General features: G+C 71.7%; 106 protein-coding genes and 4 tRNA genes (1 of these 110 cut by a window edge). 64 read left to right on the top strand and 46 right to left on the bottom strand.

What is annotated here, in order from left to right; all coding sequences use genetic code 11:
• Positions 1-1,382, top strand: partial view of a DUF2252 domain-containing protein gene (locus tag AC1DUE_RS17465; protein ID WP_477040684.1) — the 3' portion only. It extends 97 nt beyond the left edge of the window; the window shows 1,382 of its 1,479 coding nt (coding positions 98-1,479); its start codon lies beyond the left edge, outside the window; its stop codon occupies positions 1,380-1,382.
• A gap of 60 nt (positions 1,383-1,442) precedes the next feature.
• Positions 1,443-1,534 (top strand) — tRNA-Ser (locus AC1DUE_RS17460).
• Between the two features lie 27 nt (positions 1,535-1,561).
• On the opposite strand, the gene AC1DUE_RS17455 is transcribed toward AC1DUE_RS17460, so the two are convergent.
• Both AC1DUE_RS17455 and ppk2 read right to left on the bottom strand, forming a co-directional pair.
• Entirely contained in the window at positions 1,562-2,461 is a 900-nt protein-coding gene (locus AC1DUE_RS17455) for a ketopantoate reductase family protein (RefSeq protein WP_477040683.1), read from the bottom strand.
• A gap of 42 nt (positions 2,462-2,503) precedes the next feature.
• A complete protein-coding gene (ppk2, locus tag AC1DUE_RS17450) occupies positions 2,504-3,433 on the bottom strand; it encodes a polyphosphate kinase 2 (protein WP_477040682.1) in 930 nt (309 codons plus the stop codon).
• A 118-nt stretch (positions 3,434-3,551) separates the two neighbouring features.
• On the opposite strand from ppk2, the gene AC1DUE_RS17445 reads away from it, so the two are divergent.
• The 4 genes from AC1DUE_RS17445 to AC1DUE_RS17430 are packed head-to-tail and all read left to right on the top strand — an operon-like array spanning position 3,552 to position 6,882.
• Positions 3,552-5,018 carry an RNB domain-containing ribonuclease gene (locus tag AC1DUE_RS17445; RefSeq protein ID WP_477040681.1) on the top strand — a complete coding sequence of 489 codons (1,467 nt, stop codon included), beginning with the start codon at positions 3,552-3,554 and terminating at the stop codon, positions 5,016-5,018.
• A complete protein-coding gene (locus AC1DUE_RS17440; protein WP_477040680.1) occupies positions 5,018-6,022 on the top strand; it encodes a hypothetical protein in 1,005 nt (334 codons plus the stop codon). The genes AC1DUE_RS17445 and AC1DUE_RS17440 overlap by 1 nt, the downstream gene beginning before the upstream one ends.
• The gene (locus AC1DUE_RS17435) at positions 6,019-6,603 is read left to right on the top strand and encodes a YdeI/OmpD-associated family protein (RefSeq protein ID WP_477040679.1); all 585 of its coding nucleotides are present in this window, start codon (positions 6,019-6,021) and stop codon (positions 6,601-6,603) included. The genes AC1DUE_RS17440 and AC1DUE_RS17435 overlap by 4 nt, the downstream gene beginning before the upstream one ends.
• A 42-nt stretch (positions 6,604-6,645) precedes the next feature.
• Positions 6,646-6,882 (top strand): hypothetical protein, encoded by a 237-nt coding sequence (locus AC1DUE_RS17430; RefSeq protein ID WP_477040678.1) that lies wholly within the window; start codon positions 6,646-6,648, stop codon positions 6,880-6,882.
• Between the two features lie 72 nt (positions 6,883-6,954).
• On the opposite strand, the gene AC1DUE_RS17425 is transcribed toward AC1DUE_RS17430, so the two are convergent.
• Positions 6,955-8,496, bottom strand: a complete 1,542-nt coding sequence (locus AC1DUE_RS17425; RefSeq protein WP_477040677.1) for an MFS transporter — start codon at positions 8,494-8,496, stop codon at positions 6,955-6,957.
• Positions 8,497-8,832: 336 nt separating this feature from the next.
• Between AC1DUE_RS17425 and AC1DUE_RS17420 the strand changes: the two genes are divergently transcribed.
• Positions 8,833-8,924, top strand: a tRNA-Ser gene (locus tag AC1DUE_RS17420).
• A gap of 50 nt (positions 8,925-8,974) precedes the next feature.
• Here AC1DUE_RS17420 and AC1DUE_RS17415 read toward each other — a convergent pair.
• Positions 8,975-10,204, bottom strand: coding sequence for a low temperature requirement protein A (locus AC1DUE_RS17415; RefSeq protein ID WP_477040676.1), 1,230 nt, complete (start codon positions 10,202-10,204; stop codon positions 8,975-8,977).
• Between the two features lie 79 nt (positions 10,205-10,283).
• On the opposite strand from AC1DUE_RS17415, the gene AC1DUE_RS17410 reads away from it, so the two are divergent.
• A tRNA-Arg gene (locus AC1DUE_RS17410) sits at positions 10,284-10,356 on the top strand.
• A 160-nt stretch (positions 10,357-10,516) separates the two neighbouring features.
• Here the strand turns inward: AC1DUE_RS17410 and AC1DUE_RS17405 are convergent.
• Both AC1DUE_RS17405 and AC1DUE_RS17400 read right to left on the bottom strand, forming a co-directional pair.
• Positions 10,517-10,690, bottom strand: a complete 174-nt coding sequence (locus AC1DUE_RS17405; protein ID WP_196804642.1) for a hypothetical protein — start codon at positions 10,688-10,690, stop codon at positions 10,517-10,519.
• A 2-nt stretch (positions 10,691-10,692) separates the two neighbouring features.
• Positions 10,693-11,148, bottom strand: a complete 456-nt coding sequence (locus tag AC1DUE_RS17400) for a DUF6325 family protein (protein WP_477040675.1) — start codon at positions 11,146-11,148, stop codon at positions 10,693-10,695.
• A gap of 234 nt (positions 11,149-11,382) precedes the next feature.
• Here AC1DUE_RS17400 and lysX point away from each other — a divergent pair, with 234 nt between their 5' ends.
• Positions 11,383-14,742 carry a bifunctional lysylphosphatidylglycerol synthetase/lysine--tRNA ligase LysX gene (gene lysX / locus AC1DUE_RS17395; protein ID WP_477040674.1) on the top strand — a complete coding sequence of 1,120 codons (3,360 nt, stop codon included), beginning with the start codon at positions 11,383-11,385 and terminating at the stop codon, positions 14,740-14,742.
• Positions 14,743-14,808: 66 nt separating this feature from the next.
• Positions 14,809-15,450, top strand: a complete 642-nt coding sequence (locus tag AC1DUE_RS17390) for a response regulator (protein WP_477040673.1) — start codon at positions 14,809-14,811, stop codon at positions 15,448-15,450.
• Here the strand turns inward: AC1DUE_RS17390 and AC1DUE_RS17385 are convergent.
• Positions 15,416-15,940 (bottom strand): flavodoxin family protein, encoded by a 525-nt coding sequence (locus tag AC1DUE_RS17385; protein WP_477040672.1) that lies wholly within the window; start codon positions 15,938-15,940, stop codon positions 15,416-15,418. The genes AC1DUE_RS17390 and AC1DUE_RS17385 overlap by 35 nt on opposite strands.
• 93 nt (positions 15,941-16,033) lie before the next feature.
• Between AC1DUE_RS17385 and AC1DUE_RS17380 the strand changes: the two genes are divergently transcribed.
• A complete protein-coding gene (locus AC1DUE_RS17380) occupies positions 16,034-17,566 on the top strand; it encodes a GAF domain-containing sensor histidine kinase (RefSeq protein WP_477040671.1) in 1,533 nt (510 codons plus the stop codon).
• Positions 17,567-17,568: 2 nt separating this feature from the next.
• Here the strand turns inward: AC1DUE_RS17380 and AC1DUE_RS17375 are convergent, their stop codons facing one another.
• The gene (locus AC1DUE_RS17375; protein WP_477040670.1) at positions 17,569-18,444 is read right to left on the bottom strand and encodes a universal stress protein; all 876 of its coding nucleotides are present in this window, start codon (positions 18,442-18,444) and stop codon (positions 17,569-17,571) included.
• 243 nt (positions 18,445-18,687) lie between these two features.
• Between AC1DUE_RS17375 and AC1DUE_RS17370 the strand changes: the two genes are divergently transcribed.
• Both AC1DUE_RS17370 and AC1DUE_RS17365 read left to right on the top strand, forming a co-directional pair.
• The gene (locus AC1DUE_RS17370) at positions 18,688-19,272 is read left to right on the top strand and encodes a DoxX family protein (RefSeq protein WP_477040669.1); all 585 of its coding nucleotides are present in this window, start codon (positions 18,688-18,690) and stop codon (positions 19,270-19,272) included.
• A gap of 115 nt (positions 19,273-19,387) precedes the next feature.
• The gene (locus AC1DUE_RS17365) at positions 19,388-20,440 is read left to right on the top strand and encodes a hypothetical protein (protein ID WP_477040668.1); all 1,053 of its coding nucleotides are present in this window, start codon (positions 19,388-19,390) and stop codon (positions 20,438-20,440) included.
• Here AC1DUE_RS17365 and AC1DUE_RS17360 read toward each other — a convergent pair.
• On the bottom strand, positions 20,409-20,795 hold the full coding sequence (locus AC1DUE_RS17360; RefSeq protein ID WP_477040667.1) for a phage holin family protein: 387 nt from the start codon (positions 20,793-20,795) through the stop codon (positions 20,409-20,411). The genes AC1DUE_RS17365 and AC1DUE_RS17360 overlap by 32 nt on opposite strands.
• 173 nt (positions 20,796-20,968) lie before the next feature.
• On the opposite strand from AC1DUE_RS17360, the gene AC1DUE_RS17355 reads away from it, so the two are divergent.
• Together AC1DUE_RS17355 and AC1DUE_RS17350 are read left to right on the top strand one after the other, a co-directional pair.
• Positions 20,969-23,440 carry a glycogen/starch/alpha-glucan phosphorylase gene (locus tag AC1DUE_RS17355; RefSeq protein WP_477040666.1) on the top strand — a complete coding sequence of 824 codons (2,472 nt, stop codon included), beginning with the start codon at positions 20,969-20,971 and terminating at the stop codon, positions 23,438-23,440.
• An 86-nt stretch (positions 23,441-23,526) separates the two neighbouring features.
• Positions 23,527-23,922, top strand: coding sequence for a DUF5997 family protein (locus AC1DUE_RS17350; RefSeq protein ID WP_477040701.1), 396 nt, complete (start codon positions 23,527-23,529; stop codon positions 23,920-23,922).
• Between the two features lie 16 nt (positions 23,923-23,938).
• Here the strand turns inward: AC1DUE_RS17350 and AC1DUE_RS17345 are convergent, their stop codons facing one another.
• From AC1DUE_RS17345 to AC1DUE_RS17335, 3 genes are read right to left on the bottom strand one after another with little or no spacing between them, the layout of a single operon-like run.
• The gene (locus AC1DUE_RS17345; RefSeq protein ID WP_477040665.1) at positions 23,939-24,661 is read right to left on the bottom strand and encodes a LysR substrate-binding domain-containing protein; all 723 of its coding nucleotides are present in this window, start codon (positions 24,659-24,661) and stop codon (positions 23,939-23,941) included.
• Positions 24,658-25,380 carry a tRNA (guanosine(46)-N7)-methyltransferase TrmB gene (trmB, locus tag AC1DUE_RS17340; protein ID WP_477040664.1) on the bottom strand — a complete coding sequence of 241 codons (723 nt, stop codon included), beginning with the start codon at positions 25,378-25,380 and terminating at the stop codon, positions 24,658-24,660. Before trmB ends, AC1DUE_RS17345 begins: the two co-directional genes overlap by 4 nt.
• 24 nt (positions 25,381-25,404) lie before the next feature.
• Complete coding sequence (locus tag AC1DUE_RS17335; RefSeq protein ID WP_477040663.1) at positions 25,405-26,181, bottom strand: VOC family protein; 777 nt, start codon at positions 26,179-26,181, stop codon at positions 25,405-25,407.
• Between the two features lie 76 nt (positions 26,182-26,257).
• On the opposite strand from AC1DUE_RS17335, the gene AC1DUE_RS17330 reads away from it, so the two are divergent.
• The 4 genes from AC1DUE_RS17330 to AC1DUE_RS17315 all read left to right on the top strand — a co-directional run bounded on the left by AC1DUE_RS17330 (position 26,258) and on the right by AC1DUE_RS17315 (position 30,156).
• The gene (locus tag AC1DUE_RS17330; protein ID WP_477040662.1) at positions 26,258-27,247 is read left to right on the top strand and encodes a cation diffusion facilitator family transporter; all 990 of its coding nucleotides are present in this window, start codon (positions 26,258-26,260) and stop codon (positions 27,245-27,247) included.
• On the top strand, positions 27,244-27,681 hold the full coding sequence (locus AC1DUE_RS17325) for a hypothetical protein (protein ID WP_477040661.1): 438 nt from the start codon (positions 27,244-27,246) through the stop codon (positions 27,679-27,681). Before AC1DUE_RS17330 ends, AC1DUE_RS17325 begins: the two co-directional genes overlap by 4 nt.
• Positions 27,678-28,958 (top strand): ion channel protein, encoded by a 1,281-nt coding sequence (locus tag AC1DUE_RS17320; RefSeq protein ID WP_477040660.1) that lies wholly within the window; start codon positions 27,678-27,680, stop codon positions 28,956-28,958. The genes AC1DUE_RS17325 and AC1DUE_RS17320 overlap by 4 nt, the downstream gene beginning before the upstream one ends.
• Positions 28,959-29,037: 79 nt before the next feature.
• Positions 29,038-30,156, top strand: a complete 1,119-nt coding sequence (locus AC1DUE_RS17315; protein ID WP_477040659.1) for a hypothetical protein — start codon at positions 29,038-29,040, stop codon at positions 30,154-30,156.
• On the opposite strand, the gene AC1DUE_RS17310 is transcribed toward AC1DUE_RS17315, so the two are convergent.
• Positions 30,113-31,060, bottom strand: coding sequence for a YhjD/YihY/BrkB family envelope integrity protein (locus AC1DUE_RS17310; protein WP_477040658.1), 948 nt, complete (start codon positions 31,058-31,060; stop codon positions 30,113-30,115). The two genes, AC1DUE_RS17315 and AC1DUE_RS17310, sit on opposite strands and share 44 nt — an antisense overlap.
• Positions 31,057-32,013: an alpha/beta hydrolase gene (locus AC1DUE_RS17305; RefSeq protein ID WP_477040657.1), complete on the bottom strand. Its 957-nt coding sequence runs from the start codon at positions 32,011-32,013 to the stop codon at positions 31,057-31,059. Before AC1DUE_RS17305 ends, AC1DUE_RS17310 begins: the two co-directional genes overlap by 4 nt.
• 100 nt (positions 32,014-32,113) lie before the next feature.
• On the opposite strand from AC1DUE_RS17305, the gene AC1DUE_RS17300 reads away from it, so the two are divergent.
• The 4 genes from AC1DUE_RS17300 (at position 32,114) to AC1DUE_RS17285 (ending at position 36,590) form a co-directional block, all read left to right on the top strand.
• Complete coding sequence (locus tag AC1DUE_RS17300) at positions 32,114-32,578, top strand: RNA polymerase sigma factor (protein WP_477040656.1); 465 nt, start codon at positions 32,114-32,116, stop codon at positions 32,576-32,578.
• Positions 32,575-33,063, top strand: coding sequence for a hypothetical protein (locus AC1DUE_RS17295; protein WP_477040655.1), 489 nt, complete (start codon positions 32,575-32,577; stop codon positions 33,061-33,063). The genes AC1DUE_RS17300 and AC1DUE_RS17295 overlap by 4 nt, the downstream gene beginning before the upstream one ends.
• Positions 33,064-33,139: 76 nt before the next feature.
• Positions 33,140-35,734, top strand: coding sequence for an ATP-dependent chaperone ClpB (clpB, locus tag AC1DUE_RS17290; protein ID WP_477040654.1), 2,595 nt, complete (start codon positions 33,140-33,142; stop codon positions 35,732-35,734).
• Between the two features lie 199 nt (positions 35,735-35,933).
• Entirely contained in the window at positions 35,934-36,590 is a 657-nt protein-coding gene (locus AC1DUE_RS17285; protein ID WP_477040653.1) for a TetR/AcrR family transcriptional regulator, read from the top strand.
• A 7-nt stretch (positions 36,591-36,597) separates the two neighbouring features.
• Here the strand turns inward: AC1DUE_RS17285 and AC1DUE_RS17280 are convergent, their stop codons facing one another.
• The 9 genes from AC1DUE_RS17280 to AC1DUE_RS17240 all read right to left on the bottom strand — a co-directional run bounded on the left by AC1DUE_RS17280 (position 36,598) and on the right by AC1DUE_RS17240 (position 47,364).
• Positions 36,598-37,155, bottom strand: coding sequence for a hypothetical protein (locus AC1DUE_RS17280; RefSeq protein ID WP_477040652.1), 558 nt, complete (start codon positions 37,153-37,155; stop codon positions 36,598-36,600).
• Between the two features lie 26 nt (positions 37,156-37,181).
• Positions 37,182-39,407: an aryl-beta-d-glycosidase gene (locus AC1DUE_RS17275; protein ID WP_477040651.1), complete on the bottom strand. Its 2,226-nt coding sequence runs from the start codon at positions 39,405-39,407 to the stop codon at positions 37,182-37,184.
• Positions 39,408-39,491: 84 nt separating this feature from the next.
• Positions 39,492-40,088, bottom strand: a complete 597-nt coding sequence (locus tag AC1DUE_RS17270) for a DUF4190 domain-containing protein (protein WP_477040650.1) — start codon at positions 40,086-40,088, stop codon at positions 39,492-39,494.
• A 65-nt stretch (positions 40,089-40,153) separates the two neighbouring features.
• Complete coding sequence (locus AC1DUE_RS17265; RefSeq protein WP_477040649.1) at positions 40,154-41,371, bottom strand: DUF4190 domain-containing protein; 1,218 nt, start codon at positions 41,369-41,371, stop codon at positions 40,154-40,156.
• 66 nt (positions 41,372-41,437) lie between these two features.
• Positions 41,438-42,229: an exodeoxyribonuclease III gene (locus AC1DUE_RS17260; RefSeq protein WP_477040648.1), complete on the bottom strand. Its 792-nt coding sequence runs from the start codon at positions 42,227-42,229 to the stop codon at positions 41,438-41,440.
• A 33-nt stretch (positions 42,230-42,262) separates the two neighbouring features.
• Positions 42,263-42,880, bottom strand: a complete 618-nt coding sequence (locus AC1DUE_RS17255) for a TetR/AcrR family transcriptional regulator (protein WP_477040647.1) — start codon at positions 42,878-42,880, stop codon at positions 42,263-42,265.
• A 232-nt stretch (positions 42,881-43,112) separates the two neighbouring features.
• Entirely contained in the window at positions 43,113-44,636 is a 1,524-nt protein-coding gene (glpK, locus tag AC1DUE_RS17250) for a glycerol kinase GlpK (RefSeq protein WP_477040646.1), read from the bottom strand.
• A gap of 107 nt (positions 44,637-44,743) precedes the next feature.
• Positions 44,744-45,469: an MIP/aquaporin family protein gene (locus AC1DUE_RS17245; protein WP_477040645.1), complete on the bottom strand. Its 726-nt coding sequence runs from the start codon at positions 45,467-45,469 to the stop codon at positions 44,744-44,746.
• Between the two features lie 74 nt (positions 45,470-45,543).
• On the bottom strand, positions 45,544-47,364 hold the full coding sequence (locus AC1DUE_RS17240; protein WP_477040644.1) for a glycerol-3-phosphate dehydrogenase/oxidase: 1,821 nt from the start codon (positions 47,362-47,364) through the stop codon (positions 45,544-45,546).
• A 157-nt stretch (positions 47,365-47,521) separates the two neighbouring features.
• Here AC1DUE_RS17240 and AC1DUE_RS17235 point away from each other — a divergent pair, with 157 nt between their 5' ends.
• The 3 genes from AC1DUE_RS17235 (at position 47,522) to AC1DUE_RS17225 (ending at position 49,752) form a co-directional block, all read left to right on the top strand.
• Entirely contained in the window at positions 47,522-48,505 is a 984-nt protein-coding gene (locus tag AC1DUE_RS17235; RefSeq protein WP_477040643.1) for a sugar-binding transcriptional regulator, read from the top strand.
• A 193-nt stretch (positions 48,506-48,698) separates the two neighbouring features.
• Entirely contained in the window at positions 48,699-49,214 is a 516-nt protein-coding gene (locus AC1DUE_RS17230; RefSeq protein ID WP_477040642.1) for a MarR family winged helix-turn-helix transcriptional regulator, read from the top strand.
• A gap of 19 nt (positions 49,215-49,233) precedes the next feature.
• Positions 49,234-49,752 carry an amino-acid N-acetyltransferase gene (locus AC1DUE_RS17225; protein ID WP_477040641.1) on the top strand — a complete coding sequence of 173 codons (519 nt, stop codon included), beginning with the start codon at positions 49,234-49,236 and terminating at the stop codon, positions 49,750-49,752.
• Between the two features lie 51 nt (positions 49,753-49,803).
• On the opposite strand, the gene AC1DUE_RS17220 is transcribed toward AC1DUE_RS17225, so the two are convergent.
• The gene (locus AC1DUE_RS17220; protein WP_477040640.1) at positions 49,804-50,694 is read right to left on the bottom strand and encodes an HhH-GPD family protein; all 891 of its coding nucleotides are present in this window, start codon (positions 50,692-50,694) and stop codon (positions 49,804-49,806) included.
• 206 nt (positions 50,695-50,900) lie between these two features.
• Here AC1DUE_RS17220 and AC1DUE_RS17215 point away from each other — a divergent pair, with 206 nt between their 5' ends.
• Together AC1DUE_RS17215 and AC1DUE_RS17210 are read left to right on the top strand one after the other, a co-directional pair.
• Positions 50,901-51,482 (top strand): N-acetyltransferase family protein, encoded by a 582-nt coding sequence (locus AC1DUE_RS17215; RefSeq protein WP_477040639.1) that lies wholly within the window; start codon positions 50,901-50,903, stop codon positions 51,480-51,482.
• 109 nt (positions 51,483-51,591) lie between these two features.
• Positions 51,592-52,209 (top strand): hypothetical protein, encoded by a 618-nt coding sequence (locus tag AC1DUE_RS17210; protein WP_477040638.1) that lies wholly within the window; start codon positions 51,592-51,594, stop codon positions 52,207-52,209.
• Positions 52,210-52,245: 36 nt separating this feature from the next.
• On the opposite strand, the gene disA is transcribed toward AC1DUE_RS17210, so the two are convergent.
• Positions 52,246-53,322 carry a DNA integrity scanning diadenylate cyclase DisA gene (disA, locus tag AC1DUE_RS17205; RefSeq protein WP_477040637.1) on the bottom strand — a complete coding sequence of 359 codons (1,077 nt, stop codon included), beginning with the start codon at positions 53,320-53,322 and terminating at the stop codon, positions 52,246-52,248.
• Positions 53,323-53,549: 227 nt separating this feature from the next.
• On the opposite strand from disA, the gene AC1DUE_RS17200 reads away from it, so the two are divergent.
• The 10 genes from AC1DUE_RS17200 to AC1DUE_RS17155 all read left to right on the top strand — a co-directional run bounded on the left by AC1DUE_RS17200 (position 53,550) and on the right by AC1DUE_RS17155 (position 62,589).
• Positions 53,550-54,707 (top strand): ROK family transcriptional regulator, encoded by a 1,158-nt coding sequence (locus AC1DUE_RS17200; protein ID WP_477040636.1) that lies wholly within the window; start codon positions 53,550-53,552, stop codon positions 54,705-54,707.
• 80 nt (positions 54,708-54,787) lie between these two features.
• The gene (locus AC1DUE_RS17195) at positions 54,788-56,125 is read left to right on the top strand and encodes an ABC transporter substrate-binding protein (protein WP_477040635.1); all 1,338 of its coding nucleotides are present in this window, start codon (positions 54,788-54,790) and stop codon (positions 56,123-56,125) included.
• Between the two features lie 5 nt (positions 56,126-56,130).
• Positions 56,131-57,066, top strand: a complete 936-nt coding sequence (locus AC1DUE_RS17190) for a carbohydrate ABC transporter permease (RefSeq protein ID WP_477040634.1) — start codon at positions 56,131-56,133, stop codon at positions 57,064-57,066.
• A 29-nt stretch (positions 57,067-57,095) separates the two neighbouring features.
• The gene (locus AC1DUE_RS17185; protein ID WP_477040633.1) at positions 57,096-57,896 is read left to right on the top strand and encodes a carbohydrate ABC transporter permease; all 801 of its coding nucleotides are present in this window, start codon (positions 57,096-57,098) and stop codon (positions 57,894-57,896) included.
• Entirely contained in the window at positions 57,893-59,158 is a 1,266-nt protein-coding gene (locus AC1DUE_RS17180; protein ID WP_477040632.1) for a 6-phospho-beta-glucosidase, read from the top strand. Before AC1DUE_RS17185 ends, AC1DUE_RS17180 begins: the two co-directional genes overlap by 4 nt.
• On the top strand, positions 59,155-60,129 hold the full coding sequence (locus tag AC1DUE_RS17175) for an N-acetylglucosamine kinase (RefSeq protein ID WP_477040631.1): 975 nt from the start codon (positions 59,155-59,157) through the stop codon (positions 60,127-60,129). The genes AC1DUE_RS17180 and AC1DUE_RS17175 overlap by 4 nt, the downstream gene beginning before the upstream one ends.
• Positions 60,130-60,232: 103 nt before the next feature.
• Positions 60,233-61,192: an NAD(P)-dependent alcohol dehydrogenase gene (locus AC1DUE_RS17170; RefSeq protein ID WP_477040630.1), complete on the top strand. Its 960-nt coding sequence runs from the start codon at positions 60,233-60,235 to the stop codon at positions 61,190-61,192.
• A complete protein-coding gene (locus tag AC1DUE_RS17165; RefSeq protein ID WP_477040629.1) occupies positions 61,189-61,644 on the top strand; it encodes a hypothetical protein in 456 nt (151 codons plus the stop codon). The genes AC1DUE_RS17170 and AC1DUE_RS17165 overlap by 4 nt, the downstream gene beginning before the upstream one ends.
• Positions 61,638-61,865, top strand: coding sequence for a helix-turn-helix transcriptional regulator (locus AC1DUE_RS17160; RefSeq protein ID WP_477040628.1), 228 nt, complete (start codon positions 61,638-61,640; stop codon positions 61,863-61,865). Before AC1DUE_RS17165 ends, AC1DUE_RS17160 begins: the two co-directional genes overlap by 7 nt.
• A 1-nt stretch (position 61,866) precedes the next feature.
• On the top strand, positions 61,867-62,589 hold the full coding sequence (locus tag AC1DUE_RS17155; RefSeq protein ID WP_477040627.1) for a DUF4386 domain-containing protein: 723 nt from the start codon (positions 61,867-61,869) through the stop codon (positions 62,587-62,589).
• Positions 62,590-62,608: 19 nt separating this feature from the next.
• On the opposite strand, the gene radA is transcribed toward AC1DUE_RS17155, so the two are convergent.
• Positions 62,609-64,024, bottom strand: a complete 1,416-nt coding sequence (gene radA, locus AC1DUE_RS17150) for a DNA repair protein RadA (protein ID WP_477040700.1) — start codon at positions 64,022-64,024, stop codon at positions 62,609-62,611.
• A gap of 213 nt (positions 64,025-64,237) precedes the next feature.
• Here radA and AC1DUE_RS17145 point away from each other — a divergent pair, with 213 nt between their 5' ends.
• From AC1DUE_RS17145 to AC1DUE_RS17130, 4 genes are all read left to right on the top strand, one after another.
• Positions 64,238-64,894, top strand: a complete 657-nt coding sequence (locus AC1DUE_RS17145; protein WP_477040626.1) for a TetR/AcrR family transcriptional regulator — start codon at positions 64,238-64,240, stop codon at positions 64,892-64,894.
• Entirely contained in the window at positions 64,891-65,817 is a 927-nt protein-coding gene (locus AC1DUE_RS17140; protein ID WP_477040625.1) for an ABC transporter ATP-binding protein, read from the top strand. Before AC1DUE_RS17145 ends, AC1DUE_RS17140 begins: the two co-directional genes overlap by 4 nt.
• Positions 65,814-67,448, top strand: a complete 1,635-nt coding sequence (locus AC1DUE_RS17135; protein WP_477040624.1) for an ABC transporter permease — start codon at positions 65,814-65,816, stop codon at positions 67,446-67,448. The genes AC1DUE_RS17140 and AC1DUE_RS17135 overlap by 4 nt, the downstream gene beginning before the upstream one ends.
• A 104-nt stretch (positions 67,449-67,552) precedes the next feature.
• A complete protein-coding gene (locus AC1DUE_RS17130) occupies positions 67,553-68,314 on the top strand; it encodes a hypothetical protein (RefSeq protein ID WP_477040623.1) in 762 nt (253 codons plus the stop codon).
• 22 nt (positions 68,315-68,336) lie between these two features.
• Here the strand turns inward: AC1DUE_RS17130 and AC1DUE_RS17125 are convergent, their stop codons facing one another.
• The 4 genes from AC1DUE_RS17125 to AC1DUE_RS17110 form a co-directional block, all read right to left on the bottom strand.
• Positions 68,337-68,714 carry a VOC family protein gene (locus AC1DUE_RS17125; protein WP_477040622.1) on the bottom strand — a complete coding sequence of 126 codons (378 nt, stop codon included), beginning with the start codon at positions 68,712-68,714 and terminating at the stop codon, positions 68,337-68,339.
• A 110-nt stretch (positions 68,715-68,824) separates the two neighbouring features.
• The gene (locus AC1DUE_RS17120) at positions 68,825-70,435 is read right to left on the bottom strand and encodes a sensor histidine kinase (RefSeq protein WP_477040621.1); all 1,611 of its coding nucleotides are present in this window, start codon (positions 70,433-70,435) and stop codon (positions 68,825-68,827) included.
• The gene (locus AC1DUE_RS17115) at positions 70,435-71,172 is read right to left on the bottom strand and encodes a response regulator transcription factor (protein WP_477040620.1); all 738 of its coding nucleotides are present in this window, start codon (positions 71,170-71,172) and stop codon (positions 70,435-70,437) included. The genes AC1DUE_RS17120 and AC1DUE_RS17115 overlap by 1 nt, the downstream gene beginning before the upstream one ends.
• A 70-nt stretch (positions 71,173-71,242) precedes the next feature.
• Positions 71,243-71,893: a TetR/AcrR family transcriptional regulator gene (locus tag AC1DUE_RS17110; protein WP_477040619.1), complete on the bottom strand. Its 651-nt coding sequence runs from the start codon at positions 71,891-71,893 to the stop codon at positions 71,243-71,245.
• Between the two features lie 101 nt (positions 71,894-71,994).
• Between AC1DUE_RS17110 and AC1DUE_RS17105 the strand changes: the two genes are divergently transcribed.
• The 6 genes from AC1DUE_RS17105 (at position 71,995) to AC1DUE_RS17080 (ending at position 80,832) form a co-directional block, all read left to right on the top strand.
• The gene (locus AC1DUE_RS17105; protein WP_477040618.1) at positions 71,995-74,553 is read left to right on the top strand and encodes a beta-d-glucosidase; all 2,559 of its coding nucleotides are present in this window, start codon (positions 71,995-71,997) and stop codon (positions 74,551-74,553) included.
• Between the two features lie 125 nt (positions 74,554-74,678).
• Positions 74,679-76,364 (top strand): ABC transporter substrate-binding protein, encoded by a 1,686-nt coding sequence (locus AC1DUE_RS17100; RefSeq protein ID WP_477040617.1) that lies wholly within the window; start codon positions 74,679-74,681, stop codon positions 76,362-76,364.
• Between the two features lie 71 nt (positions 76,365-76,435).
• Positions 76,436-77,668: an ABC transporter ATP-binding protein gene (locus AC1DUE_RS17095; RefSeq protein WP_477040616.1), complete on the top strand. Its 1,233-nt coding sequence runs from the start codon at positions 76,436-76,438 to the stop codon at positions 77,666-77,668.
• Positions 77,665-78,645, top strand: coding sequence for an ABC transporter permease (locus AC1DUE_RS17090; RefSeq protein WP_477040615.1), 981 nt, complete (start codon positions 77,665-77,667; stop codon positions 78,643-78,645). The genes AC1DUE_RS17095 and AC1DUE_RS17090 overlap by 4 nt, the downstream gene beginning before the upstream one ends.
• A gap of 1 nt (position 78,646) precedes the next feature.
• Positions 78,647-79,729: an ABC transporter permease gene (locus AC1DUE_RS17085; RefSeq protein WP_477040614.1), complete on the top strand. Its 1,083-nt coding sequence runs from the start codon at positions 78,647-78,649 to the stop codon at positions 79,727-79,729.
• Entirely contained in the window at positions 79,726-80,832 is a 1,107-nt protein-coding gene (locus tag AC1DUE_RS17080) for an ABC transporter ATP-binding protein (RefSeq protein WP_477040613.1), read from the top strand. Before AC1DUE_RS17085 ends, AC1DUE_RS17080 begins: the two co-directional genes overlap by 4 nt.
• Positions 80,833-81,024: 192 nt before the next feature.
• On the opposite strand, the gene AC1DUE_RS17075 is transcribed toward AC1DUE_RS17080, so the two are convergent.
• The gene (locus AC1DUE_RS17075; protein WP_477040612.1) at positions 81,025-81,618 is read right to left on the bottom strand and encodes a helix-turn-helix domain-containing protein; all 594 of its coding nucleotides are present in this window, start codon (positions 81,616-81,618) and stop codon (positions 81,025-81,027) included.
• 67 nt (positions 81,619-81,685) lie between these two features.
• Between AC1DUE_RS17075 and AC1DUE_RS17070 the strand changes: the two genes are divergently transcribed.
• The 10 genes from AC1DUE_RS17070 (at position 81,686) to AC1DUE_RS17025 (ending at position 92,436) form a co-directional block, all read left to right on the top strand.
• The gene (locus AC1DUE_RS17070) at positions 81,686-82,681 is read left to right on the top strand and encodes an NAD(P)/FAD-dependent oxidoreductase (RefSeq protein ID WP_477040611.1); all 996 of its coding nucleotides are present in this window, start codon (positions 81,686-81,688) and stop codon (positions 82,679-82,681) included.
• A 147-nt stretch (positions 82,682-82,828) separates the two neighbouring features.
• Entirely contained in the window at positions 82,829-83,185 is a 357-nt protein-coding gene (locus tag AC1DUE_RS17065) for a hypothetical protein (RefSeq protein WP_477040610.1), read from the top strand.
• Positions 83,186-83,259: 74 nt separating this feature from the next.
• Entirely contained in the window at positions 83,260-84,297 is a 1,038-nt protein-coding gene (locus AC1DUE_RS17060; RefSeq protein ID WP_477040609.1) for a phosphatase PAP2 family protein, read from the top strand.
• A gap of 78 nt (positions 84,298-84,375) precedes the next feature.
• A complete protein-coding gene (topA, locus tag AC1DUE_RS17055) occupies positions 84,376-87,120 on the top strand; it encodes a type I DNA topoisomerase (protein WP_477040608.1) in 2,745 nt (914 codons plus the stop codon).
• A gap of 23 nt (positions 87,121-87,143) precedes the next feature.
• Positions 87,144-88,148: a Gfo/Idh/MocA family protein gene (locus AC1DUE_RS17050; RefSeq protein WP_477040607.1), complete on the top strand. Its 1,005-nt coding sequence runs from the start codon at positions 87,144-87,146 to the stop codon at positions 88,146-88,148.
• A gap of 20 nt (positions 88,149-88,168) precedes the next feature.
• Complete coding sequence (gene tmk, locus AC1DUE_RS17045) at positions 88,169-88,882, top strand: dTMP kinase (RefSeq protein ID WP_477040606.1); 714 nt, start codon at positions 88,169-88,171, stop codon at positions 88,880-88,882.
• Positions 88,879-90,018 (top strand): DNA polymerase III subunit delta', encoded by a 1,140-nt coding sequence (locus AC1DUE_RS17040; protein WP_477040605.1) that lies wholly within the window; start codon positions 88,879-88,881, stop codon positions 90,016-90,018. Before tmk ends, AC1DUE_RS17040 begins: the two co-directional genes overlap by 4 nt.
• A gap of 155 nt (positions 90,019-90,173) precedes the next feature.
• Entirely contained in the window at positions 90,174-91,751 is a 1,578-nt protein-coding gene (locus AC1DUE_RS17035; RefSeq protein WP_477040604.1) for an alpha/beta hydrolase, read from the top strand.
• A gap of 45 nt (positions 91,752-91,796) precedes the next feature.
• The gene (locus AC1DUE_RS17030) at positions 91,797-92,288 is read left to right on the top strand and encodes a hypothetical protein (RefSeq protein WP_477040603.1); all 492 of its coding nucleotides are present in this window, start codon (positions 91,797-91,799) and stop codon (positions 92,286-92,288) included.
• A gap of 75 nt (positions 92,289-92,363) precedes the next feature.
• Positions 92,364-92,436 (top strand) — tRNA-Thr (locus AC1DUE_RS17025).
• 191 nt (positions 92,437-92,627) lie between these two features.
• Here the strand turns inward: AC1DUE_RS17025 and eda are convergent.
• The 11 genes from eda to AC1DUE_RS16970 form a co-directional block, all read right to left on the bottom strand.
• Positions 92,628-93,311, bottom strand: coding sequence for a bifunctional 4-hydroxy-2-oxoglutarate aldolase/2-dehydro-3-deoxy-phosphogluconate aldolase (gene eda / locus AC1DUE_RS17020; RefSeq protein ID WP_477040602.1), 684 nt, complete (start codon positions 93,309-93,311; stop codon positions 92,628-92,630).
• Complete coding sequence (locus AC1DUE_RS17015; protein ID WP_477040601.1) at positions 93,308-95,026, bottom strand: DapH/DapD/GlmU-related protein; 1,719 nt, start codon at positions 95,024-95,026, stop codon at positions 93,308-93,310. The genes eda and AC1DUE_RS17015 overlap by 4 nt, the downstream gene beginning before the upstream one ends.
• Position 95,027: 1 nt before the next feature.
• Complete coding sequence (gene kduD, locus AC1DUE_RS17010; RefSeq protein WP_477040600.1) at positions 95,028-95,792, bottom strand: 2-dehydro-3-deoxy-D-gluconate 5-dehydrogenase KduD; 765 nt, start codon at positions 95,790-95,792, stop codon at positions 95,028-95,030.
• Between the two features lie 26 nt (positions 95,793-95,818).
• Entirely contained in the window at positions 95,819-96,637 is an 819-nt protein-coding gene (kduI, locus tag AC1DUE_RS17005; protein ID WP_477040599.1) for a 5-dehydro-4-deoxy-D-glucuronate isomerase, read from the bottom strand.
• Positions 96,637-97,509 (bottom strand): fumarylacetoacetate hydrolase family protein, encoded by an 873-nt coding sequence (locus AC1DUE_RS17000; protein WP_477040598.1) that lies wholly within the window; start codon positions 97,507-97,509, stop codon positions 96,637-96,639. Before AC1DUE_RS17000 ends, kduI begins: the two co-directional genes overlap by 1 nt.
• Positions 97,510-97,540: 31 nt before the next feature.
• The gene (locus tag AC1DUE_RS16995; protein ID WP_477040597.1) at positions 97,541-98,713 is read right to left on the bottom strand and encodes a glycoside hydrolase family 88 protein; all 1,173 of its coding nucleotides are present in this window, start codon (positions 98,711-98,713) and stop codon (positions 97,541-97,543) included.
• 94 nt (positions 98,714-98,807) lie between these two features.
• Positions 98,808-99,539 carry a DUF624 domain-containing protein gene (locus AC1DUE_RS16990; protein ID WP_477040596.1) on the bottom strand — a complete coding sequence of 244 codons (732 nt, stop codon included), beginning with the start codon at positions 99,537-99,539 and terminating at the stop codon, positions 98,808-98,810.
• Positions 99,536-100,435, bottom strand: coding sequence for a carbohydrate ABC transporter permease (locus tag AC1DUE_RS16985; RefSeq protein WP_477040595.1), 900 nt, complete (start codon positions 100,433-100,435; stop codon positions 99,536-99,538). The genes AC1DUE_RS16990 and AC1DUE_RS16985 overlap by 4 nt, the downstream gene beginning before the upstream one ends.
• Entirely contained in the window at positions 100,435-101,238 is an 804-nt protein-coding gene (locus tag AC1DUE_RS16980) for a carbohydrate ABC transporter permease (protein ID WP_477040594.1), read from the bottom strand. Before AC1DUE_RS16980 ends, AC1DUE_RS16985 begins: the two co-directional genes overlap by 1 nt.
• Positions 101,239-101,260: 22 nt before the next feature.
• The gene (locus tag AC1DUE_RS16975) at positions 101,261-102,601 is read right to left on the bottom strand and encodes an ABC transporter substrate-binding protein (RefSeq protein WP_477040593.1); all 1,341 of its coding nucleotides are present in this window, start codon (positions 102,599-102,601) and stop codon (positions 101,261-101,263) included.
• Between the two features lie 41 nt (positions 102,602-102,642).
• Positions 102,643-104,616: a DUF2264 domain-containing protein gene (locus tag AC1DUE_RS16970; RefSeq protein ID WP_477040592.1), complete on the bottom strand. Its 1,974-nt coding sequence runs from the start codon at positions 104,614-104,616 to the stop codon at positions 102,643-102,645.
• Positions 104,617-104,778: 162 nt separating this feature from the next.
• Here AC1DUE_RS16970 and AC1DUE_RS16965 point away from each other — a divergent pair, with 162 nt between their 5' ends.
• Entirely contained in the window at positions 104,779-106,737 is a 1,959-nt protein-coding gene (locus AC1DUE_RS16965) for a heparinase II/III domain-containing protein (RefSeq protein ID WP_477040591.1), read from the top strand.
• The gene (locus AC1DUE_RS16960; protein ID WP_477040590.1) at positions 106,734-107,891 is read left to right on the top strand and encodes a LacI family DNA-binding transcriptional regulator; all 1,158 of its coding nucleotides are present in this window, start codon (positions 106,734-106,736) and stop codon (positions 107,889-107,891) included. The genes AC1DUE_RS16965 and AC1DUE_RS16960 overlap by 4 nt, the downstream gene beginning before the upstream one ends.
• Positions 107,892-108,059: 168 nt before the next feature.
• On the opposite strand, the gene AC1DUE_RS16955 is transcribed toward AC1DUE_RS16960, so the two are convergent.
• Positions 108,060-108,308: an SCO4226 family nickel-binding protein gene (locus AC1DUE_RS16955; protein WP_477040589.1), complete on the bottom strand. Its 249-nt coding sequence runs from the start codon at positions 108,306-108,308 to the stop codon at positions 108,060-108,062.
• Positions 108,309-108,472: 164 nt separating this feature from the next.
• Between AC1DUE_RS16955 and AC1DUE_RS16950 the strand changes: the two genes are divergently transcribed.
• Together AC1DUE_RS16950 and AC1DUE_RS16945 are read left to right on the top strand one after the other, a co-directional pair.
• Complete coding sequence (locus tag AC1DUE_RS16950; RefSeq protein WP_477040588.1) at positions 108,473-109,114, top strand: DUF4203 domain-containing protein; 642 nt, start codon at positions 108,473-108,475, stop codon at positions 109,112-109,114.
• A 45-nt stretch (positions 109,115-109,159) separates the two neighbouring features.
• Entirely contained in the window at positions 109,160-109,786 is a 627-nt protein-coding gene (locus AC1DUE_RS16945; RefSeq protein ID WP_477040587.1) for a cation efflux transmembrane domain-containing protein, read from the top strand.
• A gap of 13 nt (positions 109,787-109,799) precedes the next feature.
• Here AC1DUE_RS16945 and AC1DUE_RS16940 read toward each other — a convergent pair whose 3' ends face one another.
• From AC1DUE_RS16940 to AC1DUE_RS16930, 3 genes are all read right to left on the bottom strand, one after another.
• Positions 109,800-110,258, bottom strand: coding sequence for a VOC family protein (locus AC1DUE_RS16940; protein ID WP_477040586.1), 459 nt, complete (start codon positions 110,256-110,258; stop codon positions 109,800-109,802).
• On the bottom strand, positions 110,255-110,722 hold the full coding sequence (locus AC1DUE_RS16935; protein WP_477040585.1) for a nuclear transport factor 2 family protein: 468 nt from the start codon (positions 110,720-110,722) through the stop codon (positions 110,255-110,257). The genes AC1DUE_RS16940 and AC1DUE_RS16935 overlap by 4 nt, the downstream gene beginning before the upstream one ends.
• Before the next feature lie 156 nt (positions 110,723-110,878).
• Positions 110,879-112,378, bottom strand: coding sequence for an MFS transporter (locus tag AC1DUE_RS16930; RefSeq protein WP_477040584.1), 1,500 nt, complete (start codon positions 112,376-112,378; stop codon positions 110,879-110,881).
• 129 nt (positions 112,379-112,507) lie between these two features.
• Here AC1DUE_RS16930 and AC1DUE_RS16925 point away from each other — a divergent pair, with 129 nt between their 5' ends.
• Positions 112,508-113,104 carry a TetR/AcrR family transcriptional regulator gene (locus AC1DUE_RS16925; protein ID WP_477040583.1) on the top strand — a complete coding sequence of 199 codons (597 nt, stop codon included), beginning with the start codon at positions 112,508-112,510 and terminating at the stop codon, positions 113,102-113,104.
• Between the two features lie 89 nt (positions 113,105-113,193).
• The coding region (locus AC1DUE_RS16920) for a hypothetical protein (protein WP_477040582.1) at positions 113,194-113,458 on the top strand (265 nt) is incomplete at its 3' end.

Below are 113,458 nucleotides of genomic sequence, written 5' to 3'. Positions count from 1 at the left end.
TCACGCGCGACGAGCGCAGGGCGCGCGGCGCCGCTGCACGCGTCCTGACGCCGCGCACCTCGCTTGCCCTGGCAACCGGCGGTGACAAGCGACCCGATCCGGTCGACCTGCTGATCGGCCAGGGCACCAGCCGGGTCCCCGAGCTCGTCCCGCTGCGGTACGGCCGGATGGCGACCTCCGCGTTCGCGTTCTACCGCGGTGCCGCGCTGATCATGGCGTCGGACCTGGCGTCGACCCCGAACACCGGCCTGGAGGTCCAGCTGTGCGGTGACGCGCACATGTCGAACTTCGGCCTGTACGGCACGCCCGAGCGGCGCCTGCTCTTCGACCTGAACGACTTCGACGAGACGCTGCCCGGCCCGTTCGAGTGGGACGTCAAGCGCCTGGTGGCGTCCATCGAGGTGGCCGCACGGGCGAACGGCATCCCGCGCAAGGAGCGCCGCGCGATGGTCGTCGGCGCCGCACGCAAGTACCGCGAGACCATGCGCGAGTTCGCGACGAAGACCGAGCTCGAGGTCTGGTACGCCCGGATCGACGTGGACGACTTCATGGGCGAGTACCTCTCGCAGCTCGGCAAGACCCAGGCCAAGCGGACGCAGTCGACGATCGCGAAGGCGCGCACCCGCGACCACCTCCAGTCGGTCAACAAGCTGACCGAGGTCGTCGACGGGCAGCGTCGGCTGATCTCCGACCCGCCCCTGGTCACCACCCTCGAGGAGCTGCTCGGTGTCGAGGGGGCCAAGGACTTCGCCGAGCGCCTGGCCAAGCTGGTCCGCTCCTACCGCGCGACCCTGCAGCCGGACCGGCGCCATCTGCTCGAGCAGTACCGGGTCATCGACATGGCCCGCAAGGTAGTCGGCGTGGGCAGCGTCGGCACACGCGCCTGGATCCTGCTCCTGCAGGGGATCGACGAGAACGACCTGCTGATCCTGCAGGCCAAGGAGGCGCAGCCGTCCGTGCTCGAGCAGTTCCTGGGCGCGAGCGAGTACACCCAGTCCGGACAGCGGGTGGTCGAGGGCCAGCGGCTGATGCAGGCGGCGAGCGACACCATGCTCGGCTGGCAGCGCACGCAGGGGATCGACGGCGTGCAGCGCGACTTCTACCTGCGCCAGCTGCGCGACTGGAAGGGCTCGGTGGTGATCGAGACGATGCTGCCGACCGGGATGGCCCGCTACTCCGAGCTCTGCGCGTGGACCCTGGCCCGCGCGCACGCCCGCTCGGGCGACCGCATCGCGATCGCGGCCTACCTGGGCACCTCGAAGACCGCCGACGAGGCGTTCGCGACCTTTGCCGAGGAGTACGCGGACCGCACCGAGCAGGACCACGCCGTGCTGCTCGAGGCCATCGCCACCGGCCGGGTCGAGGCCATCCACGGAGTCTGACGCGCGCTTGTGGGAGACTCGTGCGCGCTGCGGACGGGCCCGGTCGGGTCGGCTCGCGCGGGAGGGCTGTCTGAGCGGCCGAAAGAGACGGTCTTGAAAACCGTTGGAGCGGGACAACCCCGTTCTCGTGGGTTCGAATCCCACGCCCTCCGCCCCGGAGCCGCCGGCCTCGGCCGGCGTCAGGTGAGCTCGGCGACCAGCCGCTCGGTCGCGGGTGTCGGCACACCGTGCAGCCGTCCTGCCCGCAGGACGGCGCCGCCGATGGCGTCCAGCTCGAGCGGCCGTCCCGCCTCGGCGTCGCGCTGCATGGACGACTTCGCGTCGGGCTCGAAAGCGTCGTAGAACCGCAGGGCCGTCTCCGGGGGCGTGTCCGGACCGCCGCTCGCCCGGCTCACCGCCGCGACCTCGGTGACCAGCTCATCGAGCTCGTCGCGACGCGTGGTGCGGATCTCGCCGATGGTCGCGCCGTACCGGGTGGTCAGGAGGGCGAACGGCGCGAGGACGGCGAGCTTTCCCCAGAGCATCTCCCGCTCGTCGTCGAGGACCCGCGTGCTCAGCCCCGCCCCCTGGAGCAGCGCGGCGGCCGACTCGAGCCGGTCGCGCGGTGCGGTGCGGCTCGCGATGCCGACGTCGGCGAACGGGCTGCCGTGCACGATCCGGCCAGGTCCCGTCCGCGTGGACTCGACCCGGATGACCCCGGCCGCGACGGACTCCGGCGCGAACCGGTCCCGCAGGAGCTCGACGTGCTCGACGCCGTTGAGGAGCGGGACGACGAGCCCGTCGGTGACCAGGTCGGCGGGCACCCGGTCGAGTGCGTCCGTCAGCGACGTGTGCTTGATCGCGACGACGCAGAGGTCGACCGGCTCACGCAGTCGCGTGTCGGCCTCGACCTCGACCGAGAAGTCACCGAAGAGACCGCTCCGGACGCTGATCCCGTCCGAGAGGAGCGCCTGGACGGTCGAGTCCCGGGCGATGAAGACGACCCGATGACCGGCCCGCGCTGCCAGGGCGCCGACGAGACCGCCGACACCCCCCGGTCCCAGGATCGCGATCGTCGCGCGCGGCGGGGTGGTGGGCATGGCGACGACTCTGCCACGGTGACCGCGCCCGGCCGCGCCCGCTCAGTCTCCGACAGCGTCGCGGGCCCGCTGCACGATGAGCGGGTCGACCTTGCCGACGACCGTCTCGTCCTTGCCCTCGTAGGAGAACTGGCCGAGGAAGTAGCGCATGGCGTTGAGCCGGGCGCGCTTCTTGTCGTTGCTGCGGACCGTGATCCACGGCGCGTGGTCGGTGTCCGTCCCGACGAACATCGCCTCCTTCGCCGCGGAGTACAGGTCCCACCGGCCGAGGGACTCGAGGTCCATCGGCGACAGCTTCCAGCGCCGGACGGGGTCGATCTGGCGGATCGCGAAGCGGGTGCGCTGCTCGCGGCGGGTCACCGAGAACCAGAACTTGGTCAGGTGGATGCCCTCGTCGACGATCAGTCGCTCGAACTCCGGGGTCTGGCGCATGAACGCCGCGTACTCGTCGTCCGAGCAGAAGCCCATGACGCGCTCGACGCCCCCGCGGTTGTACCAGGACCGGTCGAACAGCACGATCTCGCCCGAGGTCGGGAAGTGCTCGATGTAGCGCTGGAAGTACCACTGGCCCTGCTCGGTGGTCGTGGGCTTGGTCAGCGCCACGACGCGGGCCGCGCGGGGGTTCAGGTGCTCCATGAACCGCTTGATCGTTCCGCCCTTGCCGGCCGCGTCGCGGCCCTCGAACACGACGACGTGCCGCTCGCCGTTGTCCTCCGCCCAGTACTGCAGCTTGAGCAGCTCGATCTGCAGGCGGTACTTGGCCTCCTCGTACTCCTCGCGATCCATCAACGTCTCGTACGGGTAGTCCTCGCGCCAGGTCTCGACGGCCTTGCCGCCCGGGTCGATGAGCACCGGGTCGGCGCCCTGGCCGCCGAAGACGGTGTAGCCCTCGGCGACGAGCCGGTCGATGTACTCACGCAGGCTGTCCTCGGCATCCGGCTGGTAGCCGTGCATATCGAGCGTCGAGTCCATCGCAACCTCCTGAGGTGCCTTCCCGCCTGCGACTGTATGCCGCATCTCCAGGGCCGTGCGTGCTGGCCGGCACGGGCGTGCCCCCGCGCGGACCGCGGTCGCGGCCTAGGCTCTCGATGTGCCCCGACGCCACGTCCAGCTGCAGGCCGGTCAGCAACGTCCCGACGCCCCCGCGGTGGACGTGCTCGTCCGGGACGGTCTCGCGGCGCTGCGCCACGAGCTCGACATCCCCGAGGCGTTCCCGCCGGCCGTGGTCGCCGAGGCCGAGGCGACGACCGCCGACACCTCCGGCGAGATCAGCGACCTCCCGTTCGTCACCATCGACCCCGAGGGCTCGATGGACCTCGACCAGGCGGTGCACATCGAGCGCACCGCCGACGGCTTCCGGGTGCACTACGCCATCGCGGACGTCGCGGCCTGGGTGGTGCCCGGCGGAGCCATCGACGACGAGGCCCGGGTCCGCGTGGAGACGTTGTACGCCCCCGACGGCCGGACCCCGCTGCACCCGCCGGAGCTCAGCGAGGGCCGCGCGAGCCTGCTCCCGGGCCAGACGACGCCCGCGCTGCTGTGGACGATCGAGCTCGACGAGCGGGGAGAGCCCATCCGGACGACGGTCGAGCGCAAGCGTGTACAGAGTCGTGCCCAGCTGACGTACAACGGTGCGCAGCAGTCGATCGACGACGGCACGGCGGACGAGACGCTGAAGCTCCTGAAGGTCGTCGGGACGCTGCGGCGGGCGGCGGAGGAGCGGCGCGGCGGCATCACGCTGCCCACGCCCGAGCAGGTGGTCGAGCAGCAGCCCGACGGCACCTGGACGCTGGGCAGTCGCGCGACCCTGCCGGTGGAGGAGTGGAACGCGCAGATCTCGCTGCTCACCGGGATGAGCGCGGCCCGGCTCATGCTCGACGGGCGCATCGGCATCCTGCGCACGCTCCCGGAGGCGGACCCCCGCGACGTCGAGCGCCTGAAGCGCTCCGCGCACGCGCTGAAGATCGACTGGCCCGCGGGCGCGACCCCGGGCGACGTCATCCGCAACCTCGACGCGTCCGACCCGGCGCACGCCGCCCTGCTGACCGACGCGACGAGCCTGCTGCGCGGAGCCGCCTACGTCGCGTTCGACGGGGAGGTGCCGCCGTACACGATGCACGCGGCGATCGCCGCGCCCTACGCCCACACGACGGCACCGCTGCGGCGTCTCGTCGACCGGTTCGTCGGCGAGGTCTGCGTCGCGCTGAGCGCTGGCACGCCGGTGCCGGGATGGGCCCGCGACGCCCTGCCGGAGCTGCCCGGGCTCATGGCGAGCGGCGACAAGCACGCGGGCGAGTACGAGCGCGGCTGCATCGACCTCGTCGAGGCGGCGCTGCTGACCGGGCGGGTCGGCGAGGTCTTCGACGGAGCGATCGTCGACGTGCGCGCCGACCGCGACGCCGGGGTCGTGCAGCTGCGCGACCCCGCGGTGCGCGGCCGCATCGAGGGTGCGGACCTGCCGCTCGGGACGGACGTGCAGGTCCGGCTGACGGAGGCGGACACGGCCACGCGCACCGTTCGGTTCGAGCTGGCCCGGCCCGAGCCCGGGGCGTCGTGATGTCCGAGCTCGACGACATCGCCGACGAGCTGTACGGCGGGCCGCCCAGCGTCTTCATCGAGCACCGCGACGCCGCCGCCAAGGCCGCGCGGGCCGACGGGGACCGGGAGCTGGCCAAGCAGATCACCGAGCTGCGCAAGCCGACCGTCTCCGCGTGGCTGATGAACCTGCTCGTCCGCGACGACCCCGGCTTCGCGGACCAGGTGGTCGCCCTCGGCGAGGGCCTGCGCGATGCCGAGCGGTCCCTCGACGGACCCGCGCTGCGCGAGCTCAGCACCCAGCGACGGGCGCTCGTCCGCTCCCTGACCGCGCGTGCCCGCAAGCTCGCACAGCCCGCGGGCCAGCGCATCGGCGACTCGGTCACGCAGGAGCTCGACGCGACGCTCACCGCGGCGCTCGCCGACCCTGCGGTCGCGCGCGAGGTCACCTCGGGCCGGCTCACGGCCTCGCGCGAGTGGTCCGGCTTCGGCAGCGCGGACACGACCGCCACGACGACGACCGGCGCGCGGACGACGCCGACCCCGAGGCCGAAGCCATCGGCGCCGAAGGAGGACGAGGAGCCCCCGAAGCGACCCAGGCTGACCCTGGTCAAGCCGGCGGTCGACCCGGAGGAGGCTCGGCGTGCCCGCGCGGAGGAGCGCCGCCAGCGCGCGATCGACGAGGCCGACAAGGCTCTCGACGCGGCGGACCAGGCGCTCGCCGAGGCCCAGCGCAAGCACGACGCCGCACGGCAGGTCCGCGACGAGAGCGCGGCCCTGCTCGACCGCGCGGAACGCGCCGCGCAGGACGCCCACGACGAGGAGGACGACCTGGTCAAGGCGCTGGCGGAGGTTCGTCGCAAGCTGGCGGCCGCGGGCAAGGCCGCGACGATCGCGGACAAGGACGTCGGCCAGGCCCAGGCGAACCTCCGGCACGACGAGAAGGAGGCGACGACGACCGAGCGCGAGCTGCAGCGGGCCGAGCGCGCCAGGGACGCGGCCGCGACCAGGAGGGACGAGCTGTGAAGGACGACGCCGAGCAGGTCCTCGTCGAGTCGCCGCAGCAGTGGCGCGAGTGGCTGGCCGAGAACCACGCGACGTCGTCGGGAATCTGGCTCGTCACGTGGCGCGCGGCGAGCGGGAAGCCCCAGGTGACCTACGAGGAGGCGATCGAGGAGGCGCTCTGCTTCGGCTGGATCGACGGCCAGGCGCAGACGCTCGACGCCGACCGCACCGCGCTCTGGCTGACCCGCCGACGTCCCGGCAGCGGGTGGAGCGTCCTGTCCAAGCAGCGCGTGGCGCGGGTCGAGGCGGACGGCCGCATGACGCCGGTCGGCCGCGCGGTGATCGACGCCGCCCAGGCGGACGGGTCCTACAGCCGGTTCGACGACGCCGACAACCTGGTCCTGCCGCAGGACCTCCTCGACGCCTTCGACCAGCGCCCGGGAGCGCGCGAGCACTGGGAGACGTTCAGCGAGGCGGTCCGCCGCGGCATCCTGCGCTGGATCGTCGACGCCAGGCGGGACGTCACGCGCACGGCCCGGATCGAGGAGACCGCGGACCTGGCGGAGCAGGGAATCGCCGCCCACCAGCAGGTTCGCCGCTAGGAAACCCTGGTCGGGACGCACCTTTTGTGGTCCACTTCCGAGGTGAACTCGACCAAACCTGAGAAGCCCGTCCAGAACACCAAGGGCCTGGGCTACATCTCCATCGCGATCCTCGTCATCTTCCTGGTGGTGGTGGTCGTCCGGGGCGTCGCCACGTTCGACGGGGAGAACCATCCCGGCCTGGACTACCTCTTCTTCGTCGGCCTCGTCTTCGGCCTGATCTTCTTCGCCACCCTTGCGGTGAAGTTCCTGTTCATCGGCGACGACAAGGACGACTGACCCCGACGCACGACAGAGCCGCACGGTCCGACGAGGGACCGTGCGGCTCTGTCGTGCCCTTGGGGGAGTCGGTCAGACCGCGACCGCACCCTCCGTCGGCAGGTCGTCCTTCTTCGCGGAGATCAGGGTGGCCGCCGCGGCCAGGCCGACGAACATCAGCACCGCGCCGCCGAGGTAGGCGACGTGGTAGCCGGCCACCTGGGCGGTCGCGAGCATGGCCTGCGTCGGCTCGGACCCGCCGGCCAGGTCGGTGAGCTTCGAGGCGGTCGCGCTGATCGCGAACGTGCTCAGCAGGGCGAGGCCCAGGGAGCCACCCACCTGCTGGGACGTGTTGAGCAGGGCGCTCGCTACGCCGGCGTCGTGCTTGCCCACGCCGACGAGCGCGGTGCTCGACGCGGGGATGAACACGGCCGCCATGCCGAGGCTCATGACCGTGATGGCCGGGAGCACGGTGGTCACGTACGACGAGTCGGGCGTGGTCCGCAGGAGCAGCAGCATGCCGGCGATCGCCAGCGAGATGCCGACCAGCATCAGCGGCCGCGGCCCGACGCGGGGCAGGATCTGCGACACGATGCCGGCGCCGATGATGATGCCGATGCTGAACGGCAGGAACGCGAACCCGGCCTTGAGCGGCGTGTAGCCGAGGATGTTCTGCAGGTAGAGCGTCATGAACAGGAACATCGAGAACAGCCCGGCGCCGATCATCAGGAAGACGATGTAGGAGCCACCGCGGTTGCGGTCGAGCACGATGCGCATGGGGAGCAGCGGGTTCTTGACCCGGGTCTCGACGATCACGAACGCGACCAGCAGCGCGACGGAGATCGCCAGGAGCGTCACGACGGTCGGGTCGCCCCAGCCCACCGTGCCGCTGCCGTCGGCCTGCTGCTTGGAGGCCTCGGTGAAGCCGTACACGAGCAGGGCCAGGCCCAGGCTCGAGAGCACGGCGCCGGGGATGTCCAGGTGCCGGTCGCCCGGAGCCTTCGACTCCACCACGTACCGGAGCGCGAGGATGACCGTGATCAGCGCGATCGGCAGGTTCACGTAGAGGCACCAGCGCCAGCCGAGCCACTCGGTCAGGACGCCGCCGAGGATGAGGCCGATGGCCGCGCCACCGCCGGAGATGGCGCCGAACACGCCGAACGCCCGCGCACGGTCGCGACCCTCGGTGAAGGTCACGGTGATGATGGCGAGCGACGCGGGAGCGAGCAGCGCGCCGAAGGCACCCTGCAGCGCACGAGCGGCGAACAGCAGGGACTCGGACTGGGCCGCGCCGCCGAGGCCGGACGCAACGGCGAAGCCGACGAGGCCGATGATCAGGGCGCGCCTGCGGCCGATGTAGTCGGCGATCCGACCACCCAGCAGCAGCAGACCGCCGAAGGCGAGCGTGTAGGCCGTGATGGCCCAGGAGATGTCCTGCGCGGGGATCTCGAGCTCGGTCGCGGCGGACGGCAGCGCGATGTTCATGATCGCGGAGTCGAGCACGATCATGAGCTGCGCGATGGCGACGACACCGAGGATCACCCAGCGGCGACGGTCGTGGGCGGCGGCCGCGAGGGCCGCTTCGTCTTGGGGAGAGTCGACCGCTTCAGCGGTCGTCAGGGCAGGTTCGGACACAGCAAACTCCGGGGGGAGAAGGGGTGGCGGCGTCGCCGGAGGAGTGGACCGCTACGGCGGTCCGGAGGAGCAGACCCGATATTCCTCACCCGGGCGCAACGTCAGTGCATCAGCCGATACCTGCGCCGGTCAAGGAATTTGTCTTCGCTCGGAGCGAATTCTCTCAGGCTCCTCTCAGGGGCTTCGCACACCCGCTCCGCGCGGTCGCTCGTAGGGCCCGAACACCGTCGGATGCCCGAACATTCCGTGTCGGCTGGGCTGAAACACCTAGTGAAGGGGCAGGTCAGCGCCCGCTTTGGAGGACCGGCGCTCGCACGGGTAGCCTGTGCTGGTCCTGGAGACGTCGCATAGCCCGGTCTAGTGCGCGACCCTGCTAAGGTCGTGAAGGCGCAAGCCTTCCGTGGGTTCAAATCCCACCGTCTCCGCCAGAATGCAGTTCGATACGGGCCCGGTCCGACCAGGATCGGGCCTTCGTCGTTCAGGTGGCGCGCGGAGCGGCGCGTCGTGCGAGCACCACGTCTGTGACGATCACCGCTGCGAGCACCAGGTTCGACACCCAGTTTAGGGTCAGGGGCGTCACGAACGACCGCAGCCCGAACGCCGCGAGCACCACGACGACACCGACCAGGTGCGTGACGGACCACCGGCCACCCGTCGTCCGTCGGAACAGCGCGTTGCCCAGCAGGTACACGGCGGTGGCGCCGCAGATCAGCCCCGCTGTCCAGGCGTCCGTCGACCCCTCGTGCCCGAGCGGGTGTGCCAGGACGAGCTCGTCGGCGACGGCGGTGAGCACGATGCCGATGATCAGCAGGTAGGGCACGTAGGTGTACGCGGTCTGCGCGGTCATCCCGGGGTTCTCCTGCGCGGCGAAGAACTCGGTGGCTCGCCGCTCGGACCGCGCGAAGAAGAGCAGCCACATCAGGACGGTGCTGACGAACGCCGCGAGGAACGCGAGCACGGTCGTGACCGAGACCTCGGTCTCCGAGAACGCGCTGCCGGTGACGATGATCGACTCGCCCAGGCTGATGATCAGGAACAGCGAGACCCGCTCGGCCATGTGCGTGCCGTTCACGGCCCACGTGCTGGGATCCGTCGGACCCATGAACGGCACCCAGAACAGGGCGCGCGGCCCGACGACGTCGATCAGGGCCGCGACGACCCACAGGACGAGCCGCTCGTTCCCCTCCACGAGGGCGCCGGCGATCCAGAACCCGCCCGACACCGCGAGCCACACCAGGATCCGTTGGAAGTTGACGGCGTTCTCCGGCCAGTGCCGGCCCATCGCCCAGATGGTGAAGCCGGTGCGCCCGAGCTGGATGAGCACGAACGGGATCGCGAACAGCAGTGCCTTGTCGCCGAAGGCCTCGGGGATCGCCGACGACATGAGCAGCCCGAGGAGCATGAGCGCCAGCAGCACGGTGCGCACTGGGATCTTGTCGGGGTCCAGCCAGTTGGTCACCCACGTGGTGTCGATCCACAGCCACCACACCGCCCAGCCGAGCACCAGCGTCTCGACGAGCGTCCGCCCGTCGGTGTGGTGGATGAGCATGTGCGACATCTGCGTGACCGCGAAGACGAACACCAGGTCGAAGAACAGCTCGACGTAGCCGACCCGGCTGCCGTCGTGCCCGGACCCGTGCCGCAGCACGTCGGCACGCATGCCCCACCGGCCGCCGCCAGTCCCGATCCGCACGGTCCCCGTCGTCATGCGCGCGATCCTGCCAGACCCTGGGTTTGGGCGGACGGCCTCCCGGCCTGTATCGTCATCTCCGGTCCTGCGGGGCCACGCGCCCGTAGCTCAATGGATAGAGCATCTGACTACGGATCAGAAGGTTGGGGGTTCGAGTCCCTTCGGGCGCACACCGTCGAGGCCCGTCGCATCTGCGGCGGGCCTCGTTCGTCGTCTCCGGCGACGCCACCAGCAGGTTCGTCAATTCACAGGTGGAACCCTTAGCATCCTCCCCAGCCTGCCGATCTGAACATCCGCGAGAGCGGCGGGCCTTCGTGCTTGGTCCGGGTGTCAGATGCGGCGACGGCCGATGCCGCGGCCGGGCGTGACGGCGGCGGCGACCACCGCGGTCTTGGCGATCGGCGCGGGGCCGGGGGACGAGACGACGGCGGCGACGGCGGCGGTCTTGGCGACCGGGTGGCCGATCACGCCGACCCGTCCGATGCGTGCGGGGCGAAGCGGCATGGTCAGGCTCCTTCGATGAGGGTTTCGTCGGCGGCGATCGAGGCGATGATCGCCTGGATCGGGATGCGTCCGTCGGCGATCAGCTGACCACCGGCGCGGCGCGCGGCGGACGCGAACGGCGCCGCCCACAGGTTCTCGTAGATCAGGACCCCAGCGACGCTGCCCGGATCCATGGCGGCGGCCAGGTTCTCGACGTCGTCCGCGGCGAGCAGCTCGGCCAGCTCGGCCTCGATCGCCTCCAGCTCGCCCAGCTCGGGGATGTCGGACAGCTCGGCCGCGTCGACGGAACCGTCCTCGTTCTTGGTCAGGATCAGGACGTCGATCACGCGGATGGTGCCGGCCTCGACGAGGGCGAGCAGCTCCTCGACCATCTCCCCGGTGAAGTTCTGCGCTCCCGCCGGGAACTCGACCACGACGTAGTCCACGGGGCCTAGCTCGTCGAGCGATGTCTCTGTCATCGTGCGTTCCTCCGAGTGGATGGCATTGCCCTGACCAGGGCAGACGGTGCGTATCGTGCACGCTCACCTTCGCACGACGGGGCGTCGCGGACCAGGGTCTTCGCCACCCGTTCTGTGGACCGGTCCGCGCCCCTGAGGCTAGGGTCCGACGAGGGCAGAAGGGCTGGTCAGACGGTCCGCCCCACGGGTCCGCGGCACGAGCCCGAGACCCCGCTCGAGGGATCGGAACCGCACGTGGTCAGTACCGAGGTCGTGCCGACGAGCCCCGAGGCGCAGGTCAGGAAGACGAGTGCCGAGGTCCACCCGATCGACGACCGGTGGCCGGACCGGATCGCGGCCGCGATGTTCGTCGCGCTCGCGCTGGTGCTGGTCTCGGCCGTGGTCCCGCCGCTGCGGCAGTACTTCATGCGCGACGACGACATCGTCTCTCTGGTCTTCATCCCGATCATCCCGAACTTCGTCTACGCGGCGCTCCTGGCGAGCATCGGGGTAGCCCTGAACCGGCGCCTGCGCTCGGCGTGGTGGCTGCTGGTCATCTGGTGGGTCGTCCTTCCGCAGCTCGGCCGGATCTACGAGCTCGCCGACGGCGGCTCGTGGTGGAACGCGGTCGGCCTGGTCGTCATGACGGCCGTGCTGGTCCAGCTGTGGCGGTGCCGACGCCAGTTCAGCGCCCGAACGCGCCGAGGCTCGTTCTGGGCCGCGCTCGGGTTCTTCCTCGTCGGCGGGGTGGTGATCCTGCTCGCCGGGAGCTGGTTGGTCACCCGGTTCGGGACGAGCGACGGCGCGGGCTCGGCGGTCTACTTCGTCTGGGACAACATGCTGGGCGACCTGGGCCTGGTGGACCAGGCGAGCTCTGCGACGGCTCCGCTGTGGGTCCGGGGCGTGATCGACCTGGTCGGCGCGGCCGTCGTCCTGGGATCCGCCTACCTGCTGTTCCGTACCCCGCGGTACACCCACACGCTCGACGCAGCGGACGAGGCCCGCGTCCGCACGCTGCTGCGCGACTTCGGCGGCGAGGACTCGCTGGGCTACTTCGCGACCCGTCGCGACAAGTCCGTGGTCTGGGACTCGGGTTCGGCGAGCACGGCGCGGGCGGGCATCTCCTACCGCGTCGTCGGGTCGGTCAGCCTGGCCAGCGGCAACCCGGTCGGGGACCCGCTGCGCTGGCCCGACGCCATCGAGGCGTGGCGGCGGCAGGCGCGGACCAACGGCTGGTCGCTCGCGGTGATGGGCGCGGGCACCAACGGCGCCGTCGCGTACACCGGTGCGGGACTCAAGGCGTGGGAGATCGGCGACGAGGCGATCCTCGACCTGCGGACGTTCTCCCTGGCCGGACCGGGCATGAAGGCGGTGCGTCAGTCGGTGGCCCGCCTGCAGCGACGGGGCTACACGACCCACGTGGAACGCCACTCCGCGCTCGACGCGGAACGCTTCGCGGCGCTCGACTCTGCGGCCGCGCGGTGGCGCGGGGACGGCGGCGACGAGCGCGGCTTCTCGATGGCGCTGGGACGGCTCGGCGACGAGCTCGACGGCGACTGCGTGCTGGTCGAGGCGCACGACGAGGAAGGGCGGCTGCGCGGGTTCCTCAGCTTCGTCCCGTGGGGTCGCAACGGGGTGTCGCTGGACCTGATGCGCCGCGACCCCACCGCCGACAACGGCCTGGTCGAGCTCATGGTCTCCTCGCTCGCCGAGCGGGGCACGGCGTTCGGCGCGGGCCGGCTCTCGCTGAACTTCGCCATGTTCCGGGAGGCGTTCGAGCGGGGCGCGGAGGTGGGGGCCGGTCCGATCGCGCGCCTCTGGCGGTCGTCGCTCGTGCTGGCCAGCCGGAACTGGCAGCTCGAGTCGCTCTACCGGTCGAACGCCAAGTACCAGCCCGAGTGGCAGCCGCGGTTCATCTGCTTCGAGTACACCTCGGACCTGCCGCGGATCGGTACCGCCGCGGGCAGCGCGGAGGGCTTCCTCACGCGCCCCAGCCTCGGGCTGCTGAACCGGCGTGGCAAGGCCGCCGGAGCGGGCGAGCTCGAGCGGGCCGCGGCCGAGTACGCCGCGCAGGTGGAGGCGCAGATCCCTGAGGCGCCGGACCCCGTCGAGGCCGCGCTCGCGGCCGACCACCTGCCCGAGCAGCAGCGGGTCCGGCGCGACAAGGCTGAGCGGCTGCGCGCCCGCGGCATCGACCCGTACCCGGTCACCTACCCCCGCACGCACACGCTCGCGGAGGTCGTCGCGCAGCATCCCGACCTCCCGCCGGACACCGCGACGGGTGCCGTCGTGAGCGTCACCGCGCGCGTGATCCGCAAGCGCGACGGCGGACGGCTGGGCTTCGGCACGCTGCGCGACGGCAGCGGCGACCTGCAGGTGATGGTCGACGCGCACGAGGTGAGCGCCGAGGACCTGGAGCTGTGGCGGCACGACGTCGACCTGGGCGACCACATCGGTGTCACGGGCGAGGTCATCACGACCCGCCGTGGCGAGCTCTCCGTACGCGCCTCGAGCCTGGCCATGACCAGCAAGTCGCTGCGCCCGCTGCCCGACAAGCACCACGGCCTGACGGACCCCGAGGCCCGCATCCGGGCGCGGTACGTCGACCTCATCGTCCGGCCCGCCGCCCGCGACATCGCCTACACCCGCGCCACCGTGGTGCGCAGCGTGCGCGACTCCCTGCACGCCCGTGGGTTCACCGAGGTGGAGACGCCGATCCTGCAGGTGATCCACGGCGGCGCCAACGCGCGACCGTTCGAGACGCACATCAACGCGTACGACATGGACCTCTACCTGCGCATCGCCACCGAGCTCCACCTCAAGCGGCTGCTCGTCGGCGGCATGGAGAAGGTGTTCGAGATCGGCCGCCAGTTCCGCAACGAGGGCGCCGACTTCAAGCACAACCCGGAGTTCACGTCGCTCGAGCTCTACGAGACGTACGGCGACTACAACACCATGCGCGTGCTGACGCAGGAGCTCATCCAGGAGGCCGCGACCGCGGTGTACGGGTCGCCCGTCGCCCGTCGCACGGACGCCGAGGGCAAGGTCCAGGAGTTCGACCTCTCGGGCCAGTGGCCCGTGAAGACGATCTGCGAGGCGGTCTCCGAGAAGCTGGGCGACGAGATCACCGCGGACACGCCCGTGCACGTGCTGCAGCGGCACGCCGAGGCGATCGGGCTCGAGCTCGACCAGGACGCGTCGTGGGCCGTGGTGCTCGAGGAGATCTACGGCGAGCTCTGCGAGAGCACCACGACGACGCCCGTGTTCTACACGGACTTCCCGAAGGAGAACTCGCCGCTGACCCGCCAGCACCGCGTGGACCCGCGGCTGGCCGAGAAGTGGGACCTGGTGATCTTCGCCGCCGAGCAGGGCACCGCCTACTCCGAGCTCGTGGACCCCATGGACCAGCGCCGCCGGCTCGTCGAGCAGTCGCTGCTCGCCGCCGCGGGCGACGCCGAGGCCATGCAGGTGGACGAGGACTTCCTGACCGCGCTCGAGTACGGCATGCCCCCGACGGGCGGCATGGGCATGGGCATCGACCGGCTCGTGATGAACCTGACGGGTCTGAGCATCCGCGACACGATCCTGTTTCCCCTGGTTCGCCCGAGCTCCTGACCCGCGCGTTCACCCGCCCGGTCGACGCCTGACCGGAACGTCGTCCACATGCGCGAGGATGGGGGGATGATCCGCGTCTTTCTTCTCGACGACCACGAGGTGGTCCGCCAGGGGCTGCTGCGCCTGATCGACGCGGACCCCGACATGACCGTCGTCGGCGAGGCGTCCACGGTGGCCGAGGCGCTGGTCCGCGCGCCCGTCGCGAAGGCCGACGTCGCGCTCCTCGACGTCCGGCTGCCCGACGGCAGCGGGGTCGAGGTGTGCCGGGAGCTGTCCTCGTCGGACAGCGGCCTGAGGTGCCTGATGCTCACCTCCTACGAGGACGACGAGGCCCTGCTGGCGGCGATCACCGCGGGGGCGGCCGGGTACGTGCTCAAGGAGATCCGCGGGCCGCAGCTGCTGGACTCGATCCGCGCGGTCGCGGCGGGCCGGTCGCTGATCGACCCCGCCACCAAGGCGCGGGTGCTGGAGCGCGTCCGCGAGTCGCAGGGCCACGACGCCCGCCTCGACCTGCTCACGCCCCAGGAGAGCGCGGTGCTCGACCTCATCGGCGAGGGCCTGACCAACCGCGAGATCGCCGGCCGGATGTTCCTGGCCGAGAAGACGGTCAAGAACTACATCTCGAGCCTGCTGGCCAAGCTCGGCGTCCGCGGCCGCACGCAGGCGGCTCTGTTCATCGCCGAGCAGCACCGATCAGAAGGCCGCTGAGGCTGACGCCCCACTCGTAGGCACGCTCCAGCTCGCCCTCGCGCAGCGGCCCCTTGAGACCCTCGACCCAGAAGCTCTCGGCCTCGGCCGTCAGCTCGAAGCCGTTCCGGCTGAGCAGGCGCCAGGCGCCCGCCGCCGCGGACCCGGGTACGTGCGGGCTGTGGATGCGCGTGTCGAACGTGGCCGAGTAGACCGGTCGCCCCGGAGGTTCCAGCTGGTGCAGCCACTCGCGCACGCCCGTGGACTGGCTCGTCGCGGGCAGTCCGGCCTTGGCCTGCGCGTCCGCCCGCGTGGACGGCCGGCTCATGCCGAACGCCTGCGTCGGACCGCCGACCACCAGCAGCTCGACCGTGCGGGGCAGCGTCGTGGGAGCGACGTCGACCCGACGCAGCGCCGCATCCTCGACGTGGTCCGCCAGGCCGCGCCAGACGGCCTCCGCGACCATCCCCGTGTTGCCGAACGACGACTCGTACACGACAAGTGCCCGCATCGTCCCCACCTCCTTGTGTCTCCTCCAGTGTTCGACGCGTGCCGGGAGGACCACAGGGCCGAACGGCCCTGATCGGCCGCCTATGCTCCGACCATGGAGCACGACGACCGTCTCGAGGAGCTGATGAGCGCGGTCGCATCGTTGTCCTCGACGCTCGACACGGCCACGGTCCTCAGGCGCCTGGTCGAGGCGGGCTGTCGCCTGACCGGCGCGCGCTACGGCGCGCTCGGCGTGATCGGCGAGCTCGGCGGACTCGTCGAGTTCGTGCACAGGGGGATCGACGACGAGACGGCCGCGGCGATCGGCCCGCTGCCCACGGGCCGTGGTGTGCTCGGCCACCTGAGCGTGAGCCCGCACGCGATCCGGCTGCACGAGATCAGCGAGCACCCGGCATCGGTCGGCTTCCCCGCCCACCACCCGCCGATGCACTCGTTCCTCGGGGTCCCCGTCCGGGCGCGCGACGAGGTGTTCGGCAACCTGTACCTGACCGAGAAGCACGACGCCCTCGGTGCTCCGCAGGACTTCACGGCCCGCGACGAGCAGGTGGCGATCGCGCTCGCGTCCGCGGCCGGCATCTCCGTGGGGCATGCCAGGGCCTACCGCCGAACCCGCGAGCACGAGCTCTGGCTCGAGGCCGCCGCGGCGTGCAGCGAGGCGTTGACCAGCGGCATCCCCCGGCCGGACGCGCTCGACCTGGTCCGGGCACGGGTGGGCGCGGTCGCGGAGGCCTCGGCGGTGATGATCCACGACGACGTGCCCGCCGAGCTCGCCGACGAGCTCACGGGGAACATGCCGGTCCTGCGCCGCCTCCACGACGGGACGGACCTGGGCCTCGCGGGCCCGGTCTGGGCGCTCGCCGTCCCGCTGCGTAGCGGCGACCGCTGGGTGGCTGCGCTGACCGTCTGCTGGCCCGGGCCCGTCGGCGACACCGGTCCACAGCTCGACCTGACCAGCATCGCGGGGTTCGCCGAGCAGCTGGCGTTGTCGCTCGACGTCGCCGAGGCGCAGGCCGACCGCGCCCGTCTGGCGGTCCTCGAGGAGCGCGAGCGCATCGCCCGCGACCTGCACGACATGGTGATCCAGCGGCTGTTCGCGATCGGCCTCGACGTCCAGGGTGCCGCCCAGGACGCCGTCAGCACCGACGTCGCGCGGCGGCTCGAGGGCGCCGTGGACGACCTCGACGAGACGATCAAGGACGTCCGTACGACGATCTTCCGGCTCGGCGCCCGCGGCGGCTCGACCTCCGGCCTCCGGCACCCCATCGACGCCGAGGTGGTCCGCGCGCGGCAGGGGCTCGGCTTCCTCCCGCGGCTGCGGATCGAGGGGGTCACGGCGACGGTTCCCGACGAGGTCAGCGCCGACGCGGTCGCGGTCGTCCGGGAGGCCCTGGCCAACGTCGCCCGGCACGCGCGCGCCCGCGAGGTCGTGGTGCGGGTGTTCATCGGCGCCGACCTGCTGGTCGAGGTGCAGGACGACGGCGTCGGGATCGCGCCCGGTGTGACGCGCCGCAGCGGTCTGGGCAACCTCGAGGAGCGGGCACGCCGGCGCGGTGGGTCGATGCGCGTCGACCCCGTGGACGACGGCGGCACGCTGCTGGCCTGGGTGGTCCCGCTGACGACAGGCTGACCTCAGCCGTTGTCGTGCACCACGAGCACGGGGCACGAGGCGGACCGGACCACGTCGGAGCTGACCGAACCGAGCAGCATCCCGCGGAAGCTCCCCAGCCCGCGCGTCCCCACCACGAGCAGCGCGGCGTCGCGTGCGAGCCCGACCAGGCCGTGCGCCGGTTCGTCGTCGATGAGCTCGACCCGGACGTCCAGCCCCGGGTTCTCCTCGAGCAGCGAGCGCCGGACGCGCAGCGCCGCCTGGTGCGTGCGGTCCTCGACGTCCTGCGTGGCCAGCGGAGGCACGCTCCCCTCCCCGAACGGGTCCGGGATGGTGGGCCGGGCGTGCACGACGACGAGAGAGCGGCCGCGCATCCACGCCTCGCGGGCCGCCACGCGCGCCGCCTCGAGCGATGCGGGGGAGCCGTCGACGCCGACCACGATCGGCGCCTCGGGCGGGGTGGTGCTGTCCGGGTCGTGCCGAACGACGGCCACCGGGCACCGGGCGTGCGCCGCCAGGTGCGCCGCGAGCACGCCCGTGCGGCCGCGGGCGGACGGCAGGCCCGCCCCGACGACGACGAGCTGGGCGTCGGTGCTCAGCTCGCGCAGCTCGGGCACCGCCGACCCGTGCCGTACGTCGAGGGAGACGTCCAGGCTCGGGTGGCGGGCCGCCTCGCGGTCGCGCAGCCGCGACAGGTAGCCCTTGGCCTCGACGCCGGCGTCCTGCACGTCGACGACCGGGTAGGTGCCCCAGAAGCTGGACATCCAGGGACTGTCGACGACCTGGGTGAGCACCACGCGGGAACGTCGTCGGACCGCCTCGGCGATGCCCCAGGACAGCGTGCTCGCGCTGTGCGCGGTCCCGTCCAGGGCGATGACGACAGGTCCGTCGGTACGCATGAGGAGCCTCCTCGGTCCGGCGGGGGCGATCGACGGTCGTCGTCGACGCGTCCCGCTCCTCCCACCCTGCGCCCGCGACCGGCCGCTGTCCCGGGACCTCTGGCCCTGATCCGGGCCGCAGGAGCCCGTGAACGCGGGACGTTCGGCCCTGGGGAGGTCCCTGACCCGCGGAGGAGTGTGTGAAGCACCAGAACACAACCTGACGGGTTCCTTCACAGAAACCCCCGCACCTAGGAGCAGACCATGGCCGCCACCCACCCCGAGATCACGACGTCGGTCCATCCGGCAACGATGGTCGAGGACGACCTCGTCACCTCGTCGGCCGGCCGCCGTGTGCTGGCCGTCGCCCGGCTGGCCACGGGATTCATCTTCCTCTGGGCGTTCCTCGACAAGACGTTCGGTCTGCACTACAGCACGGGGGCCGCTGTCGCCGAGGGCGACCCGAGCCTCTCGTGGATCAACGGCGGGACGCCGAGCCAGGGCTTCCTGACCTTCGCCGCGCAGGGCCCGTTCAAGGGCTTCTTCAACTCGATCTCGGGCGTCGGCACGGACTGGCTGTTCATGCTCGGCATGCTCGGTGTGGGCCTCGCGGTCATGCTCGGCATCGGCCTGCGGGTCTCGGCCGTGGCCGGCTCGCTCATCATGGTCATGATGTGGGCAGCCGAGTGGCCGCTGATCCAGGGCTCGACCAACCCGCTCGTCGACTACCACATCATCTACGCGCTGGTGCTGATCCTCAGCGCGGTCCTGCTGGCCGGTGACACCTGGGGCCTCGGCCGCCGGTGGGCCAGGCTCCCGATCGTGCAGCGCTGGGGCTGGCTGCGCTGATCGGAGCTCCAGGCAGAAGGCGCGACACTCTCCCCTGGGTGTCGCGCCTTCGTCGTGCCTTCTAGTCTCGGCTCAGCCGGTCCCGCGAGCCGGACCCGACGCGAGGTGCGCGATCGTGGAGCAGACGTTGGGCCGTGAGGTCGTCGACTCGCGCGCGCTGCGCCGGTTCGACCTCTTCCTCGTCGTGACCGCCGCGACGGTCCTGGTCGTGCGCGCCTACCTGACCGCGACGGGCTTCCCGCAGGTCGGCGGCAGCCTGCACATCGCGCACGTGCTGCCGGGCGGGCTGCTGCTGGCCATCGGCCTGACGATCGCGTCGACGAGCGTCGGCTCGGTGGGCAAGGCGTGGGCGAGCCTCGTCGGCGGCATCGGCTTCGGCCTGTTCGTCGACGAGATCGGCAAGTTCCTCACCCGCGACAACGACTACTTCTACCGGCCGACGTTCGCGGTCATGTACGGCGTGCTCGTCGTGATCTACGTGGTCGGGCGCGAGGTCATCAGCCGGCGTCCGCCCACCGAGCGCCACGTGCGGGCGGTCGCCGCGCAGGCCGTCGCGGACGCCGCGCTGGGGGAGCTGTCGCCGGTGCGTCGCGACGAGGTCGTCGCGACCCTCGCCAGGCACACCACCCCCGAGACCGTCGCTCGGTACGAAGGGCTGCTCGACCACGGTGCGCCGAGCCGCCGGTTCAGCCCGGACGACACCTTCGCCGTGGTGCTGCGCGAGAGCCGGGGCGTGGTCGCGTGGCTCGCGGCCCGGCGCCTGGTCCGCGGTCTGATCTGGGCCTACCTGGCGATCCAGGTGCTCGGCGGCGCGATCGGCACCGCCGCCGTGATCTTCGTGAGCCTCAGCTCGGACCCGGAGGCGGCGACGGCGATCTCCGACACCGACAAGGTCGAGATCCTCGCGCTGAGCGCGCAGGGCATCCCCCTCGCGATCGGGCTGCTGCTCCTGCTGCTCCGTCGCCGCACCGCCGGCCTGAAGTTCCTGCGCGCGGGTCTGTTCATCTCGCTCACGTTCACGCTCGTGATCGAGTTCGGTCAGCAGCAGCTCGGCGCACTGACCCAGTTCGCGATCAGCATGGTCGTCTACGCCGTGGTCGGGGTGCTGCTGCGCTCGCAGGTCGCCGGTGAGGACCTCAGGCCCGGCGCTCCTCCACGGTCTTCTTGATCAGCACGAGCGGCAGCAGGAGCGTGCCGAGCATCGTGATGATCCAGACGAGGATCGTGCCGAAGAACCACGCCGACGTGCCGGAGATCTCCAGACCGTCGCTGACCAGGTTCGCGACCACCAGCGCGATGAACGTCGAGATCAGCCCGACCGCGCCCGTCAGCGCACTCGCGTTCTTGGTCGTCGACTTGAAGATGAACGGCGACAGGATGCTCTGCAGGACGGCGAAGATCAGCACGGCGACGATGAAGCCGTTCGTGTGGATCTCGAAGCCGTCGACGATGAGCGAGGTGATCCACAGGCCGAGGGCCGCGGAGCCGAGGAAGATCACGGTGCGGATGAGGAAGCGAATCATGGCCGGTCGGGTCTCCTCGTGAGGGGTGAGACAGGCGACCCTGCCTCTGCGCTCACCCTAGGGACTCGCAGGTGCGCAGGGAATCCCCCGGCGAATCGGCTGTGACCAGTTCGTTTGTTACGAGTGGTCGCAGCCGAATGAACTGTTAACACAGGGGCGCTAGCGTGGCACGGGTGACGGATACAACGACCCCCATCGCGACCCCAGAGCACACCGTCGAGGGCTTCGTCCGTGAGTTCCTGCGCGAGCTGAACTTCGGGCAGGGCACCGACCTCACCAAGGCGTCGGTGAACGACAAGTACCTCGCCATGGCCCGCACGGTGCGGCACTACCTCATGGTCCGCTGGCTGGCCACGCTGCGCCGGCAGTACCAGCTCCAGGCCAAGTCGGTCGCGTATCTGTCCGCCGAGTTCCTGCTGGGCCGCCAGCTCGACAACGCGCTGCTCGCCTCCGACCTCGAGGGCATCGTCGAGGAGGGGCTGGCCTCGCTGGGCATCGACCTCGCCGAGCTGCGTGACGCCGAGGTGGAGCCTGGCCTGGGCAACGGTGGCCTCGGCCGTCTCGCCGCGTGCTTCATCGACTCCCTCGCGACGATGAACGTGCCCTGCATCGGCTACGGCATCCGCTACGAGTACGGCATCTTCCGCCAGACGTTCGTCGACGGCTGGCAGGTGGAGAAGCCCGACAACTGGCTGGCTCTCGGCTCGCCGTGGGAGTTCCCGCACCCCGAGTCGGCGGTGACCGTCGACTTCGGCGGCCACACCGAGACGTACGACGACGCGGGCGTGACGCGCTCGCGGTGGGTGCCGGGCTGGAGCGTCCTCGGCGTCCCCTACAACTACATGGTCCCCGGCTTCGAGAACGGCCGCGTCAACACGCTGCGCCTCTGGAGCGCCCGCGCGACCCGCGCGTTCGACCTCGAGATCTTCAACGCCGGCGACTACGCGCAGGCCGTGCGCGCGCAGACCTTCGCGGAGAACATCTCCAAGGTCCTCTACCCCGAGGACTCGACGCCGCAGGGCAAGGAGCTGCGTCTGCAGCAGCAGTACTTCTTCGTCGCGTGCTCGCTGCGCGACTTCCTCGACCAGGTGCTCCCGTCGGACTTCAACCTGCGCAACCTGCCCGAGCGGATCATCTTCCAGCTCAACGACACCCACCCCGTCATCGCGATCCCCGAGCTCATGCGGATCCTCGTCGACGAGAAGAAGTGGACCTGGGCGGACGCGTGGGAGGTCACGCAGAAGTGCTTCGCGTACACCTGCCACACGCTGCTGCCCGAGGCGCTCGAAGTCTGGTCGACCGAGCTCCTGGGCAAGCTCCTGCCGCGCCACCTCGAGATCATCTACAAGATCAACGAGGAGTTCATGGCCGAGCTGCGGGTCGCGTACCCGGACGACGAGCTGCGCGTGCGGCGCATGTCGATCATCGCCGAGTACCCCGAGCGCGCCGTCCGCATGGCGTATCTGGCGACGGTGGCCGGGTCCAAGGTCAACGGCGTCGCGGCCCTGCACTCGCAGCTGCTGCGCGACAAGGTGCTGCACGACTTCTCGGACCACTACCCCGACAAGTTCACCAACGTCACCAACGGCATCACACCCCGCCGGTTCGTCCGGCTGGCCAACCCGGGGCTGTCGGGGCTGATCACGTCGGCGATCGGCGACGGCTGGGTCACGGACCTGGAGCGACTGCGCGAGCTCGAGCCGCTGGCGGAGGACGCCGACTTCCGCGCCGCGTTCCGCCAGGTCAAGCGCGCCAACAAGCTCCGGCTGGTCGACGTGCTGGCCGAGCGCGACGGCATCACGGTGGACCCGGACACGATGCTCGACGTCATGGTCAAGCGCCTGCACGAGTACAAGCGCCAGACCCTGAAGCTCCTGCACGTGGTGACGCTGTACGACCAGGTGCGCTCGGGCCAGGTCTCCATCGAGGACGTCACGCCCCGCACGTTCGCGTTCGGCGCCAAGGCGGCCCCCGGGTACCGGATGGCCAAGCAGACGATCGGCCTGATCAACGCCGTCGGGCGGACCATCAACGCCGACCCCGAGCTCAAGGGCCGCCTGAGCATCGCGTTCCCGGCCAACTACAACGTCACGCTCGCGGAGAAGCTCATCCCCGCGGCCGACCTGTCCGAGCAGATCTCGCTCGCCGGCAAGGAGGCCTCCGGCACGGGCAACATGAAGTTCGCGCTCAACGGTGCGCTGACGATCGGTACGGACGACGGCGCGAACGTCGAGATCCGCGAGCTCGTCGGCGACGACAACTTCTTCCTCTTCGGGCTCCTGGAGCCCGAGGTGGCCGACATCGTCGACAGCGGCTACCACCCGACGTCCTACTACGAGTCGAACCGCTCCCTGCGGCACGCCCTGGACCTCATCGCGTCGGGGCACTTCTCGGGCGGCGACCGCGCGGTCTTCGAGCCGATCGTGTCCAACCTGCTGAACGAGGACCGGTTCCTGGTGCTCGCCGACTACCAGGCGTACATCGACGCGCAGGCCCGGGTCGACGTGGCCTACGCCGACACCGAGGGCTGGACGCGGTCGGCGGTGCTCAACGTCGCGCGGTCCGGGTTCTTCTCCTCCGACCGCAGCATGCGCGACTACATCGACCGCATCTGGCACACCGACCCGGTGGCGCCCGCGAGCTGAGGCCCCTGGGTAGGCCCGGGTCTGTGTTCGTCAGGCCCGGGCCTACCCTTGGCTCTGTGACACCACCGCCCAAGAAGTCCCAGGAGATGAAGGCGTCGACCGCCGCCGCCAAGCTCGACGTGTACCTGCCGGCCACGCCTGCGGAGTTCCAGGAGTCGTCGGTGACGCGCGACGAGCTGACCGAGCTCCAGCGCAACCCGCCGCAGTGGCTGGTCGACCTGCGCCGCGACGGACCGCACCCGCGCTCCGTGATCGCCGGCCGTCTGCGCATCTCGATCTCCGGGCTCGCGCGTGGCGGCGTCACCGACCCGCTGACGACCGCCGAGATCGAGGCCCTGCAGGCCGACCCGCCGTCGTGGCTGGTCCGCGAGCGTGAGATCGCCGCCGAGGTCCGTCGCGAGGAGCGTCGCCAGGAGTCCCGCGAGGCCGACCGCCGCGCCGCAGCCGCCTCGGCGGCCGCCGCCGAGAAGCCGAAGGCCTGACCGCAGCCGCGTCGCGTCAGCGGGTCCGACGCGGTTTGGGGCGGCTCTTCGTCGTCGGGCGGGGCTTGGCCGCCTTCGTGCGCGGCTGCTGCGGCTTCTTCGCCTTCGGTGCGGGCTCCGGCGCCGGTGCGCCGCGGCCGCGGCTCGAGGTGGCCGTGCGCCCGCGGACGATGCCGATGAACTCCTCGGTGAGGTCGTCGTAGCGGTCGGTCACCCACGCGAGGCCGATCGACGAACCGGGCGCCTCCCGGACGGTGCGCACGGTCAGGCCGCGGCGCTGGTGCAGCCGGCCGATCGACTGCGGGACGACCAGCACCCCGACGCCCGCGGCCACCAGGTCGACCGCGTCCGAGGTCGTCTCGACGACGCCGCCGACGAAGGCCGACCCGGGGGGATCGACCCAGCCCAGGGTGTCGTCGAGGGGGACGATCAGGGTCTCGTCGGCGAGGTCGAGGGCGTCGATCTCGTCGTCGGCGGCCGTGACGAGGTGGTCCTTGGGCACGACGACGACCGTGGCCTCCGTGTACAGCGGGATGACCGAGAGCTCGTCGCCGGCGACCGGCAGGCGCACGAGGGCCACGTCGGCCGACCCGTCGCGCAGCGCTTCGACCGCCTCGGCGGGCGTGGAGTGCACGAGCTGCACGGGGACGTCGGCCAGCCGCTCCTGCCAGACGCGCAGCCACCGGTCGGGGTTCACGCCGGGCACCAGCGCGACGCGGAACACGGTCTCGGCCGTCATCTGACCCTCCGGAAGATCAGGTCCCGGACCTCGTGGCCCAGGTCGAGGCCCCGCTGCTCGAACTTGGTGACCGGTCGCGACGCGGGCCTGGGCACGAAGCCGTCGGCCACGTTCGACAGGAACGGGTCCGCCGTCAGGGCCTCCAGCATCGCGTCGGCGTAGTCCACCCAGTCGGTCGCGCAATGCAGCACGCCGCCGACGCGCAGCCGCGACCGTAGCAGCGCCACGTGCGACGGCTGAACGAGCCGGCGCTTGTGGTGGCGGGCCTTGGGCCAGGGGTCCGGGAAGAACACGTGCACGGCGTCGAGGGACTCGGTCGGCAGCGCGCGACGGACCAGGTCGAGCGCGTCACCGTGGCCGACGCGGACGTTGGTGAGACCGCCGCGTGCGACGAGCCCGAGCAACGAGGCGACGCCCGGCAGGTGCGCCTCGACGGCGAGGTAGTCACGAGCGGGGTCGGCGGCGGCCATCGCGGCGGTCGTCTCGCCCATGCCCGAGCCGATCTCGAGCACCAGGGGAGCGGACCGACCGAACAGGGCCACGGTGTCCAGGGAGCCCGACCGGGTCTCGTCGTGCACCGAGAAGCCGAACCGCGGGAACTGGACCCGCAGGTCCTCCTCGCGCTCGGGGCCGAGCGACGAGCGGCGCGGGTGGTACGTGCGCAGCGGCTCGTGCGGACGCGCGGCTTCGAGGCGGAACGCGTCGGACGGGAGGCTCACGCTCGCCAGCGTAGGCGGCTGCGGTCAGGAAGTGAGCCGCGGTCCCATCACGGCGAACACCTCGCCGAACGGCCCGGCGGCGATCGCCATGCGGCCGAAGGGTGTGTCGGTGGGCGGGCTGACCACCGTCCCGCCGAGCTCCGTGACGGCCGAGGCCGCCGCGTCGGTGTCGGACACGGCGAAGTAGAGCGTCCAGGCAGGCGGGGCGGAGGCGCCCGCGGACGGGCTGTACTGGCCGACGCCGGCGAGCGGGCCGGCGCCCAGCGACAGCGACGCGTACGTGAAACCGGGTGCGCTGAGGTCGTCGACGGCGTACCCGAACACGTCCCGGTAGAAGGACAGCGCCTGCGGCTGGTCGTGCACCATGACCTCGGTCCAGGTGACCGATCCGGGCTCCTCGTCGACGTCCCAGCCGGTGTGGGTGCCGGCCTGCCACAGCCCGAACACCGCGCCCGTGGGATCGGCGTACAGGCCCATCGTGCCGAAGCCGAGGATCCCCATCGGTGCGAGCACCACCGACCCACCGTGGGCGAGCACGGACTCGGCGGTCGCGAGCAGGTCGTCGGTCGCGAGGTAGACGCACCACGCGGGCGGCGACGGGGGACCCATGGGCTCGGTCAGCCCGACCACGCGCCGGCCGTCGAGGAAGGCCTGCGTGTAGCCGCCGGTCTCGGGGCCGCCCACCTCGAACGTCCACCCGAACAGCGCGCCGTAGAAGTCCCGGGCGGTGGCCAGCGACGGGACGGTGATGTCGGCCCACGCCGGCGAGCCTGCCGGCCAGGCGTCGCGGTGGGTCGTCATGCGTCCACCCAACACCCGGGCAGGCTCAGGCGCAGGTCAGGAGACAGTCGCCGCGCCGGTGTGCTACCCAGGGCACATGTCGTCGAGCGAACCGAGCGTGCCGGTGGTTCCGGTCGACGACGAGTCGCCGGGCGACGAGAGCGTTCTGACGGTCGTCGTCGCGTTCGTCGCGAACATCCTCATCGCGGTGGCCAAGTCGTTCGCCGCGGTGGTCACCGGGTCGGCGTCGATGCTCGCTGAGGCGGCGCACTCCTGGGCGGACACGGGCAACGAGGTGTTCCTGCTCGTCGCGCAGCGACGGGCGGCCAAGCCGGCCGACCCCGCCCACCCGCTGGGCCACGGCCGCGAGGTCTACGTGTGGTCGCTGTTCGCGGCCATCGGCCTGTTCGCCGTCGGCGCCGGCGTCTCGATCACGCACGGCATCCAGGAGCTGGCCCATCCGGAGCCTGCGAGCGACTTCGGCATCGCCTACGCCGTCCTGGCCATCAGCGCGCTGCTCGAGGGTGCGTCGTTCTTCCAGGCGTCCCGGCAGGCCAAGGCCGCAGCCGCCCGGCGCGACCGCGACGTGCTGGAGCACGTGCTGGAGACCAGCGACCCGACCGTCCGGGCGGTGTTCTTCGAGGACGGTGCCGCGCTCGTCGGCATCGCGATCGCGTTCGCCGGGATCGGGCTGCACCAGCTCACGGGCTCGGCGACGCCGGACGCGATCGGGTCGATCCTCGTCGGCGTGCTGCTGGGCATCGTCGCGATCGTGCTCATCGACCGCAACCGGCGGTTCCTCGTCGGCGAGAGCGCCGACCCGGACCTGCAGAACGCGGCCCTGCGCGAGCTGCTCAGGCTCAGCGAGGTCGCCCGCGTCACCGAGCTGCGCCTGGAGTTCGTCGGCGCACGGATGCTGTTCCTGACCGGGGCTGTGGACCTCGTCGGCAACCTGCCCGAGGATGAGGCGTCGCACGTGCTCGCGTCGCTGGAGCGCAGGATCGCCGGCAACCCGCACATCGTCGGCGCCCTGCTCTCGCTCTCCGAACCTGAGGATGTCTCATTGGTGCCGAGGAACGCCTCGTGAAGGGGTGGGGCAGGCCCACCGGCAAGGACGTCGTCTCGGGTCTCACGGGGCTGCTGGCCACGTGGCGTCGCCGCGACGACGGGCGCTGGCTGGTCGCGGACCTGCCCGAGAGCGTGCCGTCGCACGCCGTGACCGCGCTCGCCGACGAGGGTCTCGGGTTCTTCGCCGAGGTGGCGCGCCTCGACGAGTCCTGGCCCCGGACCGACGAGACTCGGGGCGCGGCCCTGGTGCTCAGCCTGCGCACGGTCCCGGTCATCCCGTCGGCGACCTTCGTGAAGGCGGTGGTGTCGCAGCCGAAGCGTCTGGGCGAGCGCGACAACCTGCTGCTGCTCAGCGGGGTGTCGTCGCCGGTCGTGCTGGAAGCGCTGGAGGAAGCCGTGGCCCGCGGCGAGCAGTGGGTGGCCGACCATGACGACCGAGGAGCACAGACATGAGCACCGTCGACGACGCCCCGTTCCACGTCCCGGTCGGGGACCTGATCAAGCTCGCCCTGCCGGCGGCCGTGATGGGAATCTTCTGCTCGGTCTCGCTGATCTCGCTCAGCGAGATCGCGGAGCACCTGTCGGACTGGCTGTGGGACGACGTCTCGGCGTCCTTCGGCTTCGAGGCCCACGGCAACGCGTGGACGATCATCATGCTCACGGTCACGGGCTTCCTGATCGGGCTCGTCGTGCGGTACATGCCGGGCCACGCGGGCCCGGACCCGGCGACCCTCGAGCTCGTCGCGGCGCCGCTCAAGCCGTTCGTCCTGCCGGGCCTGGCCGTCGCACTCATCCTCATGCTCGCGGGCGGCGTCAGCCTCGGTCCGGAGAACCCGATCATCGGCATCAACGTCGGGATCATCGTCTGGGTCGGGCTGAAGCTCTTCCCGCGGGTCAACGCGCCGATCTGGCTCGCGATCGCGGTCGCCGGGACCATCGGCGCCATGTTCGGCACGCCCGTCGCGGCCGCGCTGCTCCTGTCGGAGCTGAACGCCGGCGACAAGCGCATCCCGCTCTGGGACAGGCTGTTCGCCCCGCTCGTCGCGGCCACCGCCGGTGCGTTGACGACGATGCAGCTGGCCGACCTCAACCTCTCGGTCGACGTGGGCACCTACGTCGCCGGAGGTCTGAAGGACCTGGGGCTGGCCATCGTCATCTCGCTCGCCACCGCCGCCTTCGGGCTGATCGCGGTGTACCTCTTCGTGCCGTTCCACAGCGCGTTCCAGAAGCTCCGGCACCCGGTCATCATGCTGACGGTCGGCGGTCTGCTGCTGGGCATCCTGGGCGCGATCGGCGGCGAGGTGACCCTGTTCAAGGGTCTGAAGCAGATGCAGGAGCTGCCGGGTCTGGCCGCGACGACCACCGCGGTCGGCTTCCTGGTGTTCGGCGTGGTCAAGCTGTTCGCGCTGCTGGTCGCCGCCACGTCGGGCTTCCGCGGCGGGCGCATCTTCCCGACGCTCTTCATCGGCGTGACGCTCGGGTTCGCGATCCACCAGGCGTGGCCGGACGTCGTCCCGCTGCCGCTCGCCGTCGGGAGCGCGTGCGTCGGCATCCTCGTGGCCGCGACGCGCAGCGGGTGGCTGAGCATCTTCATGGCGGTCGCGGTGGTGCCGCAGATGATCCTGCTGCCGGCGTTCATCCTCGCGACCCTCGTCGCGTGGCTGCTCGTGACCAACCGGCCGCAGCTCATCGCACCGAAGGCTCCCGAGCAGGTGGTAGCACCCACCTGATCACTCGTCCGGGTGGCCGGTGGAGAAACTGCCCCCGAACGAGTCCTCAGCAATCGCTCCCGGCAGTCGATGCGTTCGTATGAGTCGTCCTCTGCCCACGTCGCGCCGCCACCTCGGCGCCGTGATCGCCCTCAGCGTGCTCGGGCTCGTCCTGGCCGCGCCGACGGGTGCCCAGGCCACCGCCGCGTGCTCTCCCGCGCCGGTGTCGACCGAGCTCGACGCGGCAGGCTGGGACTTCTCCGAGTCGCGCACCGGCGGCCACCACGAGTACGTCCCCGGCGGCCTGCGGGTGTGGACCGACGGCGCGGACCTGTCGAAGGCGAAGTCGGCGGGCTACGTGGCCACCGACTTCGCGCTGGCCGACGCCGGCAGCGTGGACCTCGACGTCACCCAGAGCAGCGGCGCCGCCCCGGGCATCAACCTGACGATCTACGTCGACGGCGTCTGGAAGGGCAACCTGGTCCACGAGCCGCTGTTCGCCGACTGGTGGATCAACAAGCCGATCGCGGGCCTGCCGGCCGGGCCCAACCCGAGCTACCAGCTGGCCTACGGCACGCTCGACGAGGTGGTCGCCGCGTACGCCGCGAACAACGTCACCGACGTCCGGGTCCGTGCGATCGGCTTCTCGCTGGGGTCCGGCGCGATCGGCGACGCGGTCATCCACTCGGCCACCGCGGGCTGCGTCACGCACTCGTTCGGGCTCGCACCGCCGCCCAGCCCGAGCCCCTCGCCGACCGGCCCTCCCACCCCCGTCGCGCTGCAGACCTCGACGACGACGCCACCGAAGTCGTCGGCGGACCTCGTGCCGGAGGCCCAGGGCAAGGCCACCATCACGGGCGACCTGCGACCGGGCGGCGAGATCCTGGTGACGGTGCCGGGCCACGCCGGGGAGCAGGTGGAGATCGTCGTGTTCTCGACCCCCCGCAGCCTGGGCGTCCACACGCTCTCGGCGCAGGCGACGGCGTCGACCACGCTGCCGACCGACCTGACCGCGGGCGGGCACAGCGTGGCGGCCTACTCGGTGACGGGCGCCCTGATCGCGTGGGCTCCGATCGCGGTCAGCGCCGACGAGCTCGCCGCGACCGGGACCGACCAGGGAGCGCTTCGGCTGACGATCCTCGTCACCCTGCTCGCCGGGACGGCGTTCGTGCTCGTCAGCCGTCCAACCCGCCCCAGCGTCGCCAGGCATCGGCGCTGAGGTTCGGCACGTTGGCGTCCTCCGGGGACGGTCCGCGCACGAGCCGGCCGAGGATCCCCTCGTCCTGCGCGCAGGCGCGCCCGACGACCGTCCCGACGACGATCGCGAAGCTGAGCACGAACACCCACGAGATGTAGGCGAAGACGAGGCCGAGCACCCCGAACTCCTCGGCTCCCGTGGTCAGGACGATCGGCAGGTAGATCGTGCCGACGAGCCCCAGGACGGTCAGCGCGAGCGAGATCACGGCCCCCGTGAAGGCGAGCGCCCGCAAGGAGATCTCGGTGCGCATCAGCACCCAGGGCACGTAGGTCCACACGACGGTCCAGACGACGAACCGGACGACATCCTCGACGAGATTGTCGAGCGGGTTGTCGCCGAGGAGCGAGGCTGTGAACGCCAGCAGCGAGAGCGCGACCAGGACGGCGAGGATCGTCGCGATCCACCGCCAGGCCGTGCGCAGCGGCGGCTTGGGCACCTCCCACACCTTGAGGAACATCCGCTCCAGCGCCCGCGAGTAGGAGGTCGCACTGAAGAACGCCACGAGGAACCCGAAGAACCCGACGCCGCTCGCCACGGCTGCCGAGCTGGGGATGCTCCCGGCGAGCGTCGCCTGGACGGAGTCGGACAGCCCCATCGCGTCGCCCATGGACGCGCCGAAGCTCTCCTTGTTGGGCCGGATCGCAGCGGCGACGATCATGATCGGCACGATCGAGACGAAGGCCTGCGCGGCGAGCGTCATGGCCCGGTCGAACGGCTCGATGGCGGTGAAGCCGTTGATGACCCGCTCGATCAGGATGCCCAGCGGCGTCCCGCGCATGCCCTCCCAGATGCGGGTCCCGCGGATCTTCAGCCGGGCGGCGGTCCGAATGGCGCGCAGCCTCCAGCGCGCGTACCGCTCCTTCATCGCAGCCGTTCGTCGAGGAAGGCGATGACCTGGGCCGTGTAGAGGCTGCGGGCGGGTCCGGGCGACAGCGCGAGGTCGTGAGCACCGCCCGGGATCTCGACGAAGGTGACGTCGGACCCGAGCAGCGGTGCCCGGGCCTTGATCTCGGCGACGTCGAGCACCGAGTCGGTGGTGACCAGGTCCGGGTGCCACGTGGCGTCAGGCCCCGACCGGTCGGACGCGAGGACGAGCACGGGCACGTCGATGCCCAGACCGCGCGCGACACGCTTGTGCCCGCGCCGGACGGTGCGGACCAGTCCGGCGCGGGCGGGGAACCCACGGTGCGGCTTCCAGGTCAGGTCGTACACCCACTCGCCGCCGGTGTCCTGGTGCAGGGCCTCGCCGTAGAACCGGCCCACGTGGCCCACCGTCAGCCTCGGGGCGATCCGTCCGACGACGTCCAGGACCGCCGTGAGGATCGTCCGCTCGAACCAGTTCCCGCGCAGCTCCAGCCACGGGCTGTTGAGGACGAGCGCGTCGATCTTGCCGGTGCCGGCGCGGGCATCGGCCCACAGCGACGTGATCAGGCCGCCCATCGAGTGGGCCAGCAGCGCGACGTGGTCGTGGTCCTGGCGCAGCAGGGCGATGGCGGCGTCGATCTCCTCGGCGTAGGTGGCCAGGCTCGTCGTGAAGTTGGCCGGCCGACCTTCCTGGATGGACCGCCCGAAGTCGCGCAGATCGAGCGCGTACAGGTCGTACCCCGCGTCCTGGAGGGCGTGGGCGAAGACGGTGTGGAAGAAGTAGTCGACGAACCCGTGGACGTAGAGCACCGCGCGCCGGGACGCGGGCCCGTCGGAGGTGTGGTGCACGAGCGTGGCGACCGGCCCGGGCGTCGTGCCGTCGGGGCGGAGCGTCAGCGTGCGGGCCGTCCAGCCAGGGCCGAGGACGTCGGGGTGCTCCTGCGCCGGGGTCATGGCGTGATCGTGCCACGTCGGTCCCCGGAACAGGCTCAGAACAGCGCCCGTCCGTGCCGATCAGAACGGTGTGGACGCGCGCACCGATCGAGACCTCTGGTTGTCAGAGGATCGAGACGACGCGCCCGCGTTCGGGACGCTCTTCGACCGGCACCACCAGGCCGTCCACCTCTACTGCTTCCGGCTGACCGGGTCGTGGGCCGCCGCCCAGGAGCTGCTGACCGAGGCGTTCCTGCAGGCGTGGCGACGCCGGGGTGACCTGACGCCCTCCGACGACGGCGCGCTGCCCCTGCTGCTGCACCTGGCGACGCTGTCCGTGCCGCGAGGCCGCCGGTTGATCCCGACGCAGCGCTCGGCCTCCGACGCCGGCGAGGTCGCGATGCGCGACGTGCTGCACCGGATCGCGCACGTGAAGGGGCGGCACCGCGAGATCCTCGAGCTGCACGCCTTCGGTGGGTTGTCCGACGAGCAGATCGCGCACGAGCTCGGCCTCCAGGTCGCCTCGGTGCGCTGGTCGCTGGACCGCACGCGCGGGCCGCTCGAGGAGCCGGTGATCTCGGCATGATCGACCTGCCCGGACCCCGCGACCTGACCCCCGAGCAGGTGCTGGCCGTACGCCAGGACCTCCTGACCACCATGCTCGCCGACCCGCCACTGGACGAGACGCGCACGACCCCGCGCCGGACCCGCCCGCTCGTCGTCGGCTCCCTGCTCGTGTCCCTGCTGGTCCTCGCGGGCTTGTCCGCCGCAGCAGCGATCACGGTCACCGCTGCAGAGCGCAGCAGCTCGGAGGCGGTGGTCGTCGACGCCGACATGCTCGACGTCCTCTACCGCGGGGAGCGGATCACGCAGGATGACCTGGTGGCGCTCACCAAGGACGGCTTCGGCACCTTCACCGAGAGCGACGTCGACACCGAGCGGGACCTGCACGCCACGCGCGCCTTCGACACCCTCGAGGAGCTCGACGCCTACTCGGCGGACTACCTCGCGTGGCAGAAGGACAAGGCGGACGGCCAGGATGTCGAGAGGTGGGGGACGGTCCACCCGTAGCCCTCGCAGAGTTGAGCGGAATAGACTCAACTCTGATCGTGGTTGCACGAGACGTTCCGACTCATCAGGAGGTCATGTGGACGCCAAGTTCACCACTCGTTCCCAGGAGGCCCTGGGCGACGCCATCCAGGCCGCCTCCGCCGCTGGCAACCCGCAGCTCGAGCCCGTGCACCTGCTCGCTGCGCTGCTCGAGCAGCAGGGCGGCGTGGCCAACGGGCTGCTCGACGCGGTCGGCGCCGACCGCAGCGCGCTCGGCCGTTCCGTGCGCGGCATGCTCGTCGGCCTGCCGACCGCCAGCGGCGCGTCCATGGCGCAGCCCTCGGCCTCGCGCGCCATGTCCACCGCGCTGGAGGCCGCCTCGTCCGAGGCCCGAGCCCTCGGCGACGACTTCGTCTCCACCGAGCACCTGCTGCTCGGCCTGGCCGCCGGACAGTCCGGCATCGCCGACGCGCTCCGTGCCCAGGGGGCGTCGCGCGAGGCGCTGGCCGCCGCGCTGCCGACGGTGCGCGGCTCCGCACGCGTCACCACCCCGAACCCGGAGGGCACCTACAAGGCCCTCGAGAAGTACGGCGTCGACCTGACGCAGCTCGCGCGCGACGGCAAGCTCGACCCGGTCATCGGCCGCGACTCCGAGATCCGCCGCGTCGTGCAGGTGCTGTCCCGTCGCACCAAGAACAACCCCGTCCTCATCGGCGAGCCCGGCGTCGGCAAGACGGCCGTCGTCGAGGGGCTGGCCCAGCGCATCGTCGCCGGGGACGTGCCCGAGAGCCTGCGCGGCAAGAAGCTGGTCTCGCTCGACCTGGCCGCGATGGTGGCCGGCGCCAAGTACCGCGGCGAGTTCGAGGAGCGGCTCAAGGCCGTCCTCGAGGAGATCACCGGCTCGAACGGCGAGGTCGTCACGTTCATCGACGAGATCCACACGGTCGTCGGCGCGGGTGCCGGCGGCGAGGGTGCGATGGACGCGGGCAACATGCTCAAGCCCATGCTGGCCCGCGGCGAGCTCCGGCTGGTCGGCGCGACGACGCTCGACGAGTACCGCGAGCGCATCGAGAAGGACCCCGCCCTGGAGCGCCGGTTCCAGCAGGTCTTCGTCGGCGAGCCGTCCGTGGAGGACACCGTCGCGATCCTGCGCGGGCTCAAGGAGCGCTACGAGGCGCACCACAAGGTCACCATCGCCGACTCCGCGCTCGTCGCGGCGGCCGCCCTGTCCGACCGGTACATCACGGGCCGCCAGCTGCCCGACAAGGCCATCGACCTCGTCGACGAGGCCGCGTCGCGCCTGCGGATGGAGCTGGACTCGTCGCCGATCGAGGTGGACGAGCTGCAGCGCGCCGTCACGCGTCTGGAGATGGAGGAGGTCGTGCTCAGCGAGTCCGACGACCCCGCGTCGAAGGACCGGCTGGCGCGGCTGCGCAAGGACCTCGCCGACCGGCGCGAGGACCTGGCGTCCCTGACGGCCCGGTGGGAGAAGGAGAAGGCCGGCCACAACCTCGTCGGCGACCTCAAGGCCCGCCTCGACGGCCTGCGCTCCGATGCCGAGCGGCTGCTGCGCGAGGGCGACCTGTCCGGTGCCGCGCGCATCCAGTACGGCGAGATCCCGGCGCTCCAGGAGCAGATCAGCGAGGCCGAGGAGTCTGAGGCGTCCGAGGAGCTCGTCGACCAGGGCCCGCCGATGATCGCCGACCGCGTGGGTCCCGACGAGGTCGCGGACGTCGTCGCGCAGTGGACCGGCATCCCCGCCGGGCGGCTGCTCGAGGCCGAGCAGGCCAAGCTGCTGCGCATGGAGGACGTGCTGGGCGAGCGGCTGATCGGCCAGAAGAAGGCCGTCGCCGCCGTGTCGGACGCGGTCCGTCGCGCCCGCGCGGGCATCTCCGACCCGGACCGGCCCACGGGCTCGTTCCTGTTCCTCGGCCCCACCGGCGTCGGCAAGACCGAGCTGGCCAAGGCGCTCGCGGACTTCCTGTTCGACGACGAGCGCGCCATGGTCCGCATCGACATGTCGGAGTACTCCGAGAAGCACTCGGTGGCCCGGCTCGTCGGCGCCCCTCCCGGCTACGTCGGGTACGAGGAGGGCGGCCAGCTCACCGAGGCCGTCCGCCGTCGGCCGTACTCCGTCGTGCTTCTCGACGAGGTCGAGAAGGCCCACCCCGAGGTCTTCGACCTCCTGCTGCAGGTGCTCGACGACGGCCGCCTGACCGACGGCCAGGGCCGCACGGTCGACTTCCGCAACGTCATCCTCGTGATGACGTCGAACCTCGGCTCGCAGTTCCTCGTCGACCCGTTGCTGTCGGACCGCGACAAGCGCGACGCGGTGATGGGTGCCGTGCGGTCGGCGTTCAAGCCCGAGCTGCTCAACCGGCTCGACGACGTGGTGCTGTTCGACCCGCTGTCGCTGGACGAGATCGGGCACATCGTCGGCCTGCAGGTGGAGTCGCTGGCCAAGCGGCTCGCGGACCGTCGGCTCACGCTCGAGGTCTCCCCGGCCGCGGCCGAGTGGCTGGCGCTCGAGGGGTACGACCCGGCCTACGGCGCGCGTCCGTTGCGCCGGCTGGTGCAGCGCGAGATCGGCGACCGGCTGGCCAAGCGGCTGCTCGCCGGCGAGGTCGCCGACGGCGACACCGTCGTCGTGGAGCGCGGCGAGCAGGGGCTCGTCGTCTCGTCGCACCACTGAGCAGGGAGTTGGGGCCCGCACGGGTGACGTGCGGGCCCCTTCTCTCGTCCGGAGGACCGACCGGGCCTCGCCAGCGCCTTCAGGTCGTCAGGCCGTGCCCGAACCGGAACGGCGGGTCGGCTCTGCATTGAATCCTGACCACGTGGTAGGCAGAAGTTACCATCTGGTCGGGATTCGGGAATGGTGCGATCCTGTGGACATGACGACGACGGCCGCCACCAGCGGCTCTGCTGCTTCGACCCGGCCCCGCGGCGGCTACGCCAAGGGCCGTGCGACGCGCGAGGAGATCCTGGACTCGGCGATGCAGCTGTTCGGCGAGGTCGGGTACAACACCGCCTCGCTGCGGGAGGTCTCCGCGCGCGTCGGCATCTCGCACCCCGGGCTGCTGCACCACTTCCCCAGCAAGGCGGCGCTGCTGGAGGCCGTGCTCGTCCGTCGCGACGAGATCGACGGCGCCGCGTTCCAGGCCGACCTGGACGCCGGCGTCGACTTCTTCGACGCGCTGGTCCGGATCGTGGAGCGCAACGCCGCCCGCCCGGGGATCGTCGAGCTCTTCGCCACCCTCTCGGCCGAGGCCACGTCGCCCGACCACCCCGCGCACGCGTACTTCCAGAAGCGCTACCGGCAGATCGTCGCCGACGCGGTCGAGGGCTTCGAGCGGTGGCGCGACGAGGGCCGGCTGCACGAGGGCGTCGACCCCGGGACCGCCGCGCGGCTGATGGTGGCGGTGATGGACGGCCTGCAGGTCCAGTTCCTGCTCGAGAGCGAGACCCCGCAGACGCGCGTCGACATGGCGGCCGCCCTCCGCCAGCAGATCACCGCGATGGTCAGCCCGGACGCACCGCCCCGGCCGTGACCGTCCGTCACATGCGGGTGGCGTCGGTCCCGTCGGCGAGGTCCGACCAGAACGGGACCCGCCGGTCGCCGTCGACGGGCCGGACCGGTGACACCGTGCCGAGGAACTCGCGGCCCAGGTAGTCGGCCAGGTCCGCGCCGTAATAGATGACGTCCCTGCCGTAGGCCGACAGGACCGGAGCACCCGTGGCCGCGCCCGCCGCCTGGTACCGGTGCCCGAAGACCGGCACCAGCACCGGCACGCGTGCGAGGTGGGCGCGCGCGACGGCCTCGTCCCCGCGCACCGTGCCCCACGACGCGGGCCAGAACCCGTCGTCGAGCGCGTCGGACACGACCCGTTCCACCGGCGTCGCGAGGAGGGCACGCAGCTCGTCGTCGTCGGCGAGCCAGTCCGGCCAGCCGCGGCCCACGGGCAGCACCCGGCTGAGCAGGTCGCGATGGTCGGTCCCGAAGGCGATGCCGAGCCGTCGCTCGACGTCGCGCAGCTCGTCGTCGGTCAGCCCGTCCTCGAAGACGACGCCGGCGTCGTACAGGTCGTCGAGCAGCGTCTCGGTCACCACACCCATGCGCCCAGTGTCCCCGCACCGGTGGGTCAGCCGGCGGCCACCTTGGCGACGAGGTTGTCCAGGTCGGCCAGCGTGAAGCTGGTCATGCCGAACGTCACCAGCACCTTGGCGGGCATCTGCGCGAGCATCGCCTGCATCGACTCGTCCATCGGCGGCATGTCCGCCGGCATGGTCAGCGCGCCCTGCATGAGCGGTCCGCCGACGGGGTGCGCGAACCACTCGCCGATCGTCGACATCGCGGTGAGCTCGCCCCACAGGGGGTCGCCCTCCACCTCGATCGAGACGGACCCGCGGATGTCGCGCGACGAGGCGCCGACCTCGATGACGAACTCGCCGCCCTCGACGACCCACCGGTGCAGCCCGGGGTGCCAGTAGGACAGGTCGCGACGAGTGAGCTCGAACGTCAGGGTGCGGGACTCGCCGGGCGCCAGCGAGACCTTGCCGAAGGCCTTGAGCTCGCGGGTGGGCCGCAGCACGGAGGCCTCGGGGTCGCGGACGTAGACCTGGACCACCTCGGCACCGGCCACCGATCCCGTGTTGGTGACCGTCACGGACGCCGAGGACTCCGTCGCCGTGACGTCGCCGTAGGAGAACGTCGTGTACGACAGGCCGTGCCCGAAGGGGAACGCCACGTCCGCCGCGCGGGTGTCATACCAGCGGTAGCCCACCAGCACGCCCTCGCCGTAGCGCACGTGCCCGAGCTCGCCGGGGAAGTTGCCGAACGCGGGGGTGTCCTCGATGCGGTGCGGGATGGTCTCGGTGAGCTTGCCCGACGGGGTGCGCTCGCCGCGCAGCAGCTCGGCGACGGCCGAGCCGCCCGCCTGGCCGCCCAGCCACGTCTCGAGGATCGCCGGCGCGAGGTCCTGCCAGTCGCTGACCGCCACGGCGGAGCCGTTGGCCAGCACGACGACCACCCGCGGGTTGACCGCGGCGATCGCGCGCAGCGCCGCCACCTGGTTGTCGGGCAGGCCGAGGCGGGGGCGGTCGTAGCCCTCGGACTCGTCCGGCCCGGGCAGCCCGAGGAACACGACGACGGTCTCGGCGGTGCGGGCCACCTCGACGGCGCCGGCGCGCAGCGCCTCGTCGTCACCCTCGGGGCCGCCGGCGATGGTGAAGCCGGGGGCGAACGTGACGTCGGAGCCGAGCGACGTGAGCGCGTCGTCGAGCCGCGTCGGGTTGACCTGCGAGGAGCCCGCCCCCTGGTAGCGCGGCGTCCGCGCGAACTCGCCGATCACGGCGAAAGACCCGGCCAGCGGCAGAAGGGGCGCGCCGTCGACCGGCTCGTTCTTCAGCAGGACCGACCCGTCGGCGGCGGCCTCCCGAGCGAGCGCGTGGTGGGTGTCGACGTCGAAGGTCACCTCCCCGGACAGCCCCGGCAGGGAGCGCTCGACCAGGCGCAGCACGCGGCGGACGGCCACGTCGAGCACGGACTCGTCGAGCGAGCCGTCGCGGACCGCGGCCACGACGGCCTCGTCGGAACCCGCACCGGAGGCGGGCATCTGCAGGTCCAGCCCGGCTGCGAGGGACGGCACGCGGTCGTGCACGGCGCCCCAGTCGGACACGACGAGCCCCTCGAACGCCCACTCGTCGCGCAGCAGCTCCGTCAGCAGCCAGTGGTGCTCGGAGGCGTAGGTGCCATTGAGCTTGTTGTAGGCGCACATCACGGTCCACGGCTGGGCCTGGGTGACCACGCGCTCGAAGGCCGGCAGGTAGATCTCGCGCAGCGTGCGCTCGTCGACGTCCGCGGAGACGCGCATGCGGTCGGTCTCCTGGTTGTTCGCCGCGAAGTGCTTGAGCGAGGTGCCGACGCCCTGGCTCTGGATCCCCTCGACCAGCGCGGCGGCGAGCGTCCCCGCGACCACCGGGTCCTCGGAGACGTACTCGAAGTTGCGGCCGCACAGCGGGGTGCGCTTGATGTTCACGCCCGGGCCCAGCAGCACGGCGACGTCGTTGGCGCGGGTCTCGCGGCCGAGCGCCTCCCCGACGCGGTGCAGGAGGTCGACGTCCCACGACGAGCCCAGCGCGGCCGCAGGCGGGAAGCAGGTGGCGGGGACCGAGTTGCCGATGCCCAGGTGGTCCGCCTCCTCGGCCTGCTTGCGCAGGCCGTGCGGACCGTCGGTGACCATGATCGCGGGGACTCCCGCGCGCTCGACCGGCTGCGTGTGCCAGAAGTCGGAGCCGGACGTCAGCGACGCCTTCTCCTCGAGGGTGAGCTGAGCCAGGACGCGCTCGACATCGAAGACCTGCGTCATCGCGGGCAATCTCCTTGTGCGGGTTTATCGGTACAGAACCGTACGCACCGACAGTAGCCCATTCCCTACCAAGTGGTAAGGGTCCTAGGGAAGCTGTGCCGAGTCGTCCAGGAACGAGCCCGTGACCCCGCCGCCCGCGACGACGGCCAGGCACAGCCCCACCCGGTCGCCGCGGGCCCACGACCGCTCGGTCGGCGCCCAGGTGGCGGGGGTGACGCCGGCGTCCAGCTCGGCCTGGTCGAGCACGCACGAGCGGGCGACGCGCGAGTCGGCGACCCGTTGTCCCGGCCAGACGGCGTCGTCGGAGAACTCGTACACCGTGACGACCTGGGCCTCGTGCGGGTCGGCGCACGGCACCACCCGGACGCTCTCGACGCGCCCGTCCGCCGGGAGGGTCTCCAGGCAGTTGCCGGTGACGAGCTGCTGGGCGTGCGCGGTCCGGGCCGACGAGACGTCCGCAGGCAGGGGCCGCGTCGCGACCGCCGTGAGCACCCCGGCGGTGACCGCAGCGACGAGGGCCAGGGTGCCGACGAGCCCGAGCACGGCACCGGCGATCGCCATCCCCTTGCCGCGCGTCCCGCCGCGAGCGATGCGGCGCAGCGCCAGGACCGCGAGCACGAGCGCCACCGGTCCGAGCAGCAGGATGCCCGTGACCAGCGACCAGACGGCCAGAGGCTCCACGCGTGCGCGAGGCGTCGGCCAGCCCGCCGCGTAGTACGGCTCCGGGTTGCGGTAGGCGTCGGTGCTCAGGTGAGGCTCCCGGCGGTGAACGTGAGCGTGTGCTGGACCGCCGATCCGGTGATGGGCTCGTCGTCGTAGGTGAAGAACGTGCAGTACCCGGTGCCGCCGTCGAGCGAGTCGAAGTCGTCGGGGTGCGGGGTGAACAGCACGAGCTCGCCGTGGTCCTGGTACCCGTCCGGGAGGATCGTCTCGGCATCGGCGACGCACTGGTCCCAGGCGTTGGTCCACACCGGGTCGTCGGCGCTCAGGTCGCTGCTCGTCGGCTCGACCAGGTACGACATCGCCACGACCTCGCCCTCGTGCGTGGTGCCGCAGTCGACCACGGACGTGTCGCTCATGTCGTAGGAGTAGGCGTAGACGTCGAGGCAGTCGCCCAGCTGGAGGTCGGTGCGCAGCGTGTAGTCCGGCAAGGGGTCGGCGGCGTACTCGTCGCCGCCGCTGTCCGTCGAGCCGTCCCCGCTCCCGTAGTCGTACGGGTCGGCGGCGTAGGGCTCTCCGGTGTCGCTCGTCACCAGCGCGACGACGAACCCGACCACGGCGAGCATGTAGACGATGCCCACCGAGCCGAGGACGACCCCGGCGATCGCCATGCCGCGGCCGTTCTTGCCGTTCCTGCGGATCCGCCGCAGCGCCGCGATCCCGAGCCCGAGCGCGACAGGCCCGGGCAGGCCGCTGAGCACGACGAGGCCCGCCAGTCCGGTCACCATCGACGCGATCGCCAGCGGCTCGTTCGAGGCCGGTTGCGGCGCGTAGTACCCGGGTCCGTAGGGCGACGATCCGTAGGCCGTGCCGTTGGGTGCGCCGAACGGCGGCGGTGCCTGCCCGTAGCCCGGTGCCTGCCCGTAGCCCGGTGCCTGCCCGTACGCCGGGGCCTGCCCGTACGGCGACGGCTGGCCGTACGGCGACGGCTGGCCGTAGGGAGTCGGCTGGCCGTAGGGCGTACCGGTCGGGGCAGGGCCGTAGGACGCCTGGGGCGGGGTCCCGTACAAGGGCGCGCCACCCGCGTCGGGCGGGGAGAACGGGTTGTTCGCCTCGACGGCCGGGCTGAGCGGCGCCGTCGGCGCGGCGTCGGGGCGGGCCGGTGCCGCGTACGGCGCGGGCGGCGGCAGGACGGCCTCGTAGCCGCTCGGCGGTGGAGGTACAGGTCCGCGGTCGCTCTCGTAGCCACCGGGCACGGTGTACGGGTCGGGCAGCGGAGCCGGCCCCCCAGGCTCGTTGCTCATGCGCGCAACCTAGTGCAGCGGGCGCCGGGCGTCATCGACCGCTCCGTCAGATCACCCGCATGCGGTTCAGTCGGCGATCTGCAGGATCACGGGGACGTGGTCCGACGGTGCCTTGCCCTTGCGCTCGTTCCGATCGATCTGCACACCGGTCACGCGGGCGGCCAGCGCGGGCGTGGCGTACGTGAGGTCGATGCGCATGCCCTCGTTCCGGGGGAACCGCAGCTGCTGGTAGTCCCAGTACGTGTAGGTGTGCTCGGCGGGCTGGTGCGCACGCGAGACCTCCGTGTAGCCGACCTCCGCGATCGCCCGGAAGGCGTCACGCTCCGCCGGGGTGACGTGCGTGCGGCCGGCGAACCAGGCCATGTCCCAGACGTCGGTGTCGAGCGGCGCGATGTTCCAGTCGCCGACGAGCGCGACCTGCGCCTGCGGGTCGGCCTCGAGCCACCCCCGGGCGGCGTCCCGCAGCCGGGCGAGCCAGTCGAGCTTGTAGGCGAAGTGCGGGTCGTCCACCTCGCGGCCGTTCGGCACGTACAGGCTCCACAGCCGGACGCCGCCGCACGTCGCCCCGAGCGCACGCGCCTCCGCGACCGCGGGGTCCCCCCACGTCGGCATGCCGGGGAACCCGACCTCCACGTCCTCGATCCCCACCTTGGAGACGATCGCGACCCCGTTCCACTGGCTGAAGCCGCTGGTCACGACCTCGTAGCCGAGGGCCTCGAACGCCTCGCGCGGGAACTGGTCGTCCTTGCACTTGGTCTCCTGCAGGGCGAGCACCTCGACCCCGGTGCGCTCCAGGAAGGCGAGTGCACGATCGGTGCGCGCGCGGATCGAGTTGATGTTCCAGGTGGCCAGACGCATGGGGCGAGACGTTACCGGGCGCCGACGGTTCGCCTAGCCGTACGCGTCGTGCGCGTGGTCCACGGGGGCGGGCGTCGTGCGTCCCACGACCAGCGACCACGCCCAACGCGCCACGTCCTCCGGCGGCGGGAGCGGGTCCATCCGCAGCCAGGCGCTGTAGACGGCGATCACCGAGCCGGAGATCCCGGCGGCGAAGACGTCGAGCGGCATCTCGGTGATCGGCTCGGAACCGTTCGCTCGCATCGTGTCGACGGCGAGCCGCTTGAACCGTTCGTGCAGCCGGTTCATCGCGACCAGGGACCCGTGCGAGCCGAGCGCGTCGCGGTAGAGGTCCACGTTCTCCGCGATCAGGCGCGCGTACCGCACCAGGGTGACCGGTGGCTCGTCCGAGGGCCGGGCGGCATCGACCGAGACGGTCTCCATGCCGAACTGCGACGCCTGGGTGTCCAGGGCGTCGGCCAGCAGCGTGTCCGTGTCCGGGTAGTGCTGGTAGAACGTGCTCCGGTTGACCGTCGCGCGGTCCGTGACGTCGGCGACGGTGATGTCCGTGAGCGTCTTCTCGTGGGCCAGCGACAGCAGGGCGTCCTGCAGGAGCCGGCGCGTGCGCAGCACCCGCGGGTCCACCCGCACACGGCCGTCATTGCCCGTCATGCGCCCCACTGTAGCTACGCAACGCCTGTCGGGTTCAGTCCACATGCCGAAACGTCGAAGATGGGCGACGATGCCCGACGACCTCGGACGCAGGCATGACGAGACCCGGGTCGCCCCCTCCGACGGCCCGGGTCTCGTGTGTGACGGGCGGGCTCGCGGCGCAAACCGCCGCCCAGCTCCGTCCCCCTGCTGTAGCCGTGCTCCCGCACACGGCCGCAGCTCAGCCGCTTGCTCAGACCACGTCGTCGTCCACCCAGTCGAAGGTCTTGGTGACGGCCTTCTTCCAGAGGCGGTACTGACGGTCGCGCTCGTCGTCGGCCATGCTCGGCTCCCAGCGCTTGTCCTCGGCCCAGTTGTCGATGACGTCCTGCTCGCCGTTCCAGTAGCCGACCGCGATGCCGGCCGCGTACGCGGCGCCCAGCGCGGTGGTCTCGGCAACCTGCGGACGCACCACGGGGACGCCGAGGATGTCCGCCTGGAACTGCATGAGCAGCTCGTCCTGGACCATGCCGCCGTCCACCTTGAGCTCGGTCAGGTTCACGCCCGAGTCCGCGTTCATGGCGTCCAGCACCTCGCGCGTCTGGAAGGCGGTGGCCTCCAGGGCGGCGCGGGCGATGTGGCCCTTGTTGACGTACCGCGTCAGACCGACGAGCGCGCCGCGGGCGTCGGAACGCCAGTACGGGGCGAACAGGCCGGAGAACGCCGGCACGAAGTACGCGCCACCGTTGTCGTCGACCGTCTTGGCGAGCTCCTCGATCTCCGGTGCCGTCGAGATGATCCCCAGGTTGTCGCGCAGCCACTGGATCAGCGAGCCGCTGACGGCGATCGACCCCTCGAGCGCGTACACGGTCGGCTGGTCGCCGATCTTGTAGCAGACGGTGGTGAGCAGGCCGTTCTTCGACGGGACCGGCGACGTGCCCGTGTTGATGAGCATGAAGTTGCCGGTGCCGTAGGTGTTCTTGGCCATGCCGACCTCGAAGCACGCCTGCCCGAAGGTGGCGGCCTGCTGGTCTCCGAGGATGCCGGCGATCGGCACTCCGGGGACCATGCCGCCCTCGCGGCCGGTGCCGTAGACCTCGGACGAGGAGCGGATCTCGGGCAGCATCGACAGCGGGATGCCCATGTCGTTCGCGATGTCCTCGTTCCACGTGAGCGTGTCGAGGTTCATCAGCATGGTGCGCGAGGCGTTGGTCGGGTCGGTGACGTGCACGCCGCCGTCCACGCCGCCGGTCATGTTCCACACGACCCACGAGTCGGTGTTGCCGAACGCGAGCTGGCCGGCCTCGGCCTTGGCGCGGGCGCCCTCGACGTTGTCGAGGATCCACTTGATCTTCGGGCCGGAGAAGTATGTGGCCAGCGGCAGGCCGACCTTGTCCTTGTAGCGGTCCGCCCCACCGCCGAGCGCCCCCAGCTCCTCGGCGATCTTCTGCGTGCGGGTGTCCTGCCAGACGATCGCGTTGTAGACCGGCTCGCCCGTGGTCCGGTCCCAGACGACGGCCGTCTCGCGCTGGTTGGTGATGCCGACGGCGGCGATGTCCTTGTAGGTGAGGTTGGCGCGCGTCAGGGCGAGGCCGACGACCTCGCGGGTGTTCTTCCAGATCTCCGCGGCGTCGTGCTCCACCCACCCTGCGCGCGGGAAGATCTGCTCGTGCTCGAGCTGGCCGGACTCGACGATGTGCCCGGAGTGGTCGAAGACGATGGCGCGCGAGCTCGTGGTGCCCTGGTCGATGGCAAGGATGTACTGGGTGTCGGGCATGGTGCGAATTCCTCCGAAGGTCGTGCGGTGCGATACGAGGTCCGGACGACGCCGACCAGGGGGCCAGTGGCGCCGTCCGGACGCTGGGGGGCTGAGTCAGCGAGCCGTCATACGACGTAGGCACCGGCGACGAGACCGCCGATGACGCCGCCGACGAGCGGTCCGAGGACGGGGACCCAGGAGTAGGACCAGTCGCTCGAGCCCTTGCCCTTGATGGGCAGGAGGGCGTGCGCGATGCGCGGGCCGAGGTCACGGGCCGGGTTGATGGCGTAGCCCGTCGGGCCACCGAGGCTGGCACCGATGCCGACCACGAGGAACGCCACGGGTAGCGGCCCGAGGGCTGCGGGGTTCTTGGCGAAGCAGAGGATGACGAACACCAGGACGAAGGTGCCGACGACCTCAGTGATGAAGTTCCATCCGTAGGTCCGGATGGCCGGACCGGTCGAGAAGACCGCGAGCTTGGTGGCGCCGTCGGCGTCCTCGTCGAAGTGCTTCTTGTAGGCGAGGAAGCAGATCAGGGCGCCTATCGCAGCGCCGAGCATCTGTGCGGTCACGTAGTAGAACCCGTTGGCCGCCGTGACGGGAATGCCCGGTGCGAACTCCTCCGCACCGCTGGCCCAGATGCCGATCGTCACCGCGGGGTTGAGGTGTGCGCCGGACTTGAAGGCGGCGTACACACCAGCCATGACCGCGAAGCCCCATCCGAAGTTGATGAGGAGCCAGCCACCGTTGAAGCCCTTGTTCTTCGGCAGGATGACGTTCGCGACGACACCTGTACCGAGCAGCACGAGCAGCCCGGTCCCCATCACCTCGGACCAGAAGGCATCTGTCATTGTGTAGTCCACAGTCGACCCTTTCTGACGGACGTCGTTGTCACGTTCACCTCGCGGAGGACCGCGAGGAGTTCTTAGGTCCCGACAGGACCGGAGGAGCCCCTCCCGGCGGGCGAGCGCGGCTTGGTGCCGGCGTCGACCTTCTCCTTGGCGTCGTCGACCCCGAGCATGGGCGCGAGGTCTGCCGCACGCAGGCGCACCTTCTCGGCCGACGAGTCGTCGGTCTCCTGCGCCGCGGCGTCCTCCGCCTCGGCGCGGGCGACGTACGCCGCGATCTCCTTGCTGCGGGTGGCGTCGTCCCAGCCCAGGACGGGTCCGACGAGGTCGGCGATCTCGTCGAGCGCACCGACCCCCTTGTCGGCCTGCTCGTAGTTGAGCCGCGTCCGGTGCATCAGCACGTCGTCCAGGTGCAGCGCGCCCTCGTGGCTGGCGGCGTAGACGATCTCGGCGCCGATGTACGCGTCGGCGTTCTTCAGCGGCTCGGCCAGGGCCGGGTCCGCCTCGACCAGGTCGATCAGCTCGCCGAGCAGCGACCCATACCGGTGCAGCAGGTGGTCCATCCGCGGCCGGCTCCAGCCGTACTTCTGCGCGATCGCCCGCGACTGCCGCTGGAACACCTGCAGGCCCTCGGCGCCGACGAGCGGGAGGTTGTGCGTGATCGACGGCAGCGTCGTGGCGCGTGACCCGATCGCGAAGTCGACGGCGTCCTTGGCCATCACGCGATAGGTGGTCAGCTTGCCGCCCGCGATGACGGTGAACCCCGGCGCCGGGGAGGCGACCGTGTGCTCGCGGGAGACCTTGGCCGAGCTGGTGCCGGCCTTGACCTGCGGCTGCAGCAGCGGTCGCAGCCCGGCCCACGTGCCGATGATGTCCTCGCGGGTGAGCGGGCGGGACAGGACCGCGTTGGCGTGCTCGATCACGTAGTCGATGTCGGCGCTCGTCGCGACGGGGTGCGTCAGCTCCTGCACCCACGGGGTGTCGGTGGTGCCGATCACCCAGTAACGCGACCACGGGATGATGAACAGCACCGACTTCTCGGTCTGCAGGATCAGCCCGACCTCGCCGGCGATGCGGCTGCGTGGGACGACGATGTGGATGCCCTTGCTGGCCAGCACCCGCAGGCCACCCTCGGAGCCGGCGAGCGACTCGGTCTGCTCGGTCCAGACTCCGGTGGCGTTGATGATGTGCCGGGCGCGGACGTCGATGTGCTCGCCCGTCTCCAGGTCCACCAGCTCGGCACCGGTGACGGCTCCGCCGGAGGTCGTCTGCAGGTCCTGCACCTGGGTGCGGCTGGCGGCGCGCGCCCCGTAGGAGACGGCCGTGCGGACCAGGGTCTCGACCAGGCGTGCGTCGTCGACTGCCGCGTCCCAGTACCGGACCGCGCCGATCGCCGCGTCGTGGCGCAGGTCGGGGAAGAGCCGCTCCATGCCCTTGCGCGTCAGGTGCCGGTGGATGGGCAGCGCCCGCTTCCCACCGTTGACCGACGCGAGCGTGTCGTAGAGCGCCACGCCGGCGCCGACGTAGGCCCGCTCCCACACGCGGTTCTCGAGCGGGTACAGGAAGCTGACGGGCTTCACCAGGTGCGGGGCGAGGCTGTTGATCAGCAGGTCGCGCTCGGTGAGCGCCTCGCGGACCAGGTGGAAGTCGAGCATCTGCAGGTAGCGCAGACCGCCGTGCACGAGCTTGCTGGACCGGCTCGACGTGCCGCTGGCCCAGTCCTGCGCCTCGACGATCGCCGTCGACAGGCCCCTGCTGACCGCGTCGAGCGCGATGCCTGCGCCGGTGACACCGCCGCCGATCACGAGGACGTCGAGCTCGTTCCCGCGCTCGGCGCTCGATCGCAGAGCGTCGAGCGCGTCCTGTCGTGCCTGGGCCGTCAACGGCGCCGTTCGCATATGCCTTGCCCCTCGTGTCGCCAGATTCCTTGCTGTGGACCACTTCGTCCCGTTCGCCCGTTACCGGGCCCTTGGCTATCGTCGTCACGGAGCGAACGAACGCGCAACCTGGGTGCACATATGTGCACGCCGCGTCATCGGGCGGGACGGGGGTCAGATGTACGTCGAACGGGAGCAGGACGTGCTCCGGGCCGCGTCCATGTACTACCTGCAGGACATCAAGATGGAGGTCATCGCGCGGCACCTCGGCACCTCGCGGTCCACGGTGTCCCGACTGATCAAGCGTGCCCGGGAGTCCGGTCTGGTCGAGATCACGCTCCGACCGGCGAGCACCCGTGCACCGGGTCTCGGTCGCACGATCGCCGCGACGTTCGGCATCGATACCTATGTGGTCCCCGTGCCCGACTCCGCCAGCCACATCGAGCGGCTGGACCAGGTCTCGATCACCGCCGCACGTCTGCTGTCGTCGTGGTTCGACTCCGACATGGTGCTCGGCGTCGCGTGGGGGACCACGCTGGCGTCGGTCTCCCGGTACCTGGCGCCGAAGCCCACGCGCGGCTCCGCGGTGGTCCAGCTGAACGGCGCCGCGAACATGCGGACCAGCGGCATCGAGTACGCCAGCGACCTGATCTCGACGTTCGGCACCGCGTTCGCCGCCGCCGTCCACCACTTCTCGGTGCCCGCGTTCTTCGACTACCCCGACACCAAGGCCGCGATGTGGCGCGAGCGGTCGGTGCGGCGCGTGCTCGACATGCAGCGTCGCGCGGACATCGCGGTGTTCTCGGTGGGCGCCGTCGCGGGGGCGGTCCCGTCGCACGTGTACTCGGCCGGCTACCTCGACGACTCCGACGTGAAGAACCTGCACGACGAGGGCGTCGTCGGCGACGTGTGCACGGTGTTCCTGCGGGCCGACGGCTCCTGGCAGGACGTGCACCTCAACGAGCGCGCCACCGGGCCGACGCCCGTCGAGCTCCAGCGCATCCCGCGCCGCGTGTGCGTCGTCGCGGGCGACAACAAGGTCGCGCCGCTGCTCGCGGCCCTGCGCGCCGGGGTGGTCACCGACCTCGTCGTCGACGAGATCACGGCCACCGGGCTGCTGGAGGCCGCCGAGCCTCCGCACCGCCGCCGCGTCCGGCGCTGACCCGCGCCGAAGATCGCACAGGGTCCTACCCCCTGTTGTGAGAAAAAAGGTCAGTCTTTGCACTACCTGGTCAGGCCGACATCAGGGAGTATCAATGCCTACGCAGGGGGCGTGGGTGCCGACGGACGTCGTGGGCACCCGTCAGAAGAGGGTCCCCCGCCGCGGATCGACCCCCGACGACCGATGGGGACGCGTGACCGAGGACAGTCTGACCGGCACCACTTCGGGCCTTGCGCCCACCGAGCTGCGGTACTTGATCCTCGCGACGCAGCGGGAGGGCAACCGCGTGTTCGCCCGGCTGCTCGGGGATGCGGGACTCACCCCGTCGCAGGCCGAGATCCTCGTCGTCCTGTCGGAGTTCGGGCCGCTGAGCCTGCGTGACCTCGGCGGGATGATCGTCTGCGAGGCCGGCAGCCCGAGCCGTGTGGTCGACGCCCTGGTCCAGCGGGAGATGGTCGAGCGGCAGTCGGACCCGCGCGACCGGCGTGCGGTCCTGCTCGACCTGACGCCCGCGGCGCGCGCGCTGGTGCCGACGCTGCACGAGATCGAGCGCGAGATGGACGCCCTGACCGCGGACCGGCTCGACCCGTCGCAGCGTGCGCTGCTCGCCGGGGTGCTGCGCGACTTCCTGCGCGGCACCCGCGACGGTCTGGCCCTCGACCGCCGGTTCGCCGCGTGGCGGTCGGCGCCTCCGTCGACCCTCTCCTGAGGCGTCTACCCTCTCCCACGTGCCTTCCGACATCCGCGTCCGCCCGGCGCTGCCGGCCGACGTGCGCTACATCCGCGACCTGGTCGAGCCCTACGCGCAGCAGCGGATCCTGCTGGCCAAGGAGTGGGTCGGGTACTACGAGGGGGTGCAGGAGTTCCTCGTCGCCGAGGCGGTCTCCGAGCCCGGCGCCGGGACCGTCGTCGGCTGCGGGGCCCTGCACGTCATGTGGCAGGACCTGGCCGAGATCCGCACCCTGGCCGCCTCCAGGGACTGGCGCGGGGCGGGCGTCGGGCACGCGCTGCTCGACGCGCTCCTGCAGCGCGCCCGCGACCTGGGTCTGCGCCGGGTGTTCTGCCTGACGTTCGAGGTCGAGTTCTTCGAGGCGCACGGCTTCCACGTCATCGAGGGGACGCCCGTGACCCCGGAGGTCTACCTCGAGCTGCTGCGCTCGCACGACGACGGCGTCGCCGAGTTCCTCGACCTCGCGCGCGTGAAGCCGAACACGCTCGGCAACACGCGGATGCTCATCGAGCTCTGAGGCTCGCGGGCCGACGCCCGGGGCGCTTCGCTCGGACGTCGGGGCTTGCCGTCAGTGCGGGAGGCGGTAGGTCGGGACGTCGTCGTCGGTGCGGGCGATCAGGCCGTCGGCGAGCAGGGACTCGACACAGCGGGACAGCTGGCGGGCGTCGGGCCACACCGCCGCGACCGCATCGGCGGGGACCGGGCCGATGGCCTCGCGGAGCAGGGCCATCACGCGGCCGCGGACCTGGCGGTCGGTGCCGACGAACCCCTGGGTCCTGCGCCGGGCCGCGTGCACGTCGGCCGGGCGACCGGCCGCGAACCAGGCGCAGGCCTCGACCACCGGGCACGCGGGGCACCGTGGTGCGCGGGCGGTGCAGACGAGCGCGCCCAGCTCCATCGACGCGGCGGCCCAGCGGGCGGCGGTGGCGTCGTCGGCGGGCGCGTACGCGTCGGCGAGCCGCACCTCGGCGGCCGTCTGGCTCGGTGCGGGGAGCGCCTGACCGGCGACGGTCCTGGCCAGCACCCGTCGCACGTTCGTGTCCAGCACCACCGACCGGAGCCCGAACGCGAACGCCCGTATCGCCGCCGCCGTGTAGGACCCGACGCCGGGCAGGGCCAGGAGCTCGGCGTCCGACGAGGGCACGACCCCGCCGTGCCGCTCGACGACCGCCCGCGCACACTCCTGCAGGCGCAGCGCCCGGCGCGGGTAGCCCAACCGGTCCCACGCGCGCAGGACGTCGCCCGTGCTCGCACCCGCCAGGTCGGCGGGCGTCGGCCACCGGGACATCCAGGCCCGCCACGCCGGCTCGACCCGCACGACCGGCGTCTGCTGGAGCATGACCTCGCTGACCAGCACGCCCCACGGCGTCCGGTCCGGCGCGCGCCAGGGCAGGTCGCGCGCGGACTCGTCGAACCAGGCGAGCACGGGCTCGCGCAGCTCGGTGGGGGTCGGCGGCACGCGAGCATCGTGCCCCACGGCCTCGCTCGCCGCCGTCAGAGAGCGCGGCGGCACGCGAGCATCGTGCCCCACGGCCGCACTCGCCGCCGTCAGAGAGCGCGTTGGCACGCGAGCATCGTGCCCCGCGCCGTCGCTCGCCGCCGTCAGGGATCGCGCTGGCACGCGAGCATCGTGCCTCACGGCCGGTGCCCGGCTAGCGTGACCGGATGGAGCATGGGGTCGTCGCCGGACCGTGCGTGAGTGTCGCGGACGCCGAGGCCGTGCTCGGGTCGCCGGGTGACCAGCGGAGCTGCTGGTGCCAGTTCGACCGGTGGAAGCCGGCTACCTACCGCGAGATGCCGCTCGCACAGAAGCGCGCGCATCTCGTCGCGCAGGTGGAGGCGTCGGGCGTGAGCCCGGGGGTCGTCGCACGCCTCGATGGCGAGCCCGTCGGCTGGGCCTCGGTGGCGCCTCGGTCGGCCTTCCCGCGCATCCGGACCAGCCCGTCCATGTCGACCCCGCAGACACGCGAGGACCTCGACGACGACGGGATCTGGGCGGTGACCTGCTTCGTCGTGCGGACGCGGCACCGCCGAAGCGGCCTGTCCGCGCTCCTGCTGGACACGGCCGTCGAGCACGCCCGCGCGAACGGTGCGCACACCGTCGAGGGCTACCCGGTGGACGCCGCCGAGCGGCCGAACGCCGGGTCCGGGACGTACCGCGGTCGGCTGTCGACCTTCGAGTCGGCGGGGTTCGCGGTGGTCGCCCGTCCGCGCACGGGCCGCGCGGTGGTCCGGCTCACGCTCTGAAAACGCGGTCCTCGCCGGTGCGTCGGGTCCGCGGTCGTCCGTCCGGGCCTCTACCGTGGTCGCGCCGTGGTCGGACATCCGGCGACGCGACGTGAGAGGCGGTGGACCGATGGGCGCTCAGCAACCGCCGCCGCGGCTGCCGGCCCGCGTGTACTGGGTGCGACGCCTGATCGTGCTGGGGATCCCGGTGCTCGTCGTGGTGCTGGTGGTCGTCTGGCTCACCGGACGCGGCGACGACGAGGGCGCGACACCGACGGCGCAGACCACCACGACCGCGCCGCCGGCCGTCGCGCCGGTCGTGCCGGACCCGACACCGTCGGTCGAGCCCGGCGGCGTCCCGGACTGCGACCCCTCCACGCTCGCGCTGGCCATGACGGCCACGGCCGAGTCGTTCGGCCCCGGGGTGAGCCCGTCGTTCAACGTCTCGATCACGAACATCGGCGCCGTCCCGTGCCTGGTGGACGCGGGCGAGGCGAGCCGAGAGATCGTCATCACCTCCGGCCCCGACCGGGTGTGGTCCAACCGCGACTGCATCGTGGCGGGCACGGAGAGCCGGGACCTGCTCCTGCCGGCGGGCGGTGCCGACGCCACGCAGCTGGCGTGGAACCGGGTCCGATCGACGCCGGGCTGCCCGCCCGACCTGCCCGCTCCGGGGGCCGGGACGTACTCGGCACAGTTCACGCTCGCCGGTGCGGCCGCGCCTCCGGCGGTGTTCGGGCTGGGCTGACCTGCAGGTTCGTCGTCTTGTACACGACGGAACCGGTCAGACGTACCGTTCCAGGATGCTGGACTCGGCGAGCCGGGAGAGTCCCTCGCGGACGGCACGGGCGCGCTGCTCGCCGACGCCCTCGACGGCCATGAGGTCGTCGATGCCGGCCGCGAGCAGCTTCTGCAGGCCGCCGAAGTGCGAGACCAGCCGGTCGACGATGGCGCCGGGAAGACGCGGGACCTTGGACAGCAGCCGGTAGCCGCGCGGACCCGCGGCCGCGTCGAGCGCGTCGCCGCCGCCCGGGAAGCCGAGCACGGTGGCGATGCGCCCGATGTCGAGCAGCTCGGTCGAGTCGAGGTAGGACAGCTCGTCGAGGACCGAGTCGACGTCGCGGCGCACGGTGTCGACGTAGTCGCGGATCACCAGCGCGCGGTCGGAGCTGATCCCGCCGATGAGCTCGTCGAGCTGCAGGGTGAGCAGACGCCCGTCGGTGCCGAGCTCGACGACGTAGCCCTCGATCTCCTCGGAGATGCGGCGCACCATCTCGAGCCGCTGCACCACCGCCGACACGTCCCGGACGGTGACCAGGTCCTCGATCTCGAGGGCCGAGAGGGTGCCGCTGACCTCGTCGAGACGCGACTTGTAGCGCTCGAGCGTGGCGAGCGCCTGGTTGGCGCGCGACAGGATCGTGGTCGAGTCCTCGATGACGTGGCGGTTGCCGCCGACGTAGAGGGCGATGATCCGCATCGACGCCGACACGGAGACGACCGGCAGGCCGGTCTGCTTGGCGACGCGCTCGGCGGTGCGGTGCCGAGTGCCGGACTCGGAGGTCTCGATCGTCACGTCGGGGAGGAGCTGCACGGCGGCGCGCACGATGCGCGAGATGCTCGCGTCCACCACGACCGCGCCGTCCATCTTGGCCAGCTCGCGCAGGCGGGTGGCCGAGAACTCGACGTCCAGGACGAAGCCGCCCGAGCAGATGCTCTCCACGGTGTCGTCGAACCCGAGGACGATCAGCGCGCCCGTCCGGCCGCGCAGGATCCGCTCCAGGCCGTCGCGAAGCTCACCGCCGGGGGCGACGGCGGCGAGCGTGGACCTGAGCAGGTCGTCGGGCACGTGCGAGTGGGGCACGGGTGCATCGTAACGACGAGCGATGTTCCCGGCTCCGGCGAAACACCTGGCGGACGAGTGTTCATCCACACGCCAGAAGTAACAGCGCCGTTACCGGACCGAGACGCGTCCGACGCTCGAAGGCTGTTGTCTATTAGGAAACCTACCTGTTAGTTTGATTGCGCCTGAGAGAGCGCCCCACGAGGGCGCCGGACACGGCGCGGTCAACGACGATCGGAGCGCACGACATGGACGGCACGCCCAGCCAGCCGGGAACGCCCGGGCTGCTGCGCGCCATGAACGACCGGGCGGCGCTGGCCCTCCTGCTCGGGCACGGACCGCTGACGCGGGCGCAGATCGGGGAGCTCACCGGGCTCTCGAAGCCCACCGCGTCGCAGGTGGTCGCCCGGCTCGAGCAGCTGGACCTGATCGACGTCGTCGGGTCGGTCGCCGCGGTGCGCGGTCCGAGCGCCGTGACCTACGGCGTACGCACCAACCGTGCGCACGCCGTCGCCGTCGACCTACGACCGCACAGCGTGGTGTCGACCCTCGTCGACGCGGTCGGCGGCGAGCACCCCGTCGCCGAGATGTCGCTCTCGCGGACCGCGTCCGAGCGGTCCGCCGTCGGCGACATCAGCACGGCGATCCAGGCCGCGTGCGAGGCCGCGGGCACCACCCCGGACACGGTCGTCGCGGCGGCGATCGGGGTGCAGGGCGCCGTCGACCCGCGCACCGACGACCTCGCGTTCGTCGGCCTGATGCCCGGCTGGCCCCGCAAGGCCGTGCGCACCCAGCTCGAGGACGGCCTCGGCATCAACGTCCGCATCGACAACGACGTGAACCTCGCCGCCGTCGCGGAGCGCGCCCAGGGTGCAGGTACCGACGTCGACGGATTCGCGCTGCTCTGGATCGGCGACGGTCTCGGCCTGGCGGTCGACCTCGGTGGCACGCTGCACCGCGGTGCGGCCGGCGGTGCCGGCGAGATCGGGTACCTGCCCGTGCCGCACGAGGGGGCCAAGGACCTGCAGGACCTCATCGGCGGCATCGCGATGGGCAAGCTGGCGCGGGCGCACGGCGTGCGCGGCCGCACCCTCGACGCCGTCCTGGCCGAGCTGGTCAACCACCCGGAGAGGCCGGCAGTCCTGGCCGAGCTCGCCGCGCGCGTGGCCGTCGGCGTCATCCCCGTTCTCGCCGTGCTCGACCCGCCCGTGGTCGTGCTCGGCGGACCGACCGGCGTCGCCGGTGGTCAACCCCTCGCCGACCTGGTGCGAGGGCACATCCGCAGGACCACCCGGTGGTCCCCGCACATCTCCGTGAGCGCCGTGGCTGATCACCCGGTGCTGCGCGGTGCTCGATCCGTCGTCGGCGCGGACCTGCGCTCGCGGCTGCTGGACCTCGTCCCCTAGAAGAACCCACCCGCACGACGACCTGCTCGGACGCACGCAGTCCGGGGGGCGGTCGGTCGTGCCCGAGCAAGGAGCCTCTGGTGAGAACACGCAAGACCTGGCTCGTCGTCCCCGCCCTGGTGGCGGTCGCCGCGCTCACAGCCTGCAGCGGCGGTTCCGGCGGCGACGGCCCGACGGCCGCGGCGTCGGCCCCCTCCGAGATCTCCGGCACCGTCGAGTTCTGGCACTTCTTCACGGACCGCGAGGCCGACGTCATCCAGTCGGTCGTCGACGACTTCGAGAAGGCCAACCCCGGCGTCACGGTGAACGTGAAGTCCGGGCAGGACGACCAGAAGATGCGCCAGGCGATCTCCGCCGGCGAGGCCATCGACGTCGGCCTGTCCTACTCGACCGACCAGGTCGGGCCCCTGTGCTCGTCGGGCGACTTCGCCGACCTGTCGAGCTTCATCGAGCGCGACAACGTCGACCTGACGCAGATCCCCGACACCGTGCTCGGCTACACGTCGTACGACGGCGTCCGCTGCACGATGCCGGCGCTGGCCGACGTCTACGGCCTCTACTACAACAAGGACCTGCTCGCGGCGGCCGGCTACACCGAGCCCCCCAAGACGCTCGCCGAGCTGACCGAGATGGCCGTCAAGCTCACCACGTTCAACGACGACGGCTCGATCAAGACGCTCGGCTTCATGCCGCTGCTCGGCTACTACGAGAACGCCGAGGCGCACTGGGCGCCGGCCGCGGACGCGCAGTGGCTCAACGAGGACGGCACGTCGGCGATCGGCTCGTCGCCGGGCTGGAACGCGATCCTCGAGTGGCAGAAGGACCTGATCGACAAGCTCGGCGGGTACCAGAAGCTGGCCGACTTCCAGGCCGCGCTCGGGCAGGAGTTCTCCGCGGAGAACGACTTCCAGACCGGCAAGGTCGCCATGAACATCGACGGCGAGTACCGCACGGCGTTCATCGCCGACCAGGCGCCCGACCTGCAGTACGGCACGGCGCCGATCCCGTCGGCCGAGGGCTACGAGGACAGCTACGGCGCCGGGTACATCACCGGCAACATCGTCGGCATCGGCAAGGGCGCCAAGAACCCCGAGGCCGGCTGGGCGCTCATCAAGTACCTGACGACGAACACCGACGCCCAGGTCAAGCTCTCCAACGGCCTGAAGAACGCGCCGACGATGCACGACGCCATCGCGTCGCCGGACCTCGAGGTCTCCGAGCAGTTCCAGACGTTCCTCGACATCTTCGAGAACCCGAAGTCGTCCACCACCCCGCCCAGCGGCATCGGCGCGGAGTACCAGACGATCTTCGGCACCCACACGGCCAAGTGGCAGCAGGGCGACGTCACCGACCTGCCGGGGATGCTGACGACGGTCGACGACGAGATCAACGCTGCCGTGCAGCTCCAGGCGGGCTGACGCACATGGCCTCGACGATCCAACGCCGACGGAACAGGGCGGCCCTGCTGCTCCTGACGCCGGCACTGCTCGGCATGATCGTGTTCTTCGTCTTCCCGCTGGTGATGACGGTCTTCTACTCGTTCACGGCGTTCGACCTGTCGAACCCGCCGCGGTGGAACAACTTCGCCAACTGGAAGTTCCTGGTCAGCGGTGACCCGCTGATCGGCACGGCGACGCTCAACACGCTGTGGTTCGTCGCGATCCTGGTGCCGGTGCGGATCGTCGGGGCCCTGTTCGTCGGCTGGGTGCTCACGCGGGCCCGGCGCTCGTCGGGCGTGCTGCGCACCGTCTACTACCTGCCGGCCCTCATCCCGCCGGTGGCGGCGACGATCGCGTTCGTCTTCGTGTTCAACCCCGCCACCGGCCCGGTCAACGAGATCCTCGGCTGGTTCGGCATCGACGGTCCGGGCTGGTTCACCGACCCCGCCTGGGCCAAGCCGTCGCTCGTGCTCCTGGGGCTGTGGGTGCTCGGCGACATCATGGTGATCTTCCTGGCCAGCCTGCTGGACGTGCCCACCGAGCAGTACGAGGCGTCCGAGCTCGACGGGGCGAGCACGCGCCAGCAGTTCTGGCACATCACTGTGCCCAACATGGCGCCGGTCCTGCTGTTCGCGCTGATCACCGGCATCATCGGGGCGCTGCAGTACTTCACCGAGCCGGCCGTGGCGTCCTCGACGGCGATGGGCAAGTCGATGGTCGGGCAGGGGGCAGCGGGTGCGCTCGGCTGGCCTGACCAGTCGACGCTCACCTACGGGCAGCTGCTCTACTCCAAGGCGTTCGGCGCGAACCTCATGGGCTACGCGTCGGCGATGGCGGTCGTGCTCTTCGTCGTCGCGGCGCTGGTGATGGCCGTCCTGCTGCGCCGGTTCAAGTCCTTCACTCCGGACGTGGCCAGTTGAACCGCCGTCGCTCGACCACCCTGGTCTGGGTGGCGGACCACGCCGTCTTCCTCGCGCTCGCGCTCATCTTCCTCGCGCCGTTCGCGTTCATCCTGCTCACGTCGGTCATGTCGCCCGAGCAGGCCGGGACGTCGTTCGCCTGGCCGACGTCCTTCCACTGGGACAACTACGCCGAGGTGTTCGAGCGGCTCCCGATGCTCAAGTACACGGGGAACTCGTTCCTCTACGCGATCCTGGCGACGGTCTTCATGCTCGTCTCGTCGGTCCCCGCGGCCTACGCGATGGCCCGGATCCAGTTCCGCGGCTCCGGCGTGCTGCTCGTCCTCGTGATCGGCATGATGCTGCTCCCGCCGCAGGTCACGAGCGTCCCGCTCTACGTGATGTGGTCCAAGCTCGGCCTCACCGGGTCGCTGTGGCCGCTGATCCTGCCCAACCTGCTGGGCGACGCCTTCTCGATCTTCCTGCTGCGGCAGTTCTTCCTGACGATCCCCAAGGAGTACACCGAGGCCGCGCGGCTCGACGGCTGCGGAGAGCTGCGCACGCTGTGGAAGGTCATCGTCCCGATGGCCAAGCCGGGCATCGCGGCGACGGCGATCTTCATGTTCTTCGCGTCGTGGAACGACTACTACGGCCCGCTGCTCTACACCTCCGAGAACGAGTCGGCCTGGCCGGTCTCGTACGCGCTCGCGCAGTTCCGCGGGGCGCACTCGGTCGACTGGAACCTCACGATGGCCGCCACGGTGATCGCCATGATCCCGGTGCTGATCATCTTCTTCCTCGCCCAACGCATCTTCGTGCAGGGCGTCACACTGACCGGAGTCAAGGGATGAAGCTCACCGTCCTCGGTGGCGGGTCCACCTACACGCCCGAGCTCGTCGACGGGTTCGCGCGGCTGCGCGAGCTGCTGCCGCTCACCGAGCTGTGCCTGGTGGATCCTGCCGCCGACCGCCTGGCCCTGGTGGCCGGGGTCTCGCGGCGCATGTTCGCGAAGTTCGGGTACGACGTCACGGTCACGGCCACCTCCGACGTCGTCGCCGGGGTGTCCGACGCCTCCGCTGTGCTGTTCCAGCTGCGGGTCGGCGGGCAGGCGGCACGGCACACCGACGAGACGTTCCCGCACGCCTGCGGGTGCATCGGCCAGGAGACCACCGGTCCGGGTGGGCTGGCCAAGGCCCTGCGGACGGTTCCGGTGGTCCTGTCGCTGGCCGACCTCGTGCGCCGGTACGCCCGGCCCGACGCGTGGATCGTCGACTTCACCAACCCGGTCGGCATCGTGACGCGCGCGCTCCTCGAGGAGGGCCACCGGGCGGTCGGGCTCTGCAACGTGGCGATCGGCTTCCAACGCCGATTCGCGACGATGCTCGACGTGCCGCCGTCGTCCGTCGCCCTGGACCACGTGGGCCTGAACCACCTGACGTGGGTGCGCGGGGCGTCCGTGGACGGCGTCGACCGGTTGCCGGGCCTGCTCTCCGAGCGCCTGCCCGAGCTCGCCGACGAGGTCGAGCTGCCGGCGTCGCTGCTGTCGCTGCTCGGCGTCGTGCCGTCCTACTACCTGCGCTACTACTACGCGCACGATCTCGTCCTGTCCGAGCAGACGGCCCCCGGTGCCGTGACGCGCGCGCACGCGGTGACCGCCGTCGAGGACGAGCTCCTCGAGCTCTACGCCGACCCGTCGGTGGACACCAAGCCGGCGGCCCTGGAGCGGCGCGGGGGAGCGTTCTACTCCGAGGCGGCGGTGGACCTGCTCGCCTCGCTGACGGCCGACCGCGGCGACGTGCAGGTGGTCAACGTCCGCAACGACGGCACGCTGCCCTTCCTCCCCGACGACCACGTCATCGAGGTCCCGGCGACGATCGGGGCGGCCGGCATCGCGCCGCTTGCGGCGGGGCCGCTGCCCCCCGACATCGCGGGCCTCGTGTCCCATGTCGCGGGCTACGAGAGGCTGGCGCTCGAGGCTGCCGTGCACGGGGGTCGCTCCCGGGTGGAGCGTGCCCTGCTCGCACACCCCCTGGTCGGTCAGTACGACCGGGCGTCCCGGCTGACCGACCTGCTGCTCGCGGAGAACCGCGCGCACCTCGCGTGGGCCCGATGAGCGTCCTCGTCGCCGTCGACGGTGGCGGCAGCAAGACCGACGTGCTCGTGCTCGACCCGGACGGGACGGTGCTCGCGCACACCCGCGGGCCGGGGTCGTGCCCGCAGGTCATCGGGGTGCAGCCCGCACTCGCCATCATCGACGGGCTGGTGCGGGCGGCGCTCGACGGCCGCACCGTGGAGCGCGTCGGCGTCTACCTGTCCGGGCTGGACCTGCCGGTCGAGATCGAGACGTTCACCGCGGCGCTGAGGACCCTCCCCTGGTTCACGCCGGCCTCGGCCGTCGTCGACAACGACACGTTCGCGTTGCTGCGCGCGGGTACCGACGCGCGCGAGGCGGTCGTCGTGGTGTGCGGCACGGGGATCAACTGCGTCGGCCGACGGTCGGACGGCGCGACCGCCCGCTTCCCGGCCCTCGGCCGCATCTCGGGCGACTGGGGCGGCGGGTACGAGCTGGGCGAGCAGGCGATCTGGCACGCGGCACGCGCTGTCGACGGCCGCGGCCCGGCCACCGATCTCTCGCACCTCGTGCCGGCGGCCCTCGGTGCCACGACGATGGCCGCCGTGATCGAGGACCTGCACTTCGAGGTTCTCGGGCACGACGACATCGCGGGCCTGTCGCCGCTCCTCCTGGCGACGGCGGCGAGCGGTGACGCGGTCGCGTCGGCCGTGGTCGAGCGGCAGGCCGACGAGGTCGCGGCGCTCGCCCTGGCAGCCCTGCGGCGGCTCGGTCTGACGGAGTCGGCCGTTCCGGTCGTCCTCGGCGGCGGGGTGCTGGCGGCGCGGGACCCGGGCCTGACCGAGGGGATCCGTTCGCGTCTCGCGCTCGGCGCCCCCCGCGCACGCCTGACCTTCGTCTCCGAGCGGCCGGTGCTGGGTGCCGCGTTCCTGGTGCTCGAGGCGCACGGTTCGCCTCCGTCGGCGATCGGACGCACCCGGCAGACGTCCGCAGTCACGGCCGCGCTCATCTGACCCCTGGGCGGCGTCCCTATGTAAAGAACTCTTGACACGGTGTAAGGCCTGCTTTACGTTGCTCGATGTCAGCAATTCTTGACATCGAGCGCGGAGGCGCACCATGAAAGCGATCGTCCAGCTCGGGTACGGGAGCGACGACGTCCTCTCGTTCCATGACGTCGACGTCCCTGCCGTGGGCGACCACGACGTGCTGGTCCGGGTGCGCGCCGCCTCGGTCAACGCCGCCGACTGGTACACGATGATCGGCAGGCCGTACCTGATCCGGGCGATCTCCGGGCTGCGGTCGCCCCGCGTCCCGGTCGCCGGGAAGGCCCTCGCCGGTGAGGTCGTCGCCGTCGGGGCGAAGGTCACCGGGTTCGTCGCCGGGAACGAGGTCTGGGCCGAGCCGAACGGGGGAGCGTTCGCCGAGTACGCGAGCGTCCCGGCCAAGCGGGTGGCCCTCAAGCCTGCCGCGCTGACGTTCGAGCAGGCCGCGACCGTCCCGCTCGCCGGCACGACCGCGCTGCAGGGTCTGCGCGACGTGGGTCGCCTGCAGGCGGGCCTTTCGCTGCTCGTCAACGGAGCGTCGGGCGGGGTCGGCACCTTCGCGGTGCAGATCGGCAAGGCGTGGGGGGCCGAGGTGACCGGCGTGTGCAGCACGCGCAACGTCGATCTGGTCCGCTCGGTCGGCGCCGACCACGTCCTCGACTACACCCGCGACGAGCTGGCCGGCCGGTACGACGTCATCCTCGACCTCGTCGGCAACCACTCGCTGTCCCGTCTGCGCTCGGTCCTGACCGAGCGCGGGACCCTGGTCTTGTCGGCGGGCGAGGGCAACCGTGTCACCGGCCCGCTCGGCCGGATCGCCCGCGCCGGCGTCCTCTCGCTGTTCAGCCGCCAGCGCCTGCGACCCCTCGTCGCGATGTACAGCGCGGCGGACCTCGACGTCCTGTCCGGCCTCGCGGACGAGGGGGCGCTGACCCCGGCGATCGACCGCACCTACCCGCTGAGCGCCGGCCGTGACGCCGTGCGGCACCTCGGCGTCGACCACGCGCGCGGCAAGGTCGTGGTCCTCCCGTGAGCGAGCAGGAGCGGGGCAGCAGCATGACGTTCACCGAGCGCAACGTCTGGGTCTTCGCGGTCGTCTCCCTCGCGGCGTTCCTCGTCTACGTCGCCGTGATCCTGTCCCGGGCGCAGGACGTGCCCATCGAGGACGTCGACTACATCGCGCCGATGCTCTGGAGCATCGGGCTGGCGATCGTCGCGTCGATCATCGGCACGATCGTCATCTCGATCGTCTGGCGCGGCGACGGCGACAAGAAGGACCAGCGCGACAAGGAGATCGACCGGATCGGCGAGTACACCGGCCAGTCGTTCCTCGTGATCGGGGGTCTCGCCGGGCTGATCCTCGCCATGGTCGAGGCGGACTGGTTCTGGATCGCCAACACGCTCTACCTCGGCTTCGTCCTGTCGGCGATGCTCAGCTCGGCCACCAAGATCGGCCTCTACCGGAGAGGCCTTCCTTCGTGGTGAAGCCGACCCGCGTCACCAACGCGATCCGCAGCCTGCGCTTCCAGCACGGCGAGATGACACAGGCCGAGCTCGCGGACCGCATCGGCGTCACCCGTCAGACCGTCATCGCCATCGAGCAGGGCCGCTACTCGCCGTCGCTCGAGATGGCCTTCCAGATCGCGCACGTCTTCGGCGTCCCGCTGGACGACGTGTTCCAGTACCCCGACCCGACCGGAGCCTGAGATGTCTCAGCCGTCGACCACGCCGCTCGCACTCGCCCACCCCCAGCGCGTCGCGCGGCTCGCGGGCGCCTTCTACCTCGTCGTCGCGATCGCCGCGGGCTGGTCGCAGCTGGTCGTCCGCAGCGGTCTGGACACCGACGGTGATCCGTCGCAGACCGCGCAGAGCATCCGCGACGCCGCCGGCACCATGCGACTGGCGTTCGCCGCCGACCTGGTCGCGTTCACGTGCTTCCTGCTGACGGTGCTGCTCCTGTTCAGCCTCTTCCGTCGCGCGAACCTCGACATCTCCGTCGGCTTCCTGGTGATCGCCTCGGCCGCCGTCGTGATCCAGAGCCTGGGCATGGTGCTGCACGGCGGCGCCCTGCTCGTCGCCACGGGCGCGTGGCCGGGGTCCGACGAGACCGCGACCCTCCTGCTCGACATGCACACCCTGTCGAACAACGTCGCGCAGATCTTCTTCGGCCTGTGGCTCCTGCCGCTCGGGTACGTCGTGGTCCGCTCCGGCTACGTGCCGAGGGCCTTCGGTTACCTGCTGATGGCCGGCGGGTTGGGCTACCTGGTCGACATCGTGCTGCAGTTCCAGGGGGCCGACGCCGACTCGACGGTCGTCTTCAGCATGGTCGGCGGAGTCGCCGAGGTCCTGTTCCTGTTCTGGCTCCTGATCCGCGGCGTGCGGGTCCCGGTCGTGGCCGAGCGACCCGCGCGCCTCCCGGTGGCCGCGTAGACCTGCGTCGGGCGGACGCCTACCGGCGCGGGTCGTCCGTCGCCAGGCCCGCGTTCAGCACGGCCTCGCCCAGGTCCGCCGCGGTGGTCACGGTCAGCCCGGCGGGCGGGTTCGCGCCGTCCAGGGCCCCCGCCGGCACGATCGCCCGCGTGAACCCGAGCCGCGCCGCCTCGGCCAGGCGGCGGCCGACCCCCGACACCGTCCGGATCTCGCCGGCCAGCCCGACCTCGCCGATAGCGACGAGCCCTCGCGGAAGCGGCACGTTCTCCCGCGAGCTGACGGCGGCGAGCGCAAGCGCCAGGTCGGCGGCCGGCTCGATCACGCGGGCGCCGCCGATGGTCGAGACGTAGACGTCCTGGTCGGCCAGCCGCGCCCCGAGCCGGCGCTGGAGCACCGCGAGCACCATGGCCAGCCGGCTGCTGTCGACGCCGCTCGTGGTCCGGCGCGGGTTCGGCACGGAGCTGAGCGCCACGAGCGACTGCACCTCGGCGACCAGGGGTCTGCGCCCCTCCAGCGTCACCGTCAGGCACGTGCCCGGCACCGGGTGCAGCGCCTGGGAGATGAACAGCCCGGACGGGTCGGTCAGCCCGACGATGCCCGTCTCGGAGAGGTCGAAGCAGCCGACCTCGTCGGTGGGGCCGTACCGGTTCTTGGTGGCCCGCAGCATGCGCAGCCGAGAGTGCCGGTCGCCCTCGAACTGGCAGACGACGTCGACGAGGTGCTCGAGGGTGCGCGGCCCGGCGACCGCCCCGTCCTTGGTCACGTGGCCGATGAGCACGACGGGCATGTCGCGGGCCTTGGCGGCCTGGATCACCGCGGCGCTGACCTCGCGCACCTGCGAGACGCCACCGGCGGTGCCGTCCACCTGGGCGGACGCGATCGTCTGCACGCTGTCGACCACCAGCAGGTCCGGGGCCTCCTTCTCGATGTGCCCGAGCACCGTCGCCAGGTCGGTCTCCGAGACGAGCAGGAGCGTGGGCGCGAGCGCGTGGATGCGGCCCGCCCGCAGGCGCACCTGCGCGGCCGACTCCTCGCCGGTCACGTAGAGCACGCGCCGGCCGGTGCGCGCCGCCCGGGCGGCGACGTCGAGCAGCAGGGTCGACTTGCCGACGCCGGGCTCGCCCGCCAGGAGCACCACGGCGCCCGGCACGAGGCCGCCGCCGAGCACCCGGTCGAGCTCGTCGACCCCTGTGGACTGCGCCCGTGCCGTCTCGACGTCGATCTGGTCGATGGGCAGGGCCGTAGATCGCGTCGGCGTCGTGGCCGTCGTCTTCGGGGCGCCGCCACCCGGACCGGTGTCCTCGAGCACCGAGCCCCAGGTCTGGCACTCGCCGCAGCGGCCGACCCACTTGGTGGCGGACCAGCCGCACTCCGAGCACCGGAACGCAGGCCGCGGTGAGGAGGGGCGCTTCACGCTCGTCGAGGTCACGAGCAGGACGCTAGACGCAGGGTCCGACACGGACGTCGAGGGCGCGCCCGCAGACCCGCAGCCACCCGTCGGACCGGACGGCGAGGGCGCCACAAGACCGCCACGGCGCCCCCAGCAGGTAGCGCCGTCGCATGCACGGGGCGCCGTCGACGCAACGACGATCGCCGCGTCGGACGTCGGGCCTTGCGCTCGACTGAACACCGGTTTAGCGTAGTGAACGTGCGTTCAGACGACGACCTCACAGCCCGCGCCCGCATCCGGGACGCGGCGGTCGCGCGGTTCGGCCGCGACGGCTTCGGCGTCGGCGTGCGCGCCATCGCGGCCGACGCCGGGGTCAGCGCCGCGCTGGTCATCCATCACTTCGGGTCCAAGGACGGCCTGCGGGCTGAGTGCGACGCGTTCGTCCTGGAGACGGTCAAGAACGAGAAGTCCGACGCCATGGCGGACCACACGCCGGGCGAGGTCATCGGTCGGCTGGCCCAGATCGAGGAGTACGCACCCCTGTTCGCGTACATCGTGCGCAGCCTGATGGAGGGCGGCGCGCTCGCGGGCAAGTTCGTCGACGGCCTCGTCGCGGACGCCGACGCGTACCTGAAGACCGGCGAGAAGGCGGGGACCGTCCGACCGTCGCAGGACCCGCACGGCCGGTCCCGGAACCTCGTCGCCACCCAGGTCGGCCTGATCGTCATGGCCCAGCTGGACGGTGCGCTGGGCCGTGGCACCGCCCCGACCGACGACCCGACCACGGCGATGAAGGAGCTCTACAGCGCCACGATGCTCGCCGGCCTGGAGCTCTACACGCACGGGCTGTTCACGGACAGCGGCTACCTCGACGCCTATCGAGAGTTCGTCCAGAAGACACAGGAGAAGTCATGACCGACGCCATCCACATCCGCGGACTGGTCAAGTCGTTCGGGGCCAAGCGCGCGCTCGACGGCTTCGACCTCACCGTCGGCACGGGCGAGGTGCACGGGTTCCTCGGCCCGAACGGCGCGGGCAAGTCGACGACGATCCGCGTGCTGCTCGGGCTGCTCCGGGCCGACGAGGGTTCGGTGCAGCTGCTCGGCGGCGACCCCTGGAGGGACGCGGTCGCGCTGCACCGGCGGCTCGCGTACGTGCCGGGCGACGTGAACCTCTGGCCGAACCTGTCGGGCGGCGAGGCGATCGACGTCCTCGGACGGCTGCGCGGCGGCCTGGACCCGAAGCGGCGGGGCGAGCTGATCGAGAGGTTCGAGCTCGACCCGCGCATCAAGGGCCGCGCGTACTCCAAGGGCAACCGGCAGAAGGTCGCGCTCGTCGCCGCGCTCGCCGCCGACACCGAGCTGCTCCTCATGGACGAGCCGACCAGCGGCCTGGACCCGCTGATGGAGGCGGTGTTCCAGCAGGTCGTGCGGGAGGTTGCCGACGAGGGCCGCACGGTGCTGCTGTCGAGCCACATCCTGGCGCAGGTGGAGGTGCTCTGCCGTCGCGTGACGATCATCCGGGCGGGCAAGGAGGTGCAGAGCGGGTCGCTGGACGAGCTGCGCAGCCTTCGTCGGACCACGGTGACGGCGGCGTTGCGGGACATGGACAGCGCGGCCGTCGCACTGGCGCCGGTGGGCGGCGTGCACAACCTGCAGCGGCACGACGGGCACCTCACGCTCGACATCGACACCCCGTCGCTGGGCGACGTGCTCGCGCGGCTGACCACGTTCGGCGTCGACTCGCTCACGGCGCACCCGCCGACGCTGGAGGACCTGTTCCTGCGCCAGTACAGCGACGAGCTGGCGACCCTCGGCGTGGTGGAGGGGTCGCGATGACCGCGGTCACCGCGCAGCACGTCCACGCGACGGTGCGGTCCGGGCCGGTGTCGGGCACGCGCGCGCTGGTCCGCGTCGCGCTGCGGCTCGACCGGTTCCGCACGATCGTCTGGGCCCTGTCGATCGGGCTCATCGTGCTCGCGTCGATCGGCGCTCTGAACTCCGCCTACGCGTCGCCCGAGACCCGGCAGGCACGCGCGGAGCTGATCGCGTCGCCGGCCGCGACTGCCCTGGCCGGGCCGGGGTACGGGCTCGACGACTACACGATCGGCGCCATGACGGCCAACGAGATCGGCCTGTGGGTCATGATCCCGGTCGCGATCATGGCGCTGCTGACCGTGACCCGGCACCTGCGCGCGGCCGAGGAGGACGGCCGGCTCGAGCTCGTGCGGTCCGCCCCGGTCGGACGGGACGCGCAGGTGGTCGCGGGGATCGTCGCGGCCGTCGTCGCGACCCTGGCCGTCGGGCTGGCCACGTTCCTCGGGCTCGTCGGGGGCGGCCTCGAGGTCGAGGGCTCGGCCGCGCTCGCGGGCGGGGTCGTGATGGTGGGACTCGTGTTCGCGGGCGTCTCCGCGGTCGCGTCCCAGGTCACGGCCCACGGCCGCACGGCCAGCTCGCTCGGCATGGCGGTGCTCGGAATCGCGTTCCTGCTGCGCGCGATCGGTGACGTGCGCGGTCCTGAGAGCACGAGCGTGCTCACCTGGCTGTCCCCGTTCGGGTGGGCGCAGGCGACCGCGGCGTACGTGTCGACGCGGTTCTGGCCGCTGGCCATCGGGGTCGTCGTCGCGGCCGGACTCGTCCTCGTGGCGTTCTGGCTCGTCGGGCGCCGCGACGTCGGCACCGGCCTGATGGCCGAGCGGCTGGGCCGGCCCGAGGCCCCCGCGAGCCTGACCGGCATGGTGGCGCTCACGACCCGCAGCCAGCTCGGCGCGATCCTCTCGTGGGGCTTCGCCGTCGTCGCGATGGGCGCGGTCGTCGGGCTCCTCGCGGGCGCGCTCGTCGACTTCCTCGGCTCTGACCCGACCCTCGAGGAGGTCCTCCCGACGGGACCGGGCGGGGCCGTGGCCGGCGCGCTCGCGCTCTACACGGTGTTCCTCGCCATCACGACCGGCACCTATACGGCGACCGCGATGGGCGCCGCCCGATCCGAGGAGTTCGCCACCCGTGGTGCGGCCGTGCTCGCCGGGCCGGTGTCGCGGTGGCGCTGGCTGGGGTCGCAGGTGCTCGTCGCCGCCGTCGCCGCCGTGGTGATCATGCTGGTCAACGGTCTGGTGGTGGGCCTGACCAGCTCGGCGTCGCTGCCCGCGGACCTCGACGTCTGGGACCTCGTCGGCGCCTCCGCGGTGACGCTGCCGGCGGTCGGCTGCATGCTCGGCGTGGCCGTGCTGCTCGTCGGTCTGGTGCCGCGCGCGTACGGCCTGGTCTGGGCGTACGTGGCCTACGTGTTCGTCGTCGGCCTGTTCGGCGCGCTCCTGCCCGACGGCTCCGACGCGCTCTCACCGTTCACCTACACCCCGCAGCTCCCCGCGGAGGCGATGGACTGGCCGCCCGTGCTCGCCCTCACCCTCGTCGCGGCGGCCCTGGTGGCGGGTGGCCTGGCGGCGTTCCGCCGACGTGACGTGGTCGGTTGACGTTCGCGGCACTCCGGGGCCGTGACACGGTCCGCGCGTGATGCGTCGGTAGGCTGCGGGGCGTCCGGCAAGGGTTCGGGCGCCACGAACCAAGGGGGACCCCGATGAGCGAGACCGGCCGGCCCGGCGCCGATCCGAACCAGCCCGGGGGCGTTCCGTCCTGGGGACAGACCGGCCCGACGACCGGCGGCACCCCGCCGTCCGTCCCGCCTGCCGGGAGCGGCGAGCCACCCGCCGACGAGCCCACCAAGCGCCCGGCCTGGCTCGTCCCGGCGATCATCGGCGTCGTCGTCCTCGTCGTCGCGGCGATCATCATCGGGATCGTCACGTCCGGCGGTTCCGACGACGAGGCCACGCCGCCCGCCGTCGCGTCGACGGTCCTGCTGCCCTCGCCCACGCCGACCGTCGCCCCCGTGCCGCGGACCGCCACGACGGCGTTCGCGACGGCGCTGCCGACATCGGTCCTGCAGTACGCGCTCGCGACGTCGGCGGACAACCCCGCCTGGATCGCCGCGGGCGCCATCGAGGCCTACACCGAGACCTACACCGACGGGGCCGCGGGCACCGTCACGGTGAACGCCGGCCAGTGGGAGACCCCCGCGGAGGCGACCGCGTTCGCGGCGACGCTCACCGCTGCCCTCCCGCCCGCCCCGGCGCCGGACCCGTCCGCGACCGCGGGCGCGGGCGAGCCCGCCCTCCCGCAGTCGGGCGAGGTCACGGCCGGGGGCGCGCCCGTCGGCAGCTACTCGATCGCCGACGCCGGCGACGGCACGGGTGTCGCGGTCTGGACCAACGGCACCACGGTCTTCCAGGTGACCGGGCCGGTCGAGGACATCGTCGACTTCTACGCGGCCTACCCGCTCTGACGGGTCGGCTCTGCGACGAGCCTCAGCTGCGGTCGATGATCGACAGGATGTTGCCACCGGGGTCGGTGAACCAGGCGATCAGCGGGCCGCCGCCGCGGAAGACGTAGTCGTCGTCGGTCTCCACGGGCGTCCCGGCGTACTTCTCGAACTCGACGCCGCGGCCGCGCAGCTCGGCGACGGTCGCCGCCACGTCCTCGACCGGGAAGTTCAGCACCGTGTACGTCGCGGGCGTGTGGGCCGGTCCCTTCGGGTAGACCAGCACGTTCCTGCCGGTCACGTGCAGCAGGAGCATCCCGTTCTCCTCCGACACGTCGAGCCCCAGCTTGTCGCCGTAGAACTCCTTCGCGGCCGGGATGTCGTCGGTCGAGAACCCGCTGAACGCGTCACTGAGATCCGCCATGTGTGCCTCCTCGTCGAGACCCACTCTCCTCCGCGCTCCGGCGGTCAGGTGCCGGGAGCGCGGACGTCGCCGGGCCGCGTGGTCAGACACGGGCCGGGGACGGGCCGCTGTCAGACGCGGGCCGGGGCTCGGGTGGTCGTCGGGCGCTCGGTGAGCGGCGGCGGGGGTGCCGGCGCCGCGGGGAGCGTGACGGTGAACGTGGTGCCGGCCGACGTCGCGGTGCTCGGCCCGACCGTGATCGTGCCGCCGTGGGCGGTGACGACCGCGTGCACGATGGCCAGGCCCAGCCCCGTGGACCCGGTCGTGCGGTTGCGGGACACGTCGCCGCGGGTGAACCGCTGGAACAGGCTGTCGCGCAGCGCGGGCGGGATGCCCGGTCCGTCGTCGGCCACCTGGAGGACCACCCGCGACCCGTCGCGACGGAGCCGGACGGTGACCGAGGTGCCCGCCGGCGTGTGCAGCCGGGCGTTGGACAGCAGGTTGGCCAGGACCTGGCGCAGTCGGGCGTCGTCGCCGACCACCTGGACGTCCTCGGGCGAGGTGTCCTCGTCGAGGTCCAGCGACCAGGCGTGGTCGGCGCCGGCCACGTGGGCGTCGGTGAGCGCGTCGATCGAGAGCAGGGCGAGGTCGACGGGGTCGGTGGCCAGCGGCCGGCCCGCGTCGAGGCGCGCGAGCAGGAGCATGTCCTCGAGAAGCCCGGTCATCCGCAGCGACTCGGACTCGACGCGCGACATGGCCTGCAGCGCACCGTCGGGCAGCTCCTCGGGGGAGCGGCGGACCAGCTCGGCGTAGCCGCGGATCGAGGCCAGGGGAGTGCGCAGCTCGTGCGAGGCGTCGGCGACGAACTGGCGCACCTGCGACTCGGACTCGTGGCGCGCCGCCAAGGCCTGCTCGACGTGCCCGAGCAGCTGGTTCAGGGCCGCGCCCACCTGCCCGACCTCGGTCGCGGGGTCGGTGTCGCGGACGGGCACGCGGTCGGCCAGGACGACCTCGCCACGGTCGAGCGGCAACCGCGCGACGCGGTTGGCGGTCCGCACGACCCGGTCGAGGGGACGCAGCTCGCGGCGCACGAGCACCAGGCCCAGGGCAGCGGCGACGAGCAGCGCGAACGCCGCGACGATCGCCTCGATCACGACGTACGTCGTGATGGTGTCGTTCACGGACGCGAGCGGGACCGCGGTGGCCGCGACGGAGCGGTCGGGACCCGTGACGCTGGAGATCGCCCGGTACTGGCCGAGGCCGTCGAGCGTGACCGTCCTGACGACCCCGTCCGTCGGGATCGCGAGCATCTGCTCGATCTGCGCATCGGTCAGGCGGGTCAGGGTGCCGTCGTCGTCCACGTACCCCGCGTCACGTGCCGGCAGGCTCGTCGGGTCCGTCCCGCCGGCCAGCTGCACGTTCACCGTGCCGACGTCCTGGAACGGACGGCCGGTGCCGTTCGGCACGAACGACGGAGCCGTGCCGAGCACCTCGGGGGCGAAGCCCGGTGCGGCACCGCCCTGCGTGACGCCGACCGACCCCCCGTCGGGGACGATGTGGACGTCCGCCGCGCGGCCGTGCGCCATCGTCAGCTTGTCGTCCACCTGCTTCACGAGCGAGCTGCGCAGGGACAGGGTGGTGACGGCGCCCATGACGGCTGCGACCACGGCGACGAGCGCGACGACGGTGACCACCAGTCGCCGACGCAGCGTCCACCGCGGCCGCGCGGCCATCAGAGCCATCAGACCGACGGCTTCAGCACGTACCCCACACCGCGCAGCGTGTGCAGCATCGGGGTACGACCCTTGTCGATCTTGCGGCGCAGGTAGGACACGTAGAGCTCGACGATGTTGGCCTGGCCGCCGAAGTCGTACTGCCAGACGCGGTCGAGGATCTGCGCCTTGGACAGCACGCGCTTGGGGTTGCGCATGAAGTAGCGCAGCAGCTCGAACTCGGTCGCGGTCAGGCGGATGTCCTCACCGTCGCGGGACACCTCGTGGCTGTCCTCGTCCATCCGCAGGTCGCCGACGACGAGCACGGCCTCCTCGCGCGACGACACCGACCCGGTCCGGCGGAGCAGGGCGCGCAGGCGGGCGACGACCTCCTCGAGGCTGAACGGCTTCGTGACGTAGTCGTCGCCACCCGCCGTGAGGCCGGCGATCCGGTCCTCGACGGCGTCCTTGGCGGTCAGGAACAGCACGGGGACGTTGGGGTGCGTGGCGCGCACGCGGCGCAGCACGTCGATGCCGGACAGGTCGGGGAGCATGACGTCCAGGACGATGACGTCGGGGTCGAGCGACTTCGCGGTCTTCACCGCGGCGTGGCCCGTGAGGGCGTGGTCCACCTGCCAGCCCTCGTAGCGCAGGGCGGTGGACAGCAGCTCGGCAAGGGTCGGCTCGTCATCGACTACCAGTGCGCGAACGGGTGATCCGTCGGGGCGCGTCAACACGTCCGGGCGGCGGCTGGTCGTGATCGTCATGGTCCGACCTTCCGACCGCGACCTGAGGCACGCCTGGGGCAACCCTGTGAAAAGTCTGAGAGATGGGCTCTCAGTCGAGCGGGTGGGGCCGATCGGCGCCGGCGAGCGCGGCGGTGAGGATGGCCTCGATCGCGAACTGGGTGGCGACGGGCAGGTCGACGTCCTCGTCGAGGAGCCACTGCACCTGCAGACCGTCCATGACGCCGATGATCGCGCTGGCCGCGCAGGTGGCCAGCTCCTCGGAGACGGCTCCCTCCCCGACCGCCAGGATCGCCGACTGGATCTCGCCGCGCAGGACGGTGAAGCGCTCGGTCACCCAGGTGCGGGCGGGGTGGTTCTCGGTGACGGACTCGCCGGTCAGGACGGTATAGCCCTGCACGATGCCGCGACGCTCGACGTTCATCCGGGCCGTGCGCAGCAGGTGGTGGAACAGCTCCAGACCGCCCGGGATGTGCTGTCCCTCGAGGTCGCGGACGTCCTCCTTGTCGCGGTACTCGAGCACCTCGACGAGCAGCTGCTCCTTGGACCCGAAGTGGTGCAGGACGCCCGCGTGGGTGATGCCGACCTGCTCGGCGACCTCCGTCAGCGAACCGCTCATGTACCCCTTGGAGCCGAACGTGTTGGCGGCTGCGCGCAGGATCTCGGCCCTGCGTTCGGCAGTGGCCTGGCGGGGCTGACGCGGCTTGCGCGCTGCCGCCTTCGGGGGAACGTCGTCGTCCATGACCGAAACCATACTGTGATCTTTGCACTTACTGACAAGTCAGTAAGTTGTGCTTTGATGCTCGGCAGAAGACAAAGACGTCCTGAACGGAGACTGCTGCTGTGTCACTCGACACGGCCACCCAGCCGCCCACGGCTGAACGGCCCACCCACGGAGATGCCGCCCTGAGCGCTCTGCTCACGCGCCTCTCGCTCGAGGAGAAGGTCCGCCTCGTCGTCGGTGCCGGTCTGTGGTCGACCACCGCCGTGCCGCACATCGGCCTTCGCGCCATGCACGTGTCGGACGGTCCGGCCGGTGTCCGAGGCATCTCCGAGAGTGCCGACGAGACGTCGGCGTCCTTCCCTGCCCCGAGCGCGCTCGCCGCGACGTGGGACGTGGACCTGGCCGACGAGGTCGGTGCGGTGTTCGCCGCCGAGGCCCGCCGGCACGGCGTCGATGTGGTGCTCGCCCCGCAGGTCAACCTGCAGCGCACCCCCGTCGGCGGCCGTCACTTCGAGTGCTACTCCGAGGACCCGCTGCTCACCGGCGCGATCGCCGTCCACGTGGTCAAGTCCGCGCAGGACCGCGGCGTCGGCATGTGCATCAAGCACTTCGTCGCCAACGACTCCGAGACCGAGCGCACCAGCTACCTGGCCCGCGTCGACGAGCGGACGCTGCGCGAGGTCTACCTCGCGCCGTTCGAGCAGCTCGTCCGCGAGGCGCAGGCGTGGTCCGTCATGGGCGCCTACTCGGGTGTCGACGACGGCCACACAGCCGCCCCCGTGCTGGAGCACCGCCCGCTGCTCACCGGCGTCCTCAAGGACGAGTGGGGCTTCGACGGCGTCGTGGTCAGCGACTGGGTGGCCACCAAGTCCGTGATCGGTGCCGCCGAGGGCGGCCTCGACCTGCAGATGCCCGGACCGGACGGCCCCTGGGGCGACGGCCTGCTCGACGCGGTGCGCTCGGGCGACGTCAGCGAGTCGCTCCTGGACGACAAGGTCCTGCGGCTGCTGCGCCTGGCTCAGCGCGTGGGCGCCCTGGACGGCCTCGCGCCGTCCGGCGACCTGCGCGACCACGTCGGCGACGTCGACGCCCGCGAGGTGCTGCGCCGCCTCGTCTCCCGCTCGATGGTCGTGCTCCGCGACGACGAGCACGCGCTGCCCGTCGCCCCTGACGACGTCACGCGTATCGCGCTCCTCGGCCCGAACGCGGTCCATCCCTTCCAGCAAGGGGGCGGCTCCGGCTTCGTTCGGCCCGACCGCTCGTCCACCCCCTCGGAGGCGTTGCGAGACGCCTTCGGCGATGCGACGGTCGACATGCACGCCGGTGCGGTCTCCCGCCTGCTGCCCCCTGCGCTGGATCTTGCCGATCGCTGCACCACCCCGGAGGGCCACGTCGGCGCCCAGGGCGAGCTGCTCGACGCGGACGGTGCCGTGCTCGCCACGGCCGACGTGACCACGTGGGACGGCTGGCTGCGGGAGGTGCCCGGTCCCGCGACCGCGCTCCGCATCCGCACCACGGTCCGGCTCGACGAGCCCGGCCGCCACGAGGTCGGCGTCGGCACGGTGGGCAAGCACGTCATCTCGGTCGGCGGAAAGGTGCTCTCGACCAGCGACACCGTGGTGGGCGCCGAGGTCATCCTCGACTCGAGCGTGAACCAGCCGCCCCCGGCCACGCTCGTGATCGACGTGACCGAGCCGACCACGGTCGAGATCGACGCGCTGGTGCAGGCCGTACACCCCGTCGGGTACGCGAGCTTCGTGCGCGCCGAGCTGGTTCACCGCACGCCGGGCACCTCGCCCGACGAGCTGCTGGCCGTCGCCGTGGAGGCCGCCGCCGCGGCCGACCTCGCGATCGTCGTGGTCGGGACCAACGAGGAGATCGAGTCCGAGGGGTACGACCGCACGAGCCTCGGGCTGCCGGGCACGCAGGACCAGCTGGTCAAGGCCGCGCTCGCCGCGAACCCGAACACGATCGTCGTCGTGAACGCCGGCGCCCCGGTGCTCCTGCCCTGGCTCGACGAGGTGCCCTGCGTCGTCTGGGCGTGGCTCGGTGGCCAGGAGTGGCCCGAGGCGCTCGCGGACGTGCTGACCGGTGTCACCGAGCCGGCCGGCCGCCTGCCGTGGACGCTGCCGGCCCACGAGTCGGACGTCCCGGTCCCCGACGCGATCCCCGTCGACGGCGTCGTCGACTACTACGAGGGCGTGCACGTCGGGTACCGCTCGTGGCTCGCCCTCGGCCGCACGCCCGCCGCCCCGTTCGGTCACGGCCTCGGCTGGACCACGTGGGAGTACGAGTCCATGACGTCCACCCTCGACGGCGACGGGGGGGTCGTGCTGGACATCGAGGTCCGGAACACGGGGACCCGCGCTGGTCGTGAGGTCGTCCAGGTCTACGTCGAGCCCCCCGAGAACTCGTCCCTGGGTACGCCCGGGGTCGAGCGTCCGGTCCGCTGGCTCGGCGGTTTCAGTGTCGTGCTCGCCGAACCCGGTGCGCACGAACGGGTCCAGGTCCGGGTGGACGCGCGTGCGTTCCGTACCTGGGACACGGCAAAGCCCGGTTGGGTCACCCCGGCCGGTACCTACCCGATCCGCGTGGGCCGTTCGTCAGGCGACCTACGTCTCGCGGTCGACGTGGACCTCCCAGGGTCCGCGTCTGCCGGGCCAGACCCGCACGTGTAGTACCCAGCAGTCCCGAGCACGACCTGCAGGACGGACGATCCGCAGTCGTCCGGCAAGGCTCCCCTGTCAGTCTCTTTTCAGCGAACGACACCCGTAAGTACCCCAGCAGTGCAAGGAGGCACTCCGTGAGAACGCGCAAGCTCGCAACGATGATGGCCGGTATGGCCACGGTCGCGCTGCTCGCCACCGCCTGTTCAGGTGGCAGCGGCAACGACGACGCGTCCAGCTCCGCAGGCAGCGGCTCGTCCGATGGTGTCCTGACCATCGGTATGCCGAACGGTGTCCAGGCGAACAACCAGAACCCGTTCGCGACGAACTCGTCGGCGATGTCCCTCGGCTACGCGATGGTCATCTACGAACCCCTCATGATGGTCAACGAGGCCGACCCGGCTGCCGACGCCGAGCCGTGGCTCGCCGAGTCGGTCACCTGGAACGAGGACTTCACCGAGGCGACGATCACGCCGCGCTCGGGCGTCAAGTGGTCCGACGGTGAGGACTTCACGGCCGAGGACATCGCGTTCAACGTCAACCTGCGCAAGAACAACGACGCGATCAACTCCGCCGCCCTGCCCTACGGCGACGTCGCCGTGCAGGACGACGGCACGGTCAAGGTCGCCTTCACGTCCGGCCAGTTCGTCAACCAGTCCAAGCTCTACAGCCTGATGATGGTTCCGGAGCACATCTGGAAGGACGTCGCCGACCCGACGACGGACGAGAACACCGACCCGGTCGGCACCGGTCCGTTCACCCTGACGTCCTGGACGCCGCAGGCGGCGACCCTCGACCCCAACCCCGACTACTGGGGTGGCAAGTCGCAGGTCAAGCAGCTGCGCTACTCGTCCTACACGGACAACAACGCGCTCACGACGGCCCTCACCACCGGTGAGGTCCAGTGGGGCTGGACGTTCATCGCGGACTACGAGACCGTCTACATCGCGAAGGACCCCGACAACTACCACCAGTGGGCTGCCGCGGGCCTCGGCATCGACAACATGTTCCTCAACGTCGAGACCAAGCCGTTCAGCAACAAGGCGTTCCGCCAGGCGCTGAACACGGCCCTCGACCGCGAGAACATCACGAAGATCGCGACGTCCGGCGTCAACCCGGTCCTCACGAACGTCTCGGGCCTGCCCCTGCCGGCAGGTCAGCCGTTCCTGAACCCGGACCTCGACGGCAAGGACTACCCGTCCAGCGTCGACGACGCCAAGGCGATCCTCGAGGACGCCGGCTACACCTGGGACGACGGCGGCAAGCTGATCGACCCCGACGGTGAGGCCGTCTCGTTCGCGATCACGGACCCGACCGGTTGGAACGACTACAACACGGCCCAGGACCTCGTCGTCGCGACCGCGCAGGAGCTCGGCGTCGACGCCACGGCGGAGAAGCCCCCGGCCGACAACTGGTTCGAGGACGTCCCGCTGGGCAACTTCCAGGCGGCGTTCCACTGGACCGACGGCGGCGCCACGCCGTACGACATGTACTCGGACATCTTCGACGGTGCCCAGTACGTGCCGCTCGGCGAGAAGGCCAACTGGAACTTCGGGCGCTACCAGAACGACGAGGCCACGGCCGCGTTCAAGACGTACGCCAGCAGCTCCAGCGAGGACGACCGCACGGCAGCCCTGAACACGATCCAGAAGATCTACGTGGACGAGGTTCCCGGCATCGCCCTGTGGTCGCGTCCGCAGACCGCGCAGTACTCCACGAAGAGCTACGTGGGCTGGCCGGACGCTGACGACCCGTACGCCGGGCCGCAGCCGACCCGTCCGGGTGCTGCTGAGATCGTCATGAAGCTCAAGCCCGCCAGCTGAGCCTGGTGGGCTTGCTCCCACCGCACCCGCGGGCACCGCCCGCCCTGACGAACATTCCCCCAGGTGAGCTGATGACTGCCCCCACGCAAGGTCCGATCCAGGAGCACGGCGACGGCGCCGTGCAGACCGCCGAGACCCCGGTCCTCCAGGCGGTCTCGATCCGCAAGTACTTCCCCGTCCGCGGGTTCCGCTCGAAGAAGGTCGTGCACGCGGTCGACGACGTCGACCTCGAGCTCTACCGCGGCCGGGTCGTCGCCCTCGTCGGCGAGTCCGGCTCCGGCAAGTCGACGATCGCGCGGCTGCTCGCCCAGCTGATGCCGTTGACCGCCGGCACGATCAAGCTCAACGGCGAGGACGCGCACGTCAACGGGCGTGCCGGGTTCCGCACGTACGTGTCCAAGGTCCAGATGATCTTCCAGGACCCCTTCGCGTCACTGAACCCCGTCCACACCGTCCGGTACACGCTGACACGCAGCCTGCGGATCCACCGCGGACGACTGCGCGGCGACGAGCTGGAGAAGTCGCTGCTCGAGCTGCTCGACCGCGTGAACCTGCGCCCGGCCGACCGGTACATCGACAAGTTCCCGCACGAGCTCTCCGGCGGCCAGCGTCAGCGCGTCGCGATCGCCCGCGCCCTGGCCGCGAACCCGCAGGTCCTGCTCGCCGACGAGCCGATCTCGATGCTCGACGTGTCGATCCGCCTCGGCATCCTCAACCTGCTGCGCGACCTGCGCGACCGCCTGCAGATCGCGATCCTGTACATCACGCACGACATCGCGTCCGCCCGCTACTTCGCCGACCGCACGATGGTGATGTACGCCGGCCGTGTCGTGGAGAGCGGTGACAGCGAGTCCGTCACGCAGGACCCCAAGCACCCGTACACCCAGCTGCTCGTCCGGTCCGCCCCCGACCCCGACGACCTGGACGCCCGCGCCCGCGGTGCCCGCGGCGAGGCCCCGAGCCTCGTCACGCCCCCCGAGGGCTGCCGGTTCAACCCGCGCTGCCCGTTCGCGAACGACGTCTGCCGCACCGAGGTCCCGCCGCTGATGGACGTCGGCGTCGATCGCTTGGCCGCCTGCTGGGGCTACGCCGACCGTCCGGACCGCCCGCAGCTCGGCTCCGTCCTCGATGCCTACGGTGCCCGCCCGACGATCGACGTCGACGTCGTCGTCCGCGCAGACGCCGACCTGGCCGCAGCCGCGGCCCCCGAGCCCGCTGCGGGCGCCGACCCGGGCGGTGCCGCGATCGCCGCGCCGACGGCGCCCGCAGCGTCCCACACGCCCGGACAGGAGGGCCTCCGATGAGATTCATGGTCCGCCGCATCATCTTCTACATCGTCACCTTCTGGGCGGCCGTGACGCTGAACTTCTTCATCCCGCGCATGATGCCCGGCGACCCGGTCAGCGCCCTGATGGGCCGCCTGCAGGGCCGCATCGACTCGCACGCGGAGCACGCGCTGCGGGTGCTGCTCGGCCTCGACGACACCCAGTCGCTGTGGCAGCAGTACGTCGACTACTGGCAGCTGATCCTGCACGGCGACCTCGGCCGCTCGTTCACGTTCTTCCCGCAGCCGGTCGCCGACATCGTCGAGCAGGCGCTGCCCTGGACGATCGGTCTGGTCGGCGTCGCGACGATCATCGCGTTCACGCTGGGCACCCTCGTCGGCCGGTCCATCGGCTGGCGGCGCGGCACGTGGGCGGACTCGGCGCTGCCGATCTCGGCCTTCTTCTCGGCGGTCCCGTACTTCTGGCTCGCCCTCATCGCGATCTCGGTGTTCTCGGTCCGGCTGGGCTGGTTCCCCTCGAGCGGCAGCTACGACCGGTCGATGGTGCCCAACTGGTCGTTCGAGTTCATAGGTTCGGTCATCTACTACGGCTTCCTGCCGGCCATGACCATCGTCATCGCGTCGATCTCCGGCTGGATCCTCGGCATGCGCAACATGATGGTCACCGTGTCCTCCGAGGACTACGTGACGGTCGCCCAGGCCAAGGGCCTCAAGGAGCGGCGCGTGATGGGCGGCTACGCATCCCGCAACGCGATCCTGCCCCAGGTGTCCAGCTTCGCGCTGTCGCTCGGGTTCGTGGTCGGCGGCACGCTGATCATGGAGATGGTCTTCTCCTACCAGGGCATCGGCTACGTCCTGTTCACCGCGGTGTCGACGCACGACTACCCGCTCATGCAGGGCTGCTTCCTGGTCATCACGATGGCCGTCCTCGTCGCCAACATCGTTGCCGACTTCGTCTACGCCGCGCTCGACCCGCGGACCCGGCAGGAGGGCTGACATGGCCATCGACCTGACGCTCCTGGAGGACACTCCCGACGTCACGACGGCGGAGACCACCACCTCGGGCAAGCGGCGCTTCGTCTTCCTGCGGAACTCGAAGTCGCTCACCGGCTTCGTGATCGTGGCGTTCTTCACGTTCCTCGCCATCTTCGGCACCTGGCTCGCCCCGTACGAGCCGGGCGCGCTGAGCGCGGACCTGCTGCAGGCTCCGTCGTCCTCGCACTGGCTGGGCACCAACCAGCTCGGGCAGGACATCCTGTCCCAGATCATCATCGGCACCCGGAGCGTCGTGATCGTCGGCCTGATCGCCGGGATCGGGGCCACCGCGATCGGTGTCCTGGTCGGTGTGACGTCCGGCTACATCGGCGGGATCGGCGACGAGGGCCTGTCCATGCTCGCCAACGTCTTCCTGGTCATCCCGCAGCTGCCGCTCATCATCATCATCGCCGGCCAGCTGCCCTCGGTCGGTGGTGTCACCGTCGCGGCAGTGATCGCGGTGACCGGCTGGGCGTGGGGTGCGCGCGTGCTGCGTGCCCAGACCCTGTCGTTGCGACGGCGAGACTTCGTCGAGGCCGCCCGGGCCAGCGGTGAGAGCACGTGGCGCATCATCACCGCCGAGATCATGCCGAACCTCACGGCCATCATCGCCTCGGGCTTCGTCGGAACGGTCGTGTTCGCGGTGCTCACGCAGACCACGCTGGCCTTCATCGGCATCGGCGACCCGGGCGACTGGAACTGGGGCACCATCCTGTACGGGGCGCAGAACAACCTCGCGCTGCAGCGTGGCGCGTGGTGGTGGTTCGTCCCGGCCGGTCTGTGCATCGCCCTGGTCGGCATGGCCCTGACGCTCATCAACTTCGGGATCGACGAGTTCGTCAACCCGCGGCTGCGCAGCGTCGGCATGAACGCCCGCACCCTGCGCAAGCGCGGCATCCGTCCCCGCATCGGCTTCACCCCCGTGGTCTACGAGGCGCCCGGTGCGTCGGCGCCGAAGTCGACGCTCGTCACGCAGTCCGAGCAGATCGAGGTCGCCGGGATCGTGCCGTCGAACGGCCATCACAGCAAGGAGGACCGGGCATGAGCGCCGTCCCCACGCGTTCGATCTGGACGCCCGGCGAGGTCGGCCGCGTCGCCGAGCCCGTCCTGGAGATCAAGAACCTCTCGGTCGACTACGGGTTCGACGACAACCCGACGCACGTGCTGCGCGACGTCTCGCTGACGCTCAACCGCGGCGAGGTGCTCGGGCTGGCCGGCGAGTCCGGCTGCGGCAAGTCGACGCTCGCCTACGCGGCGACGCGCCTGCTGCCGCCTCCCGGCATGATCACGGGCGGCGAGGTCGTCTTCACCGACCGCTCCGGCTCCCAGGTCGACGTCCTGGCCATGAGCGACCAGGACCTGCGGGCGTCCCGCTGGCAGGACATGGCGATCGTGTTCCAGGGCGCCATGAACTCGCTCAACCCCGTGCACCGCATCGGCCGGCAGATCTCCGACGCGCTGCTCGCGCACCTGCCGTCGATGAAGAAGAACGAGTCGATGGAGCGCGCGGCCGACCTGCTCGACATGGTCGGCATCTCGCCCGACCGCCTGCGGTCCTTCCCGCACCAGCTCTCCGGCGGCATGCGCCAGCGCGTCATGATCGCGATGGCGCTGGCGCTCGACCCGCAGGTGCTGATCATGGACGAGCCGACCACCGCGCTCGACGTCGTCATGCAGCGCCAGATCGTGGAGCAGATCGCCGAGCTGCGCGACCGGCTCGGGTTCTCGGTCATCTTCATCACGCACGACGTCTCGCTGCTGATCGAGATCGCGGACCGCATCGCGATCATGTACGCCGGCGAGATCGTCGAGGAGGCCGCGGCCCAGGACGTCTACCGGCGTCCGCGGCACCCCTACTCCGACGCCCTGCTGCACTCGTTCCCGCCGCTGCGCGGGCCGCGTCGCGAGCTGGGCGGCATCCCCGGCTCGCCCCCGGACCTGGCCAGGCGCCCGACGGGCTGCCCGTTCCGGGACCGCTGCGCCCACGCGTTCGACGCGTGCGCGACGGTCGCGCCGGAGCTCGTCACGCCGGCCGTGCCCGGCGACGACCCCCGTCGCCAGGTCGCGTGCCTGCGGCACGACCCGGCCGCCGTGGCCGCGGCCGGGTTCCAGCCCGTCCCCGTCCCCGTGGAGCTGTCGGTCCGCTGACCTTCTGAGAACCTCCGCTGATCCCCGGTCCGTCCTCGGTGGCATCCGCCTCGGTCGTCGACTCGTCGACGACCGTGTCGCCACCGGGGGCGGGCCGGTCAGCGGATGCGCTCAGGAAGAAGGACTCACGACGAGGGCCGCGCCCGGACGTGCATCCTCGCTGTGCGCTTTGCGACCTGGTCTGTCGTGGGTCTACGAGGGCCGCGCCCGGACGTGCATACGGGCTCCTTGCTTCCCGAAGATGCTCAGCACCTCCGCCGGCTGCGTGCCCTCGTTGGCGAACCAGTGCGGCACGCGCGTGTCGAACTCGGCGGCCTCGCCGGGCGGCAGCTCCAGGTCGTGCTCACCGAGCACGAGGCGCAGCCGACCCTCGATGACGTACAGCCACTCGTATCCCTGGTGCGTCCCCAGCACCGGCTCGGGCACGTGGGGCGTGGGCGGGATGACGAGCTTGAACACCTGGATGTCGCCCGTGCTCCGCGACAGCGGGATCACCGTGCGACCGTGCCGGGTCACGGGCCGCGGGTGGACGCGCGGGTCGCCGGTGGCGGGCGCGCCGACCAGCTCGTCGAGCGGGACCCGGTAGAGGCCCGCCAGCGGCACCAGGAGCTCGAGCTGCGGGCGTCGCGTTCCCGACTCCAGTCGCGACAGCGTGCTCACCGAGATCCCGGTCGTCGCCGACGCCTGCGCGAGCGTCAGTCCGCGCTGCTGGCGCACCGCGCGCAGCCGCGGGCCCACGGCTCGCATGACGAGCTCGACGTCCTCGGCCTTCGCGTCGTGGGTCATGGGCGGCAGTTTGCCACTCCGGCAACGAGCGTTGCCGAAGCTCGCACATGCGCTGCACGGTGGGCGCATGAGCGAGACGACGGACGTGGACGTGGTGGTGATCGGCGGCGGCGCCGCGGGACTCAGCGGGGCGGTGATGCTCGCGCGCTCCCGTCGGGCGGTGCTGGTGATCGACGCGGGCGAGCCGCGCAACGCGCCCGCCGAGGGGGTGCACGGGCTGCTCGGGCAGGAAGGTGTCGCGCCGGCGGAGCTCCTGGCGCGCGGTCGCGACGAGCTGCGCGCGTACGGCGGGCAGGTCGTCGCCGGTCGGGTGGTCGAGGCTCGCCGCGACGAGGGCACGGCGGCGGGCGCCGGAGCGCAGGGCTTCCTGACCGGCGGGCGGCCGCCGGCACCGGGCTTCGTCGTGGCGACCGCGGACGGCCGCGTGGTGCGGGCGCGGCGGGTCCTCGTCGCGACCGGACTGGTGGACGAGCTGCCCGACGTGCCGGGGCTGCGCGAGCGGTGGGGGCGCGACGTCCTGCACTGTCCCTACTGCCACGGGTGGGAGGTGCGGGACCAGGCGATCGGCATCCTGGCGACCTCGGCGCGGGCCGTCCACCAGGCGCTGCTGTTCTCCCAGCTGTCCGACGACGTCGTGGTCCTCCGGCACACGGCCCCGCCGTTCTCCGACGAGCAGGCGGCGATGCTGCGGGCGCGGGGCGTGCGGGTCGTGGACGGCCCGGTGGAGGAGGTGGTCGTCGAGGGCGACAGGCTCGCCGGGGTGCGCGTGGAGGACGCGGTCGTCCCGCTCGACGCGCTCGTCGTCGCGCCCCTGTTCACGGCACGCACAGAGGGGCTCGAGGGGCTCGGGCTGGAGCTCGGGGTGCTCGACGGCGCCGCGGGCACCTACGCGGTCGGGGACGGCGCGGGCGTGACGAACGTGCCGGGGGTGTGGGTCGCCGGCAACGTCACCGACCTGATGGCGCAGGTCGGGGCTTCCATGGCGGCAGGCACGCGGGCCGGCGCGATGATCAACGCCGACCTCGTCGACGAGGACGTCCGACGAGCGGTGCCCGTCGCGTGACCGCTCGTGCGGGGGCCCGTCCGGTAGCCAACCTCTCTCACAGGTCAAGGGCTGTCCACGTCCAGGTGTTCCACAGGCCGGGTCGGTGAAGTGGTTCCCGAGCCCGTGGACGACCACCCGCTCGCCGACGCCGCCGGGAGGCACGCGATGAGCACCATGACCGCAACAGGGCTCGACCGGACGACCGTGCTCGCGTCGGGACCGCAGCAGCCGTGGCTGACCGCGAGCGTGCGCCCGGCGGGGTCGTTCGGGCGCGCGGACGTCGGGCGGCTGCGGGACCTGCTCGACGCCCTGTCGGCGACGGCCTCGATGGTGGTGCTGGACCTGGGCGCCGTGAGCCTGCGCAGCCACCACGCGGCGGACGTGATCGACGAGGCCGCGGTCGAGCTCGAGCGGCGTGGCGGCTGCCTGCTGTGCATCAACGCCGACGACGACGTCCGGGCGCAGCTGGGCACGTGCACGCACGCGGTCGTCGTCGCGCCGGGGGAGCCGTCGCCGCGCTGACCCTCGTGCCCGTCGCGCGCGCCGTCAGACTCCGGGGGGACGATCGGGACCCGACGGTGACCTACCGTTGTGCGGTGAGCAATGCCCCCGTCCTGCGCGCCCCCGCGCGACCCGCTCCGGTCGTCCGCGACCGCCGGATGGGCGTCGTGGTGCTGGCGCTGGCGATCGCGGCACTCTCGTTCGTGGGCGTCTGGCTGCTCTGGCGGGTGTTCGTCGACACCCTGGCCGGGCAGCAGGTGGAGAACGCCGCGTTCCAGGGTGCGCGCTACGGGCAGACGCAGCTGTGGCGGGTCGCGGAGCGGGTGCTCGACGTGGTGTCGGTCGGGTTCATCGTGGCCGTGCTGCTCGCCGCGATGCTCATCGCCGCGCTGCGTCGGCGCTGGTCGCTCGCCGTCCAGGTGGCCGTGCTGATGATCGGCGCCAACCTGACCACGCAGGTGCTCAAGCATTCGGTGTTCGACCGGCCCGACCTGGGCGTCGAGGCGAGCTACGGCAACACCCTGCCGAGCGGTCACACGACGGCCGCGGCGTCGATCTCGGCGGCGCTCGTCCTCGTCGTGCCGCCGAGGTTGCGGCCATGGGCGGCGGTGCTCGGTGCCGGGTACACGACGGCCACGGGCATCTCGACGCTCATCGGCCAGTGGCACCGGCCCTCGGACGTCGTCGCCGCCGTGCTGGTGGTGCTGGCCTGGACCTCGATCGCATGCGCGCTGGTCGCGCTGACGCCTGCTCGGGTCCCGACGACGACCGGGGCGCTCAAGGTCGCCCGCGACGTGGACCGCGACCCGACGCCCGCGACGATGCGTCTGGTCGTCTCCGGGCTCGTCATCCTGGGGGTGGCCGCGGCCGGCTGTGCGGCGGTCGCGCTGACGCACACGTGGAACAACCGCGACGATCTGTCGGCCCGCGCGGAGCAGGTCACGGCCTACCTCGGAGGAGCGGCCGGGGCGCTCATGGCGTCGTGCCTGGCATTCGCGATCATGCTGGTGCTGCGGCAGGCCGCCGCGGCTCGTCCGCCCCTCGTCGGGACCGACGTGCAATCGAACCGCCCACCTGCGCCGTTACGTGTGAGTAAGGACTCCCGCCAGCCGAACCGATTGCCGGAGGCTTGACGGAACGCCGTAGAGTCCCCAGCGGTGCACTACGTGCGGGGCCATCCGACCTCGCGCAGTCTGAGGAAGGCCTGACGGATGTCTGCAGGGCGCAAGCTCGTCATCGTGGAGTCGCCCGCCAAGGCGCGCACGATCGCCGGGTACCTGGGCGACGGGTACGACGTCGAGGCGAGCGTCGGGCACATCCGCGACCTCCCGCAGCCCTCGGAGCTGCCCGCCGACATGAAGAAGGGCCCGTTCGGGAAGTTCGCGGTCGACGTCGACAACGGCTTCGCTCCGTACTACGTGGTCGACGCGGACAAGAAGAAGAAGGTCAGCGAGCTCAAGAAGCTGCTGAAGGACTCCGACGAGCTCTTCCTGGCCACCGATGAGGACCGTGAGGGCGAGGCCATCGCCTGGCACCTGCTGCAGGAGCTCAAGCCCAAGGTCCCGGTCAAGCGCATGGTGTTCCACGAGATCACCCGCGAGGCCATCGAGCGGGCGCTGGCCAACACGCGCGAGCTCGACGACCGGCTGGTCGACGCGCAGGAGACCCGCCGCATCCTGGACCGGCTGTACGGGTACGAGGTCAGCCCGGTGCTGTGGCGCAAGGTCCGTCAGGGCCTCTCGGCCGGCCGTGTGCAGTCCGTCGCCACCCGGCTGGTGGTCGAACGTGAGCGCGAGCGGATGGCGTTCGTCGCCGCCGACTACTGGGACGTGACGGGCACATTCGCCGTAGAAGGCACGGTCGAGGACGCCGCCGAGCCGGCGTTCTCCGCCAGGCTGTCGTCGGTCAACGGACGGCGGGTCGCCTCGGGCCGCGACTTCGCGGACAACGGCACCCTGAAGACCGCCGACGTCGTGCACGTCGACGAGGCGGTCGCGACGAGCCTCGTCGCCAACCTGGCGTCCTCGTCGTTCGCCGTGGCCTCGCTGGAGACCAAGCCGTACACGCGCAAGCCGGCCGCGCCGTTCACCACCTCGACGCTGCAGCAGGAGGCCTCGCGCAAGCTGCGGATGGCCTCCCGGCAGACCATGCGCACCGCGCAGGGCCTGTACGAGAACGGCTACATCACCTACATGCGTACGGACTCCTCGTCGCTGAGCTCGCAGGCGATCGACGCCGCGCGGCGGCAGGCCTCCGAGCTGTACGGCCCCGAGTACATCCCCGACTCGCCCCGCGTGTACACGAGCAAGGCCAAGGGCGCCCAGGAGGCGCACGAGGCCATCCGGCCCGCCGGGGACCACTTCCGCACGCCGGCCCAGGTGGCCAAGGAGCTCTCCGGCGACCAGTTCCGGCTGTACGAGCTGATCTGGAAGCGCACGGTCGCCTCGCAGATGGCCGACGCCCGCGGGCAGACCGCCTCCGTCCGCCTCGGCGCGACCGCCTCCGACGGCACCGACGTCCTGTTCTCGGCCTCCGGCACGGTCATCACGTTCCGCGGGTTCCTGGCGGCGTACGAGGAGGGTCGCGACGTCTCCCGGTACGACACGGACTCGTCGACGGCCGACGCGGAGAAGGGCGACGCCCGGCTGCCCGCGATGGCCGAGGGCGACCCGATCTCCGCCGCCGACCTCACCGCCGACGGGCACCGCACCTCGCCGCCGCCGCGCTACACCGAGGCGTCGCTGGTCAAGGCGCTCGAGGAGCGCGGGATCGGGCGGCCGTCGACCTACGCCGCGACGATCTCCGTGATCCAGGACCGCGGCTACGTGACGGGTCGCGGGCAGGCGCTCGTGCCGTCGTGGCTCGCGTTCGCGGTGACCCGCCTGCTCGAGGAGAACTTCGACTGGCTGGTCGACTACGACTTCACGGCCGAGATGGAGGAGGACCTCGACGCGATCGCGGCGGGGGACAAGGACCGCGTGGCCTGGCTGTCGCGGTTCTACTTCGGCGACGGCTCGGGCAACGAGGAGGGCGAGGGTCTGCGCGACCTCGTCGCGAACCTCGGGGAGATCGACGCCCGGGAGGTCAACTCGATCCCGATCGGCGACGGCATCGTGCTGCGCGTCGGCCGGTACGGGCCCTACCTCGAGGACTCGCTGGCCGAGCCCGGCGAGGACGGCAACCCGCGCCGTGCGTCCGTGCCCGAGGAGCTCGCACCGGACGAGCTGACCGTCGAGAAGGCCCGCGAGCTGCTCGAGACGCAGCCCGAGGGCGACCAGGTGCTGGGCACCGACCCCGTCGTCGGCACGCCGATCGTGGCGCGCAACGGCCGGTACGGGCCGTACGTGACGGAGATCCTGCCGGATCCCGAGATCGACACGTCCCTGTCGCAGGCCGCCCAGAAGCGCGCGCTCGCGGCGGCCCCGAAGCCGCGCACGGCGTCGCTGTTCAAGTCGATGTCGCTCTCGTCGGTCACTCTCGACGACGCCCTGATGCTGCTGTCCCTGCCCCGGGTCGTCGGCGTGGACCCCGAGTCGGGCGCCCAGATCACCGCGCAGAACGGGCGCTACGGGCCGTACCTGAAGAAGGGCACGGACTCGCGGACGCTCGCCTCCGAGGAGGCGCTCTTCACGACGACGCTCGACGAGGCGCTGGCGATCTACGCGCAGCCCAAGCGCGGTCGCGGCGCCACGTCCGCGCCGCCGCTGCGGGAGCTGGGCGACGACCCGACGTCCGAGAAGCCGATCGTCGTGAAGGAGGGCCGCTTCGGCGCCTACGTCACCGACGGGGTCACCAACCGCACCCTGCCGCGCGACCTCACGCCCGAGACGATCACGCGCGAGCAGGCGATCGAGCTGCTCGTCGAGAAGCGCGCGTCGGCCCCGGCCAAGAAGAAGGCACCGGCCCGTCGGGCGCCGGCCAAGGCACCTGCCAAGAAGGCCGCGACGAAGAAGTAGGGCGCGCGAGATAGGTTGGCGCCATGGCTCGCACCGAGGATCCCCGTACCGCACCTCCGATCCGCTGGGGCATCCTCGGCGCCGGGGGGATCGCCGCCGTGTTCGCCTCCGCGGTGAACACGCACACCCGCGCACAGCTCGTCGCCGTGGGCTCACGGAACCGCGATCGCGGGTCCCGGTTCGCCACCGCGCACGGCGTCCCGTCGGTGCACACGAGCTACCGCGGGCTGGTCGAGGACGAGCGGGTCGACGCGGTCTACGTCGCGACCCCGCACTCGGAGCACCGCGAGCACGCGCTGCTGGCGATCGCGGCGGGCAAGCACGTGCTCGTCGAGAAGGCGTTCACGCGGAACGTCGCCGAGGCCGAGGAGATCTTCGACGCGGCCCGTGCCGCGGGCGTGTTCGTCATGGAGGCGATGTGGACGCGGTTCCTGCCGCACGTCGACGCGCTCCACCAGGTGATCGACGCCGGCGAGATCGGCGACATCGTCAACATCTCGGCCGACCACGGCCAGTACTTCGCGTTCGACCCGAAGAGCCGCCTGTTCGACCCGAACCTCGCGGGTGGCGCGCTGCTCGACCTGGGGGTCTACCCGGTGTCGTTCGCGCACGACTTCCTCGGGGTGCCGGACTCGATCCAGGCGGTCGGCCAGCTGACGTCCACGGGCGTCGACGGACAGATCTCGATCGCGATGACCTACGGCGAGCGCACGCAGGCCACGCTCATGACGACCCTGTGGGCCAAGTCCCCGACGACCGCGGAGATCTCCGGGACCGAGGGCCTGATCAGCGTGGCCGGCAGCTTCTACGGCACGTCGTCGTTCCGCGTGGAGCGCCGCGACGGCCGCGTCTGGACGTTCGACAAGCCCGGCCAGAAGGGTCTGCAGTTCGAGGCGGCCGAGGTGGCCCGGCGGGTCGCGCTGGGCGACGTGGAGAGCCCGCGCATGACGTGGCAGAACACGCTCGACGTCATGCGCACCATGGACACCATCCGCGCGCAGGTCGGGGTCGTCTACCCCGGCGAGTGAGAGGGCGGTCCGGCACGGCGATGTCTCCCGTGGCGACTACCCTGACGCACGTGACCGAGCCTGCGTCGACCCCTGCCCCTCCGGGGCTGTTCGTGTCGTTCGAGGGTGGTGACGGCGCGGGCAAGTCCACGCAGGCCCGCCTGCTCGGCGACTGGCTCCGGGGTCTGGGCCGCGAGGTCGTCCTGACGCGTGAGCCGGGCGGCACGGAGCTCGGCGTCGAGCTGCGCAACGCCGTCCTGCACGGCGACCACGTCGACGCCCGCACGGAGGCGCTCCTGTACGCGACCGACCGCGCGCACCACGTCGCCTCGGTCGTCCGGCCCGCGCKCGCGCGCGGGGCCGTGGTCGTCACCGACCGCTACCTCGACTCGTCCGTCGCCTACCAGGGCAGCGGACGCGACCTGGGTGCCGACGAGGTCGAGCGCCTCTCCCTGTGGGCCGTCGACGGGCTGCTCCCGGCGCTCACCGTCCTGCTCGACCTCGACCCGGTCGCCGGTCGCGCGCGGCTGACGGGGGAGCCCGACCGGCTCGAGCGAGCCGGCGACGAGTTCCACCGACGCACCCGGCAGGCGTTCCTCGGACGTGCTGCCGCCGACCCCGGCCGCTGGCTCGTGCTCGACGCGACCCTGCCGGTCGACGAGCTGGCTGCGGCGATCCGGGTGCGGGTGGCGGCACTGGTCGGGGTCGCCGCGTCGGGCACACCGAGCGTCGCGACGTCCGGGGGCGTCGCGTGACGAGCGTCTGGGACGACGTCGTCGGCCAGGAGCCCGCGGTCGAGGTCCTGCGGACGGCGATCTCGGACCCGTCGGCGATGACGCACGCCTGGCTGCTGACGGGCCCACCGGGATCGGGGCGCTCGAACGCGGCACGCGCGTTCGCGGCCGCGCTGCAGTGCGCGACCGGCGGCTGCGGCGTCTGCCACGACTGCACGACGACGCTGCGCGGTCTGCACCCGGACGTCACGGTCGTCGCGACGGAGGGCGTCTTCATCCGCGCCGAGACCGCGCGGCCGCTGGTCGAGCTCGCGCAGCGCAGCCCGGCGCAGGGGCGCTACCGCGTCATCATCATCGAGGACGCCGACCGCCTGAACGACACCTCCGGCAACGCTCTGCTCAAGGCGATCGAGGAGCCCGCGGGCCGCACGGTCTGGCTGCTCTGCGCGCCCAGCCAGGAGGACGTGCTGGTCACCATCCGCTCGCGCTGCCGCTCCGTGGCGCTGCGCGTCCCGCCGGTCGACGCCGTCGCGGCCCTGCTGGTGTCGCGCGACGGCATCGACCCGGACGTCGCCGAGATCGCCGCCCGGGCCGCGCAGAGCCACGTCGGCATCGCGCGCCGGCTCGCGCGCGACCCGCAGGCCCGCGCCCGCAGGTCGGCCGTGCTCGGCATCGCCGCCAAGATCCGCGGCGTGGGCGACGCCGTCCTCGCGGCTGGGGAGCTCGTCGAGACCGCGCAGGCCGACGCCAGGGCGGCGACCGAGGAGCGCGACGCGCAGGAGCGCACCGAGCTGCTTCGGGCCATGGGCGCCGAGGGTGCGGCGACCCTCCCGCCGTCGCTGCGGACCCAGGTGAAGCAGCTCGAGGAGGACCAGAAGCGCCGCGCGACCCGGGCGCAGCGGGACGTGCTCGACCGCGCGATGGTGGACCTGCTCTCGCTCTACCGGGACGTCCTCGTCGTCCAGCTCGGTGCCGGCGTGGAGCTGGTCAACGTCGAGCACGAGCCGTCGGTCCGCGCGCTCGCGGAGTCGAGCACCGCGGAGCAGACCCTGCGGCGCATGGACGCCGTCGGTCAGGCCCGCACCCGGCTGGCCGGGAACGTGGCCCCGCTGCTCGCGGTCGAGGCGATGGCCGTCGCGCTCCGACCGCAGGGGTGACGGGCGGACAACCGGCGATCGGGCGACCGCCCGCGATCGGGCGAACATCCTCGATCGGGCAAACGGCGCAGATCGGGCGAGCACCACAGGGTTCCCCCAGCAATCTCCCCGAGACTCCCACGGACCGCCCAGTCTCGACGGCTACGGTGTGGGGCATGCTGCCGTCGACCGATCACCCCGCCGCGCCCGGACGCGACGCGAGCGACCGTCGGTCACGACGCCCCGTCGCCGTCGTCGCGGCGCTCGTCGGCCTCGCCCTCCTGCTCGCGGGATGCGTCGCGCCGAAGAACCAGACGACCGTCGAGACCCCTCGCGCCGACGCGACGCAGGCCACCGGGCCGCTCGCCTCCTTCTACAACCAGGAACTCGACTGGACGTCGTGCGACGCCGGCGAGTGCGCGACCGCGCAGGTGCCCCTGGACTACGCCGACCCGTCCGGTGAGTCGATCGGGATCGCGCTGGCGCGGTCGGCGGCCACGGACGGCGACCCGATCGGCTCCCTGCTGCTCAACCCGGGCGGCCCCGGGGCGTCCGGGATCGACTTCCTGCAGCAGGCCAAGGGCCTGGTCAGCAAGGACGTCCAGGCGAAGTACGACCTCGTCGCGTTCGACCCGCGGGGCGTGCAGCGCTCCAGCCCGGTCGACTGCGTCGACGACTCCCAGCTGGACGAGCTGATCGCCTTCGACCCTGACTACTCGACCGATGCGGGCATCCAGCACGTGATCGACGTGTACGGCGACCTCGGCGCGGCCTGCCTGGACCGGACCGGTCCGGTCCTCGCGCACGTCGACACGGTCAGCGCGGCCCGCGACCTCGACGTCATCCGGTCGGCCCTCGGCGACGACCAGCTGCACTACCTCGGCTTCTCGTACGGCACGGAGCTCGGCGCCACCTACGCGGCCCTCTTCCCGACGACGGTCGGGCGGATGGTGCTCGACGGCGCCCTGCCTCCGACGCTGACGCCCGACGAGGCCGCGGAGGGCCAGGCCGCGGGCTTCGAGGGCGCCCTGCGCGCGTACGTCACGGACTGCCAGGGCGGAAGCGACTGCCCGCTCACGGGATCGGTCGACGAGGGCATGGCCCAGGTGCGACGCCTGCTCGACCGTGCCCGCGCGAACCCGCTGCCCACCAACACCGACCGCGACCTCACCGGCTCGCTCGCGTTCTACGGGATCGCGCTGCCGCTCTACTCGCAGGACTCCTGGGGCTACCTCACGCAGGCCCTCCAGGCGGCCATCAGCAAGGGCGACGGCTCGGTGCTGCTGCAGCTCGCGGACATCTACTCCGACCGCGAGCAGGACGGCTCCTACTCGACGAACCAGATGGTCGCGTTCAACGCGATCAACTGCGCGGACTCGCCGCACGACACCGCGCCGGACTTCGACGCGATGCGGGCCGAGGCCGCCCAGATCGACGAGGTCGCCCCGACCGTCGGCTCGTTCTTCGGGTACGGCGACGTCGTGTGCGCGAAGTGGCCGGTCCCGGCCGCCCCCGAGCTCGACGACTACACGGCGCAGGGTGCGCCCCCGATCGTCGTCGTCGGCACGACGAACGACCCGGCCACGCCGTACCGGTGGTCCGAGCAGCTCGCCGACCTGCTGTCCACCGGCGTCCTGCTGACCTACGAGGGCGAGGGGCACACCGCCTACGGCTCGTCCAACGACTGCATCGCCGGTGCCGTCGACACCTATCTGCTGGGCGGCGACGCACCGGCGGCCGGTACCCGCTGCTGACCTCCCCGAGTTGCCGAAGCCGTTGCCCCGGGTGACGGTGGCCGCATGGCATCCCTCAGCGGACTGATCACGCTCTGCCCCCTGCGCGGCGGCGGACCGGCGAGTGGCGGGCTCGTCGTGCGGTCGCTCCTGCTCGGTCTGGCGGCCGGTGCCCGTTCGTCTCTCGGGCCCGGTGCCGCGACGCTCACCGGCGGAGGGAGCCGGATCGCCCGCCTCGGTGCGGCCACGAGCATCGTCGGCGAGCTCATCGGCGACAAGCTGCCGTCCGCGCCCAGCCGGCTCGACCACCGCGGCGACGAGCTCCGCGCGGTCGCCGGCGCGATCGGCGCGTCGATGCTGGCTCGTCGAGCCGCGGCCCGGCCCCTCGTCCCCGCGATCGCGGGCGCGGTCGGCGGGTTCGTCGGGACGCACGCGGGTGCGTCCTGGCGGGCCTGGGCCGGGGGTCGGATGCCCGACTGGCAGGCCGCGCTGCTCGAGGACGCCGTCGCGCTCGGCGCGGCCGCGCTCGCCTGTCTGCCGGGGCGTCGGCCCGCCTGACCGCTCGCTTTGGAGGGGGCGGGGTCCTGCGGGTACAGTTGGCGCGCTCGCCGAGGTCCCCTGGATCGCGACGACGCCGCCTTAGCTCAGTCGGCAGAGCGTCTCACTCGTAATGAGAAGGTCAAGAGTTCGATTCTCTTAGGCGGCTCCGGAAAAGGCCCCGTGACCAGCGGCAACGCTGGTGCGGGGCCTTTCGTTGTGGGGAGTGGCCGACCTCGTAGCCCAGCTTGGTGTGCCAACTGGTGGCCACGAGCGGCGCACGGCCGGCTCCTGAGCCCGTCGTCGGCTTCGTGATGAACGCTGGCCCCGGCCTGATCGCTCGGTTCTTCCTTCGTGCGCTCAGTGGGTACGCAGGCCTGCGGCTAGGGCGACGGCATCGGCGACCAGGGTCCGGATCTCCTGGCCGGCGCGGGCGCGGACGGCAGCACGCGGAACCATCCACGAGCCACCGACTGCTGCCACGCAGGAGAGGGCGAGGTACTGGTCGAGGTTCCCCGGCCCGATCCCGCCGGTGGGGACGAACCGCAGGTCACCGAATGGCGCCGCCAGAGCGGCGATCGCAGCAGGTCCGCCGCTGGTGGCCGCGGGGAAGAACTTCACCGTGCTCAGCCCGAGCTCGAGGGCGGCTTGTACCTCGGTGGCGGTCACCGCACCGGGGAGCGGCAGGACGCCGCGCTCGAGGCAGCGCTCGACGACCGCGCGGCTCGTGCCGGGAGAGACGACGTACGAGGCACCCGCGGCGACGGCCTCGTCGACCTGTGCGGGGGTCAGCACCGTGCCGGCGCCGACGAGCACGTCTCCGCGGTCGCGGAGCACCCGGATGGCATCAGCGGCCGCCGGGGTGCGGAAGGTCACCTCGGCGACCGGCAGGCCGCCGTCGACGAGCGCGGCGCCGAGCGCGTCCGCGTCGGTGGCGTCGTCGATGACGACGACCGGCACGAGGGTGTGCTGGGCCAGCAGCTCGAGGATGTCGGAGGTCGTCGCAGATCCGACCGCGGGCTCCGGGGTCGTGCCGGTGCTCATCTGTCCTCGCTCGTCGTCAGACGGGCGGGGGATCGCCCGGTCGTGGGGTTCGCTGCCGGAGCGGGCGGAGCGCCCAGGTGGAGGCGTGGCTCAGGGCGGTGGACACCGCGCGGGCGGTAGCCGAGCTCGTCGGCGAGGCCGAGCAGGTCGGCGGCGAACCAGGTGGTCGCGGCCCACAGCTCCGTGCCCATGAGCGACGGCGGCTCGGAGGGGGCGAACGCCCAGCCCTCACCGGTACGCCAGCCGACCAGCGACCGCTCGAGCACGGCCGTCGCCGCCGCGACCACGCCGTCGCGGCGGTACCCGGGCTCGGTGCGAGCCGCCCACCACAGGGGCTGCGCTACGTCCAGGAGGTCGCATGCGCCGGCATCGTGCGGCAGCTCGGCGGCGCGGCGCAGGAGCGTGTCGACGAGTGCGCGCGGCGACCCTCCAGGGACGTCCCACTGCGCGAGCGTCCCGCGAAGGAGCCGGTACGTGCCGTTGACCGGCTCGCGCAGCCCGCCCGCCGTCGAGCCCCAGAGGCCGGTGCCGGCGTCGCGCCGCGACAGCACCCAGCCGGTCACGGCCTCGAAGAGCCCTGTGCCGGCTCCAGGGTCGGCGAGCCGCGCCCACGTGAGCGCGGTGCCGACCGCGTCGAGGGTTGCGCCGGCGCCCCACGCCCCGCCACGCCAGTCGAGCGCGTCGAGCAGACGGACGAGACGGTCGGCGGGCAGATCCAGCACGGCGTGCACGGGATGAGCGAACTCGCTGCCCAACAGCTCGAGCGCGTACCCGACGCAGAGCACGTGGTAGGCGTGGTCGCCGTCGGGCAGAGCACGCGCGGGAGCAGGGTGGTGCGCCTTGCCGAGCTCGGGTACGAGCCCGTCCGTCGAGTCCTGCAGGCCCCGGAGCGCGGCGATGTGCTCGTCGCGAGACATCGCCGCGGGGACGGTCCCCGCCCACAGCTCGGCCAGCTCGATCGCGTCGGAGTGCGCCCGGACCGTCGGCGTTGCACCCTTACGGTCACGGTAGGCGCCATCGACATAGGCGTCGTCGAGGATCGTCGCGACGTCGGCCCGAGCCCGCTCACCCAGCTCTCGCAGCCTCGGACCGAGCCCCGCGGACGACGCACCCAGCCGCGAGCGCACGATGCGCGCAGGGTTTCCGACGACGACGGAGCCCTCCGGCACATCGCGCGTCACGACCGCGCCGGCTCCGACGACGCTGTGCGCGCCGATGCGGACGCCGTCGCGAACGAGGGCGTGCGCGCCGATCCAGACGTCGTCGCCGACCTCGATGCCCCGGCTCGTCAGCGGCTGCCGGAAGATCTCCGTACCCGGGTCGGCGAAGCCGTGGTCGAAGCCGACGAGGGCAGCATGCGTCCCGATCCGCACGGCGCGACCGAGCCGCACCGGACCGCGAAGCACCACGCCGACGTTGACCGAGCAGTCGTCACCGACCTCGACGTCTCCCGTGACGTGCGCGAACGCCGCGACGTAGGACCGGTCACCCAGGCGTAGGCGTGCGCCGTCGACCACGGCGAGCCGGGAGACCGTCGCGCCGTCGCCGATCGCGTGCCCGGCCGCCCGCAGCGCAGCCACGCGAGCGGCCAGCTCCGCGCGTTGCGCGGGCGTCGTGATCTCGTCGATCCGCCATGGCTCGAACTCCCACGCGGGGATCAGCCCGTCGCCGTCGAGGGGGCCCGTCGTCACGCTCGTCGGCACGTCGTCGGCCACGTCAGCTGGCCAGCCAGCCGCCGTCGACGGGCAGCACCGTGCCGTGCACGTAGTCCGACGCGGCCGAGGCGAGGAACACGACCGCACCCTGCAGGTCGGCCGGGGTGCCCCAGCGGCCGACCGGGATGCGCGCGAGGATCCCCGCCGACCGGCCCTCGTCGGCGCGGAGCGGCGCGGTGTTGTCTGTCGCGAAGTAGCCCGGCGCGATCGCGTTGACATTGACGTCGTGCGGCGCCCACTCGTTGGCGAGCGCGCGTGTGATGCCCGCGACCCCGGACTTCGCGGCTGTGTAGGACGCGATGTTCCGCCCGCCCTGGAACGAGAGCATCGACGCGACGTTGACGATCTTGCCGCCACCGGCCGGCGTCATCACCCGGGCCGCCGCCTGGGAGAGGAAGAAGACGACCTTGAGGTTGACCTGCAGGACGTCGTCCCAGTCCTCCTCGGAGAACTCGATCGCCGGACGGCGCCGGATGATCCCGGCGTTGTTGACGAGCACGTCGAGCCTGCCGAGGCCGTCGACGACGTGCGCGACCGTGGCCGCGAGGTCGTCGGTACCTGCCGTGAGGAGGTCCTGCGCGATCGGCAGGGCCCGACGGCCGAGCGCCTCGACCGCCGTGACGGTCTCGGCGGCCCCGCTGCGATCGAGCAGCGCCACGTCGGCGCCGGCCTCGGCCAGCGCGATCGCGATTCCCTGCCCGAGCCCGCGGCCCGCGCCGGTGACGAGCGCGACCTTGCCGCGCAACGAGAAGCTGTCCAGGATCATGGGTCCACCTCGAGTCGTCGACGCGCTCAGCGCAGGTCGGTCGGGTCGACGGCGACGACGTCGCCGTAGTCGACGTTCTCTCCAGCCATCGCCCAGACGAAGGAGTACGCGCCGGTCGCGGACGCCGTGTGGATGGACCACGGCGGCGAGACGACGACGTCTCGGTCGTGCAGCAGGAGGTGCCGGGTCTCGTCCGGCCGGCCCATGAGGTGGACGAGGACGTCGTCGCCGAGCCCGTCGTACAGGTAGACCTCCGTACGTCGTGCGTGCACGTGCGGCGGCATCGTGTTCCACACGCTGCCGGGCTCGAGGGTGGTGATGCCGAGCACGAGCTGGTTCGACTCGATCCCTTCGGCATGCACGTACTTGCGGATCGTGCGGTCGTTGGACCGCTCGGGCGCGCCCAGCCGTACCGCCACCACCTCGTCGCGCGAGGCGACCGCGGCCGCCGTCCGACGGTGCGCCGGGGCAGAGACCAGGTAGACCACACCCTCGCCCGAGAGCGTGATGCTGCGCGTCCCCATGGGCAGGTAGAGCACGTCATGATGACCGACCGCGAAGGACTCGTCGTCCGCCGCCACCTGCACCGCGCCGGCCAGGCCGACGATCGCCAGCTCGCGTCGATCGAGAAGGTGCTCGGCGGCGATCTCGTCCGGGGCCGTCAGCGTAACCGGTCGCCCGTCGAGCACGGCACCTCCGACGAGCAGACGGTCGTCGTGCGCGTAACCCCAGGACGCCTCGCCGGGCGTGAACAGCCCGGACAGCACGAACCTCTCGCGCAGGGTGGCGCCATCCACATGGGACAGGTCGTCGGGGTGCGTGCTCCACAAGCGTGTGAGGGTCATCAGTGCTCTCCTTCGTCGTTCTCGTAGGTCGTCGTCGCGCCGGGCGCGGTGCGGAACGTGTGGGTCAGCGTGCCGAGGTGGCCGATCGTGATCGCGCACTCGTCGCCGTCGCGCAGCGCTCGCTGGTGCTCCAGCGCGTCCGGGAGCTTCTGCGGTGTACCGGTCGCGATCACGTCACCGGGCTGGAGGGTCGCGACCTGGCTGAGGTAGGACACGAGGAACGCGACCGGGAACACCATCCTCGACGTATGGCTCGACACCGTCAGCTCGCCGTTGCACCGCAGCTGGACCGTGAGGTCCTGGGGGTCGGGCACCTCGTCGACCGTCACCAGCGCGGGGCCCATCGGCCCGAACGTGTCGAACGACTTGCCGAGCACCCACTGCGAGGTGCGCCGCTGCCAGTCCCGCGCGGAGACGTCGTCGAACACGGTGTAGCCGGCGACGTGCTCCAGCGCCCGCTCCGGCGTCACGTCGTGCGCTGTCGTCCCGATGACGACCGCGAGCTCGGCCTCGTAGTCGACCTCGACGCTCGCCCGCGGCAGGATGACGGGCTCGTCAGGCCCGACCACCGTGTTCGAGGTCTTGACGAAGACGTCCGGAAACGGCGGATCCTCGACCGCGGTGTGCCCGCGGTAGTTGTAGCCGATGCACCAGATCGCGCCCGGCCGCGGCACGGGCGCGAGCAGGCGGACGTCGGTCACCGCGTGCACCCTCGCCGGGTCGGGCGTCGCGACCGCGGCACGCGCCGCGGCTGCGGCGGCCGGCGACGCCGCCAGAGCGACCGGACTCGGTGCAAGGCTGGAGACGTCCAGCAGCCGGTCGCCGGGCAGGAGGACCCCGGTGCCGGTCTCGCCTGCGCGCTCGAACGTCACCAGCCGCACGGTGCGCTCCCGCTCGTCGGGCTCACCAGAACGTCGCCCAGTCCGGCCGGGCGCGGCGCATGAGCGCCTCGAGGTAGTAGTAGTCGCCCCACAGGCAGCCCTCGTCGACGCCGATCCCCTTCGGCATGTCGTACACGGCGTGCTCGAGCAGGGCGGTGCCGGGCTCGCCGGCCCGGGTGGCGTACCCGGCGACGAGAGCGTCGAGGATCTCGTCGGCGGCCTTGCGGTAGCGGGCGGCGGACGGTGCCGTCGCGGGGTCGGTGTCCAACGCGTCAGCAAGCTCGACGAGCCCGTTGACGACGATCGCCGCAGCCGAGCTGTCCCGCGGCTGCGTCGGGTCGTCGGTGAAGACCAGGTCCCAGGAGCACACTCGGTCGGCCGGCAGGTGGTCGAGGAAGTAGTCGGCGAGCGTCACAGCCGTCTCACGGAACGACGGGTCGCCGGTGAACCGATGAGCCATCGCAAACCCGTAGACGCCCCACGCCTGGCCGCGCGCCCAGCAGGACCCGTCGTGGAAGCCCTGGGCCGTCGTGCCGCGCAGTGCCTCGCCGCTGACCGGGTCCCAGTGGAACGTGTGGAACGTCGTGCCGTCCGCGCGGACGATGTGGTCGCGCAGCTGGGCGGTGTGCCGTCGAGCGGCCCGCTCGTACCGAGGGTCGCCCGTCTGCTCGCTGGCCCAGTACAGCAACGGCATGTTCATCAGGCTGTCGATGATCGTGCGGCCGTGCTGGCCCGCCTCACCGACGTCACCCCACGCCTGCACGATCCCAGCAGGCTCGAGGAACCGGGTCATCAGGTGGTCGGCAGCCGCGAGCGCCGCCCCGCGAGCTTCCTCGTCGCCGAGCAGGCGCCACGGGACGACGCTCGACAACGTGTAGAGGAAGCCGAGGTCGTGGGTGTCGACGCCGACGTGCTCGCGCATCCGTCGTGCGAAGTCCTCGGCGTGCGCCGCGCCTACCGCCCGGAAGACGTCGTCGCCGGTCAGCTGCCACGCGAGCCACACCTGGCCCGTCCAGAAGCTCGTCGTCCACCCCGTGTTCTCGCCCTCGCCTCCGCCGTCGGCGGGACGACGGGGCAGGTACGTGCCGTCCGTCGTCGTGTCTCCCGGCCACCACGTCGCGAAGGGCGCGAGGTTGGCCCGGACGGTCGCGACGGCCTCGTCGAGGCCCGCGACCGCTCGGTCGGTGGTAGTCATGGGTGGCTCCTTCTGCGGCGCGTCGGCGCCTGTGATCTGGGGTCGCGCAGGGGCGCGGGCGGGGCAGGGCGTGGTGCCTGGGCAGCACGGCAGGTCACGGCGCGATGGCAGCCCCGTCGCCTGTCTCGCGCGGCTCGCCCAGCGCGGGTCGGGCCGCGAACCGCGTGTTCGCCCACACGACGTAGAGCAGGGGTGCAGCGGCGAGCCCGAGCGCGAGTGCCGGCTTCGCGGCGAGGAAGGTGAGCCCGAGCCCCACGACCACGGCGCTGAGCGCGGTCAGGTACCACCGCCGCACGGACAGGAAGAGCCCGACCCGCAGCAGGTCGCGCAGCCGGGCATCCGGCCGGGCAGCGAGGAGCACGAGCGCGTAGAGCCCCGTCACCGCGCAGAGCACGGCCAGCGTGACGAACACGGGCACGGCGAGCGCGCCGATCCGCATCTCCCACACGGCCCGGACGTCGACGAGGGGCACGACCACGCCGGCGACGACCATCGCGGCGATGACCGACGCCTTGCGGAACGACCGCCGCCACGCGCGCCAGAACGTGCGCAGGATCGGTGCGGTCGAGTCGGCGGAGAAGGCGCCGAACACCGTGAACGCGGCGACCAGCCCCGGCGCGGCCAGCGGCGCGACGAGTGCGAGCGCCGGCCAGGACCGAGCAGGGTCCATCGTGACGAGGCCGACGACCAGCGGCGCCCCCGCGACGACCAGCGAGATGTTCGTCGCGAGCGCCGCGTACACCAGGCCGAACACGAGCGTGTACGTGTCGAACCCGACGAGGTGTCGACGTGCGGGACGGGTCGGGGACCCAACGGCCGCGCTCATCCCTTCATCCCCGACGTCGCGATGCCCTCGATGAAGTACCGCTGCCCGAACATGAACAGCAGCGCGATGGGCAGCACCGAGATCACCGACCCCGTGAAGATCAGCGCGTACTCCGCGTTGAACTGGTCGATGAAGGTGCGCAGGCCGAGCTGGATGGTCCACAGGTTCGGGCTGCGCAGATAGATCAGTGGCCCGAGGTAGTCGTTCCAGGTGTTCGTGAAGGTCAGCAGCGCGAGGCTGGCGAGAGCAGGAACAGACAGCGGCAGCATGATCCGCCGCCAGATGCCGTACTCCGAGAGGCCGTCGATCCGCGCCGCCTCGGACAGGTCCTCGGGGATCGTCTCGAAGAACTGCTTCATCAAGAAGACACCGAACGCACCGAACGCCTGCAGCGCGACGATCGACCAGAGGGTGTTCGACAGGTGCAGCTTCGAGAACAGGATGAACTGCGGGATCATGTACGACTGCCACGGAACGGCGATCGTGCCGATGTAGACGAGGAACAGCACGTCTCGTCCGGGAAAGCGCACCTTCGCGAACCCGTACGCGGCGAAGGACCCGGTGAGCACCTGCAGGATCGTCACCGCGACCGAGAGGATGACCGTGTTCTTCAGCCACGTCGTCATGTCGGACTTCGCGAAGATGTCGACGTAGTTCGACCAGACGGCGGGGTCCGGGATCCACTGGATCGGCACCGTGAAGACGTCGTTGTTCTCCTTCAACGAGCTGATGACCATCCAGTAGAACGGCAGCAGCACGCCGACGGCAGCGACGATCAGCGCGAGGTAGAGCAGTACCTGACCGAGCACGGTGCGGGGCTTGCGGCGGCGGGGCCGCTCAGGGTCGCCACCTACCGCGCCGAGCTCGGTCAGTGGCGGGATCGACATGGTGGCCATCAGCGGTCCCTCCGCTTGTTGACGACGAACTGCACGATCGTCACGGCGATGCAGATCGCGAAGAGCACGAGAGCGACGGCCGAGGCGTAGCCGAACTGGTTCTCCTGGAAGCCCTTCTTGTAGATGAACTGCGAGAGCACGAGCGTCGAGGTGCCCGGGCCGCCCTGCGTCATCACGAGGATCAGGTCGAACACCTTGAAGCTGCCGATCGTCAGGATGATCGTCACGAAGAAGGTGGTCGGCCGCAGCGACGGGAGCGTGACGTTCCGGAACTGGTGCCAGGCGTTGGCGCCGTCCATCCGCGCGGCCTCGTAGAGCTCCCGCGGGATCGTCTGCAGACCGGCGAGGAACAGGAGCATGTAGTAGCCCACCTCGCGCCAGGTCCCGACGATGATCACCGCCGGCATCGACCACGTCGCCGAGGCCGTCCAGCCGGGCGGGTTGTCGATCCCGATCAGGCGCAGGAACTGGTTGATCGGACCGAACTCGGGCGAGAACAGCGTGTTCCACACCACGGCGATCGCGACGATCGAGGTGATGTAGGGGAAGAAGGCGGCCGTCCGGAAGAACGCGACGCCGCGCATCTTGCGGTTGAGCAGGAGCGCCAGGCCGAGCGCGATCACCAGCGTGAGCGGGATGTGCAGGGCGGCGTAGTAGACCGTGTTCCAGAACGAGGTCCAGAACGCGGCGTCGTGGATCATCCGGCGGAAGTTGTCGAGGCCGGTGAACGTCGCCCCGCCGAACACGTTCCAGTCGGTGAACGCGTAGTAGAAGAGCGTGACGACCGGGATGAGGGTCAGCACGGCGAAGCCCCCCTGGCCCGGACTAGTTGGTCAGGACCTGGTCCTTGATCTGCTTCGTGGCCGCCGCGATCGCGTCGTCCACGCTCGAGGAGCCGGACATGATCGACGAGTGGGCGTCGTTGAGCGCGTCCTGGATGCCCGAGATGTAGGGCGACACGGGGTTCTCCGGCTTGGTCTCGTGCGTGCCGAAGGCGAACCTGGACAGGTCGTCCGTCGGGGTTCCGTCGACCGCGAAGTACGCGTCGACGACCGAGTCGTCCAGGTAGGACGAGGCGATGCCGATCCCGGCGAGCGCCTTGGCGGCCTCCGGGGTGGCGACGTACGCCATGAACTGCTTGGCCGCCGCGAGCTTCTTCTCGTCCTTGCCGGTCGCGGCGTTGATCGCCATGCCCGTCGGGTCACCGAACGTGACCGGCGTCTTGTCCATGCCGGTCGTGCTCGAGTCGAACTGCGGCGCGGGCGCGATGCCCCAGTTGAACGTGTCGGCGTCACCGGACTTCTGCTGCGCGAGCAGGGTCGCGACGTACCACGAGCCCATCAGCATCATGGCGGTCTGCTGCTTGCCGAACTCGGCCTGGTACGTCAGCTTGTTCGTCGTGACGGTCCCGTAGTCCACCTGCGCACCCGCGCTCTGCAGGCCGAGCACGCGGTCGTAGTACGGCTTCAGGAACGAGTAGTCGCCGTCGGTCAGGTCGACGTCCGGGGACTGCGCGTCCGCGAAGCCCTGGACGGTCGACTGCCAGCTGTGCTGGTAGGTGCCGAGCGCCGGCGAGCCGGCAGCCGCGAGGTTGGTCGTGAGCTCCTTGGCAGTGGTGGCGTAGTCGTCCCACGTCCACGAGCCGTCCGGGTACGCGACACCGGCAGCGTCGAAGAGGTCCTTGTTGTAGTACAGGAGCCACGAGTCCTGGCGGTACGGAATCGCGTAGGTCTTGTCGTCGACGACGTAGTTGTCGGCACCCGACACGTTGTCGGACAGGTCCTTGGCCACGTCGGAGATGTCGAGGAGCTGCTTGCCTCCCTGGTAGGTCAGGAAGGTCTTGAGGACCTTCAGGGTGACCACGTCCGGAGCGGAGCCCGCGGCGAGGTCGGCCGTCAGCTGGGTGTCGTAGTTCGCGGCGTCGTACTCCTTGAGCTCCACCGTGACGTTCGGGTGGGCGGCTTCGAAGCCGTCGACGAGCGTCTGGAACTCCGGGGTCGTCGCCAGGCTCCAGCCGGACAACGAGATGGTGACGGGAGTGGTGTCGGCCGTCGTCGTGTCGTCCGATGGTGCGGACGACGTGTCGCCGCCGCCGCTGCTGCAGGCGGCGAGCCCGAGCGAGACCACGGCGGCGATACCCACCGCTGCCAGGGTTGAACGCTTCATTGCGTGCTCCTTCATGATCGGGGCCCTCATGGCCCAAATCCCTACCGGTCGGTCGAGGCGATCGGACCGGGGACGTTCTCGGCGAGCCGCGTCGGCGTCGTGACCCCGTCGGGCCAGGACACGTCTACGAGCGCGCCGTCGTTCGAGACACCCAGCCGTGCGGCCGGGTCGGTCGTGCCGGAGCCGAGGGAGGCACCGGTCAACGTGAGCAGGACGGCCACCGTGCCGGGGCGGGCGTCGAACGCCAGCCAGGGCACCACGGTGACCGCGCCGAGTGGGCCGGCGTCCGGGAGGTTCGCCAGCCCCGCGGTCGGCGCGCCAAGCAGCGCTACGACCGACGAGGTGAGGCCGTCGGCGACAGCGCCGGCGGCGTGCGGGCCGAGTGCACGACCCTGTGGGTCGACGCCGGCCAGGGGCCAGCCACCGACGACGAGGCTGCGGGCCTCGGCGGCGAGGTCGTCGACCGCGACGAGGCGCACCTCCCACGGCCCACGCACGATCGAGTGGACCGTGATGCGGCCGGCCGGCCGCACGCGGCCCGTGTAGCCGGAGCCGTGGTGAACCTGCTGCGGCCCGGCGTCGACCCAGTGCGCATCGGCCACCGAGGCGGCGTACCCGACGGGTCCGGCGGCCGTCTCGTCCACGCGCACGGCGAGCGTGCGCATGCCGGCGCGGTGGCTACGGGCGCCCTCGCCGTCGACCAGCACGACCGACTGGTCGACCGGCTCCCGCCATGCCCGCTCGTCCAGCGGCGGGACCGTCGCAGTCGAGTAGCCGAGGCGGGTGTACAGGGGTGAGTCAGCGACCTGCGCGCCCTCGTCGGCGTGGTCCGTGCCGTGGTTGACCACCCGCACCACGCCGTCGACGGCAGTCCCGGCGACCAGCCAGCCGGGCGCCCGGACGGCGAGCAGCGTGTCGCCGACCTGCACGGGCAGCGGCTCGTCGGGGGCCGTCCATACGGGGTGGTCGGCCGGCAGTGCGAGGCCGATCAGGCCCTTGCTCGCCCAGTACGGCGACGACGGGCCCGAGTAGGCCTGCGCGATCTCGCGCCACTCGCCACGCCAGCCCATCGTGAGCAGGCCGTCGTCGCCGGGGTCGCCGCGCTCGGCGAAGTGCTGGACGACCGACGTGCCCGCGCGGCGCAGGAGGCCGAGCGGCGTCGAGGGGACCTGCGCGATAGCACCGACCCAGTACGGGGCGGCGGCGGCGAACCGGTAGACGAGGCTGCGGCCCTCCAGGAGCGGAGACCCGTCGCCGCCGACGAGGTGCACGGCGTCCGTGAGGAACCGGTCCAGCATCGCGCGGTCGTGCTCTGCGCGGGGCGCGGCGAGGTCGCCCGCGCCGGTCATCCTCGCCCAGAGCGTCGGGTACAGGTGCATCGCCCAGCCGACGTAGTGGTCGTACGAGCGCTCGGCGCCGTCGGAGTACCAGCCGTCCGCGCGGACGAACGAGTCGTGCGTGGCGAGGTCCTCGGCCATCTCACCCAGGTCGTACGGGCCGCCGACCGAGCGCAGGAACGTCTGGACGACGAGCCGGAACCACACCCAGTTGTTCCGCGGGTAGGTTGCGTCCCCGACCACGGGGCTCAGGTAGTCGACGACCTGCTCCTGCACCAGCGGGGAGAGCCCGTCCCAGATCCAGGGACGCGTCATGTCGAGGACGAGGGCGAGCGACGCGGCCTCCACCTTTGCCTGCCCGTGCTCCGGCAGGCGCACCCAACGCTCGGGCGAGTCTGCCGCGGCCGCCGGATCGACTCCCGCAGCGATGCCGTCGGCGTACCACTGGGCGAGGCCGAGCGGGTCCTCTCCATGCTCGCCGGCGAGTCGGAACCCCGCCAGCAGGAACGTGCGAGCAAACCCCTCGAGCCCGTCGACCGCGTGGCCGTAGCCGCCCTCGGCGCCCGGCAGCGTGACCCGGCCGTGAGCCGGGGAGGCGTAGGGACGCACCGCGAGGAGCATGCGGTCGGCGAATGCCGCGAGGTCCGCTCGGGACCAGACGGCAGGGGTGTGAGACAAAGCTCAGCCTTTCGTTTGCGATCTACTCTGATCGCATTTCGATGACAGGGTGAAAGTAACAGCGCAAAAACGACCCGTGTCAAGCGTTGGGAACATCGTTATCGGGTTGATACACTCACAATCGATCACAGTCGATCAGCGGGGCGGCCGAAATGGAGAAGCATGCCGACGACGACAGGCGCGGCCGTCACCCGGCACGATGAGCGGGGCGAGGCCCCGGCCACGGGCCTCCTGGCACTGTGGCGCACATGGTCGGATGCGCACCGACGTGAACCTCCGCTCGACATCGTCCTCCCGGTCCCCACGGCCGCCGACCGTGCCGCATGGGACGCGAACGGCACCCTGGACATCCCCACCCGCGAGGCCATCGCTGTCAGGGCCGCCGGTGAGCCTGGGACGCCGTGGCCAACTCCCACCGCGCACGCCTACGCCCGGTACTGGCGGGACGGCGACCGCACCGAGTACGAGGATGCGGTGGGTGCTCGTCAGCGACGCCTCTCGCGCGCGCTCGTCGTCGCCGCCACGACGCTCGACCCGGCGTGGATCGATGAGGTCGCGGACGGGGTGACCGCGCTGTGCGAGCAGAGCACCTGGTGCTGGCCCGCGCACGACGACACCCGCGCGCGGCACGGCGCACTCGTCGCCACGGTCACCGATCCGTTCCTCGATCTGGGAGCCGGTGAGGTCGCCGGCCAGCTCGCCTGGGTCGACCACGTGCTCGGCGACGTGCTCGACGAGCGCTACCCCGGGCTGCGCGCGCGGGTCCGGCACGAGGTGCGCACGCGGGTGCTCGACCCGTTCGTCGCGCGGCGCGACTGGCACTGGCTCGGCCTCGACGGCGATGTGCACAACTGGAACCCGTGGATCCACGGGAACGTGCTCGTCGCGGCCCTGCGGTTCGCCGAGCCCGCAGAGCGTGCCTCGATCGTCGGCCTCGTCGTCGAGGGCATCGACCGCTACGTGACGGCCCTGCCTGATGACGGCGCGGTCGACGAGGGTTACGCGTACTGGTGGAACGGGGCAAGCCGCGCGCTCGAGGCGATCGACCTGCTGCGCCACGCGACCGACGGCGGCGTCGATGCGTCCGGCGTGCCGGCGCTCGTCGCCACCGTCGCGTTCCCGCACCGCATGCACCTCGGAGGTCCGTGGTACCTCAACGCTGCCGACGGCCCCGCTCGACCGCCGGAGGACCAGCCGTGGGCCGCGCTGCACCGCGCTGCCATGGCCGCCGGCGACCAGGACGCCGTCGCGCACGCCGCTGCGCATCGGCGACCCGGCGAGCCTGTCGCCGACGAGCGCGCGGGCCTCGGGCGTCTCCTGCGCGCGGCCGCAGACCCGGTGTGGCTCGCCGTCCGCCCGGGGTCGGACCCGTTGGTCCGAGACGTGTGGCTGCCGTCCGTGCAGCTCCTTCTCTCCCGCGACGCCGCCTCGTTCGACGGCCCCCCACCGACGACGGTCGCCGTCAAGGGCGGCCACAACGGCGAGCACCACAACCACAACGACGTGGGCGCGTTCGTCGTAGCGCTGCGGGGCGTGCCCGTCCTCGTCGACCCCGGTCGACCGACCTACACCGCGCACACGTTCGGCCCCGACCGCTACTCGATCTGGACGATGCGGTCTGACTGGCACAACCTCCCGAGCGTCGCAGGCCGCGACCAGGCGAGCGGCGCGAACCACGCCGCACGTGACGTCTCCGCGGTCGTCGACGACGTCGGGGCCAGCTGGGAGGGTGACATCGCGGCCGCCTACCCCGGTATCGCGGCAGGACGCTGGCATCGTGCAGTACGGTTCCGGCGGGGTCACGACGTCACGGTGACCGACACCTGGGACCTGGCGGCAGTGCGTCCGGGAGAGCGCAGCCTCCTGCACCTCGTGCTGGCGGGCGAGCTCGACGACGTCACCGACGCCGGTGCTCGGGTTCGCGCACTGGACGGAGCCGGAGTGGCCTTGCTCGACTGGTCTGCAGCGGTCGTCGCCGTCCGGGTCGAGCGCCGCGAGCTGGACGACCCTGTCGTGACGCAGGTCTGGGGAGATCATCTGGTGCGACTGACCCTCACCCTCGACGACCCGGTCCGGGGCGCCGCGGATGTCCGATTCCGGCCCGAGGGCGTCCCGGCATGAACACCCCCGCACGCGGCCCCCTCGCGGTCTCGCGCCACGCACAGATCCTCGATGCGCTCGCCCGCCACGGCACCGTGCGCATCTCGGACCTCACCGCTCTGCTCGACGTCACTGCCGTCACCGTCCGCCGGGACATCACCCAGCTCGCCGCCGAGGGGCTGCTCGTCAAGGTGCACGGAGGGGCAGCGGCGCTCGCCGGCACTGACGACGCGGCCGAGCTGATCGTGGCGCACGACCCCCGCACCGGCGACGGCGCCGGGGGCTCTGGGCCCAGGACCGACCGGAGCATCGGGATGCTGGTCCCCGCCCTCGACTACTACTGGCCCGACATCGTGCGCAGCGCCCGCCAGATCGCCCGAGAGCTCGGCATGCGGGTCGTGCTGCGCGGCTCGTCGTACGACACCGACGACGACCGCACCCAGCTCGAGCGGTTGCTGGACAGCGGTGACCTGCACGGCCTGATCGTGGCGCCGAACCTGTCTGCGCCGCACGCGCGCGAGACCATCGACTGGCTCGCCACCGCTCCCGTGCCCGTCGTGCTCGTCGAGCGCGAAGCAAGTGCGCCGCCGCACGACATGCCGCTCGAATCGGTGGTCTCCGACCACGCCGGGGGCGCCGCGGCCGCCGTGCGGCACCTCGTCGACGCCGGGCACCGGCGTATCGGCCTCATCGTGTCGACGGAGAGCCCGACGAGCCGGCACGTGCGACGGGGCTGGCTCCAGGCCAGCTCGGATGCGGGACTTCCGGTGGATGATGTCGTCGATGCGTCGCTGCCCACGGGCGGTGCACTCGACGTGGACCCCGTGTTCGAGCAGGTCGTTGACCAGATCCTGGCGACCGGCACGACCGCGCTGCTCGTGCATGCCGACTCGGAAGCCATCGGAGTCGCGCAGCACCTGCAACAGCGCGGCCTCGTCATCCCCGACGACGTCTCGGTGATCTCCTACGACGACACCGTCGTCGGCTTGTTCAGCCCGGCGCTGACAGCCGTCCACCCGTCGCGCACGTCCGTCGGGGCGATGGCCATGCAGCTGCTCGCCGCGCGCATCGAGGACCCGACGCGCCCCGTCCATCGCGTGCTCGTCAGCCCTTCGCTCAACATGCGCGAATCCGTGGCCGCGCCGCGCGCGCGCGTCGAGCCCCGCCCGCGCTGAGCCAGGTGTCGCACAGTCAGGGGAGACCGTCGATGCCGAGCGCCTTCGCCTACCTCGTCATGAGAAGGTCAAGAGCTCGATTCTCTGAGGCGGCTCACACCGAAGGCCCCTCACCAGCGGAGATGCTGGTGCGGGGCCTTTGTCGTCCCACGTCGTCGATCCCGGCCGCTAGACCTCGATCGGCACCGGGTAGATCTCGACGGCCGGGTGACCGGTCCGCTCGTGGATGCGCAGGACCGCTTCGGCGTTGGGTGCCTCCGAGACGCACCAGACCATCCCCGACTCCGGGTCTCCCCACGCACTCTGGAAGTCGACCCCCTCCTCGCCCTGGATGTCGACGTCCGCCTGGTGCGCGGCCTTGAGCGCCTCGGGCGTGATGCCGGTCATCCCGTGATGAACGTCCATGAACTTGGGCATGTCGATCCCACCTCCTGGGGAACGGCCGATGCACCATTTGCACCGGTTCGTCCCAGTTCTACTCCCCGCCGCGGGCGGTGGATAGGAGGCCATCGCTCCCGTCGTCCCGACGGCTCGTCCGTGTCGCGGACCGCACCGAGGGCGACGAGCCCTACATTGCAGTCATGGCAGACATCCTGTTGGGCATTCTCGCGATCTTCGCCGGGGGCGTGATGCTCTTCGCGGGGCAGCTCGTGCTGCGGCTCGTCATCCCGATCTGGGGCTTCTTCGCCGGGTTCGCCGTCGGGGCGGGGATCTTCGCAGAGCTGGCGGACGAGCGGTTCCTCGGCACGGTGCTGGGCTGGATATCGGGCTTGGTCCTGGCGATCGTCTTCGCGCTGCTCGCCTACTTCTTCTTCGCGGTGGCGGTGGTCCTCGCCATGACGGCGTTCGGCTACGCGATCGGCGCCGGCCTGGTCGTCGCCCTGGGGATCGACTGGAACTGGATCGCGGTCCTGGTCGGCGCGGGCATCGGCGCGGTCTTCGGTCTGCTGTCGATCTTCGGGAACATGCCCATGATCGTGCTCGCCGTGGTCAGTGCCCTCGCCGGCGCTGTTGCGGTCGTCGGCGGCCTGATGCTCCTGGTGGGCACCCTGAACTCCGACGACTTCACGCAGGGCAGCTTCAGCAGCGCCGTCGAGACCAGCTGGTTCTGGTGGGTGCTGCTGTTCGCGCTGGCCCTGATCGGGATCGTCTCCCAGACCCGGCAACGGGTCGAGATGCGCCGCACGATCCGCGAGTCCTGGTACGTCGCCGAGAGTCGCTGACGGCGGTTCGCTCGTTTCGACGAGCTTCGTCGAGCGCGGAGGCCCGTGAGCCCTGACGACAGAGACGACCTGCGAGTGCGGCTCCGGCGGGCCGTTCTGCTCGTCGCGGGCCTGAACCTGGGCTACTTCTTCGTCGAGTTCACGGTCGCCGTGTCCATCGGGTCCGTCTCCCTCTTCGCCGACAGCGTCGACTTCCTCGAAGACACGGCGATCAACCTGCTGATCTTCATCGCCCTGGGCTGGTCCCTGCGCCGCCAGGCGATGGCCGGCAAGGTCATGGCCGGCATCATCCTGGTTCCCGCCGTCGCCGCGGCGTGGGAGGCCTTCAGCAAGATCGGCGACCCGACGCCGCCGAGCCCCCGCGCGCTGATCCTGACCGCGGGCGGGGCCGCGCTGGTGAACCTGGCCAGCGCGCTGGTGCTCGCGCGATTCCGGCACGAGGGCAGCTCGATGGCCAAGGCCGCGTTCCTCTCGGCCCGCAACGACGTGATCGTGAACCTGGCGATCATCGCCATGGGAGTCCTGACCCTGTGGACCGCGTCCGGGTGGCCTGACCTGATCCTCGGCCTGGTCATCATCGTCGTGAACGCCGGCGCCGCCAGGGTGGTCTGGGTGACCGCCGAGGAAGAGCGTCTCGCCGCCAAGGCGCTGGCCGGAGAGGAGATCGACTAGACCGGGCTCGACGTCACGAGGCGTGCGGGTCCGGTGCGGAGAAGGCGGCGGTCGCCCGCTGCTGCAGCTCGTCGAGGGAGACGTCCTGCAGGTGCTGCGTGAGCCCCCAACGGTGGCCGAACGGGTCGAGGACCTGGCCCTCGCGCTCGCCCCAGAACGCGTCGCTCAGCGGCCGCAGCACGGTGGCCCCCGCGTCGACGGCGCGGGCCCAGGCGGTGTCGATGTCGTCGGTGTGCAGGTAGATCGCACCGTACGAGCCGCCGAGGTGGGCAGGGCCGTAGGACTCCAGCTCGGGGAACTCGTCGGCCAGGGTGATCCGCAGATCTGCGACCTGTAGCTGGACGTGGATGAGCCTGTCCCCGGGAACGACGATCCGGGTGAGCTCCTGAGCGCCGAACGCCGCGGTGTACCAGCGGGAGGCGGCATCCGCTCCGTCGACGGTGAGGTGGACGGCGTGCGTGCTGAAGGTCATGACGAAGCCTTTCCGAGAGCGACGGACGGGGATCCGGTCAGCGCGGTGGTGTCGAGGTACACGATCTCGTAGACCCGCTCACTGAACTTCCAGCCGTCCGGCGTCCGCTGGTATCGGTCGTGGTAGACGCCGAAGTTGGTCACCGAGCGGCCGTCCCGGGAGCGTCCGAGCTCGTGCATGTGGGTGCGGCCCGACGCGGTGTCGCCGTCGATCCGCAGCGCGCCCGGGTGCGACGTCTGGATGAGGAACTCCGCCGGACGCTGGGGTCCGAAGGCACGGATCTGCTCGCGGCCGACGAGCTCGGCCGGGATGTCGGGCATGCGCAACGCCCCGTCCGGGGTGAACAGGGAGGCGAGGCGCTCGTAGTCGTTCAGCATGGCCGCGTCGGAGAACTCGCCGCGCAGAGCCTCGATCTCGACCCGGTCTGCGACCGACCGGAGCAGATCGTCGTCGGGTGCGGGCATGGGTGCCTCCTTGATCTCGGGACAGCGTCGCGACCGGGGGCTACCGACCCGACAGCTGTACGACCGGGCAGGTGCCGGCGATGTGAGGCCCAGGGGCTCCGAACGATGACGAAGGCCCGGAACCGTCGCGGTTGCGAGCCCTCGTCGTCGGGTCGATCAGCCGTGGTGCGGGTGGGGCAGGTGCAGCTCGACGGGCTCGGGCGGCAGGTCGTTGACACCCACGGCCAGGGCTCGCTCACGGCGGTGCCGAGCCGACGGCAGGGCGAGCGAGGCGATCACCGCGAGGACGGCGACGCCCGCGCACACCCAGAAGCCGTAGGTGAACGCCTGGTCGGTCGGCATGCCCTCGGGGGTGCTCTGCGACGTGATGACGGCGGCCACGACGGCGGTGCCGATGCTGCTGCCGATGGTCCGCGCGATCGCGTTCACGCCGCTGGCCTCGCCCGTCTGGGCGGCGGGGACGGCCTCGATGATGGCGTTGGCCATGGCCGCGAACGCCAGTCCGATGCCGGCACCGGTGAGGATGCCCGAACCGAGGACCTGCCAGAGCTCGTCGTGGACGATCGCGGGCAGGGCGAAGGCGGCGACGACGAACGAGGTGCCGAGGGTCAGCGGGACCTTCGGGCCGAACTTGCGGTCCAGGATTCCCGACAGCGGCCCGAAGATGACCATCATGATGACGGTCGGCAGCAGGAACAGGCCCGCCTCCGAGACGGACTTGCCGAACCCGAAGCCGGTCTCGACGGGCAGCTCGAGCAGCGTGGGGACGAGCAGGAACGTGCCGAACATCGCGAAACCGAGGGCCAGCGCGACGAGGTCGGTGGCCCACACGCCGCGGTTGGCCAGGAGCCGCATGTCGATGAGCGGCTGGGTCACGCGCAGCTCGACCAGGGCGAAGGCGACCAGGGCGACGACGCCGACCGCGAAGAGGGCGAGCGTCTTGCCCTCGAACCAGCCCCAGGACTGACCCTTGCTGATCGCGAGGAGCAGGGACACCAGGCCCACCGTGAGGATCCCGGTGCCGACGAGGTCGAGGCGCCCCGGCGTGCGCACCGGCGACTCCTTCATCCCGAAGATCGCGCCGAGCAGGGCGATGACGACCAGGACGAGCGGCAGCCAGAAGAGCCAGTGCCACGAGAGGTTCTCGACGATCGGGCCGGCCGCGACGATGCCGACGCCCGCGCCGACCCCGAAGATCGCGGAGAGGAGGCCGACGGTGACGCTGACCTTCTCGCGGGGGAGCTCGTCGCGGACGATGCCGATCGACAGCGGCAGGATCGCGCCGGCGGCACCCTGCAGGACGCGGGCGATGATCAGCACGGTCAGGTTCGGGGCCAGGGCGGCGAGCAGCGTGCCCAGCGCCAGCGATGTCAGCACGCCGATGAGGACGCGGCGCTTGCCGGCCATGTCGCCGAGCCGGCCGAGGATCGGCGTCAGGACGGATGCCGCGAGCAGGTAGGCCGTCAGGATCCAGCTGGCGTCGGCGGTCGAGACGCCGAGGTCCCCGGCGAGCACGGGCAGCGCGGGCGCGACCAGGGACTGGAGGACCGCGAACGCGAGCCCGCCCAGCGACAGGTACAGGACCAGGAACCGAGTGCCGGGGCGCCCTGTCTCCGTGGTGGGGCCGGGACCGGCCTCCGTGGTGGTGTGCGACATGACGTCCCCGCATCTCGATGTAAACGCTTGTTGACCAAGTAGTACCCCAGGGCAACCAGACAAGTCAACGTGTGTTTACATCACAGAGGTGGCGAGGCTACGGTGGCGCGCAGCACCGGGAGGGACGAGATGACTGACGACGAGGCGCCGCGGCGCCGGGACGCGGACGGCACGCGCCAGCTGCTGCTCGCGGCGGGCCGGCGCCGGTTCGCCGCCGACGGCTACGCGGCCACGACCGTGCGCAACATCGCCGACGACGCCGGGGTCAATGTCGCCCTGATCAGCCGCTACTTCAGCTCCAAGGAGGGCCTGTTCGAGGCGTGCCTGACCGGTGCGGCCGACGAGCTCGAGCGGTCGCTGGAGCAGGAGGTCACGCTCGAGCAGCTCGCCGGCCGTGTCGTGAGTCAGCTCGTCGGCCCCGAGCCGGCCGACCGCCCCAACCAGCTGCTGCTCCTCATGCGCACGTCCGGCGACGAGCACGCCGAGCAGATCCGCACCCGGACGCTGCAGTCGTTCGCCGAGCGCCTCGCGGCGATCTCCGGCAGTCGTCCCGGCGACCTCGACCACGAGCGTCGGCTGATCGGCGCGCAGCTGGTCGTCGCGGCCGGCTTCGGCATCTCGATCATGCGGTCCTGGACGGGGGTCGAGCCGCTCGCGTCGGCGAGCGAGGCGGACCTGTCCGGGCCGGTGCACGACCTCCTGACGGCACTGCTCGCTCCGCGCTGACGGACCTCGACAGCCGATGGCCGCCGATGGCCCAGATGTCTCGGCGACCAGCTATTAAGACAAGCGTCCAGTTGGACGATTGACAGGGCATGCGATTCGCGTCCCGAGCACTCCTTGCCGCGCTCCTCACCGTCCTGGTCGTCGCGGGGTGCGAGGACACCTCGTCGTCCTCCGGGTCGCCGGAGTCGTCGGCCACCGTCGCGGCGGAGGCGCCCGCCGCCCTGCAGCAGACGGACGCCCCGGCAGCGGCCGAGCCCGCCGCTCCCGCGACGACCGAGGCCGCTCCGGCGCCCGCCGCGGCAGCCCCGGCCGACCCTGCGCCCGCGCCCGCACCGGCGCCGGCTGCCCCCGCAC

The sequence above is a fragment of the Cellulomonas sp. P4_A2 genome (assembly GCF_056402515.1).
The sequence above is the reverse complement of the archived record's forward strand: the minus strand, read 5'-3'. Positions and strand labels throughout refer to the sequence as shown.

Coding starts and splice junctions, on each gene's coding strand:
- AC1DUE_RS17455 (WP_477040683.1), bottom strand. CDS start 2,461: ATGCCCACCACCCCGCCGCGCGCGACGATCGCGATCCTGGGACCGGGG.
- ppk2 (WP_477040682.1), bottom strand. CDS start 3,433: ATGGACTCGACGCTCGATATGCACGGCTACCAGCCGGATGCCGAGGAC.
- AC1DUE_RS17440 (WP_477040680.1), top strand. CDS start 5,018: ATGTCCGAGCTCGACGACATCGCCGACGAGCTGTACGGCGGGCCGCCC.
- AC1DUE_RS17415 (WP_477040676.1), bottom strand. CDS start 10,204: ATGACGACGGGGACCGTGCGGATCGGGACTGGCGGCGGCCGGTGGGGC.
- AC1DUE_RS17405 (WP_196804642.1), bottom strand. CDS start 10,690: ATGCCGCTTCGCCCCGCACGCATCGGACGGGTCGGCGTGATCGGCCAC.
- AC1DUE_RS17400 (WP_477040675.1), bottom strand. CDS start 11,148: ATGACAGAGACATCGCTCGACGAGCTAGGCCCCGTGGACTACGTCGTG.
- AC1DUE_RS17390 (WP_477040673.1), top strand. CDS start 14,809: ATGATCCGCGTCTTTCTTCTCGACGACCACGAGGTGGTCCGCCAGGGG.
- AC1DUE_RS17385 (WP_477040672.1), bottom strand. CDS start 15,940: ATGCGGGCACTTGTCGTGTACGAGTCGTCGTTCGGCAACACGGGGATG.
- AC1DUE_RS17380 (WP_477040671.1), top strand. CDS start 16,034: ATGGAGCACGACGACCGTCTCGAGGAGCTGATGAGCGCGGTCGCATCG.
- AC1DUE_RS17375 (WP_477040670.1), bottom strand. CDS start 18,444: ATGCGTACCGACGGACCTGTCGTCATCGCCCTGGACGGGACCGCGCAC.
- AC1DUE_RS17370 (WP_477040669.1), top strand. CDS start 18,688: ATGGCCGCCACCCACCCCGAGATCACGACGTCGGTCCATCCGGCAACG.
- AC1DUE_RS17360 (WP_477040667.1), bottom strand. CDS start 20,795: ATGATTCGCTTCCTCATCCGCACCGTGATCTTCCTCGGCTCCGCGGCC.
- AC1DUE_RS17350 (WP_477040701.1), top strand. CDS start 23,527: ATGAAGGCGTCGACCGCCGCCGCCAAGCTCGACGTGTACCTGCCGGCC.
- AC1DUE_RS17345 (WP_477040665.1), bottom strand. CDS start 24,661: ATGACGGCCGAGACCGTGTTCCGCGTCGCGCTGGTGCCCGGCGTGAAC.
- AC1DUE_RS17335 (WP_477040663.1), bottom strand. CDS start 26,181: ATGACGACCCACCGCGACGCCTGGCCGGCAGGCTCGCCGGCGTGGGCC.
- AC1DUE_RS17330 (WP_477040662.1), top strand. CDS start 26,258: ATGTCGTCGAGCGAACCGAGCGTGCCGGTGGTTCCGGTCGACGACGAG.
- AC1DUE_RS17320 (WP_477040660.1), top strand. CDS start 27,678: ATGAGCACCGTCGACGACGCCCCGTTCCACGTCCCGGTCGGGGACCTG.
- AC1DUE_RS17315 (WP_477040659.1), top strand. CDS start 29,038: ATGAGTCGTCCTCTGCCCACGTCGCGCCGCCACCTCGGCGCCGTGATC.
- AC1DUE_RS17310 (WP_477040658.1), bottom strand. CDS start 31,060: ATGAAGGAGCGGTACGCGCGCTGGAGGCTGCGCGCCATTCGGACCGCC.
- AC1DUE_RS17305 (WP_477040657.1), bottom strand. CDS start 32,013: ATGACCCCGGCGCAGGAGCACCCCGACGTCCTCGGCCCTGGCTGGACG.
- AC1DUE_RS17295 (WP_477040655.1), top strand. CDS start 32,575: ATGATCGACCTGCCCGGACCCCGCGACCTGACCCCCGAGCAGGTGCTG.
- AC1DUE_RS17285 (WP_477040653.1), top strand. CDS start 35,934: ATGACGACGACGGCCGCCACCAGCGGCTCTGCTGCTTCGACCCGGCCC.
- AC1DUE_RS17280 (WP_477040652.1), bottom strand. CDS start 37,155: ATGGGTGTGGTGACCGAGACGCTGCTCGACGACCTGTACGACGCCGGC.
- AC1DUE_RS17275 (WP_477040651.1), bottom strand. CDS start 39,407: ATGACGCAGGTCTTCGATGTCGAGCGCGTCCTGGCTCAGCTCACCCTC.
- AC1DUE_RS17265 (WP_477040649.1), bottom strand. CDS start 41,371: ATGAGCAACGAGCCTGGGGGGCCGGCTCCGCTGCCCGACCCGTACACC.
- AC1DUE_RS17260 (WP_477040648.1), bottom strand. CDS start 42,229: ATGCGTCTGGCCACCTGGAACATCAACTCGATCCGCGCGCGCACCGAT.
- AC1DUE_RS17255 (WP_477040647.1), bottom strand. CDS start 42,880: ATGACGGGCAATGACGGCCGTGTGCGGGTGGACCCGCGGGTGCTGCGC.
- glpK (WP_477040646.1), bottom strand. CDS start 44,636: ATGCCCGACACCCAGTACATCCTTGCCATCGACCAGGGCACCACGAGC.
- AC1DUE_RS17245 (WP_477040645.1), bottom strand. CDS start 45,469: ATGACAGATGCCTTCTGGTCCGAGGTGATGGGGACCGGGCTGCTCGTG.
- AC1DUE_RS17240 (WP_477040644.1), bottom strand. CDS start 47,364: ATGCGAACGGCGCCGTTGACGGCCCAGGCACGACAGGACGCGCTCGAC.
- AC1DUE_RS17235 (WP_477040643.1), top strand. CDS start 47,522: ATGTACGTCGAACGGGAGCAGGACGTGCTCCGGGCCGCGTCCATGTAC.
- AC1DUE_RS17215 (WP_477040639.1), top strand. CDS start 50,901: ATGGAGCATGGGGTCGTCGCCGGACCGTGCGTGAGTGTCGCGGACGCC.
- AC1DUE_RS17210 (WP_477040638.1), top strand. CDS start 51,592: ATGGGCGCTCAGCAACCGCCGCCGCGGCTGCCGGCCCGCGTGTACTGG.
- AC1DUE_RS17200 (WP_477040636.1), top strand. CDS start 53,550: ATGGACGGCACGCCCAGCCAGCCGGGAACGCCCGGGCTGCTGCGCGCC.
- AC1DUE_RS17190 (WP_477040634.1), top strand. CDS start 56,131: ATGGCCTCGACGATCCAACGCCGACGGAACAGGGCGGCCCTGCTGCTC.
- AC1DUE_RS17180 (WP_477040632.1), top strand. CDS start 57,893: ATGAAGCTCACCGTCCTCGGTGGCGGGTCCACCTACACGCCCGAGCTC.
- AC1DUE_RS17175 (WP_477040631.1), top strand. CDS start 59,155: ATGAGCGTCCTCGTCGCCGTCGACGGTGGCGGCAGCAAGACCGACGTG.
- AC1DUE_RS17170 (WP_477040630.1), top strand. CDS start 60,233: ATGAAAGCGATCGTCCAGCTCGGGTACGGGAGCGACGACGTCCTCTCG.
- AC1DUE_RS17155 (WP_477040627.1), top strand. CDS start 61,867: ATGTCTCAGCCGTCGACCACGCCGCTCGCACTCGCCCACCCCCAGCGC.
- AC1DUE_RS17140 (WP_477040625.1), top strand. CDS start 64,891: ATGACCGACGCCATCCACATCCGCGGACTGGTCAAGTCGTTCGGGGCC.
- AC1DUE_RS17135 (WP_477040624.1), top strand. CDS start 65,814: ATGACCGCGGTCACCGCGCAGCACGTCCACGCGACGGTGCGGTCCGGG.
- AC1DUE_RS17130 (WP_477040623.1), top strand. CDS start 67,553: ATGAGCGAGACCGGCCGGCCCGGCGCCGATCCGAACCAGCCCGGGGGC.
- AC1DUE_RS17125 (WP_477040622.1), bottom strand. CDS start 68,714: ATGGCGGATCTCAGTGACGCGTTCAGCGGGTTCTCGACCGACGACATC.
- AC1DUE_RS17120 (WP_477040621.1), bottom strand. CDS start 70,435: ATGGCTCTGATGGCCGCGCGGCCGCGGTGGACGCTGCGTCGGCGACTG.
- AC1DUE_RS17115 (WP_477040620.1), bottom strand. CDS start 71,172: ATGACGATCACGACCAGCCGCCGCCCGGACGTGTTGACGCGCCCCGAC.
- AC1DUE_RS17110 (WP_477040619.1), bottom strand. CDS start 71,893: ATGGACGACGACGTTCCCCCGAAGGCGGCAGCGCGCAAGCCGCGTCAG.
- AC1DUE_RS17095 (WP_477040616.1), top strand. CDS start 76,436: ATGACTGCCCCCACGCAAGGTCCGATCCAGGAGCACGGCGACGGCGCC.
- AC1DUE_RS17090 (WP_477040615.1), top strand. CDS start 77,665: ATGAGATTCATGGTCCGCCGCATCATCTTCTACATCGTCACCTTCTGG.
- AC1DUE_RS17085 (WP_477040614.1), top strand. CDS start 78,647: ATGGCCATCGACCTGACGCTCCTGGAGGACACTCCCGACGTCACGACG.
- AC1DUE_RS17080 (WP_477040613.1), top strand. CDS start 79,726: ATGAGCGCCGTCCCCACGCGTTCGATCTGGACGCCCGGCGAGGTCGGC.
- AC1DUE_RS17075 (WP_477040612.1), bottom strand. CDS start 81,618: ATGACCCACGACGCGAAGGCCGAGGACGTCGAGCTCGTCATGCGAGCC.
- AC1DUE_RS17070 (WP_477040611.1), top strand. CDS start 81,686: ATGAGCGAGACGACGGACGTGGACGTGGTGGTGATCGGCGGCGGCGCC.
- AC1DUE_RS17065 (WP_477040610.1), top strand. CDS start 82,829: ATGAGCACCATGACCGCAACAGGGCTCGACCGGACGACCGTGCTCGCG.
- topA (WP_477040608.1), top strand. CDS start 84,376: ATGTCTGCAGGGCGCAAGCTCGTCATCGTGGAGTCGCCCGCCAAGGCG.
- AC1DUE_RS17050 (WP_477040607.1), top strand. CDS start 87,144: ATGGCTCGCACCGAGGATCCCCGTACCGCACCTCCGATCCGCTGGGGC.
- AC1DUE_RS17035 (WP_477040604.1), top strand. CDS start 90,174: ATGCTGCCGTCGACCGATCACCCCGCCGCGCCCGGACGCGACGCGAGC.
- AC1DUE_RS17030 (WP_477040603.1), top strand. CDS start 91,797: ATGGCATCCCTCAGCGGACTGATCACGCTCTGCCCCCTGCGCGGCGGC.
- eda (WP_477040602.1), bottom strand. CDS start 93,311: ATGAGCACCGGCACGACCCCGGAGCCCGCGGTCGGATCTGCGACGACC.
- kduD (WP_477040600.1), bottom strand. CDS start 95,792: ATGATCCTGGACAGCTTCTCGTTGCGCGGCAAGGTCGCGCTCGTCACC.
- kduI (WP_477040599.1), bottom strand. CDS start 96,637: ATGACCCTCACACGCTTGTGGAGCACGCACCCCGACGACCTGTCCCAT.
- AC1DUE_RS16995 (WP_477040597.1), bottom strand. CDS start 98,713: ATGACTACCACCGACCGAGCGGTCGCGGGCCTCGACGAGGCCGTCGCG.
- AC1DUE_RS16990 (WP_477040596.1), bottom strand. CDS start 99,539: ATGAGCGCGGCCGTTGGGTCCCCGACCCGTCCCGCACGTCGACACCTC.
- AC1DUE_RS16985 (WP_477040595.1), bottom strand. CDS start 100,435: ATGGCCACCATGTCGATCCCGCCACTGACCGAGCTCGGCGCGGTAGGT.
- AC1DUE_RS16975 (WP_477040593.1), bottom strand. CDS start 102,601: ATGAAGCGTTCAACCCTGGCAGCGGTGGGTATCGCCGCCGTGGTCTCG.
- AC1DUE_RS16965 (WP_477040591.1), top strand. CDS start 104,779: ATGCCGACGACGACAGGCGCGGCCGTCACCCGGCACGATGAGCGGGGC.
- AC1DUE_RS16960 (WP_477040590.1), top strand. CDS start 106,734: ATGAACACCCCCGCACGCGGCCCCCTCGCGGTCTCGCGCCACGCACAG.
- AC1DUE_RS16955 (WP_477040589.1), bottom strand. CDS start 108,308: ATGCCCAAGTTCATGGACGTTCATCACGGGATGACCGGCATCACGCCC.
- AC1DUE_RS16950 (WP_477040588.1), top strand. CDS start 108,473: ATGGCAGACATCCTGTTGGGCATTCTCGCGATCTTCGCCGGGGGCGTG.
- AC1DUE_RS16940 (WP_477040586.1), bottom strand. CDS start 110,258: ATGACCTTCAGCACGCACGCCGTCCACCTCACCGTCGACGGAGCGGAT.
- AC1DUE_RS16935 (WP_477040585.1), bottom strand. CDS start 110,722: ATGCCCGCACCCGACGACGATCTGCTCCGGTCGGTCGCAGACCGGGTC.
- AC1DUE_RS16930 (WP_477040584.1), bottom strand. CDS start 112,378: ATGTCGCACACCACCACGGAGGCCGGTCCCGGCCCCACCACGGAGACA.
- AC1DUE_RS16925 (WP_477040583.1), top strand. CDS start 112,508: ATGACTGACGACGAGGCGCCGCGGCGCCGGGACGCGGACGGCACGCGC.